The sequence below is a fragment of the Delftia tsuruhatensis genome (assembly GCF_903815225.1).
In the GTDB taxonomy this organism is placed as follows: Bacteria; Pseudomonadota; Gammaproteobacteria; order Burkholderiales; family Burkholderiaceae_C; genus Comamonas; species Comamonas tsuruhatensis_A.
Genome location: NZ_LR813084.1, coordinates 559,751 through 652,500, shown reverse-complemented (window position 1 = coordinate 652,500; position 92,750 = coordinate 559,751). Strand labels below are relative to the sequence as shown.

Annotated in this window: 89 protein-coding genes and 1 pseudogene (2 of these 90 running past the window's edge); 42 read left to right on the top strand and 48 right to left on the bottom strand. The window is 67.1% G+C overall.

Features of this window, described 5'->3' with window-relative positions; genetic code table 11:
- Nucleotides 1-811, top strand: the 3' portion of a protein-coding gene (locus tag L1Z78_RS03040) for an ATP-binding cassette domain-containing protein (protein WP_234640092.1). The gene continues 1,067 nt to the left of window position 1, outside the view; 811 of the gene's 1,878 nt are visible here — the last part of the coding sequence; its start codon lies off the left edge, out of view; the stop codon is at nucleotides 809-811.
- 73 nt (nucleotides 812-884) lie between these two features.
- Here the strand turns inward: L1Z78_RS03040 and L1Z78_RS03035 are convergent, their stop codons facing one another.
- The 7 genes from L1Z78_RS03035 to L1Z78_RS03005 all read right to left on the bottom strand — a co-directional run bounded on the left by L1Z78_RS03035 (nucleotide 885) and on the right by L1Z78_RS03005 (nucleotide 7,422).
- Complete coding sequence (locus L1Z78_RS03035; protein WP_234640091.1) at nucleotides 885-2,015, bottom strand: protein-glutamate methylesterase/protein-glutamine glutaminase; 1,131 nt, start codon at nucleotides 2,013-2,015, stop codon at nucleotides 885-887.
- A gap of 15 nt (nucleotides 2,016-2,030) precedes the next feature.
- On the bottom strand, nucleotides 2,031-2,768 hold the full coding sequence (gene cheD / locus L1Z78_RS03030; RefSeq protein WP_234640090.1) for a chemoreceptor glutamine deamidase CheD: 738 nt from the start codon (nucleotides 2,766-2,768) through the stop codon (nucleotides 2,031-2,033).
- A 33-nt stretch (nucleotides 2,769-2,801) separates the two neighbouring features.
- Nucleotides 2,802-3,692: a CheR family methyltransferase gene (locus L1Z78_RS03025; RefSeq protein WP_234640089.1), complete on the bottom strand. Its 891-nt coding sequence runs from the start codon at nucleotides 3,690-3,692 to the stop codon at nucleotides 2,802-2,804.
- Nucleotides 3,693-3,717: 25 nt separating this feature from the next.
- Entirely contained in the window at nucleotides 3,718-4,206 is a 489-nt protein-coding gene (locus tag L1Z78_RS03020; protein ID WP_183020845.1) for a chemotaxis protein CheW, read from the bottom strand.
- Nucleotides 4,207-4,319: 113 nt separating this feature from the next.
- Nucleotides 4,320-6,521 (bottom strand): chemotaxis protein CheW, encoded by a 2,202-nt coding sequence (locus L1Z78_RS03015; RefSeq protein ID WP_234640088.1) that lies wholly within the window; start codon nucleotides 6,519-6,521, stop codon nucleotides 4,320-4,322.
- A 39-nt stretch (nucleotides 6,522-6,560) separates the two neighbouring features.
- Nucleotides 6,561-6,923, bottom strand: a complete 363-nt coding sequence (locus tag L1Z78_RS03010) for a response regulator (protein WP_234640087.1) — start codon at nucleotides 6,921-6,923, stop codon at nucleotides 6,561-6,563.
- Between the two features lie 52 nt (nucleotides 6,924-6,975).
- Nucleotides 6,976-7,422 (bottom strand): hypothetical protein, encoded by a 447-nt coding sequence (locus L1Z78_RS03005; protein ID WP_234640086.1) that lies wholly within the window; start codon nucleotides 7,420-7,422, stop codon nucleotides 6,976-6,978.
- A gap of 119 nt (nucleotides 7,423-7,541) precedes the next feature.
- Between L1Z78_RS03005 and L1Z78_RS03000 the strand changes: the two genes are divergently transcribed.
- Together L1Z78_RS03000 and L1Z78_RS02995 are read left to right on the top strand one after the other, a co-directional pair.
- Entirely contained in the window at nucleotides 7,542-8,690 is a 1,149-nt protein-coding gene (locus L1Z78_RS03000) for a histidine kinase (protein ID WP_234640085.1), read from the top strand.
- A 39-nt stretch (nucleotides 8,691-8,729) separates the two neighbouring features.
- A complete protein-coding gene (locus L1Z78_RS02995) occupies nucleotides 8,730-9,359 on the top strand; it encodes a response regulator transcription factor (protein WP_234640084.1) in 630 nt (209 codons plus the stop codon).
- A 48-nt stretch (nucleotides 9,360-9,407) separates the two neighbouring features.
- Here the strand turns inward: L1Z78_RS02995 and fliR are convergent, their stop codons facing one another.
- From fliR to fliF, 13 genes are all read right to left on the bottom strand, one after another.
- Entirely contained in the window at nucleotides 9,408-10,178 is a 771-nt protein-coding gene (gene fliR / locus L1Z78_RS02990; protein ID WP_234640083.1) for a flagellar biosynthetic protein FliR, read from the bottom strand.
- A 30-nt stretch (nucleotides 10,179-10,208) separates the two neighbouring features.
- Nucleotides 10,209-10,478: a flagellar biosynthesis protein FliQ gene (gene fliQ, locus L1Z78_RS02985; protein WP_234640082.1), complete on the bottom strand. Its 270-nt coding sequence runs from the start codon at nucleotides 10,476-10,478 to the stop codon at nucleotides 10,209-10,211.
- A 20-nt stretch (nucleotides 10,479-10,498) separates the two neighbouring features.
- Nucleotides 10,499-11,275: a flagellar type III secretion system pore protein FliP gene (gene fliP / locus L1Z78_RS02980; RefSeq protein WP_275444445.1), complete on the bottom strand. Its 777-nt coding sequence runs from the start codon at nucleotides 11,273-11,275 to the stop codon at nucleotides 10,499-10,501.
- Complete coding sequence (locus L1Z78_RS02975; RefSeq protein WP_234642081.1) at nucleotides 11,268-11,603, bottom strand: FliO/MopB family protein; 336 nt, start codon at nucleotides 11,601-11,603, stop codon at nucleotides 11,268-11,270. The genes fliP and L1Z78_RS02975 overlap by 8 nt, the downstream gene beginning before the upstream one ends.
- Nucleotides 11,604-11,613: 10 nt before the next feature.
- Nucleotides 11,614-12,045: a flagellar motor switch protein FliN gene (gene fliN, locus L1Z78_RS02970; RefSeq protein WP_234640081.1), complete on the bottom strand. Its 432-nt coding sequence runs from the start codon at nucleotides 12,043-12,045 to the stop codon at nucleotides 11,614-11,616.
- Nucleotides 12,035-13,039, bottom strand: a complete 1,005-nt coding sequence (fliM, locus tag L1Z78_RS02965; RefSeq protein WP_016449325.1) for a flagellar motor switch protein FliM — start codon at nucleotides 13,037-13,039, stop codon at nucleotides 12,035-12,037. The genes fliN and fliM overlap by 11 nt, the downstream gene beginning before the upstream one ends.
- Nucleotides 13,040-13,056: 17 nt before the next feature.
- Nucleotides 13,057-13,629, bottom strand: coding sequence for a flagellar basal body-associated FliL family protein (locus L1Z78_RS02960; protein ID WP_234640080.1), 573 nt, complete (start codon nucleotides 13,627-13,629; stop codon nucleotides 13,057-13,059).
- A gap of 242 nt (nucleotides 13,630-13,871) precedes the next feature.
- Complete coding sequence (locus L1Z78_RS02955; protein ID WP_234640079.1) at nucleotides 13,872-15,338, bottom strand: flagellar hook-length control protein FliK; 1,467 nt, start codon at nucleotides 15,336-15,338, stop codon at nucleotides 13,872-13,874.
- A gap of 3 nt (nucleotides 15,339-15,341) precedes the next feature.
- Entirely contained in the window at nucleotides 15,342-15,806 is a 465-nt protein-coding gene (gene fliJ, locus L1Z78_RS02950; RefSeq protein WP_234640078.1) for a flagellar export protein FliJ, read from the bottom strand.
- 39 nt (nucleotides 15,807-15,845) lie between these two features.
- Complete coding sequence (gene fliI, locus L1Z78_RS02945) at nucleotides 15,846-17,276, bottom strand: flagellar protein export ATPase FliI (protein ID WP_234640077.1); 1,431 nt, start codon at nucleotides 17,274-17,276, stop codon at nucleotides 15,846-15,848.
- Nucleotides 17,266-18,123 (bottom strand): FliH/SctL family protein, encoded by an 858-nt coding sequence (locus tag L1Z78_RS02940; protein WP_234640076.1) that lies wholly within the window; start codon nucleotides 18,121-18,123, stop codon nucleotides 17,266-17,268. The genes fliI and L1Z78_RS02940 overlap by 11 nt, the downstream gene beginning before the upstream one ends.
- A complete protein-coding gene (fliG, locus tag L1Z78_RS02935) occupies nucleotides 18,116-19,111 on the bottom strand; it encodes a flagellar motor switch protein FliG (protein ID WP_234640075.1) in 996 nt (331 codons plus the stop codon). The genes L1Z78_RS02940 and fliG overlap by 8 nt, the downstream gene beginning before the upstream one ends.
- Before the next feature lie 26 nt (nucleotides 19,112-19,137).
- Entirely contained in the window at nucleotides 19,138-20,829 is a 1,692-nt protein-coding gene (fliF, locus tag L1Z78_RS02930; protein WP_234640074.1) for a flagellar basal-body MS-ring/collar protein FliF, read from the bottom strand.
- Between the two features lie 174 nt (nucleotides 20,830-21,003).
- Between fliF and fliE the strand changes: the two genes are divergently transcribed.
- Nucleotides 21,004-21,321, top strand: a complete 318-nt coding sequence (fliE, locus tag L1Z78_RS02925; RefSeq protein ID WP_234640073.1) for a flagellar hook-basal body complex protein FliE — start codon at nucleotides 21,004-21,006, stop codon at nucleotides 21,319-21,321.
- A gap of 409 nt (nucleotides 21,322-21,730) precedes the next feature.
- Here the strand turns inward: fliE and L1Z78_RS02920 are convergent, their stop codons facing one another.
- From L1Z78_RS02920 to flgA, 3 genes are all read right to left on the bottom strand, one after another.
- Nucleotides 21,731-22,102 (bottom strand): hypothetical protein, encoded by a 372-nt coding sequence (locus tag L1Z78_RS02920; protein WP_234640072.1) that lies wholly within the window; start codon nucleotides 22,100-22,102, stop codon nucleotides 21,731-21,733.
- A 61-nt stretch (nucleotides 22,103-22,163) separates the two neighbouring features.
- Nucleotides 22,164-22,481: a flagellar biosynthesis anti-sigma factor FlgM gene (gene flgM / locus L1Z78_RS02915; protein ID WP_234640071.1), complete on the bottom strand. Its 318-nt coding sequence runs from the start codon at nucleotides 22,479-22,481 to the stop codon at nucleotides 22,164-22,166.
- Nucleotides 22,482-22,561: 80 nt separating this feature from the next.
- The gene (gene flgA, locus L1Z78_RS02910) at nucleotides 22,562-23,326 is read right to left on the bottom strand and encodes a flagellar basal body P-ring formation chaperone FlgA (protein WP_234640070.1); all 765 of its coding nucleotides are present in this window, start codon (nucleotides 23,324-23,326) and stop codon (nucleotides 22,562-22,564) included.
- Nucleotides 23,327-23,561: 235 nt separating this feature from the next.
- Between flgA and flgB the strand changes: the two genes are divergently transcribed.
- The 12 genes from flgB (at nucleotide 23,562) to L1Z78_RS02850 (ending at nucleotide 35,546) form a co-directional block, all read left to right on the top strand.
- Nucleotides 23,562-23,975 carry a flagellar basal body rod protein FlgB gene (gene flgB, locus L1Z78_RS02905; protein ID WP_234642080.1) on the top strand — a complete coding sequence of 138 codons (414 nt, stop codon included), beginning with the start codon at nucleotides 23,562-23,564 and terminating at the stop codon, nucleotides 23,973-23,975.
- A 32-nt stretch (nucleotides 23,976-24,007) separates the two neighbouring features.
- Nucleotides 24,008-24,412 carry a flagellar basal body rod protein FlgC gene (flgC, locus tag L1Z78_RS02900; RefSeq protein ID WP_016449314.1) on the top strand — a complete coding sequence of 135 codons (405 nt, stop codon included), beginning with the start codon at nucleotides 24,008-24,010 and terminating at the stop codon, nucleotides 24,410-24,412.
- 33 nt (nucleotides 24,413-24,445) lie between these two features.
- Nucleotides 24,446-25,108, top strand: coding sequence for a flagellar hook assembly protein FlgD (locus L1Z78_RS02895; RefSeq protein ID WP_234640069.1), 663 nt, complete (start codon nucleotides 24,446-24,448; stop codon nucleotides 25,106-25,108).
- Nucleotides 25,109-25,148: 40 nt separating this feature from the next.
- The gene (gene flgE / locus L1Z78_RS02890; protein WP_234640068.1) at nucleotides 25,149-26,420 is read left to right on the top strand and encodes a flagellar hook protein FlgE; all 1,272 of its coding nucleotides are present in this window, start codon (nucleotides 25,149-25,151) and stop codon (nucleotides 26,418-26,420) included.
- Nucleotides 26,421-26,449: 29 nt separating this feature from the next.
- On the top strand, nucleotides 26,450-27,190 hold the full coding sequence (locus L1Z78_RS02885) for a flagellar basal body rod protein FlgF (protein WP_234640067.1): 741 nt from the start codon (nucleotides 26,450-26,452) through the stop codon (nucleotides 27,188-27,190).
- A gap of 21 nt (nucleotides 27,191-27,211) precedes the next feature.
- Nucleotides 27,212-27,994, top strand: coding sequence for a flagellar basal-body rod protein FlgG (gene flgG, locus L1Z78_RS02880; RefSeq protein WP_234640066.1), 783 nt, complete (start codon nucleotides 27,212-27,214; stop codon nucleotides 27,992-27,994).
- A 194-nt stretch (nucleotides 27,995-28,188) separates the two neighbouring features.
- On the top strand, nucleotides 28,189-28,896 hold the full coding sequence (locus L1Z78_RS02875; protein WP_234640065.1) for a flagellar basal body L-ring protein FlgH: 708 nt from the start codon (nucleotides 28,189-28,191) through the stop codon (nucleotides 28,894-28,896).
- A gap of 20 nt (nucleotides 28,897-28,916) precedes the next feature.
- Nucleotides 28,917-30,065 (top strand): flagellar basal body P-ring protein FlgI, encoded by a 1,149-nt coding sequence (locus L1Z78_RS02870; protein ID WP_234640064.1) that lies wholly within the window; start codon nucleotides 28,917-28,919, stop codon nucleotides 30,063-30,065.
- Complete coding sequence (flgJ, locus tag L1Z78_RS02865) at nucleotides 30,062-31,015, top strand: flagellar assembly peptidoglycan hydrolase FlgJ (protein WP_234640063.1); 954 nt, start codon at nucleotides 30,062-30,064, stop codon at nucleotides 31,013-31,015. The genes L1Z78_RS02870 and flgJ overlap by 4 nt, the downstream gene beginning before the upstream one ends.
- Before the next feature lie 14 nt (nucleotides 31,016-31,029).
- Complete coding sequence (gene flgK / locus L1Z78_RS02860) at nucleotides 31,030-32,994, top strand: flagellar hook-associated protein FlgK (protein WP_234640062.1); 1,965 nt, start codon at nucleotides 31,030-31,032, stop codon at nucleotides 32,992-32,994.
- 23 nt (nucleotides 32,995-33,017) lie between these two features.
- Nucleotides 33,018-34,232 carry a flagellar hook-associated protein FlgL gene (gene flgL / locus L1Z78_RS02855; protein ID WP_234640061.1) on the top strand — a complete coding sequence of 405 codons (1,215 nt, stop codon included), beginning with the start codon at nucleotides 33,018-33,020 and terminating at the stop codon, nucleotides 34,230-34,232.
- A gap of 21 nt (nucleotides 34,233-34,253) precedes the next feature.
- Nucleotides 34,254-35,546, top strand: coding sequence for an HDOD domain-containing protein (locus L1Z78_RS02850; RefSeq protein ID WP_234640060.1), 1,293 nt, complete (start codon nucleotides 34,254-34,256; stop codon nucleotides 35,544-35,546).
- A gap of 149 nt (nucleotides 35,547-35,695) precedes the next feature.
- On the opposite strand, the gene L1Z78_RS02845 is transcribed toward L1Z78_RS02850, so the two are convergent.
- The 5 genes and pseudogenes from L1Z78_RS02845 to L1Z78_RS02825 all read right to left on the bottom strand — a co-directional run bounded on the left by L1Z78_RS02845 (nucleotide 35,696) and on the right by L1Z78_RS02825 (nucleotide 38,987).
- Nucleotides 35,696-35,995: a flagellar protein FliT gene (locus L1Z78_RS02845; protein WP_234640059.1), complete on the bottom strand. Its 300-nt coding sequence runs from the start codon at nucleotides 35,993-35,995 to the stop codon at nucleotides 35,696-35,698.
- A gap of 2 nt (nucleotides 35,996-35,997) precedes the next feature.
- On the bottom strand, nucleotides 35,998-36,411 hold the full coding sequence (fliS, locus tag L1Z78_RS02840) for a flagellar export chaperone FliS (protein WP_234640058.1): 414 nt from the start codon (nucleotides 36,409-36,411) through the stop codon (nucleotides 35,998-36,000).
- Nucleotides 36,412-36,531: 120 nt separating this feature from the next.
- Nucleotides 36,532-37,545, bottom strand: coding sequence for a flagellar filament capping protein FliD (gene fliD, locus L1Z78_RS02835; RefSeq protein ID WP_234642079.1), 1,014 nt, complete (start codon nucleotides 37,543-37,545; stop codon nucleotides 36,532-36,534).
- Nucleotides 37,546-37,668: 123 nt separating this feature from the next.
- Nucleotides 37,669-37,875, bottom strand: a pseudogene (locus L1Z78_RS02830) (flagellar cap protein FliD N-terminal domain-containing protein); the annotation flags it as partial.
- A 209-nt stretch (nucleotides 37,876-38,084) separates the two neighbouring features.
- Nucleotides 38,085-38,987 carry a flagellin domain-containing protein gene (locus L1Z78_RS02825; protein ID WP_234640057.1) on the bottom strand — a complete coding sequence of 301 codons (903 nt, stop codon included), beginning with the start codon at nucleotides 38,985-38,987 and terminating at the stop codon, nucleotides 38,085-38,087.
- Between the two features lie 246 nt (nucleotides 38,988-39,233).
- On the opposite strand from L1Z78_RS02825, the gene L1Z78_RS02820 reads away from it, so the two are divergent.
- The gene (locus L1Z78_RS02820; protein WP_234640056.1) at nucleotides 39,234-39,836 is read left to right on the top strand and encodes a class I SAM-dependent methyltransferase; all 603 of its coding nucleotides are present in this window, start codon (nucleotides 39,234-39,236) and stop codon (nucleotides 39,834-39,836) included.
- Nucleotides 39,837-39,916: 80 nt separating this feature from the next.
- On the opposite strand, the gene L1Z78_RS02815 is transcribed toward L1Z78_RS02820, so the two are convergent.
- The 6 genes from L1Z78_RS02815 to L1Z78_RS02790 all read right to left on the bottom strand — a co-directional run bounded on the left by L1Z78_RS02815 (nucleotide 39,917) and on the right by L1Z78_RS02790 (nucleotide 47,468).
- On the bottom strand, nucleotides 39,917-40,744 hold the full coding sequence (locus L1Z78_RS02815; protein WP_234640055.1) for a flagellin domain-containing protein: 828 nt from the start codon (nucleotides 40,742-40,744) through the stop codon (nucleotides 39,917-39,919).
- A 354-nt stretch (nucleotides 40,745-41,098) separates the two neighbouring features.
- The gene (locus L1Z78_RS02810; protein WP_234640054.1) at nucleotides 41,099-41,926 is read right to left on the bottom strand and encodes a flagellin domain-containing protein; all 828 of its coding nucleotides are present in this window, start codon (nucleotides 41,924-41,926) and stop codon (nucleotides 41,099-41,101) included.
- Nucleotides 41,927-42,277: 351 nt separating this feature from the next.
- Nucleotides 42,278-43,108, bottom strand: a complete 831-nt coding sequence (locus L1Z78_RS02805; RefSeq protein WP_234640053.1) for a flagellin domain-containing protein — start codon at nucleotides 43,106-43,108, stop codon at nucleotides 42,278-42,280.
- The gene (locus L1Z78_RS02800; protein WP_234640052.1) at nucleotides 43,099-43,401 is read right to left on the bottom strand and encodes a hypothetical protein; all 303 of its coding nucleotides are present in this window, start codon (nucleotides 43,399-43,401) and stop codon (nucleotides 43,099-43,101) included. The genes L1Z78_RS02805 and L1Z78_RS02800 overlap by 10 nt, the downstream gene beginning before the upstream one ends.
- A gap of 10 nt (nucleotides 43,402-43,411) precedes the next feature.
- Nucleotides 43,412-46,213, bottom strand: a complete 2,802-nt coding sequence (locus L1Z78_RS02795) for a tetratricopeptide repeat protein (protein WP_234640051.1) — start codon at nucleotides 46,211-46,213, stop codon at nucleotides 43,412-43,414.
- A 193-nt stretch (nucleotides 46,214-46,406) separates the two neighbouring features.
- A complete protein-coding gene (locus L1Z78_RS02790) occupies nucleotides 46,407-47,468 on the bottom strand; it encodes a glycosyltransferase family 2 protein (RefSeq protein ID WP_234640050.1) in 1,062 nt (353 codons plus the stop codon).
- A 197-nt stretch (nucleotides 47,469-47,665) separates the two neighbouring features.
- Here L1Z78_RS02790 and motA point away from each other — a divergent pair, with 197 nt between their 5' ends.
- The 9 genes from motA (at nucleotide 47,666) to L1Z78_RS02745 (ending at nucleotide 57,414) form a co-directional block, all read left to right on the top strand.
- Nucleotides 47,666-48,526 carry a flagellar motor stator protein MotA gene (gene motA / locus L1Z78_RS02785; protein ID WP_234640049.1) on the top strand — a complete coding sequence of 287 codons (861 nt, stop codon included), beginning with the start codon at nucleotides 47,666-47,668 and terminating at the stop codon, nucleotides 48,524-48,526.
- A 24-nt stretch (nucleotides 48,527-48,550) separates the two neighbouring features.
- Nucleotides 48,551-49,567 carry a flagellar motor protein MotB gene (motB, locus tag L1Z78_RS02780; protein ID WP_234640048.1) on the top strand — a complete coding sequence of 339 codons (1,017 nt, stop codon included), beginning with the start codon at nucleotides 48,551-48,553 and terminating at the stop codon, nucleotides 49,565-49,567.
- Between the two features lie 124 nt (nucleotides 49,568-49,691).
- Nucleotides 49,692-50,078, top strand: a complete 387-nt coding sequence (gene cheY, locus L1Z78_RS02775) for a chemotaxis response regulator CheY (RefSeq protein WP_234640047.1) — start codon at nucleotides 49,692-49,694, stop codon at nucleotides 50,076-50,078.
- Nucleotides 50,079-50,088: 10 nt separating this feature from the next.
- The gene (locus tag L1Z78_RS02770) at nucleotides 50,089-50,703 is read left to right on the top strand and encodes a protein phosphatase CheZ (RefSeq protein WP_234640046.1); all 615 of its coding nucleotides are present in this window, start codon (nucleotides 50,089-50,091) and stop codon (nucleotides 50,701-50,703) included.
- A gap of 239 nt (nucleotides 50,704-50,942) precedes the next feature.
- Nucleotides 50,943-52,115, top strand: coding sequence for an EscU/YscU/HrcU family type III secretion system export apparatus switch protein (locus tag L1Z78_RS02765; RefSeq protein ID WP_234640045.1), 1,173 nt, complete (start codon nucleotides 50,943-50,945; stop codon nucleotides 52,113-52,115).
- Entirely contained in the window at nucleotides 52,112-54,211 is a 2,100-nt protein-coding gene (gene flhA, locus L1Z78_RS02760; protein WP_234640044.1) for a flagellar biosynthesis protein FlhA, read from the top strand. Before L1Z78_RS02765 ends, flhA begins: the two co-directional genes overlap by 4 nt.
- A complete protein-coding gene (gene flhF / locus L1Z78_RS02755) occupies nucleotides 54,208-55,821 on the top strand; it encodes a flagellar biosynthesis protein FlhF (protein ID WP_234640043.1) in 1,614 nt (537 codons plus the stop codon). The genes flhA and flhF overlap by 4 nt, the downstream gene beginning before the upstream one ends.
- Nucleotides 55,814-56,695, top strand: a complete 882-nt coding sequence (locus L1Z78_RS02750; RefSeq protein WP_234640042.1) for a hypothetical protein — start codon at nucleotides 55,814-55,816, stop codon at nucleotides 56,693-56,695. Before flhF ends, L1Z78_RS02750 begins: the two co-directional genes overlap by 8 nt.
- Before the next feature lie 5 nt (nucleotides 56,696-56,700).
- Complete coding sequence (locus L1Z78_RS02745) at nucleotides 56,701-57,414, top strand: RNA polymerase sigma factor FliA (RefSeq protein ID WP_234640041.1); 714 nt, start codon at nucleotides 56,701-56,703, stop codon at nucleotides 57,412-57,414.
- Nucleotides 57,415-57,640: 226 nt separating this feature from the next.
- Here L1Z78_RS02745 and L1Z78_RS02740 read toward each other — a convergent pair whose 3' ends face one another.
- Nucleotides 57,641-59,086, bottom strand: a complete 1,446-nt coding sequence (locus tag L1Z78_RS02740) for a PLP-dependent aminotransferase family protein (protein ID WP_234640040.1) — start codon at nucleotides 59,084-59,086, stop codon at nucleotides 57,641-57,643.
- A 195-nt stretch (nucleotides 59,087-59,281) separates the two neighbouring features.
- On the opposite strand from L1Z78_RS02740, the gene L1Z78_RS02735 reads away from it, so the two are divergent.
- The 5 genes from L1Z78_RS02735 (at nucleotide 59,282) to L1Z78_RS02715 (ending at nucleotide 64,203) form a co-directional block, all read left to right on the top strand.
- On the top strand, nucleotides 59,282-59,881 hold the full coding sequence (locus tag L1Z78_RS02735; RefSeq protein ID WP_234642078.1) for a LysE family translocator: 600 nt from the start codon (nucleotides 59,282-59,284) through the stop codon (nucleotides 59,879-59,881).
- Between the two features lie 248 nt (nucleotides 59,882-60,129).
- Nucleotides 60,130-61,314, top strand: coding sequence for a PLP-dependent aminotransferase family protein (locus tag L1Z78_RS02730; RefSeq protein WP_234640039.1), 1,185 nt, complete (start codon nucleotides 60,130-60,132; stop codon nucleotides 61,312-61,314).
- Nucleotides 61,315-61,391: 77 nt separating this feature from the next.
- Nucleotides 61,392-62,345, top strand: coding sequence for a PhzF family phenazine biosynthesis protein (locus L1Z78_RS02725; protein WP_234640038.1), 954 nt, complete (start codon nucleotides 61,392-61,394; stop codon nucleotides 62,343-62,345).
- Nucleotides 62,346-62,427: 82 nt separating this feature from the next.
- Nucleotides 62,428-63,102, top strand: a complete 675-nt coding sequence (locus L1Z78_RS02720) for a histidine phosphatase family protein (RefSeq protein WP_234640037.1) — start codon at nucleotides 62,428-62,430, stop codon at nucleotides 63,100-63,102.
- A 117-nt stretch (nucleotides 63,103-63,219) separates the two neighbouring features.
- Entirely contained in the window at nucleotides 63,220-64,203 is a 984-nt protein-coding gene (locus tag L1Z78_RS02715; RefSeq protein WP_234640036.1) for a Bug family tripartite tricarboxylate transporter substrate binding protein, read from the top strand.
- Nucleotides 64,204-64,212: 9 nt separating this feature from the next.
- On the opposite strand, the gene L1Z78_RS02710 is transcribed toward L1Z78_RS02715, so the two are convergent.
- Together L1Z78_RS02710 and L1Z78_RS02705 are read right to left on the bottom strand one after the other, a co-directional pair.
- On the bottom strand, nucleotides 64,213-65,073 hold the full coding sequence (locus tag L1Z78_RS02710) for a creatininase family protein (RefSeq protein ID WP_234640035.1): 861 nt from the start codon (nucleotides 65,071-65,073) through the stop codon (nucleotides 64,213-64,215).
- 28 nt (nucleotides 65,074-65,101) lie between these two features.
- On the bottom strand, nucleotides 65,102-66,073 hold the full coding sequence (locus L1Z78_RS02705; protein ID WP_234640034.1) for a Bug family tripartite tricarboxylate transporter substrate binding protein: 972 nt from the start codon (nucleotides 66,071-66,073) through the stop codon (nucleotides 65,102-65,104).
- Nucleotides 66,074-66,339: 266 nt separating this feature from the next.
- On the opposite strand from L1Z78_RS02705, the gene L1Z78_RS02700 reads away from it, so the two are divergent.
- The 4 genes from L1Z78_RS02700 (at nucleotide 66,340) to L1Z78_RS02685 (ending at nucleotide 71,260) form a co-directional block, all read left to right on the top strand.
- Complete coding sequence (locus tag L1Z78_RS02700) at nucleotides 66,340-68,616, top strand: protein-disulfide reductase DsbD family protein (RefSeq protein ID WP_418921670.1); 2,277 nt, start codon at nucleotides 66,340-66,342, stop codon at nucleotides 68,614-68,616.
- Nucleotides 68,617-68,799: 183 nt separating this feature from the next.
- Nucleotides 68,800-69,336: a hypothetical protein gene (locus tag L1Z78_RS02695; protein WP_234640033.1), complete on the top strand. Its 537-nt coding sequence runs from the start codon at nucleotides 68,800-68,802 to the stop codon at nucleotides 69,334-69,336.
- A gap of 153 nt (nucleotides 69,337-69,489) precedes the next feature.
- Entirely contained in the window at nucleotides 69,490-70,761 is a 1,272-nt protein-coding gene (gene nhaA, locus L1Z78_RS02690) for a Na+/H+ antiporter NhaA (protein WP_234640032.1), read from the top strand.
- A 28-nt stretch (nucleotides 70,762-70,789) separates the two neighbouring features.
- Nucleotides 70,790-71,260 (top strand): CoA-binding protein, encoded by a 471-nt coding sequence (locus L1Z78_RS02685; RefSeq protein ID WP_234640031.1) that lies wholly within the window; start codon nucleotides 70,790-70,792, stop codon nucleotides 71,258-71,260.
- Between the two features lie 209 nt (nucleotides 71,261-71,469).
- Here the strand turns inward: L1Z78_RS02685 and L1Z78_RS02680 are convergent, their stop codons facing one another.
- The gene (locus L1Z78_RS02680; RefSeq protein WP_234640030.1) at nucleotides 71,470-72,312 is read right to left on the bottom strand and encodes a GNAT family N-acetyltransferase; all 843 of its coding nucleotides are present in this window, start codon (nucleotides 72,310-72,312) and stop codon (nucleotides 71,470-71,472) included.
- Nucleotides 72,313-72,619: 307 nt separating this feature from the next.
- Between L1Z78_RS02680 and L1Z78_RS02675 the strand changes: the two genes are divergently transcribed.
- Nucleotides 72,620-74,452, top strand: coding sequence for a methyl-accepting chemotaxis protein (locus L1Z78_RS02675; RefSeq protein ID WP_234640029.1), 1,833 nt, complete (start codon nucleotides 72,620-72,622; stop codon nucleotides 74,450-74,452).
- A 7-nt stretch (nucleotides 74,453-74,459) separates the two neighbouring features.
- Here the strand turns inward: L1Z78_RS02675 and L1Z78_RS02670 are convergent, their stop codons facing one another.
- Nucleotides 74,460-75,287: an IclR family transcriptional regulator gene (locus L1Z78_RS02670; protein ID WP_418921669.1), complete on the bottom strand. Its 828-nt coding sequence runs from the start codon at nucleotides 75,285-75,287 to the stop codon at nucleotides 74,460-74,462.
- Nucleotides 75,288-75,428: 141 nt separating this feature from the next.
- On the opposite strand from L1Z78_RS02670, the gene L1Z78_RS02665 reads away from it, so the two are divergent.
- The 5 genes from L1Z78_RS02665 (at nucleotide 75,429) to L1Z78_RS02645 (ending at nucleotide 82,161) form a co-directional block, all read left to right on the top strand.
- The gene (locus L1Z78_RS02665; protein WP_234640027.1) at nucleotides 75,429-76,394 is read left to right on the top strand and encodes an MBL fold metallo-hydrolase; all 966 of its coding nucleotides are present in this window, start codon (nucleotides 75,429-75,431) and stop codon (nucleotides 76,392-76,394) included.
- A gap of 129 nt (nucleotides 76,395-76,523) precedes the next feature.
- Complete coding sequence (locus L1Z78_RS02660; protein WP_234640026.1) at nucleotides 76,524-78,209, top strand: FAD-dependent oxidoreductase; 1,686 nt, start codon at nucleotides 76,524-76,526, stop codon at nucleotides 78,207-78,209.
- 31 nt (nucleotides 78,210-78,240) lie between these two features.
- Nucleotides 78,241-78,507, top strand: a complete 267-nt coding sequence (locus L1Z78_RS02655; protein ID WP_234640025.1) for a DUF2783 domain-containing protein — start codon at nucleotides 78,241-78,243, stop codon at nucleotides 78,505-78,507.
- A gap of 95 nt (nucleotides 78,508-78,602) precedes the next feature.
- Nucleotides 78,603-79,568, top strand: a complete 966-nt coding sequence (locus L1Z78_RS02650; RefSeq protein WP_234640024.1) for a Bug family tripartite tricarboxylate transporter substrate binding protein — start codon at nucleotides 78,603-78,605, stop codon at nucleotides 79,566-79,568.
- Nucleotides 79,569-80,409: 841 nt separating this feature from the next.
- Nucleotides 80,410-82,161, top strand: a complete 1,752-nt coding sequence (locus L1Z78_RS02645) for an IPTL-CTERM sorting domain-containing protein (RefSeq protein WP_234640023.1) — start codon at nucleotides 80,410-80,412, stop codon at nucleotides 82,159-82,161.
- A 43-nt stretch (nucleotides 82,162-82,204) separates the two neighbouring features.
- Here the strand turns inward: L1Z78_RS02645 and L1Z78_RS02640 are convergent, their stop codons facing one another.
- The 9 genes from L1Z78_RS02640 to L1Z78_RS02600 form a co-directional block, all read right to left on the bottom strand.
- A complete protein-coding gene (locus L1Z78_RS02640) occupies nucleotides 82,205-82,951 on the bottom strand; it encodes an ABC transporter ATP-binding protein (RefSeq protein WP_234640022.1) in 747 nt (248 codons plus the stop codon).
- On the bottom strand, nucleotides 82,948-84,849 hold the full coding sequence (locus L1Z78_RS02635) for an ABC transporter permease subunit (protein WP_234640021.1): 1,902 nt from the start codon (nucleotides 84,847-84,849) through the stop codon (nucleotides 82,948-82,950). Before L1Z78_RS02635 ends, L1Z78_RS02640 begins: the two co-directional genes overlap by 4 nt.
- Nucleotides 84,846-85,874, bottom strand: a complete 1,029-nt coding sequence (locus tag L1Z78_RS02630) for a branched-chain amino acid ABC transporter permease (RefSeq protein ID WP_234640020.1) — start codon at nucleotides 85,872-85,874, stop codon at nucleotides 84,846-84,848. Before L1Z78_RS02630 ends, L1Z78_RS02635 begins: the two co-directional genes overlap by 4 nt.
- Nucleotides 85,875-85,957: 83 nt before the next feature.
- Entirely contained in the window at nucleotides 85,958-87,109 is a 1,152-nt protein-coding gene (locus tag L1Z78_RS02625) for an ABC transporter substrate-binding protein (protein WP_234640019.1), read from the bottom strand.
- A gap of 35 nt (nucleotides 87,110-87,144) precedes the next feature.
- Entirely contained in the window at nucleotides 87,145-87,804 is a 660-nt protein-coding gene (locus tag L1Z78_RS02620) for a TetR/AcrR family transcriptional regulator (RefSeq protein WP_234640018.1), read from the bottom strand.
- A gap of 17 nt (nucleotides 87,805-87,821) precedes the next feature.
- Nucleotides 87,822-89,126, bottom strand: a complete 1,305-nt coding sequence (gene paaK, locus L1Z78_RS02615; protein ID WP_234640017.1) for a phenylacetate--CoA ligase PaaK — start codon at nucleotides 89,124-89,126, stop codon at nucleotides 87,822-87,824.
- Nucleotides 89,127-89,137: 11 nt separating this feature from the next.
- Nucleotides 89,138-89,605, bottom strand: a complete 468-nt coding sequence (paaI, locus tag L1Z78_RS02610; RefSeq protein ID WP_234640016.1) for a hydroxyphenylacetyl-CoA thioesterase PaaI — start codon at nucleotides 89,603-89,605, stop codon at nucleotides 89,138-89,140.
- A gap of 11 nt (nucleotides 89,606-89,616) precedes the next feature.
- A complete protein-coding gene (locus L1Z78_RS02605) occupies nucleotides 89,617-90,399 on the bottom strand; it encodes an enoyl-CoA hydratase-related protein (RefSeq protein ID WP_234640015.1) in 783 nt (260 codons plus the stop codon).
- A 168-nt stretch (nucleotides 90,400-90,567) separates the two neighbouring features.
- Complete coding sequence (locus L1Z78_RS02600) at nucleotides 90,568-91,554, bottom strand: tripartite tricarboxylate transporter substrate-binding protein (RefSeq protein WP_234640014.1); 987 nt, start codon at nucleotides 91,552-91,554, stop codon at nucleotides 90,568-90,570.
- 171 nt (nucleotides 91,555-91,725) lie between these two features.
- On the opposite strand from L1Z78_RS02600, the gene hemE reads away from it, so the two are divergent.
- Nucleotides 91,726-92,750, top strand: partial view of a uroporphyrinogen decarboxylase gene (gene hemE, locus L1Z78_RS02595; protein ID WP_234640013.1) — the 5' portion only. The gene runs 88 nt beyond the window's last position; the window shows 1,025 of its 1,113 coding nt (coding positions 1-1,025); it begins with the start codon at nucleotides 91,726-91,728; its stop codon lies off the right edge, out of view.

Below are 92,750 nucleotides of genomic sequence, written 5' to 3'. Positions count from 1 at the left end.
GATGATCCTGGGCGAGCTGGCGCCCGACAGCGGCAAGGTGCGCCTCGGCGCCAACCTGCAGGTGGCGTACTTCGACCAGATGCGCCACCAGATCGATATGGATGCCACGCTGGAGGACTTCATCAGCCCGGGCAGCGAGTGGATAGAGATCGGCAGCCAGAAGAAGCACGTGAAGAGCTATCTGTCGGATTTCCTGTTCTCCCCGGCGCGCGCCCACTCTCCTGTCCGTTCACTGTCCGGTGGCGAGCGCAACCGCCTGCTGCTGGCCCGGCTGTTTGCGCGCCCCGCAAATGTACTGGTGCTGGATGAGCCGACCAACGACCTCGATATCGAGACGCTGGAGATGCTGGAGGACCTGCTCCAGAACTACGATGGCACGGTGTTCCTGGTGAGCCATGACCGCAGTTTCCTGGACAACGTGGTCACCAGCACCATCGCCTGGGAAGGACCGGGCCAGTGGCGCGAGTATGAAGGGGGCGTGCAGGACTGGCTCGATCAATCGCGCCGCAGCCGGGATCTGGCCGAGGCCGGGCAGCCGAGGCCGCTCAAGGAGGAGGCCAGGCCGGCCGCCGCGCGCAATGATGGCAAGGCCAGGCGCAAACTCAGCTACAAGGAGCAGCGCGAACTGGAGCAGTTGCCCGAACGCATTGCATCCCTGGAGGCCGAACAGAAATCCATACAGGAGGCCTTGGCCGACGGCACGCTGTATGCCAGCGACAATGCCCGCGCGGTGCAGTTGCACCAGCGCGATGGAGAGATTGACGAGCAGTTGCTGGAGGCGCTGGAACGCTGGACCGAGCTGTCGGAATGACGGTTTCCCCGTGAAAAAGGAGCGCCAGGCGCTCCTTTTTGCATTCCGGCGGCTGCCTCTTGCGACCCGCCGCTCAGATGCGGTGGTGCACCTGGTCCGAGCCTATGCGCAGCTTGCCCAGCAGGGCGCCGGCGATCTGGTTGAGTGGGAGCACCTCGTCGGCCGCGCCATGGGCGATGGCTTCGCGCGGCATGCCGAAGACGATGCAGCTGGCCTCGTCCTGAACCAGGTTGTAGCTGCCGGCATCCCGCATCTCGCGCATGGCGACGGCACCGTCGGCGCCCATGCCGGTGAGCATGATGCCGTAGGCATTGCGGCCCGCGCAGGCCGCGACCGACTTGAAGAGCACCTCGACCGAGGGCTTGTGGCGGTTGACCGGGGGACTGTCATCGACCACGGCGACATAGTTGGCGCCGCTGCGCTGTACGGAGAAATGCTTGCCGCCCGGTGCGATGTAGGCGTGGCCGGGCAAGAGGCGCTCGCCCTGCTGCGCCTCCTTGACCGTCATCTGGCACAGGCTGTTGAGCCGGGCCGCGAAGCTGGTGGTGAAGCCCGGTGGCATGTGCTGGGTGATGACGATGGCGGGGCAGTCGGCCGGCAGGTGGGTGAGCACCTCGCGAATGGCTTCGGTGCCTCCCGTGGAGGCGCCGATGGCGATGAGCTTCTCGGTGGACAGCCGGCCCAGCAGCGACGGCGCAGCCTGCCGGGGCGCTGCGGCTGCGGCGCCCGCGGAAGACACGGTTGCGGGACTGCCACCCGCAGGGGCGGCTCCACGCGCAGCGACGGGCAGGCGCCGCACCTGTGCGACGGCGGCGACACGTATCTTGTCCACGATCTGCGAGGCCAGCTCCTGCAGTCCGTTGGCCACACCCACACGGGGCTTGGCCACGAAGTCGATGGCGCCCAGCTCGAGCGCGCGCATGGTGACCTCGGCTCCGCGCTCGGTCAGGGTGGAGATCATGACGACCGGCATGGGGCGCAGCCGCATGAGCCGACCCAGGAAGTCGATGCCGTCCATGCGCGGCATCTCCACGTCGAGCGTGATCACGTCGGGGTTGAGCTCGCGGATCATCTCGCGCGCCACCAGCGGATCGTTGGCCGAGCCTATGCATTCCATGTCGGGCTGGCGATTGATGATCTCGGACAGCAGACTGCGCACCAGCGCAGAATCGTCCACCACGATCACCCGGATTTTCCTGTCCATTCCTTTGAACCTTCCTCAAAACAGGTCGACCGAGCCGCCTGCCGTATTGCGTACCACGACGGCGGCATTGCCGCGCGTGAATTCCTGCTGCACCAGTTCCTCGGGATGGGCATGCGCCAGGCGCTTGACCATGGCCTTGCCGCTGGCCGGGAAGAACACCACCTTGCGGGGGTGGATGTCCAGCACATCCTCCGAGACGATGGGAATGCGTTCGGTCTGCAGGTACTGCGTGACGAAGGCGGTGTTGCGCTCTCCCACGTTCATGGTGGTGAAGTTGTGCATCACCTGCCCGCCGCCGAAGATCTTGGCCTGCAGGTATTCGCGCCTGGCCCCGAGCTTGAGCATCTCGTTGATCAGCAACTCCATCGCGTAGGAGCCGTAGCGGCCCGAGGTGTCGGCCGAGTCGCCGTCGGGCAGCATGAAGTGGTTCATGCCTCCCACGCGCATGGCACGGTCCCAGAGACAGGCGGCAATGCACGAGCCCAGCACGGTGACGAGGATCACGTCCTCGCTGGATACGAAGTACTCCCCGGGCAGGACCTTGACGGCGTTGTGCTGGAAATGCGGGTCGTAGTAGAAGAACGAGGCCTCGCCGGGATTGCGCGGCTGCCGCTTGAGCTGCTCCAGCGAGGAGCGTGGCACCGGGTCGCCGGGCGCGGGATAGTCTGCGGCGGTGTAGCTGTTGATGCGCGGCATGCGGCGGCGCTCCGATGGCGACGGCTGCGGTGCGAAGGAGGAGCGGTCCCCGATCATGGGCGCACCTCCTCGCGGCGGACAGGACCTGCGTCAGCGGCGCTCATAGACGGTCTTCCCCTTGAGCGTGAACAGATCGCGCGAATCGCTGAAGTTCTCGGCATGCCCGACGAACAGCAGGCCTGCGGGCTTCATGACGCGGTGGATGCGCTCCAGCACGCGGCGCTGCGTGTCCGCGTCGAAGTAGATCATCACGTTGCGGCAGAAGACCACATCGAAGGGCTCACGAAACGGCCAGTCGTCGCGAATCAGATTGACGTTGAGGAACTCCACCAGGCGGCGCAACTCGGGCTTGACGCGCACCAGGCCTGCATTGCCGGCCTTGCCCCGCAGGAAGAAGCGGTGCAGGCGTTCGGCGCTCATGCCCTTGATGCTTTCGGCGCGGTAGACGCCTGCCGACGCCGTGTCCAGCACGCGCGAATCGATATCGCTGGCCTGCAGCTGGAAGCTCGGTGTCGCGCCCAGCACCTCCATGGCCGTCATGACGATGGAGTAGGGCTCCTCCCCGGTCGATGCCGCATTGCACCAGACGCGCCAGGGCGTTCCGGCGGGCTTGCTCTTCAGATGCTGGGCAAAGATCTCGAAGTGGTGTTGCTCGCGAAAGAAGGCCGTGAGGTTGGTGGTCAGGGCGTTCACGAACTCCTGCCACTCCACGCCATCGTGCTGCGACTCCAGCCAATCCAGGTAGGAGGCGAAGCTGTCATAGCCCGTCTCCCGAAGGCGCCGCGACAGGCGGCTGTAGACCATGGCGTGCTTGCCATCATGCAGGCTGATGCCGGCCCGCTGGTAGATCAGCGCCTGCACGCGTGCGAAGTCCCGCGAAGACCACTCGAACTCGCGCCCCTGGGCCAGGGGCCCGTTGGCGGCCCCGTCATCGCTGACCGGGCGCGCGGCCAGTGCCGCATTGGATGAACCGGATCGCATGAGCGCGCTCAAGGATGTGAGAGGCTCAATCGGCCGAAGCGACCAGGCCCATGTCCACGTTGTTCATGAGCTTTTCGATGTCCAGCAGGATGAGCATGCGCTCGCCCACCGAGCCCAGGCCCAGGATGCAGCCGCTGTCGATGGCGCTTTCGATGTCCGGTGCAGGGCGCACGGCATCTGCCGCCAGTTCCATCACGTCGCTGACCGAGTCCACGACGATGCCCACCACGCGGTTGCGCAGGTTCAGGATGATGACGACGGTGAAGCTGTTGTACTCGACCTGCGAGCAGTTGAACTTCAGCCGCATGTCCACGATGGGGACGATGGTGCCGCGCAGATTGACCACGCCCTTGATGAATTCCGGTGCGTTGGCGATGCGCGTCGGCGGCTCGTAGCCGCGGATTTCCTGCACCTTCAGGATGTCGATGCCGTACTCCTCCTGGTCCAGGCGGAAGGTCAGGTACTCGCGCGCGCCGGTGGCGACGCCTTCTGCAGTCTTAGCGATCACGCTCATTTCAGCTCCTCAACTGTCGGGGCCGCGCCGCAACGGCGAAGGCCCTGGTTTTTCCACGGCGCGCAGGCCCTGCCCGCTTCGCCGTCGATTTATCGGTCGTATCCCTGCGCCGCTCAGTGGCGCGCGCGGCGCACCAGGGCGCCCGTGTCCAGGATCAGCGCCACCGTGCCATCGCCCAGGATGGTGGCTCCCGAGACATTGGGCACCTTGCGGTAGTTCGATTCCAGGTTCTTGACCACCACCTGGTGCTGGCCGAGCAGCTCGTCCACCAGCAACGCCACGCGGCTGCCGTCGGACTCGACCACGACCATGATGTTGCTGGACTGGCTGGCGTCGCTGCGCGGTACCTGGAAGGTCTTCTCGAGCGCGAACACGGGCATGTACTCGTCACGCACCTTGACCAGCTGCGTGCCGTTGGCCACGGTGTTGACGTCCTCGGCCTTGACCTGGAAGGACTCGACCACGGAGGACAGCGGCAGGATGTAGACCTCGTCGCTGACGCCCACCGACATGCCATCCATGATGGCCAGCGTCAGCGGCAGGCGCACGGCCACGCGCATGCCCTTGCCCTGGTTGGACTCGATCTCGACCGAGCCGCCCAGCGCCGCGATATTGCGCTTGACCACGTCCATGCCTACACCGCGTCCCGAGACGTCTGTGACGACATCTGCCGTGGAGAAGCCCGGCGCGAAGATCAGCTGCCAGACGTCCTGGTCGGGCATGCTGTCCGAGACATCCATGCCGCGCTCGCGCGCCTTCTTGAGGATCTTGTCGCGGTTCATGCCACGGCCGTCGTCACGCACCTCGATGACGATGGAGCCGCCCTGGTGCGAGGCCGCCAGCGTCAGCGTGCCATGTTCGGACTTGCCGGCCGCAAGGCGCTCCTCGGGCATTTCGATGCCGTGGTCCACGCTGTTGCGCACCAGGTGGGTCAACGGATCGGTGATCTTCTCGACCAGGCCCTTGTCCAGCTCGGTGGCCTCGCCCAGCGTGATCAGGTCGATCTTCTTGCCCAGCTTGCCCGCCAGGTCGCGCAGCATGCGCGGGAAGCGGCTGAACACGGTGGACATGGGGATCATGCGGATCGACATCACCGATTCCTGCAGATCGCGCGTGTTGCGATCCAGGTCGGCGAGGCCGGCCAGCAGTTGCTGGTAGGCCGAGGCGTCCAGGCCATGGCTGTTTTGCGCCAGCATGGCCTGGGTGATGACCAGCTCGCCCACGAGGTTGATGAGCTGGTCGACCTTGGCCACCGACACGCGGATGCTGGTGGACTCCATCTGCGCCTGCTGGGCCTGGGCCGACGCCTTGGCCGCCGCAGGCTTGGCCACCGTGCCGGCCGCCGGCTGGATGGCCAGCGCGCCGTCGGCCTGGGGCATGCCGGGGGCGCCGTTGAAGAAGCCATAGGCTTCCTCGGCCGGAGGGATGGCAGCCGATGCCAGCGCGGCATCGGGATCATGCGCGGCCGCATGCTCGTCGGCGGCATGGACTTCGGGCGCCAAGGCCGGTGTGGAGGGTGCGGCATCCGCCGCCGTGATGCGCACCTGCTCCTTGGCGACGTGGAAGGCGAACAGATCCAGCAGATCGTCGTCGGTGGACGAGGTCTGCACGGCGAAAAGCCGGCTTTGCGGCTGCTCGCAGGCCAGGTCCTCGATGCGGCCCAGGCCGGGGATGTCGCGGAACAGTTCCTTGATGGCTTCGGCCATCTCCAGGCGCTCCAGCGGACCGATGAGGATGTGCAGCGAGCGGCCGCCGGAAGCAGGCGCAGTTCCGACCGCTCCCCCCTGCGCCGCCGCCGGTGCAGGGGCCTGCACGGGAGCCTGCACCGGCGCTGCCGCCGCAACAGGTGCGGGAGCAGCCACCGGAGCAGGCGCCGAGGGCACGGCACCGCGGCCCTCGGCCAGCGCCTCGATGCGGGCCACCAGATCGGTGGTGGACATGGCCTCGCCCTCATCGCCCGCCTGATGGCGCGCCAGCAGGCTGCGGCTGGCATCGGCCGATTCCAGCAGCACATCGACCATTTCCGGAATCGGGGTGATCTCGTGCCGGCGCAGCCGGTCGAGCAGCGACTCCATGCGGTGCGTCAGCTCGGTCACATCGGCAAAGCCGAAGGTGGCAGCGCCTCCCTTGATCGAGTGCGCGCAGCGAAAGATGCCGTTGAGCTCCTCGTCATTGGCTGCCGACAGGTCCAGATTCAGCAGCATCTGCTCCATCTGGTCGAGGTTCTCGGCCGCTTCCTCGAAGAAGATTTGATAGAACTGGCTCAGGTCGAAGTCCGCGCCCGCTCCTGCCCCATCCTGGTGTAGATCCGCCATCTTTGGTCCTGCTGTTTCCTGTTGCCCGTGGTTATCGGCTCAACGCATCACTTTCTGAATGACTTCGATCAAACGGTTCGGATCGAAGGGCTTGACCAGCCAGCCCGTGGCGCCCGCTGCGCGTCCGGCCTGCTTCATCTGGTCGCTGGATTCGGTGGTGAGAATGAGAATCGGCGTGTTCTGGAACTTCGGGTTTTCACGCAGCTTGCGCGTCAGGCCGATGCCGTCCAGGCGCGGCATGTTCTGGTCGGCCAGCACCAGGTCGACCTGTTCGATCTGGGCCTTCTCGAGCGCATCCACGCCGTCCACCGCCTCCACGACGCGAAATCCCGCCCCGGCGAGGGTGAACGACACCATCTTTCGCATCGAGGGGGAATCATCAACAGCCAGAATCGATCGCATGTATAGCTCCAACAAATGGGCAATAAAAGGTGGATGGGCGCATGTGAGGCGGTCAGAACAGTTCGACCGAGCCAGCATCCATCTCGCTTTGCGTGACGGGATTGGGCCGGTCGGGTATCGCCGGCAGGCCCACGGGTTCATCCTCGCCCTCGTCCACGCCCATGGTGGCTGCGGCCAGCTGGAACGCGCAACCTTGCAAAATCTTCGTAATATGGGCGATCAGCTGGGAGGACATGTCGTGAAACTGCAACTCGGTCACCGCCAGCCGCAGGGAAGACCGCGCGGCATCGAGCTCGGGCAGCGCTGCTAGCGCCTCGCGAGCCAGTTGCCCATGGGTCTCGTCGAAGCGGTCCAGCAGGTTCTGCGTTGCATGATTGAGAAGGCCTTCCAGGCGCTGCAGATCGCGCATCGCCACCAGCAAGGCATCTTGCAGGTCTGCCGCCACCATGACGGGCATGGGAACGGCAGGCTCGCCCGAAGGCTTGTGCATTGACTGCATTGTTACTCCACCACCAGCGTTTCAGCCCATCGAGTGCCATGCCCCGCGGCACGGCCCGCCTTTGTCAACCGTCTACGGGAACGCGGCGCATTCCTTGATGTACACGACCACTTGCATTTATGTTCCAAAATGTATCTCATGATAGCGCTCCCGGGGATGCCAGACCACCGCACAAGCCCTTGCGCATCCTGCACATCGAGGATTCGGCGGCCGACCAGGCCCTGGCACGGCTGAGCCTGCTGCGCGGCGGGCTGGACTGCGAGATCGTCGCGGTCGACATGCTCGATGATGCCGCAGCCGCGCTGCAGTCCCGGACATTCGACCTCATCCTGGCCGACTACCACCTGCCGGGCTTCACGGCGCTCGATGCCTGGGAGCTGGTGCGCAGCCAGCCCGGACATCCGCCCTTCGTGCTGCTGTCCGGCGCCATCGGCGAATCGGCCGCCGTGGACGTGATGCGCGAAGGCATCAGCGACTACCTGCTCAAGGACCACATCACGCGGCTGCCCCATGTGGTCTCGCACGCGCTGGAAGTGCACGAGGCCCGCCTGGCGCGTCGCCGCGCCGCGGCCGAGCTGGCGGCCTCCGAGCGGCGCCTGGCCGAGTTGACGGAGCACCTGCAGACCTCCACCGAGCGTGAACGGGCCAGCATCGCCCGCGAGATCCATGACGATATCGGCGGCTCCCTGACCTCGGTGAAGTTCGACCTGGCCTGGATCGCCCGCAATGCGCCAGAAGGCGCGCTGCGCGAACATGCGCTGGCCGCGCTGGACATGCTCGAGCATGCGCTGGGCGCCAGCCAGCGCATCATGATGAACCTGCGCCCGCCGGTGCTGGACCAGGGGCTGGTCGCCGCCGTGCAGTGGCTGGCCGAGAATTTCGAGCGCCGCACAGGCGTGCGCACCCGCGTACGCAGCAGCCGCGAAAGCATGGACATCCCCGCCGACATCCAGGTCGTGGCCTACCGCACGGCCCAGGAGGCGTTGACCAACGTCGGCAAATATGCCCAGGCCCGACATGTGGACATCGACCTGTCGGACAGCGAAGGCTTTCTCACGCTGGAGGTGACGGATGACGGCGTGGGGCTGGAGCCCGGCGCGCGCGACAAGCCCCAGTCCTTCGGACTGCGCGGCCTGGGCGAGCGTGCACGCACCGTGCAGGGCTGGCTCGATGTCAGCAGCCAAGCCGGACGCGGAACCTCGGTCATCGTCTCCGTTCCGCTGGCCGGCACCGCCGCTTGCCCTAATATCCCGGGCAATGAATCCTGAACGCCATGGCGGCGTGACCCTTTTCCCAGGAGGCCGACTTTGATCCACGTGGTGCTGTGCGACGACCATGCGGTGCTGCGCCGGGGCATCCGCGACACCCTGGCCGAGGCAGTGGACATCAGCGTCACAGCCGAAGCGGGCAGCTATGCCGAGCTGCGCGAGCAACTGCGCGCGGCCCTCTGCGACGTCCTGCTGCTGGACATCAACATGCCCGGCCGCAGCGGCCTGGAAGCCCTGGCCAGCGTGCGCGAGACCCATCCCCAGATCAAGGTGCTCATGGTCTCCATGTATCCGGAGGACCAGTATGCGCTGCGCTGCCTGAAGGCCGGTGCCCAGGGCTATGCCAACAAGGCCGGCGACCCCGTGCTGCTGATCGAGGCGGTGCGTACCGTGGCCGGAGGACGCAAGTACCTGACCGCCGAAGTGGCACAGATGCTGGCCGACAGCCTGGCCCAGCCCGCGCCCCAGGTACCCCATGAAAGCCTGTCCGAGCGCGAGCTGCAGACGCTGATCAAGATCGCGGCCGGACAGCGGCTGACCGACATCGCCCAGGAGCTGATGCTCAGCCCCAAGACCGTCAGCGTCTACCGTGCGCGCGTGCTGGAAAAACTGCAGATGAGCAGCAACGCCGAACTCACGGCCTACGCCATTCACAACCAGCTGATCTGACGCGTGGCCGACAGATAGTGCGTGGAATCTGTTGTTTTTCACAACTGCTTACATTGATGCGCCAAACACCGCGATGCCGCGCTGCAGCAAGGCGACCAGGGGCTGCTCCAGCAGCGGAAGCGTGGCCATCAGCCCTGTCAGGCCCACGGTGAGCGTGACCGGGAAGCCCACGGCATAGATGTTCATCTGGGGCGCCACGCGCGAAATGATGCCCAGCACCAGGTTCACGAACAGCAGCATGGCGATCATGGGCAGGGCGATCCAGAAGGCGCTGGCGAAGACCGCCGCGCCCATTTCATGCAGTCGCATCTGGTTGATGGCCTGCAGGAAGCTACCGTCCACAGGAAACGCCTCGTAGCTCTTGAGCACGGCCATCAGCACCAGCAGGTGCCCGTTGATGACGATGAACAGCAGCGTGGAAATCTGGACCATGAAGCGCGCCACCGCGCTGAGCTGGGCATTCGTCGTCGGATCGAAGAAGCTGGCGAAGTTCAAGCCCATCTGCAGGCCGACCACCTCGCCCGCGACTTCCACGGCGGCAAACACCAGGCGCACCGCAAAGCCCACTGCAAGTCCCACGCCTACCTGCTGTATCAGCGTGCCCAGCGCCTGCGGCGAGTTGATGCCGATCACGGGTTGATCGCCCAGCACGGGCTGTGCGCAGACCGCCACCAGAAAGGCCAGGCCGATCTTCAGCCGCATGGGGATGACACGCTGCGAGAACACCGGTGCCACCGAGAACATGGCCAGCACGCGCAGAAAGGGCCAGAGCACGGGCGAGAGCCAGGCCACCAGCTGGGCTTCGCTAAAGGTGATCATGGTGGAGTAGTTTCCTGCGCTGCGGCGGGCTCAGCCCACCGCCTGCGGAATGGTTTCGAGGGTGCGGCGGATGAAGTCCACCAGGGTGCTCAGCATCCAGGGCCCGGCGATGGCGAAGACCAGCACGGCGGCGATGAGCTTGGGCACGAAGGCCAGTGTGGCCTCCTGCACCTGGGTCACGGCCTGGAAGACACTGACCGCCAGGCCCACGGCCAGCACCACGCCGAGCACGGGCAGGGAGATCATCAGCAGCAGCATCAATGCCTCGCGGCCGAAGGTGAGGACGTATTGGGCGGTCATGGGAGGGGTTTCCGAGGAGGCTAGACGGAGAAACTGGCGGCCAGCGAACCGATGAGCAGGTTCCAGCCATCGGCCAGCACGAAGAGCATGAGCTTGAACGGCAAGGCCACCAGCACGGGCGACAGCATCATCATGCCCAGGGACATCAGGATCGAGGAGACGACCATGTCGATGACCAGGAAGGGGATGAAGATCATGAAGCCGATCTGGAAGGCCGTCTTGAGCTCGCTGGTCACGAAGGCGGGCACCAGCACGCGCAGCGGCGCCGTCTCGGCCGTGACGCCGGCCTCGAGCTTGGCCAGGCGCGCGAACAGCGCGAAGTCCGACTGGCGCGTCTGCTTGAGCATGAATTCGCGCATGGGCGCCTCGGCCTTCTCGATGGCCTGCTCGAAGGTCGCGGCGTTGGTGGTGTAGGGCACATAGGCCTCCTGGTACACACGGTCCAGTGTGGGGCCCATGACGAACAGCGTCAGAAACAACGACAGGCCGATGATCACCTGATTGGGTGGCGCCGACTGCGTACCCAGCGCCTGGCGCATCAGTGACAGCACGATGACGATGCGCGTGAAGCCCGTCATCATCAGCAGGATGGCCGGCAGGAAGGACAGCGCCGTGAAGAACAGCAGGGTCTGGATGGGCACCGAGTAGCTGGTGCCGCCACTGCCCTGTCCGATGACCAGCGGCAGGCTGGCGGATGCGCCGGTGGCGCCCTGGGCCCAGGAGGCCATCGGCACGGCACAGCACAGCGCCAGCGCCAACCGGCCGGCTGCCTTCAGCTTGGGGGAATACTCAGACATTCGCACCGTCCGCAGGCAGGCCGCGCGCTTGCGCCATCGCTGCCGAAAAATCCGCTGCCGGGGGTGCCTGCAGCACATGCAGGCACTGGATGCCCTGGGCCGAGACGCCCAGCACCAGGCGCACGGTCTGCGTCCCCTCCCCGACTTCCACCGTCACCACGCGCTGCTGCGGCCCCACGCCCACGGCGCCGAGCACGCGCGACTGCAATCCCGCCACGCCGCGCAGGCTGGCCGTGCGCTGCTGCAGCCTGCGCAGCAGCCAGGGCAGCGCGGCCATGGCCCCGACCAGGGCCACGACCGTGAGCAGCGTGGGCCACAGCGGCCCCATGCCGGCGCTCTCAGCCACGGCTGACCCGGCGCAGGCGCTCGGAGGGCGTGACCACGTCGGTCAGGCGAATACCGAACTTGTCGTTGACCACGACGACCTCGCCCTGGGCGATCAGGTAGCCGTTGACCAGCACGTCCATGGGCTCGCCGGCCAGCGCGTCGAGTTCGACCACCGAGCCCTGGGCCAACTGAAGGATGTACTTGATCGGCACCTTGGTGCGGCCCAGCTCCACCGACAGCTGCACCGGGATGTCCAGCACCATGTTGATGTCGTTGACCGCCACGTCGCCGCCGCCTGCATAGGGGCGCACGGGTTCGCCCGACAAGGGGCCGCCCTGTTCGGCGTCCATCTTGGCATCGCGGTCGCGCTGCTCTTCCAGGGCCTCTGCCCAGCCCGAGAACGGATCGTCGCCAGCCGGCTTTTGCGTATCTTCAGTTGCCATTGTTTTCTCCCATCCAGCCCGCATCGGCGCCACGCAGGCAGTGCTCGACACGGATTGCATACTTGTCGTTGTGAGTGCCGTACTGGCACTCGAAAATCGGAACGCCGCCGATGGAGGCGCGGATCAGCGGCTCGCGGTCCAGCTCGATGAAGTCGCCCGGGCGCATGGCCAGCAGTTGCTCCACCGTGGCATCGGCGCGCGCCAGCTCGGCCACCAGGGTCACCTCGGCGGCCTGGATCTCGCGCTTGAGCACCTTGACCCAGCGGCGATCCACCTCGATGGAGTCCCCCTGTGTCGAGGAATACAGCACGTCCCGGATGGGCTCCAGCGTCGCATAGGGCATGCAGATGTGGATGGAGCCCGAGATGTCGCCGATCTCCAGCTGGAAGGCCGTGGACACGACGATTTCGCTGGGCGTGGCGATGTTGGCGAACTGCGGCTGCATCTCCGAACGCTGGTAGCCCAGCTCCAGCGGGTAGATGCCGTGCCAGGCCTTCTTGTATTCCTCGCAGATCACGTTGACCAGGCGGTTGATGACGCGCTGCTCGGTGTGCGAGAAATCGCGCCCCTCGATGCGCGTCTGCAGGCGACCCGTGCCGCCGTACAGCGTGTCGATGACACCGAACACCAGGGAAGGGTCGCAGACCACAAGACCGCTGCCGCGCAGCGGCCGGATCGCGACGATGTTGAAGTTGGTGGGCACCACCAGCTCGCGCAGGAAGGCGCTGTAGCGCTGCACCGAGACCGTGCCCACGGACACCTCGGGGCTGCGGCGGATGAAGTTGAACAGTCCGATGCGGAAATTGCGGGCAAAGCGCTCGTTAACGATTTCCATCGTCGGCATGCGCCCGCGCACGATGCGCTCCTGGCTGGAGATGTCGTACTGGCGGATGATGCCCGCCTCGACCTCCTCGGTCGTGGATTTCTGGCTCTCGCCGGTCACGCCCTCCAGGAGGGCGTCGACTTCTTCCTGGGAGAGAAACGAATCGCTCATGGCGCCTGCCTCCCCGGTTACTGGATGATGAAGCTGGAGAACAGCACGCGGCGCACGGGGTTCTTGCCGGGGCGGCGACGCTCGCCGTCTTCCTCGTCCGCATCCTCGTCGCGGCTGCGCTTCTTGGCCTTGGCCTGGTTGCCATAGCCCAGCGGCGCCGACACTTCGTTGAGCACGTCCGCGGCCAGGCGCTCCTTGCCCTCGCGCTCCAGCAGTTCCTCGGCCGTGCGCTGCGACACCAGCATCAGGATGCCGTTGCGGATGCTGGGCAGGTACTGCTTGACCGTGGTGGCCGTCTTCTCGTCGGCCAGCTCCAGCGTGATGCCGATCTGCACGAAGCGGTCACCACCCGGGTCGGACAGGTTGACCACCAGGTTGTCCAGCGGCAGGAAGGTGGGCACGGTGATGGCCGCCTTGCTCGAGCCACCCTCCTCCTCGTCCCCGCCGGCATGGCGCTTGGCCAGCAGCAGGTAGGCGGCTGCAGCAGCGATGGCCAGCACGGCGATGATGGCGATCAGCACGATCAGCTTCTTGCCCTTGGCCGGGGCGGGAGCTGCGTTGTTGTTGGCGGCATTGGGTGTGGCAGACACGGGAATTCCTCTGGGTGAGCGGGACCGCCACGCGCTCGCGCTTCATGCGCGGCGCCATGACGCAGCAGGCCCATGGCAGGAATTATTCGGTGTTTGGGGTCCGGGCCATGGCCCGAATAAGCGCGTGAAATCCCGGTTTCTCATGGGCTTGACCACCCTCGACGGCAACAGGCCGGGCAGCTTGGCGCGGCCCGGCCTGTCATGGATGGCGCGAGGTGGCACCTGCGCCGCCTTGCCGGATATCAGACGAAGAGATCGACCCCGCCCGCTGCCGCGCGACCCTGGCCGGTCTGCGCCGTGCGGCTGCTGCCCGTGGCACCAGCCGCATCGACCATGGCGCTCACCCGCCCCTGGCGCGGCTGTCCTCCCGCACCCTGGCGTGTCGGATCCCCGCTGCCGGGCTGGCCACCGGCATCGACGCTGACGCCGGCCAGCTGCAGGCCCTGGGCCTGCAGCAACTCGCGCAGCTGGTCGGCACCGCTGCCCAGCCAGTCGCGGGCCTGGGCCTCGCTGGCCCCGAAGCGCACATGGGCCTCGTTGCCCTGCAGGCTGACCTGCACCTGGATGGCCTTGCCCTCATGCTCCACGGACAGCGAGGCATTCTGGCTCTTGCTGTTGACCCAGAAAGCCACCTGCTCGGAGACCTGCTGCTCGCGCTCGGCGGAAGATCCGGGCTGTGCCTCGGGTTGTGCAAAGGCTGCGCTGCTCTGTCCACCGGCCTGCTGGCCCGCAGACTGGCCCGCCTGGGCTGCGCCCACGGCTGCCGCGACACCGTGCAGACCATTCGCCGCGGACTCCGCAGAGCCGCTGCCACCCTCGCGGGCCCGGTCGAACAGGCCGCGCCACTCCTCGGGACGGACCGCCGTCATTCCATGCAGCGCAATCCCCGAAGCCAGGGCCGCCTCCTGGCGCACGCCTGCAGTCTGGGCCTGCGGATCCGGTGGCATGTGACCGTGTCCCGCCTGGCCCGGGGAGGCCGAGCGCGTCGACGCTGCCGTTTGCGCCGCATCGGATTGCACCGCAGCCAGCACATCGGCGGCCTGTGCCAGCCCCGCCTGGCGGGCAGCTGCATCGGACACTACGGCGCTGCCGTCCGCACCGGCCGCCACCCCCGTGCCGGAAGCGGCAGACGCGGCAAGCGCCGTGCCCGTGGCATCGGCGGCACCGGCCACGGGCTGGGGTGCCATGAATGCTGCATGCGCTCCGGCACCCTGTTCCTGCCGCAAGGCAGCCATGGCGGCATTGCCACGGCCCGAAAGCCAGTCGCCCGCCACGCCCTGCAGCAGTTCGCGGTCGCCCTTGCCATCCAGGTGGGCCGTCTGCCCGACCAGGCTGAGCCAGGGCGCCTGGCCGTTGGCGGCCAGCAGCATGGCGCCATCCTGCGCAGCAGCCAGGGCATCGGGCGCAGGCTGCTGCTGCAGGCCCTGCGCCAGCTCCGTGCCAGCGCCCAGGTCCTGCACGGCATCCTTGAGCAGGTCCTTGCCAGCGCCCTTGAGGGAGGACAGCGCGGTATCGCCGTCCGACCCCAGGACGCCTGCCACCACCGCGGGAAGGCCGCCAATGCCGTCGAGGGCCGCCAGGACCGAGGAGAATCCCGCAGCCTGATCATTGGTGGACGGTTGCGTGCCGCGTGCGCCACGGATGCCCTCTGCCGCGCGCTGCAAGGCGCTGCGCGCGTCGGTGCGCTGCTCGATCTGGTGGGTGGACATGCGTCAAGCCTCCTGGAATGTCAGCCCGAAGCTGCGACGGAAAAACTGGATGGCCGCGCGCTCGTCGGTCTCTTTCTGTTCGCGGCGCATCTGCGCCAGCGCCACGTCGCGGCGGCGTACCTCGACCACCTTGCGCAGGCTGCTGACACGCAGTTCACAGGCCATCAAGGCCTTTTGCGCGGCCTCCAGGCGGATCGCCAGGTCCGCCAGCACGCGCGTCTGCAGGCCGATGGCATGCTGGAGGCGATCCATGAACTGGTACTGGTGGAACATGACCTCGGGCTGCACGGACTGGTTCTCGTGCACGCCCCAGCGCGCCTGCATTTCCTTCACATAGGTCTGCAGCTGGTCCATCTGGGCCTGCGCCGCCTGCTGCGCCCGCTGGCGCTCCTGCACCGCCTGGCGCGCCTCATCGCGCTTGCGCGACGCGGCATCGATGGCCACCATCAAGGCATTCAAGGACGACATACCGGGCTTTCCTCCCTGTGTTCGTTATCGCGTGACCGTTCACTGACCGCCGAGCGCGGCCGCCATGCCCGAGATGCTCTCGTCCATGGATGCCGACTCGAACATGCTTTGCTGCAGGAAGGCCGTCATGGCCGGCTGCAGGCGGATGGCCTCGTCCATCTGCGGGTCGGAGCCCGCCACGTAGGCACCGACCTGCACCAGGTCCCGCCCTTTCTGGTAGCGCGAGTAGATGGCGCGAAAGCGCCGCGCCAGCTCGAAGTGCTCGCGCGTGACCACGTTGTGCATGACGCGCGAGGCCGACTGTTCGATATCGATGGCCGGGTAATGGCCCGACTCCGCCAGCGCGCGGGACAGCACGACGTGGCCGTCCAGGATGGCGCGCGCCGCATCGGCGATCGGATCCTGTTGATCGTCCCCCTCGGACAGCACGGTGTAGAAGGCCGTGATCGAGCCGACGCCGTTGAGCCCGTTGCCGCTGCGCTCGACCAGGGCCGGCAGCTTGGCGAAGCACGATGGCGGGTAGCCCTTGGTGGCCGGTGGCTCGCCGATGGCCAGGGCGATCTCGCGCTGGGCCATGGCATAGCGCGTCAGCGAATCCATGAGCAGCAGCACATGCTGGCCCTTGTCGCGGAAGTGCTCGGCGATGGCCGTGGCGTAGGCGGCACCCTGCATGCGCAGCAGCGGCGGCGCATCGGCGGGGGCGGCAACGACCACGGCCCGGCTGCGGTCCTGGGCGCCGAGGATGTCCTCGACGAACTCCTTGACCTCGCGGCCGCGTTCGCCGATCAGGCCGACCACGATCACATCGGCCTGGGTGTAGCGCGCCATCATGCCCAGCAGCACCGACTTGCCCACGCCCGAGCCTGCGAACAGCCCCAGCCGCTGGCCACGACCCACGGTCAGCAGGGCGTTGAGCGATCGCACACCGGTGTCCAGCGTTTCGCGCACGGGGTCGCGGTCCATGGCATTGATGGGATTGCGGTCCAGCAGGTCGGCCGTCACGTCCGCCAGCGGGCCGCCATGGTCCAGGGGCAGGCCCTGCGAGTCCACGACACGGCCCAGCAGGCCATCGCCCATGGGCAGGCGCAGCACGCCGGCGGCCAGGGACACGGGCTCCTCCACCCCTGCACCGAAGCGCAGCGGCGGAACGAAGGGCTCGGCCGGTGTCACGGTGGCACCGCTGGACAGCCCTTGCATGTCGCCTGCGGGCATCAGAAAGGCACGTTCGCCGGCGAAACCGACGACCTCGGCCAGCACGGGCTCCAGCCCCGGCTGGCGTATCCAGCACTGCGAGCCCACGGGCACCTGCAGGCCCGTGGCCTCAAGGACCAGGCCGGTCAGGCGCGTCAGCGTGCCATGGCTTTCCAGCGCGATGTCCGCGCGCAGGCGAGCGCGGGCATTGGACAGCAGTTGCGTCCACGGCCGCTCAGCGGCTGCGGACGGCTCCACGACAGGGGTTTCAGCCTGCATCGCGGCCTCCGTCGTACCAGGTGGAGACCAGGCCCAGCGCCGCCACGGCGCGACGCCAGCGCCTGTCCAGCCCCCCGTCGACCTGGGCGCCGCCCGCGTCCACACGCACATCGCCCTGGGCGACGGAGGCGTCGCTGACCCATTGCACCTGGGTCCGGGCGCCATGCTCGGCGCGCAGCGCCTCGTCGAGCGCAGAGAAGTCGGCAGGATTGAGGCGCACGGTGGCGGCCCGGGCATCGGCCGCCAGCATGTCCAGTGCCTCGCGCACCACGGGCAGCAGGGCCTGGGGCTGGCTGCGCAGCTCCTGCCTCACCACCTGGCGCGCGATGTCGCAGGCCAGCTCCAGCAGTTCCTGTGCCGTATCCGATTGCAGCTGCCGAAAGCCGGCATCCAGGCCGGACAGCAGGGTCTCGATGCGCTGCGCGGCTTCGCGGCCCGCGCCGGACACGTAGTCGTCCATGTGCTGCTGCCACTGCTGCTGCGCCTCCTGGCGGCCTTGCTCCAGGCCCTGGGCATGGCCTTCGGCACGTGCCTGCTCCAGAAGCTCATGCAGACGGTCCTCGTCCAGTTCAGGCGTTGTGGCGCCGGACGCGGCAGCTGGGTCGGCATCGACATCCAGCACCAGGGAATCCGCCTCCAGCCGGGGCGCGTCGAAGCGGCCGGGCAACGACAGGCTGTGGAACCCCGACGAGGATGCCGGCTTGCCGGGCGTACCCGGCGCGCCCGACGGGCCCGGCAGGCCTTGCAGTGCGCCGAGGTTGTCCACGGCGCCGAAGCGCCACTGCACCACCTGGCGCTCGTCGATCTCTTCCGAAGGGATGAAGCGCGAGCCCATGCCACTAGACATAGCTGTCCTCCGCGCCACCACCGATGGTGATCTGGCCTTCCTCGGCCAGGCGGCGCACCACCTTCAGGATTTCCTTTTGCTGCGCTTCCACCTCGGACAGGCGCATGGGGCCGCGGCCTTCCAGGTCCTCGCGCAGCGACTCGGCCGCGCGCATGGACATGTTGGCCAGGATCTTGTCGCGCACTTCCATCGAACCGCCCTTGAGCGCGATGATCAGCGTCTCGGACACTACCTCGCGCAGCACCAGCTGCACCGAACGGTCGTCCAGCTTGACCAGGTCGTCGAACACGAACATCTTGTCCATGATCTTCTGGGCCAGGTCCGGGTCGTAGTTGCGGATGGTGTCCAGCACGGCCACGTCGGCATTGCCGCCCAGGTTGTTGATCATCTCGGCCGCCGTCTTGACGCCGCCCAGCGAGGTCTTGCGGATCTTGTCGCCGCCGGCCAGCACCTGGAACAGCACCTCGTTGAGGTCCTTGAGCGCGGTCGGCTGTATGCCTTCCAGCGTGGCCACGCGCAGCATGACCTCGCTGCGAAATCGCTCGGGCAGCTGCATCAGCACGGCGGCAGCCTGCTCGTGCTCCAGGTGCACGAGGATGGCGGCCACGATCTGCGGATGTTCGCCGCGCAGCAGCTCGGCCACCGACAGCGGGTCCATCCACTTGAGGCTTTCGATGCCCGAGACATCGCCACCCTGCAGGATGCGATCGATCAGCAGCGCCGCCTTGTCATCGCCCAGCGCGCGCTTGAGCACGGAGCGCACATAGCCGCTGGCATCGTCCACCAGCAGGCTTTGCGCGGCCGCATCATCGGCGAAGCGGTTGATGACGAAGTCCACCTTCTCGCGCGAGACGCCGCGCATGTGCGCAATGGTCTCGCCGAGCTTTTGCACTTCCTTGGGTGTGAGGTGCTTGAACACCTCGGCCGCTTCCTCCTCGCCCAGGGAGACCAGCAAGATGGCGGCGTCGTTCAGGCCTCGTTCATCCATATCTCAGCAATCCGTTTGTGCGAGGCTCAGGTGGCCTCGCCGTTGATCCAGGTCTTGACGATGTTGGCCACCGCGATCGGGTTCTGCTTGGCCAGCTGGCGCGCCTGCTCCAGGCGCACCTGCTCCTGTGTGGGAGACAGGTCGATGGCCGGCGCGGCCAGCGCGGGACGGTCCAGCGCCTCGCCTTCGATGGCGTTGAGCTGACCGCCCACGGCGTTCTTGCGGCCCTTGAGCATGGGGCGCACCAGGCCCAGCAGCAAGATGGCACCAAACAGGGCGAGGCCGATGGGCACGCCCAGGCTGCGGGCCATGTCCAGCACCTCGGGCTGGCGCCACAGCGGCAGCTCGGCGGGTGCCTCGTCCTGCACGAAGGGCGTGCTGACCAGGTTCACCGAATCGCCGCGCTCGGCGCTGTAGCCCACGGTTTCACGCACCAGGGTCAGCAACTGCGCCTGCTGCTGCGCCGTCAGCCCCTTCACGGCAGCCTCGGCGGCGCCCGCGGCGGCCCCCGCGGCGTTCGGCGCGGCAGCGGCCACCAGCGGCGCATTGATGACCACGGCCGCCGTCAGGCGCTTGATGCTGCCCGTGCTGCCACGGGTGTGGCGCACGGTCTTGTCCACCTCGTAATTGGTGATGGATTCGCGCTTGCTCGCCGCACGCGCTGCGTTCTGGCCGTCGGCTGCCTGGGGCGCGGGGTTGGCACCGTTGATGGCGGCGGTGGCGTTCTGCGGCGGCTGGTTGCTGGTGGCGCCCGGAATGCCCGTGGGCTGGGGCGGCTTCTGCTCGCCCGTGCTTTCCACCACCTGCTGGCTGCGCACCACGCCGGCGTCCGCGGACTGGTTCGGGCGATGTTGCTCCGAGGTCGATTCGGTCTGGCTGAAGTCCATCTCGGCCGAGACCTGGGCCTTCACATTGTTCTTGCCGACCACGGGCTCCAGGATGTCCAGGATGCGGCGCACGTACTGCTGCTCGATCTGCTGGGTGTAGTTCAGCTGCTGCATGTCCACGGCATTGGCATTGCCATCGGGCGACTGCGACAGCAGCTTGCCCGAGTCATCGAGGATGCTCACGGCCGAGGGCGCCATCTCGGGCACGCTGGAGGCCACCAGGTGCACGATGCCGGCGATCTGCGTGCGGTCCAGCACGCGCCCCGGGTACAGACTCAGCAGCACGGATGCCGAGGGCTTTTGCTGCTCGCGGAAGAATCCGTTCTGGTTGGGCAGGGCCAGGTGCACGCGCGCGCTTTGCACGGCGGCCAGTGCCTGGATGGAGCGCGTGAGCTCGCCTTCGAGGCCACGCTGGAAATTGAGCCGCTCCTGGAACTGGGTGATGCCGAACTTGCTGTTCTCCATCAGCTCATAGCCCGTCACCGAGCCCTTTGGCAGGCCCTGGGTGGCCAGCTTCAGGCGCACGTCATGCACGCGATCGGAGGGAATGAGGATGGCACCGCCGCCTTCCGTATAGCGGTAGGGCACGTTCATCTGCGACAGCTGGGCAACGATGGCGCCGCCGTCCTTGTCGCTCAGGTTGGAGAACAGCACCTTGTAGTCCGGCTGGCGGTAGAACATGGCCGCTGCCCCGACGGCAACGACCAGCAGAACGGCGATCGCGCCCCAACGCAGGCGCTGGCCACGGTCCATGGCCGACCAGCGCCGCTGCAAGGCAGGCTGGGGCACGGGAGTGGCGTTCGGGACAGGGATTTCAGCGACAGCAGACATCTTGGTTCCATGTGTTCGAGCCCTGGACAGAGCTCTGGCGTGCTGCCGATTATTCGGAGTCCACCACCACACATTCGCCCGATAAGCGCGCCGTTTGGCCTTCTATTTGCCGCGATGCGCGCAGCCCGCCGCCCTACGATTCACCCCATCTCGCAAACTCCGATGGAATGTGTCATGGACCTTCGCATCCCCAGCACCACCTCTCCCCTGTATGGCACCCAGCTCCCCAAAGGCGTGGGCGCCGGTGACGCTTCGACCAAAGTGGCGGCTGGCGGTTTCAGCCAGGCCCTGCAAGGCGCGCTGCAGTCCGTCAGCGCCGCACAGCACCACTCCAGCCAGCTGCAACGCGAAGTGCAGCTTGAAAACCCGGCCGTCAGCCTCGAAGAGACGATGATCGCCATGCAAAAGGCGCAGATCGGCTTCCAGGCCACGATGCAGGTGCGCAACCGCCTCGTGCAGGCCTATACCGACGTAATGAACATGCAGGTCTGAGGGCATCCGGCCCCTGGCCGACCCTCCTTGCCCCTCCTGCCGCGCCCCTGGATCCGCACCCGCCCCATCCTGGCGACAGCCGCTGCGCGCACCTTCCGTGCTCCGGCACGCCCCTTCGCACATGCGCCTGGCACACACCCCGCCACGCACCGCAAGCGCCACTCGGCCTTGCCTCTCGAAACACCGCGCCCGGAACCTGCATCCGGTCGGCACGGCATGCGTCGCATCACCCTCCAGCATCCACCGAAGCCCGGCGCATGCACAGGGTCGGACTCACGTCACCCCCTCAAACCACCCCATCGCCAGCACCTGCGCGATGAGACGATGAGATCCTGACAGCTCCCCAAAGAAAAACCCTCGGGCACGGCTGCCGGAGGGTTGTTCGGAAAAAGGAAGGAAGAGAAGTACGTCAGCTGGCCGAGTGATAGATCCGCGCCTTGCCCGGGCCGGAATGCGGCTGTCCGTAAAGTTTGCGCCCATAGGTGGCCTCCTCGCCGGCCTGCGGCACCAGCGCCGCCGCCTGGCTCTGGGCCACCACCGCCATCCGCGCCAGCTGATCGCGCTGCATGGCCATCTGCCCGCCCAGCTCCTGGGCGCGCTGGCGCAATTGCGGCGTCCAGTCGGCAGGGCCGAAGCGGCGCGCCAGCTCGGAAAACGCCGCCATGGCATCGCGCAGCCGGGTGCTCGACTGCTCCAGCCCGAGCGCATCCCGTGACTGCAGCGAGGCGGACACCATCCGGACCACCGCGTCCAGGGAATCGAGCATTTCGCTGAGGGTCATGGAACAGGCCTTGCAGAAAAGGGAATGCGCGTATGCGCCTGAAAAAGAACAGCGCCCGCGCTCAGACGCGCGAGTGCGAGAGGAATTCCTCTGTATTGGCCAGCAGCTTGTCGGCCACGGCATCGGCGTTCACCCGGAACGTGCCATTGGCAATGGCCTCGCGGATCTCGCGGACGCGGTTGGCGTCGAAGTCAGCGCTGGCACGGCCGGATTGGTCCAGTGCGCGGGCCGAGGTCGAGAACGACACGGGCACGCCCGCAGCCTTGGCCGGCTGGGCCTGGGCGGAGGACTCCTCGGTGGCGACGGCACTGGCTGTCTTGGGCTGCTTGGCGACGGCCTGTGCAGCGGTGGGCAGTTCCGGTTTTTGACCTATTTTCATCTTGATTCTCCAATCGCCCGGGCGGCGTAGGGCGCTGTGGCCTAGCTTTCGACCGTCCGCGACAAAACTTGAGGGCTTTTTTACTGGACCAGCACCACGCCCTCGGGATTCACCACCCCGGAGATGAGCCGCCCATTATCCATGCGAACCCGCACCGTCTGGCCTTCGCCAGCCGCGGACATGGCCTTGCCCGACGACGTGACGGTGAAACCACCGCCCGTGACCATCACACGCACATCGGCGCCGACCGCGAACAGGGCCGGCGTGCGCAGCATGTTCTGGCGCAGTGCCTGGCCCGCGACCAGCGGGCGGGCAGCCACCAGGCCCACCCAGTCCTGCTGGTTGGCATAGACGGCGGCGGAATCCTCGGCCCAGTCCACCTCGGCCTGGATGGCGTCATCGGCCGTCAGCGGACGGCCCGAAGGCACGCCGTTTTGCAGCACCCAGGCTGGCCCCCAGGCCTTGACCGTGACGGGTAGAAAGACATTCCAGGCCACGGCGCCCTGCAGACAGCGCAGGCCCAGGCGGGTACGACCCCACAGGCGAGAGCCTGCGGGCAGATAGGGTTCGACCTTGGCACAGGCGGCCAGGCGCAGGCGGGAGTCGAGCTGACCCATCTGCACCTCCATGCGCAATGGCAGGGCGCCTGCGCCAGCCATGCCTTGCTGCAGCGCCTCGTCGGCGAAGCGCTGGCCGATCTGGGCCAGTTGCGCCGCGCCGTCGGGAGCGTTCTGGGCCAACGCCGGCACCGCCAGCGATGCCCCGGCTGCGAGCGCGGCGCACGCGGCGGCTCGGCACAGGGCGCGGGCAGCGCAAGGCGGACGGACAGTGCGGAAGATCGACATGGCTGGGGCTCCTGACTTGTTCCGGCATCCCGTCAGGACAGGGAGGGACATCTGGAACGATGCCAGCAAATATAGGGCGACCGCACTTTTCCGAAGCGCCGAACTGCGCAGCCAAACGCGCTTTCTTCGCGCTTTAGCGATGGCGCCCGATTTCCATAATCGACGCATGCCGCAGTCCGTGGGCTGCCGCCATTTCGTCAACCGATCACCGCAAATCCCAGAGGGCGAGGCCGACATGCTCGACAAGATGACCGAACGACTGGACTTCCAGAGCAAGGCGCTGGTGCTGCGCGCGGAGCGCCAGCGCGCCATCGCCAGCAACATCGCCAACGCCGACACGCCCGGCTATGTGGCGCGCGACTTCAACTTCCGCGAGGCACTGACGTCCGCCACCGCCGGCCCCTCGCCCATGACGCTGGCCAGCGCCAGCCATGGCGGCCACATCCCGCTGCCCGCCGCCGCCTCGGGCCAGAGCGCGCAGAGCCATCTGGGCTATTCGGTGCAGTCCCAGCCCAACCTCGACAACAACACGGTGGATCTGGACCGCGAGCGCGCCAATTTCGTCGACAACGCCGTGCGCTACGAAGCCACGCTGCGCTTTCTGAACGGCCAGGCCAAGACCATGCTGTCGGCCATCCAGGGCCAGTAAGCGGCGGCGCCGCAGACCACAGGAGCTTTCCCATGTCCATGTTTTCCATCTTCAGCATCTCCGGCAGCGCCGTCAGCGCCCAGTCCCAGCGCCTGAACGTCGTGGCCTCCAACCTGGCCAACGTCGATGCCGTGGCCGGCCCCGACGGCAAGGCCTACCAGGCGCGCCAGGTGGTCTTCCAGACCGTGCCCATGGGCGAGGAAGGCTCCTCGGGCGTGCGCGTCAGCGCCATCAGCCAGGACAACACGCCGGGCCGGCGCATCCACGATCCCCAGCATCCGCTGGCCGATGCCGAGGGCTATGTGACGCACTCCAACGTCAGCGCCGTGGACGAGATGGTCAACATGATCTCGGCCTCGCGTTCCTACCAGAACAACGTCGAGGTCATGAACACGACCAAGTCGCTGCTGCTCAAAACCCTGCAGATGGGCCAGTAAGCCCGTCCGCACCACTTTCCAGGAGCCACTCCCATGATCTATGGCGCAGGCAGCGTCGCCAGCACGGCCGACATCAACAACAAGAACACCACCAGCAACTCGAACACCGACCCTGCGGCGGCGCAGGACCGCTTCCTGAAGCTGCTGGTCGCGCAGCTGAACAACCAGGATCCCATGAACCCCATGGACAACGCGCAGATGACCTCGCAGATGGCGCAGATCAACACCGTCACCGGCATCCAGCAGTTGAACAAGACCATGGAAAGCATGGCCGGCCAGTTCACGGCCATGCAGGTGCTGCAGGGCACGCAGATGATCGGCCGCACCGTGCTGACCGAGGGCAACACGCTGGGCGTGGGCAAGGAAAAATCCTATACCGCGGCCTTCGACCTCGAGGGTCCGGCCGCCGACGTCAAGGTGCAGATCACCACGGCCAGCGGCGAGCTGGTGGACACCATCGAGCTGGGCAGCGGCACCGCGGGACGCAACTACTTCACCTGGGACGGCAGCAAGTACACGGGCGACGCCAGCCAGTTGCGCTACACGGTTCAGGCCACCAATGCCGACCAGGCCGTGGCGTCGACCACGCTGTCGCCGCACGCCGTGCTTGCCACGGGCACCACCGACGGCAAGCTGACGCTGGAGCTGGACGACGGCACCAACGTCGCCTACGCCTCCGTCAAGGCCGTGTACTGAACACCGCCCCCACCACCCCAAACCATCGCAGGAGCACACCATGGGATTCCAACAAGGCCTCTCGGGTCTGAACGCCGCCAGCAAGAACCTGGACGTGATCGGCCACAACATCGCCAACGCCAACACCACGGGTTTCAAGTCCTCGCGCGCCGAGTTCGCCGAGGCCGTGGCCAGCGCCGTGGGTTCGGCCAGCGGCCAGACCAGCGGCATCGGCGTCAATGTGGCCGCCGTGACCCAGCAGTTCCGCCAGGGCCCGATCACGACCACAGGCAACAATCTGGACGTGGCCATCAACGGCAACGGCTTCTTCGTGGTGCGCCAGCCCGATGGCAGCACGGCCTACACGCGTGCCGGCAGCTTTGGCCTGGACAAGCAGGGCAACCTCAAGACCGTGCAGGGCGACAACGTGATGGGCTACCCCGTGGACCCCGCCACGGGCAAGGTGCTGGCCGGCGGCCAGCCCGTGCCCATGGTCTTCCCGTCGGGCCAGCCGATTCCCGCCAAGACCACGACCAAGATCGACGTATCGCTGAACCTGGACGCGCGTGCCACGCCCGCGGCGGGCAACCCCACGGCCACGCCGCCCGTGCCCGCCACGCCGCGCGCCACCTATGGCACCTCCATCAACGTCTATGACAGCCAGGGCGTGCCCACGGCCGTGCAGATGTATTTCGAGAAGGACACAGCCGCCAATACCTGGAAGGTCTATGACGGCCTCGACGACCCCACGGCCACACCGCCCAAGGTCGCGACCCTGCTGACCACCCTGGTCTTCGACGCCTCCGGCAAGATCACCAGCGGCAGCCCCGTGACAGCGCAGATCAAGAGCAGTAACCCCAACGCGCCCACGCCCGGCACCATCAACGGCACGGCCGGCGTGAAGCTGGACTTCTCGAACGTCTCCCAGTTCGGCTCCAAGTTCGCGGTCAGCAGCCTCAAGCAGGACGGCTACACCTCGGGCGCCCTCACCGGCGTCAAGGTCGGCAATGACGGCTCCGTCGTCGCCACCTACTCCAACGGCGTGACGCGCACCGAGGGCCAGCTGGCCCTGGCCGCCTTCACCAACACCCAGGGCCTGGGCGCCGTGGGCGACAACAAGTGGGTGGAGACCTCCGATTCGGGCCCGGCCCTGACCGGCACGGCTGAGTCTGGCACCTTCGGCTCGCTGCGCTCGGGCGCGCTGGAAGATTCCAACGTGGACCTGACCGCCGAGCTGGTGAACATGATGACCGCGCAGCGTGCCTACCAAGCCAATGCCCAGACCATCAAGACCCAGGACCAGGTGTTCTCGACCCTGGTGAACCTGCGCTGATAGCACCCCACTGAGTCAGGAGAGCCGGCATGGACCGCATCATCTATACCTCCATGACGGGCGCCAACGCAGCGGCGCAGCGTCAGTCCGTGCTGGCCCACAACCTGGCCAATGCCGGCACCAACGGCTTTCGGGCCGAAATGTCCACCTTCCGCTCCGTGCCCATGCAGGGCAGCGGCGCGGGCACGCGGGTGTTCGCGCTGGAGGCCACCTCCGGCTACGTGGAGACACCGGGCCCCACGCAGCGCACGGGCCGCGCGCTGGACGCCATGGCCATGGGTCGCGCCTGGTTCGCGGTCCAGGGCCTGGACGGCCAGGAGGCCTACACGCGCAATGGCGTGTTCGAAATCTCCCCCGAAGGCCAGCTGGTCAACAGCAACAACCAGCCCGTGCTGTCCGACGGCGGCGCCCCGATCGACATCCCGCCCGAAGCCACGATCTCGCTGGGCTCGGACGGTACGCTGACCGCCAAGACAGGCAACCAGCTGCCCGTGGCCGTGGGCCGCGTCAAGCTGGCCACGCCACCCGAGGACGCCGCCCTGGTGCGCGGCAACGACGGCCTGTTCCGCACGGGCGACGGCGACCCGCTGCCCAATGACGAGAACGCCCGCCTGCTGTCGGGCGCCATCGAAGGCTCGAATGTGAACTCGGTGGAGACCATGGTCGGCATGATCGCCGCGGCCCGCCAGTTCGAGACGCAGATGCGCCTGCTGCAGACGGCAGAAACCAATGACAAAAGCGCCAGCCAACTGCTGAGCATGAACGGCTGAAAGCACTGAAAAGGAAACGCCATGATCAATTCGCTGTTCATCTCCAAGACCGGCATGGAAGCCCAGCAGACCCAGCTGGACGTGATCTCCCACAACCTGGCCAACGTCTCGACCACGGGCTACAAGCGCGCCAGCGCGGTGTTCGAGGACCTGATCTACCAGAACCTGCGCCAGTCGGGCGCACAGACCACGGAACAGAACCAGTTGCCTACGGGTCTTCACCTGGGCCTGGGCGTGCGCACCGTGGCCACTTCGCGCAACTTCCTGCAGGGCCCCCTGCAGCAATCGAACAATGCGCTGGACGTGGCCATCGACGGCAATGGATTCTTCCAGGTCAACATGCCCGACGGCACCACGGCCTATACCCGCGACGGCTCCTTCCAGGTCGATGCCCAGGGCCAGCTCGTGACTTCCAGCGGCATGCCCATCGCCAACGGCATCACCATCCCCCAGGGCGCGACCAAGGTGTCGATCAGCCCGGAGGGCGTGGTCAGCGTGACCATGCCCGGCCAGGCAGCACCCCAGCAGGTCGGCAATATCGCCATGAGCCAGTTCATCAACCCGGCCGGTCTGGAGCCGCGTGGCCAGAATCTGTTCACGGAAACCGCCTCCTCGGGCCAGCCCCAGCAAGGGCAGCCAGGCGTCAACGGACTGGGCATGATCAAGCAGGGCTACCTGGAAGGCTCGAACGTGAACGTGGTGCAGGAGCTGGTGACCATGATCCAGACCCAGCGCGCCTACGAAATGAATTCCAAGGCCATCCAGACCTCGGACCAGATGCTGGCCAAGCTGGCGCAGTTGTAATCGGATCTCCCCCTGAGCGGCTTCGCCGCTTCCCCCTCTCTCGCTTCGCGGGAGGGGGACGACGCCCTCGCTGCGGGGCGGCCCTTGCTCGGCGCCCCTGACCTGGGCCGCGCCGGTCTCCGGGGTCGCGTCGCATGTCTATGGCTCGCCAGGACCATGCGGAGCATGGATAACGAAACACCGGGAACATCTCCATGACCCAACGCTCTTTCTCCTTGTCCGCGACAAGCGCCTGCGTGGCGCTGGCGGCCGCGCTGTCCGGCTGCACGACGCTCAATGACCCACCGCCCGTGGACATGCCATCCACGGCGCCGCTGCTGCTGCCGCCGGCGGCGCCCGTGGCGGCCAGCCCCACGGGCAGCCTGTTCAACGCGGCCAGCTACCGGCCCGGCTTCGAGAACCGGCGCGCGCGCATGGTAGGCGACATGGTGACGGTGCAGATCGTCGAGCGGGTGACGGCCAGCCAGAAATCGGACTCCGGCGTCAAGCGCTCCAACAAGACCACGGCGGGCATCTCGGCCCTGCCGCTGTTCTCGGGCAACGCGCTGGCCAATCTCAAGGACCGCTCCAACATCGGCTTCAACAACAACAACGACTACACGGGATCGGGCTCGACGTCCAGCGACAACACCTTCACGGGCGCCATCAGCACCACCGTGGTGGACGTGCTGCCCAACGGCCATCTGGTGGTGGCGGGGGAAAAGCAGATCGGCGTGAACCACAACGTCGATGTGCTTCGCTTCACGGGCACGGTGGACCCGCGCACGCTGCAGCCCGGCAGCATGGTCGCCTCGACCCAGGTGGCCAATGTGCGCGTGGAATCGCGCAGTCGCGGCCAGGCCGGCGAAGCCCAGTCAATTGGCTGGTTGTCCCGGTTCTTTTTGAACGTTATGCCGTTCTGATTCTCCCGAGAATGGACAGCATGAAAGTACTGTCCATGCTCCTGACATTGCGCCAAGCGCAGCGCCCCCTGTGGGTCGCAGCCGTCCTTGGTGCCAGCATGCTGACCCTGCCGGCGCATGCAACACGCATCAAGGAGGTCGCTGCCATCCAGGGCGTGCGCAGCAACCAGTTGACCGGCTACGGTCTGGTCGTCGGCCTCGATGGCACGGGCGACCAGACCACCCAGATGCCCTATACCAAGCAGGCCCTGGCCAACTACCTGGAACAGATGGGCATCTCGCTGCCCGCCACGGGCAATGCGGGACAGCTGCAACTCAAGAACGTGGCCGCGGTGATCGTGACCGCCGAGCTGCCGGCCTTCGCCCAGCCCGGCCAGGCCATCGATGTGGTCGTCTCCTCCATGGGCAATGCCAAGTCGCTCAAGGGCGGTACCCTGGTGGCCACGCCGCTGCGCGGTGCCGACGGAGAGATCTATGCGCTGGCCCAGGGCAACCTGGTGGTCGGCGGCGCCGGCGCCTCGGCCGGAGGCTCCAAGGTGCAGATCAATCACCTGAGCGCGGGCCGCGTGCCCCAGGGCGCCCAGGTCGAGCGCGCCGTTCCGACGCCGATCAATGAAGGTGACAGCATCACGCTGGGCCTGAACGCCACCGATTTCCAGACCGCCGACAAGGTGGTGCGCGCCATCAACCAGCGCCTGGGCCAGGGCGTGGCACAGGCCCTGGACGGACGCACCGTGCGCGTGTCCGCCCCCCAGGACCCGGGATCGCGCGTGCGCATGATCGCCGAGATCCAGGAGATGCCGATCGAGACCTCCAAGCCTTCGGCCAAGGTCGTGATCAACGCCCGCACGGGCTCCATCGTGCTCAACCAGGCCGTGACCCTGGGCCCCTGCGCCATCGCGCACGGCAACCTGGCCATCACCATCAGCTCCACGCCGGTGATCAGCCAGCCCGGCGCCTTCTCGCAGGGCCAGACCGTGGTGGCCCAGAAGTCGGACATCCAGATCAAGCAGGAGCCCGGCAACATCATCAACATGCCCGGCTCCCCGCAGCTCACCGACGTGGTGCGCGCGCTCAACACGCTGGGTGCCACACCCCAGGACCTGCTGGCCATTCTCCAGGCCATCAAGGCTGCGGGTGCCCTCAATGCCGAACTGGAGGTGATATGAGCATCGCCCTTCCCAATGGGTCGCAGGCGGCGTCCAGCAATGCGCTGGCGGCCGATGCCCGCGCCCTCAACGCACTCAAGTACGCCGCCGGCGAGAACAGCCCGCAGGCCGCGAGGGAAACCGCCAGACAGCTCGAATCGCTGTTCATGCGCGAGATGATCAAGAGCATGCGCGAGGCGACCATGAAGTCCGGCCTGCTGGATAGCGCCCAGGGCAACCTCAGCACGGACCTGCTGGACCAGCAGCTGTCGGTGGCCATGTCGGGCCAGCCCGGCGGGCTGTCGGACGCCATCACGCGCCAGCTGGCGCGCAGCATGGGAACGGAGGCCGCCGAGGATGCGGAGATCGCCGTGCCTTCCACGCTGAGCATGAGCCGCATCGCCTGGCGCAGCACGGCCGGCGCCAGCACAGGCGCCTGGAGCGGCAGCCGCGCCAGCGCGGCCCAGTCGATCGATGCCTACGCGCCAGCCCCCAAGGGGCGCGACAACTTCGTGGCCCATCACGGCAACGCCGCGGCCCGCGTGGCCCAGGAAAGCGGTATCCCGGCCTCCTTCATGCTGGGACAGGCCGGCCACGAGACCGGCTGGGGCAAGAGCGAGATCAAGAACGCCGATGGCAGCAATGCCCACAACCTGTTCGGCATCAAGGCGGGCAAGGGCTGGACGGGCAAGGTCGCCGAAGTCACGACCACGGAATACATAGACGGCGTGGCGCGCAAGGTCACGGCCAGGTTCCGCGCCTATGGCTCCTACGAGGAGTCGTTCCGCGATTACGCACGCCTGATCACCAGCAACCCGCGCTACGAAAAAGCCCTGGGCCAGACCGGATCGGCCCTGGCCTATGCGACCGAGCTGCAAAAAGCCGGCTACGCCACCGACCCCGAGTACGCCAGCAAGCTCAGCCGTGCCATCCAGAGCGCCGTGCAGAGCGCGGCACGTGCCCAAGCCTAACCAGAGAACACGTCATGAGCCTTTTGAACGTCGGGTCCCGTGCCCTGATGGCGAACCAGATCGCCCTGCAGACCACGGGCCACAACATCGCCAACGTCAACACTGCCGGCTATTCGCGCCAGAGCGTGGCCTTCCAGACCTCGCCGGGCCAGAACATGGGCAGCGGCTACATCGGCAATGGCGTGGACGTGAACACCATCCTGCGCAATTTCAATGACCTGCTCAACCGCCAGGCGGCCGCTGCCAGCGCGGTCAGTGCCAGCGATGCGGCGCGTGCGCAGTCCCTGGCGCAGATGCAGGAGGTCTTCGGCGGCGGCAAGACCGGCCTGGGAGCGGCCATCACCGACATGATGAACGCCTTCGGCGATGTGGCGGGCGCGCCCACCGATCCGTCGGCACGCCAGGTGGTGCTCACGCGCATGAACGAGCTGGCCGCGCGCTTTCGCTCGGCCTCTGCCCAGCTCGACGAGATGGACTACAGCACCAAGCAGCAGATGGGCAACGACGTGACCGTGGTCAACAGCCTGGCAGCGCAGGTGGCGGCGCTCAACTCCCAGATCAGCCAATCCATCGCTTCCGGCCATACGCCCAACGACCTGCTGGACCAGCGCGACCAGCTGGTGCGCGACATCAACAAGTACGTGCAGACCACCCAGATCGATGCGGACGACGGCTCCATCAGCCTGTTCGTGGGCGGCAGCCAGCCGCTGGTGCTGGGCCCCAACTCCGCCCAGCTCGTGCTCAAGGAGGCCACCGAATTTCCGGGCAGCGGCAAGATGGCGCTCTATTTCCAGCAACCCGGCGGCCAGGGCGTGGAGCTGACGCCCGGCATGCTGGGTGGTGGCGAGATCGCCGGCCTGCTCCAGTTCCAGGGCAGCGACCTGACCGAAGGCCGCAACCTGCTCGGGCGCATGGTCCTGGCCATCGGCGACGCGCTGAACCAGCAAAACAAGCTGGGCCTGACACTGTCGGGCCAAGGCGGCAGCAACCTGTTCAAGCTGTCCATGGTCAGCAATGGCTCGACCACGGGCGCGCAATGGACAGGTGCCAACACGCCAACGACCACGGTGGTCGACTCCAGCCAGCTCAAGGCCTCCGACTATCAGGTCGTCTTCGGCAGCACGGCGCCCGCGGGCAAGGTCATCCGCCTGTCCGACGGCAAGGTCACGGACTTCACCGACATGGCCGACCTCAACTCCAAGGTGATCGACGGCCTGAAATTCGACATCAAGGCCCAGGGCACCGCCGGCCAATCCATCCTGTTCCGCCCCATGGCGGCCGGTGCGCACGACATCCAGGCCTCGGTGCACTCGGCCAATGATCTGGCCGTGGCCAACCCTGTCGCAGCGAGCATCAAGTCGCTGGGCGATGCCACCCTGCAGATGGGGGGAATCCAGGTCAGCGCCGGGTTTGACCTGTCGACCTTCGCCGGCGCCGAGCTGTCGTTCAGCAAGAACGCCGCCGGCGAGCTGCAGTACACCATCACCCCCGCGCCCGCAGGCGGCGTCGCCGCCAGCGGCCCTTACCACTCCGGCCAGTCGATCCAGCTGGCCCCGGGCCTGCAGGTCAAGATCACCGGCACGCCCGCCATCAATGGAACCAACAGCGACAAGGTGACGCTGGGCAAGGCCACCGACCCGCAGTACGGCACCGCCTACCAGCGCGACGCCGGCAACGCAAGCTCCTTCCTGGCACTGCGCGACGCCAAGATCTTCGATGGCTCGACCACGCTGAGCGATGGCTTTTCCACCGCCATGGCCCAGGTCGGCACCCGTACCCAGAGCGCACAGTACGCGGCCAAGCTGTCCGCGACCATCGCCAAGAACCTGGAAGCCGACCGCACGGCGGTCTCTGGCGTGAACCTGGACGAGGAGGCAGCCAAGCTGCTGCAATTCCAGCAGTCCTACCAGGCATCGGCCAAGATGCTGCAGGTCGCGCAAAGCATTTTCGACAGCGTCCTGCAGACCGTCGGCCGCTGATCACCGGACAGGAGCATTCCACCATGAGCATTTCCCGCATCGGCACGGCCAACATGTACGACAGCACCATCAGCAACCTGAACTCGCGTCAGACGAGTCTGGTGGACCTGATGGAAAAGACCACTTCCGGCAAGCGCGTGGTGCGCGCCAGCGACGACCCCGTGGCCGCGGCCCAGGCCGAGCGCGCGCGCACGCGCATCTCCCGCTCGGAGAACGACCAGCGCGTGCTGGGCCTGCAGCGCGACGTGATCGCCCAGGGCGAATCCAAGCTGGGCACGGCCCACGACGCGCTCAAGGACTTCCGCGACCTGGTCCTGCAGGCCGGCAACGGCTCCTACGACCAGAAGGCGCGCGACGCGCTGGTACAGCAACTGGAAAGCCTGCGCAACCAGGTGCTGGGCTATGCCAATGCCAAGGATTCGAACGGCCTGCCGATCTTCCGGGGCCTGGGCAGCCAGGACAATCCGGTGCTCAGCACCACCCCAGGTGCGGTTTCGCAGCTGCAGCCGGGCCAGAGCACCGGCGACGACAACGGCCTGCCTTCCTCGCTGGACGGGTTCTCCACCTGGATGAACATCCCCACGGGCAACGGCGTGTTCAGCGTGTCGCGCCAGTCGCCCACGGGTAGCTCGGCCTATGCCGATCTCGGCACGGTGACGAATCCCAGCCAGCTGACCAACAACACCTATACGATCAAGTTCGCCAAGAATGCGACGACAGGCGACATGGAGTACACCATCGACTCCAGCGCCAGCGGGGCATCCAACCCGGTGGTGCCCGCCACGGCCTTCAAGCCCGGCGACAGCATCTCCATCGACGGCATGTCCGTCAAGATCTCGGGCACTCCGGGCGTAGGCGACAACTTCACGCTGGCACCCAGCCAACGCACCGACCTGTTCAGCGTCCTGGACGGCGTGATCTCGGCCGTCAAGGACGGTGCCACCGACCCCGGCGCCATGCAACAGATGCTCTCGCGCGGCCTCAACGAGCTGGACTCCGGCATGAGCCGCGTCCAGGCCATGCGCAGCTTCGCCGGCGACCAGCTCAACCGCGCGGACCGTCTCGAGGACGACATGAAGGACCAGGCGACGCTGCAGGAGGGAGCGCGCTCGCGCGCTGAAGACATCGATATGATCAAGGCCCTCTCCGAAGTGGACACGCAGAAGGTGGGCATGCAGGCTGCCTTGCAGTCCTATGCGTCGATCCAGAAGCTGTCGCTGTTCAACTTCATCAACTGATAACTACCCGCGCATGCATCCATGGTCCAGTCCGTCCTGAGCTCTCTGACCCTCGGCTATAGGCCGCTCTGGAACCAGGCCCGGCGTCTGGCCGGCATACAGCTTTACCTGCACGAGGAACCCGGCGCCCGGGCCGACGTCGCCCATCTGCTGCGCATCCTGCGCGAGACCTGGGGCACGCAGTCGCCACCGGTACTGCTGTCGCCCCAGTCGCGCCAGGTGCTGTGCGATCTGCTGGAGAACGCCTCCAAGGGCAGCCCATGGATCGAGGTGCGCGGAGACTGGCTGCAGGACTCGGCCATCTACGACCTGGTGCGCCAGGCCCATGCGCGCGGCCTGATGCTGGTCTGGCGCGGCCCGCTGTCCGATGTCCCCGATGCCGAGTCGGCCCACTGGTTCGCCAGCAGCCTGCTGTACCTGCCGCCCGAAGGCGCCTCGGGCCTTTCCAACCAGACGGCGCTGTCCCTGCAACAGGCCGCGCAGGCGGCCGAGGCACCCGGCAAGCTGCAGGCCCTCAAGCAGGCGGCCAGACCCACCCCGCCTGCACCCCTGTTGCAGTTGCTGGGCGGCCAGATGTACGAAGGCCTTGAAAGCCTGGCGCTGGCCGACCTGTGCCTGGACCGCTTCCATGCGGGCGCCATCGCCGGCTGGCCCGTGACCGACACGCTGTACGCCCAGCGCCATCAGCCCGCGCTGCCCGGCCGCGATACCGTGATGGCGCTGATGCGCGCCGTCGATGCCGAGCATTCGCTGGACGCCTTCGAGCAGATCCTGGGGGAGGATCCCGTCCTGGCCTACCGCTTCATGCTCTACACCAACTCCGCGGCCCTGGGACTGCGCGGCAATGTGGACTCGCTGCGTCGCGGCCTGGTCATGCTGGGCTATGGCACGCTGCAGCGCTGGCTTTCCGACCAGTTGCCCTCCGCCTGCACCGAGCCCAGCCTGGTGCCGGTGCGCACGGCCATGCGGCTGCGCGCAGGCCTGACGGAACGCCTGATCGAGGCCGGCATCAGCCATGACCTGCAGCGCGAGGTCTACCTGCTGGGCCTGTTCTCTCAGCTGGACCAGTTGCTGGGCGAACCCCTTTCCACGGTGCTGCGCCGCGTCCCGCTGTCCGAGCGCATCTTCGATGCCGCCGTGACGCGCACCGGCCCCTACGCGCCGGCATTGCTCATGGCCATCGCCCTGGAATCCGACGACCCCGCACCCATCCGCCAGTTGCGCGAAGACCATGCCTTCGAGATCGAGGACGTCAACCGCATCCTGCTGCGCATGCTCAGCGAGCTGCAGGTGCAGCCTCAGCGCTCGGCCTGACGCAAGCACGGCAGCCCGGTGCACGGCCTGCGGCCGACCGGGCGCAAACCCTTGCACCAATGAAAAAACCCGCCTGCATGACAGGCGGGTTTTTTCATTGGGCGGGCGGCGAGCTGCGGGGTGCAGCGCCTTGCCCGCTCGGGCCTGACTCAATGCATGGCATGGGGCTGGCCGTCGAACATGTGCTCGAACTGCGCCAGCCAGGGCTCGGCCAGCGTGCGGATCTGGGCATCGTTGCGCAGGATGCGCTGCATGATGCGAGCCTTCTCCTTGCGCTGCTCGGGCGCCAGCGGCTCGTCCTGGGCCTTGAGCCGCAGCTGCTCGATCAGCACGGCGCAAGTCCCCTCGTAGCGCGTCACCCCCTCCCAATCCTTGTTCTGTGCGGCCTGCAGCATCTTGGCGCTGCTGTCTTCTATGGCACGGTAAAAGTCAATCAATGTCAACTCCATTTCTATGTCCCGGCAACGGCTGGTGTGTCGGCGATGTCGCTCCAGCCTTGCGCGATCGGAGCCAGCACGTCCTGGACCGATTGCAGCAACTGCACATCGTTGCGCAGGTTGGCGAATGTCAGTTGTGTGATGCTGTAGTCATAGACCGTGATCAGGTTCTGGGCCAGCTCCCCACCCTGCTCCACATCCACGGCAGCTTTGAGGCCTTCTTCCAGGATGCGCACCGCCTTGCCGATCTGGATACCTTTTTCCTCAATGCTGCCGCGCTGCATGGCGCCCTTGGCGGCATTCAGCGACGCATCCAGTGCATTGAACAGCAGCTGAATCAGCATATGGGGGGAAGCTCCATTCACAACCGACTGAACACCTACCTGGTTGTAAGCGCTAGCCCCACGGCGGTTGAACATCGAATTCATTCCAGTGTTCCTTGGTGTCTTGTTGCCATGATTTTCGGCATTCCGGCGAGAAACTGAAGCCTCGCCCTGCATGCCGGACAAGCCTGGTGGTCAGTCCGTCCCAACCAAGAAGCACACGGCTTATCTGTTCCACTGGCTCACTTGCTGCGACAGGTACGAGCTGAGCACCGAGCTCGATCCCATCTTCTTGTCCAGCGCCGCATACTGTGCACGCATGCGCTGCTCGAAGGCTTCAGCGCGCTCATTGACGCGATCCTGGGCCTTGGTGTTGTCCTTCTTGAGCTGCTGCAGGCCCTTGGTCTTGGCATCGAAGACCCCGGTATCGAATTCCAGCACCTTGTCGGCATACTCCTTCATCCGGACGGCCAGCCCCTTGGTCTCGGGCTTGTCGGCCTCGCCTTCCGATGCAAAGACCTGTGCCAGCTTGCTCGGGTCCTTCAGAGCCGCTTCCAGATTGGACTTGTCCTTGGCCAGCGTACCGAACGACAGCTTGCCGCCCTTGCCCAGCTGGATACCCAGATCCGACAGGTTGATGCCGCCGATCTGGGAGGCAAGCACCTCGCGCAGGCCGTTGGTCAGACCGACCATGGTGGAGTCACCCTGCATGACGCCGGCGGTCTTGCTCTCGGCATCGTACTTGGTGGCCGCCACGAGTTTGTCGCTGATGGCGTTGTAGGCATCCATGAAGGCCTGGATGTTCTTCTTCATGCCCTCGGTATCGGAAACCACAGTCAGCAGCGTGGGTTCGCCGGTCTTGGTGGCCTGATTGACCGTGAAGCTCAAACCGGGGATGGTGTCCTTGAACTCATTCGTCGCCGATTCCACCTTGATGCCGTTGACCGTGGCCTTGGCGTTCTGGGCCAGTTGAACCACGCCGCCGTTGCTGGTGTTGCCGTTGTCCGCCTGCCCCGCATAGGCCAGGGAAGACAGATTGGCATCTGCGCCCGTCACCTCGACGGTGAATTCGGCCGCCGCACCAGAGTTCTTCGAGCGCATGAGCAAGCGCTCGCCGTTCGCATCTTTGATGACGGAGGCCACCACGCCGCTGTCACCCTGCTTGGCGTTGATGGCCGCTACCACCTTGTCCATGGTCATCGATTCGCTGATCTGGACCTCGGTGGTCTTTCCATCCATGGTGAACTTCAATGCCCCAGGACCGAAGCTGGATGCGGCGGCAAAGCTTTTTGATGCCAGCGATTGGTTGCGCGCCACCTGCTCCACATCGATCTGCGTGCTGCCCGGCATCGCACTACCGGTCACGCTGACGGAGACCGCCGTGTTCGACGCGGTCGCCGTCGTCAGTGCCCATGCATCCTTGTCGGCCAGCTTGCGCGCCGAATCGGACAGAGTCGACATGAGCGACTTGATGCTGCCGACGGTCGATATCTTGGTGTCTAGGGAAGATGCAGCCGTCTGCAACTGCACCAGAGGCTGCTTTTGCAGTGTCACCAGCTGCGAAATCATCGATTCCACATTCAGGCCGCTGCCGATCCCCGCTGCTGTCAATGCCATCACGTACTCCTTTTTCGTGCTACGGGCCTCGCGCCTGCGCCGCACCAGCGCGCAAGGCTCCCAGGGCGCGCGCAAGCCGCGCGGCATGCAAGGAGCCCCACCACCAATGCTTCGGCATCTCTGCCCCGAACTTGAGGCCATGCCGCCGGTTTTCGCGTTTTTTACTGGATCAGCTTGAGCACCGACTGGGGCAACTGGTTGGCCTGCGCCACCATGGCCGTGCCGGCCTGCTGCAGGATCTGCGTGCGGCTCAGGTTGGCGGTTTCGGCCGCAAAGTCCGCATCCATGATGCGCGAGCGCGAGGCCGCCGTATTTTCCGCGGCAACCTGCAGGTTGGCAATCACGGCTTCGAAGCGGTTCTGGGCTGCACCAAAGGTGGCGCGGGTGTTGTTGACCTCATCCAGTGCCTTGTCGATTGCGGCCATGGAGCTCCTGGCCGCACCTGCGTCGGTGCCAGTGCTCTTCAGCGAGCCAAGAGCGCCATCCAAGGTATCGACCACGCGCGTATTGGCGCCAGCCCCTACGGTCGCCTGGGTCACGCCCAGGCCCCCATCGGTAGTCGCGGTTGCGAGATTCACTGCATCCAGCTGAATCTGGTTGTCGGTGCCCACATTCGCGCCCACCTGGAATACGGCGACGGCACTGGTGTTCAGCAGTTGGCGACCATTGAACTGCGTACTGGAGACCACACGGGCAATTTCCTGGGCCAGCTGCTGATACTCCTTGTCCAGAGAAGCGCGGTCATTGCTCCCGTTGGTATCGTTGGCCGCCTGCACGGCCAGCTCACGCATGCGCTGGAGGTTGTCGCCGATCTTGCTCAATGCGCCTTCGGCCGTCTGCGCCATGGAGATGCCATCATTGGCATTGCGCATGGCCACATTCATGCCGCGCACCTGGGCATTCATGCGCTCGGCGATCGCCAGACCCGCCGCATCGTCCTTGGCACTGTTCACCCGCAGACCCGAGGACAGGCGCTGCATGGTGGTGGACAGGGAGGACTGCGACGTGTTGAGGTTGCGTTGCGCGTTCAGCGAAATGAGATTGGTATTGATGGTGGATGCCATAGGGCAGCTCCTCGTTAGGCATGGACAATGGCTAGCCGCTCCGTGACCACAGGCCACCGAACGTCAGACAGCACGCCAGACACCGCCTAGCTCCGCCAATCTGATGCCATGCATTGTCCCGACGAGGCATGAGCCCAAAGCAGCGATAAAAACGGGCATCCCCCCCCAATTCGCGTCATTCCGCCACCCCCGCATGGTTACTCTAGGTGCGCACTTTCACCTCCTGCGCCCCGGCGCGCTCACCCCATGACCCGAACCCTTTTGCACGTTGGATGCGGCCCGCAACGCAAGTCCTCCACCTCCCCCGGCTTCCAGACCGATGACTGGCAGGAACTGCGGCTGGACATCGATGCGCGCGTGGAACCCGACCTCATCGGCACCATGACCAACATGTCCGCCGTGGCGGACGCTTCCATCGACGCCATCTACTCCAGCCACAACATCGAGCACCTGTATCCGCACGAGGTCCCGCTGGCCCTCGCCGAGTTCCGGCGTGTGCTCAAACCCGATGGCTTCGCCATCATCACCTGTCCCGACCTGCAGTCGGTCTGCGCCCTGGTGGCCAATGGCCAGTTGACGGACCCGGCCTATGTTTCGCCGGCCGGCCCCATCAGCCCCCTGGACATCCTGTACGGCCTGCGCACCTCCATGGCCCAGGGCAATCTCTACATGTCGCACCGCTGCGGCTTCACGGACAAGACCATGAACGATGCATTGCGCGCCGCAGGCTTCCCGATCGTGGCGTCCGTTGCACGTCCCGAGTCCTTTGACATCTGGGCCATCGCCAGCAACAGCGCGCGCGACGAGGATGAGATCCGCGATCTCGCCAGGCAGTACTTCCGGCTGTAAGACCGCGTGCCAATGCAAAAACCCGGCAAAGCCGGGTTTTTGCATTTGTCGAGGCGCCGCTGCGCGGCGGCGCAGCATCCTCAGCGCAGCAGAGCCAGAACGCCCTGGGGCAGCTGGTTGGCCTGGGCCACCATGGCCGTGCCCGCCTGTTGCAGGATCTGGGCGCGGCTCAGGTTCGAGGTTTCACCAGCGAAGTCGGCATCCATGATGCGGCCACGGGCTGCCGCAGTGTTTTCCGAAGCCACCTGCAGGTTGGCGATCGTGGCTTCGAAGCGGTTCTGCGCCGCGCCGTAGTCGGCACGCATGCCGTTGATGTTGTCCAGCGCCGAGTCGATGGCGTTGACCTGGGCCAGCGCTGCGGATTCGACCGAGCCCAGGCTTGCCGTGGAGTCACTCAGGCTGCCAAGGCTGGTTGCCGAGGACACCACCACATTGATCTGGTTGTCGGCTGCGGTATTGGCTCCCACCTGGAAAGTGAAGCTGGCATCTGCATTCAGCAGCTTCTTGCCGTTGAATTCCGTGTTCGCCGTGATACGGCCGATTTCAGCGGCCAATGCACTGTATTCCTTGTCCAGCGCCGCACGGTCCTTGGTGCCGTTGGTGCCGTTGGCCGCCTGCACGCCCAGTTCACGCATGCGCTGCAGGTTTTCCGTGATCTTGCCCAGCGCGCCTTCCGCCGTCTGCGCCAGCGAGATGCCATCGTTGGCGTTGCGCGCCGCCACGTTCATGCCCTTGACCTGGGCGTTCATGCGCTCGGCGATCGCCAGACCCGCCGCGTCGTCCTTGGCGCTGTTCACGCGCAGGCCCGAGGACAGGCGCTGCATGGTGGTGGACAGCAGGCCCTGGGTGGTGCTCAGGTTGCGCTGGGCATTGAGCGATTGCATGTTGGTGTTGATGGTCATGGCCATGGCGGCAACTCCTCAGTCAAATCTGTACAAAACCAGGTCCGTGACAATCACCTGGCGCATGCAGCAACCCTATCCGTCGGCTGACAAGCACTTGCCCTGCGGGCGCCGTGCTTTCAGGGTTAAGGATGCTTCATCCATCTGCTGAATGGTTTTTCGGCACTTCATCGGAACACTTAAGTGTTTTTTTGGGGCACCGATCCCGGCCCCTGCATCACCACCAAGCCCCTCACCAGGCCCTCTTCGCCCGAAAAAAAACGGCCAGCATGAAGCTGGCCGCCTGGATGGTCCGCTGCGAGAGCGCCATCAACTCCTGGAAACAGAGCACTGCTCTCGCATTTGCAGCACCTGCCTGACTCAGCGCAGCAGGGCCAGCACGCCCTGGGGCAGCTGGTTGGCCTGGGCCACCATGGCAGTGCCAGCCTGTTGCAGGATCTGGGCACGGCTCAGGTTCGAGGTTTCGCCGGCAAAGTCGGCATCCATGATGCGGCCACGGGCCGCTGCGGTATTTTCCGAGGCCACCTGCAGATTGGCGATCGTGGCTTCGAAGCGGTTCTGCGCCGCGCCGTAGTCGGCACGCATGCCGTTGATGTTGTCCAGCGCCGAGTCGATGGCATCGACCTGGGCCAGCGCAGCGGACTCGACGGTACCCAGTGTCGCAGTGGAGGCGCTCAGGCTGGTCAGGCTGGTGGCAGAAGAGACCACAACGGAGATCTGATTGTCGGTGGCAGTGTTCGCACCCACCTGGAAGGTGAAGCTGGCATCCGCATTCAGCAGCTTCTTGCCGTTGAATTCCGTGTTCGCCGTGATACGGCCGATTTCAGCGGCCAATGCACTGTATTCCTTGTCCAGCGCCGCACGGTCCTTGGTGCCGTTGGTGCCGTTGGCCGCCTGCACGCCCAGTTCACGCATGCGCTGCAGGTTTTCCGTGATCTTGCCCAGCGCGCCTTCCGCCGTCTGCGCCAGCGAGATGCCGTCGTTGGCGTTGCGCGCTGCCACGTTCATGCCCTTGACCTGGGCGTTCATGCGCTCGGCGATCGCCAGACCCGCCGCGTCGTCCTTGGCGCTGTTCACGCGCAGGCCCGAGGACAGGCGCTGCATGGTAGTGGACAGCAGGCCCTGGGTGGTGCTCAGGTTGCGCTGGGCATTGAGCGATTGCATGTTGGTGTTGATGGTCATGGCCATGGTGGCAGCTCCTCAGTGAAATCTGTGTGAAACCGGGTCATCTCGGTCGCCAGGCCCCATGCCAGGCGAACCTTGCCAACCCAATCAACCTGCCATCAGCGGCTTGCTTCGTAGTCAGAAATCGCAAGAGCTGTTGGAGGGGGCTCAGGATGTTTCATCCATCTGCTGATTGGAATTTCGACATTGGCCTGCAGGACTTGAATTTTTTTTAAAGAAGTTTTTCGCCCCATGGGCCACCGCCCTGCACAGGCAGACAGGGCACCGCGAGGTGCCCGTACCGCGGAAAGCAAAAAGGCAGCGTGCATCCAGCACGCTGCCTTCCATCGTCCTCCGGGGCAGGCCCGGCCAGGCTCAGCGCAGCAGGGCCAGCACGCCCTGGGGCAGTTGGTTGGCCTGGGCCACCATGGCCGTGCCCGCCTGTTGCAGGATCTGGGCGCGGCTCAGGTTCGAGGTTTCACCAGCGAAGTCGGCATCCATGATGCGGCCACGGGCTGCCGCAGTGTTTTCCGAAGCCACCTGCAGGTTGGCGATCGTGGCTTCGAAGCGGTTTTGCGCCGCGCCGTAGTCGGCACGCATGCCACTGACGGTATCCAGCGCGGTGTCGATGGCAGTCATTGCAGCCTTGGCGGTCGTTTCATCCGCGCCCAGAGTGTCCGTCGAATTGTTCAATCCAGCCAGGGCATTCGTAGCCACGTTCACGGTGATCTGGTTGTCGCCAGCGGTATTGGCGCCCACCTGGAAAACAAAGCTTGTCGGCGCATCGGAGTTGAGCAGCTTCTTGCCGTTGAACTCGGTATTTTCAATGACGCGGCCGATTTCAGCGGCCAGCGCCTTGTACTCCTTGTCAAGCGCCGCACGGTCCTTGGTGCCGTTGGTGCCGTTGGCCGCCTGCACGCCCAGTTCACGCATGCGTTGCAGGTTTTCCGTGATCTTGCCCAGCGCGCCTTCCGCCGTCTGCGCCAGCGAGATGCCGTCGTTGGCGTTGCGCGCCGCCACGTTCATGCCCTTGACCTGGGCGTTCATGCGCTCGGCGATCGCCAGACCCGCCGCGTCGTCCTTGGCGCTGTTCACGCGCAGGCCCGAGGACAGGCGCTGCATGGTGGTGGACAGCAGGCCCTGGGTGGTGCTCAGATTGCGCTGGGCATTGAGCGATTGCATGTTGGTGTTGATGGTCATGGCCATGGCGGCAGCTCCTTAGTGATATCTGTATGAAATCCAGCAAACCACCCATGCTTTGCAAGCGGCGCCGGTCCAATCAACCCACCATCGACGTCTTGCCTTTGGCGGAACTCAAGATGTTTGCTCCATCTACTGAGCTGCTTTTCGGCACCATCCAAGCGGACTTGAGGATTTTTTTCCTCCCCCTCATCCCCCGCCGCTTCTTGCATGTAAGCCCCAAAAGAAACCGGCGCGCGCCCAACATGGAGCGCAGGTCCATGCTGGGCGCGCGCCGCTCTCGTGAGCTTGGCGCTCAAGGCATCATCATCACAGCCCCAGCGGCTTGGGGGGCTCCAACCCAAGATCCTGATAGCTGACGCGAAGATCCTCCACCTCGCGTCCATCGCACCAGCGGCGCCAGGCTTCACGCAAGCCCATGACCACGGATTTGGCGGCGATTTCCGCCTGGCGGACCTCCTGGGCCTGCAGGGCCGGCCGCAGAGCCTGGCGGATGAGCTCCAAACGATGCAGGTTCTCGTTCCAGTAACGGGCCAGTTGCAGCAGGCCGTCGAGGTCTTCCGCTGCGAAGTCCTGCGTCAGCCCCACGCGCGCCAGAACCTCGGCCGACTGCCGTCCACACAAAAGATCCCCCACCAGGGTCAGTGTGGGCACCCCCATCCACAGCGCATGGTTAGTAACCACTCCGCCGGTGAAGGGGAAGGTATCCAGGCAGATATCGATATCGTGGTGTGCACGCAAATAGCCCTCGAATCCCGTACGTGATGCGAATTGCACACGCTCCGCACCGATGCCGGCCTCCTGAAGCCACTCGCGCAGATGTGCGGGAGGGCCTGACGGCTCGCAGGCACCGATCACCAGCCTTGCAGTGGGCAGCGCCTGCAGCACCGCCCCCCATACCTGCACGACTTCGCGATTGACCTTGACCAGGCGGTTGAAGGAGCCGAACGTGAGGAAACCGTTGCGCAGCGCAGGCAAAGGGGCCACAGGCTCCCCATGGATGCCGCCGTCGAATACATAGGCCAGAGGCAGGCGCAGGATACGCTCTGTCAACTGCTCGCGGACGGCGGGCCGGTCCAGGAAAAGATCGCTCAGCACGATGTAGTCCATGGTTTGCAGGCCTGTGCCTCCAGGATTGCCAATCCACGTCAGTTGCACAGGAGCAGGCCTGCGTGCAAGTACATCGAGCCGATGGCCCTTGGTATGGCCACTGAGATCTATCAGCACGTCGATGCCATCTTCCTGCACCATTTGCACCAAGGCATCGGTCGACATATCCTGCACGCCCCGCCATTGCTGGAACAGCTCCATGAACTCCTTGGTGACATCGTCATAGAGATCGTTGTTGCAGTAGGCGATGCATTCGATCTCCCTGCACTTGGCCAGCTCCCTCATCGTTGGGAGGAAGAACTTGGCTGCGGCGTGTCCACGCAGGTCGGCAGAGACGAAGCCGACGCGCAGCACCTTCCCGGGATCCTTGCCATTCGCGTGCTGCTGTGCAGGATCGCCATGCAAACGGCGCATCAATTGGCCGAACTCCCGGCAGGACTGGCCGATTTGCACGGGGCTGGCTCCGGGAAAGTGCAGTTGCGTCAGCAGCCGCGCGCTGTGCGCTCCTGCGCTGTTCGGATGCTTTTCCAGCATCGCGTCATATTGGGCCAGCGCCTTGCGGACGTCTCCACGGCGCCCCCAGTAAAGCGCCTGGATATACAGCAGGTCATGGTCGTCCACCAGATGCACCAGGCCCTCCGACAGGGCTTTCTCCAGGGCATCGAGATCCATCTTTTCCAGCAGCAGCAGGCAGCGCAGCCGATGCGCACGCGAATCTCCCGGCTCCTCTTGCAGAGTGGTTGCGAGCAATTCCAGCGCGGGCTCCCATCTTTCCTGGGAAAACAGCACATAAGCCAGGTCGGCCCGAGCCAGCTTGCGTTCGGAGTCGCTACTCAGCTCCATGACTCTGCGCAGCACGGTCTCGCGCTCGGCCAGTCGAGTGGCATCGCCGGAGAGGGAAAGGCTCAGGCCGACCAGGGCCATGAACAGTTCGGGCTGCTGCTGCAGGGCCTGGCGGTAGGCCATTTCAGCCTGCAGATTCCAGCCCAGCTTGCGCATCCAGTCGCCACACGCCAAGTGGAGCTTGGCACTCAACGGCTGCTGCAGCAGCATGCTCAGGAACTGGGCGCACAGCTGGGGTTGCCCGTCGGCATGCAGCGCACTGATCAATCGGAACTGGACCAGTGCCTGGGACTCCATATCGGCAGCCAGCAGCAAGGCCTGGACAAAATGAGGGTAGGACGCCTGTGCCTGTTCTTGGGCCAGCAGGGCATTGCCCAGCAGCTCATGGGCCTTGGACGACTGCGGCGACAGCAGGACCGCCTGGCGCAAGGCGGGCTCGGCCTGCGCAGCCTCCTTCGCCTCCAGATGCACCTCGCCAAGGAGCATGAACAGGCTCGCATCCCGGGGCAACGCTGCGGTAGCCCGGTGCGCAGCCTCCAGGGCCACAGCACGGTTCCCGCGCTCCAGCTCCATGTTGATCTTGGTCTGCCACAGCAAGGCGCTGCGCGGGTAGGCGTGCAATGCCGATGCCAGCAAGTCATCCGCTTGCTTGAAGCTCCTTTGCTGGAGCTGTCGGGACAGCGCCTTGAGCAATTCCCCAGGAATCTGCACCTGTGGTGCAGGCGCATCAGGTTCTTGGGACGGGCGTCGAGCCTCCCACTCGGCGACTTGTTCCTCCAGGAAGGCTGCCGCTTCCACCCCTTGCGTCAAGGCCAGGTCCTTTTCCAGGCGCTCCAGGGCCATCTGCTGCATGCCCTGGCTCCTGGCCAGCTCGATCAGCGAGCGCGCCATATCGCCCAGCCCCTCGCGGATCAGCATATTGATATAGGTGCGCCAGTATGCGAAGGCCCGTGGCTTGGCGCCGATGGCGGCCTCCAGGTAAGGAAGGGACTCGGCGCTGAGCAACATGTGCTGGCCGAGCAGCAAGCCCATGCCGTAGAGCGCCTGGTGATCGCCAGGCTCGTGTCTCAGCGCCTGCGCGTAGGCCTCGCGTGCTGCATCGAACTCCCATTGGTCATGCAGTTGCAGCGCCTGCTGCAGATAGTTGGCATCAGTCATTGGTTCTCAGGGCGGATCAAGTGCCTGGCGCAGGAAACACCAAGGCAAATGCCGACTATGCTGCCGCACGGTGCCCATGTGAGGCCTCCGGATCAACAGAGAGAAAGCCCTGCTTTTTTCGCGATGCGCGACCTTCGGCGTGATGCGCACCCGCATGCAGACGCGCATCATCCGTCGTCTGGCGGCCCGGGCTTCAGGCCGGCATCGGGTAGTTGCGCCTCAATGCCTGTGCCTTTTCCAACTGGCCAAGCTGCTCATACATCACGGCCAGATTGTGGGCAGCCAGGTAACTGCCTCTGCCAGCCACGCTGCCATGGCGGCTCGGTACCACTTCGCCGATTTCAAGACACCGCTGCCAGGCAGCTTCTGCCATCGCCAGCCAGTGGCCGGACTCCCGGGGAGATCGGTCAATGGCCACATCCAGCATCAGACCGCCCAGTGCGAAAAAGAAGTCGGGGGAATCTGGCCACTTTTCCATTTGCGCCTGTGCAAACTCCATGCCCTCTTCGTAGAGACCCGCCTTGTCCAGACAGTACAGATATCTGATGCACAGGTCATGTTCATAGCCTGCATTCCCGCACAGGCCCGCCAGCGCCCCGGCGAAGTAGTCGCACGCATCGGCGTGGCGGCCATCCAGTTCGGCATCCACCCCCAGCTGATAGCGGACATAGGAACTTTCCGGATTCCTGTCCAGCTCCTGCAGCAGCAGTTGCCGATTCCTGCCTCGTTTTCGCTGCATCTGGTCGGGCAGGTATCCGTCGTGCAGGACGACGAGCGGTGTGGCCACACGCTGCAAATCGGAACACGGCTGCTCGTGCACCACGCCCTGGTAGCGCACTCCCCTCGGAAGCAGCCTGGTGATTGACGATTGGCTGACCTGGGTGATGCGCTCACTCTCGAACACACTATGTATTTCCACGGTTCCGAGCACGTGACCCATCTGCCCCAGGCAAGGCAGCCACCCCCCTCCCGCAGACAGCCATTCGTCGGCATCCAGCACAAGGCTCCAATCGGCATCCGCCAGTTCCAGCGCCCTGTTACGGGCAGCGGAAAAATCGTCGCACCATCGGAAATGGTGGACCTGGGCCCCACAGCTGGCGGCGATCTCCGCTGTCCGGTCAGTGGATCCTGTGTCCAGCACCACGACCCTGCTCACGAAGCTTCTGGCACTGTCAATGCATCGTGCAATGCACCGCTGCTCATCTTTGGCGATGATGACCAGGGCGATGTCGGGGAGCGTGCTGGAGGACGGCATAAATGATCAAGTAAAGGAAAAACAGGCCGAAGATGAAAGACAGGCAGCCTGCGAACAATCATCGCCGATCACCGCGCATGCGCCATCTTGCCTGTCACCGCCACGGCAACATTGCACGGTAGAACAGTCGATCTGAACCCCAATCACCCAGCTTTTTCCATCAACCCTGGCGAGTCGCTGCCTCACAATCCACTCCCATGCTTGTCATCATCGGATACATCGTCGCCTTCGGTTGCATCTTCGGCACCTATGTGCTGCACGGGGGCAACGTCCAGGTCATTCTCAAGGCCCTGCCCTTCGAGATGGTGACCATCGGCGGCGGCGCCATCGGCGCCTTCATCGTGTGCAACCAGCCCAAGGTGCTCAAGGCCACGGCCAAGGCCATCCCGGGCGTGATGAAGAGCTCGCGCTACACCAAGGCCCGCTTCATGGAGCTGATGGCCCTGCTGTACGAGATCCTGCAGAAGGCCCGCAAGGAAGGCCTGATGTCCATCGAAAGCGACGTGGAAGCGCCCAACGAATCGCCCATCTTCAGCAAGTACCCCGAGCTGCTGGCCGACCACCATGTGGTGGAATTCCTGACCGACTACCTGCGCATGATGGTCTCGGGCAACCTGAATTCGCACGAGATCGAATCCCTGATGGACAGCGAGATCGAGGCCCATCACGCCGAGGCGCACGGCCCCGTCAATGCCCTGACCCGCCTGGCCGGCGCGCTGCCCGCCTTCGGGATCATCGCCGCCGTGCTGGGCGTGGTGAACACCATGGGATCGGTGGGCCAGCCGCCTTCCGTGCTGGGCGGCATGATCGCCTCGGCCCTGGTCGGCACCTTCCTGGGCATCTTGCTGGCCTATGCGCTGGTCGAGCCCATGGCGGGACTGGTGGAGCAGCGCGCCCAGGACGCGGCCAAGGAACTGGAGTGCATCAAGACCACCTTGCTGGCCAGCATGCAGGGCTACAACCCCGCCACGGCCATAGAGTTCGGCCGCAAGGTGCTGTTCTCGACGGAGCGCCCCGGGTTCCTGGAACTCGAGGCCCACGTCAAGGGCAAGAAGTAATACCGCCCACATCAGCGTCACGCCATGGCAGAGAAAAAGCTACAGCCGATCATCATCAAGCGCGTGAAGAAGAGCGCGCACGCGCCGCATGGAGGCGCCTGGAAGATCGCCTATGCCGACTTCGTGACAGCGATGATGGCCTTCTTCCTGCTCATGTGGCTGCTGGGCTCCACGGCCAAGGGAGAACTGCAGGGCATCGCGGCCTACTTTTCCTCGCCGCTCAAGGTATCCATGGCCGGTGGCGATGGCGCGGGCAACAGCTCCAGCGTGATCCCGGGCGGCGGCAACGACCTGGCCAAGGTGCACGGCCAGGTGCGGCGCTCGGAGTCTGCCGACAACTCCAACCGGCGCACCAGCATCGACGCGGGCCGCTCGGACCAGGCCCAGGTGGACTCCAACCGCATCAAGGCACTCAAGGCCAAGGTGGACGCCATGATCACCAGCAATGCGCGCCTGAATGAATTTCGCTCGCAGATCCGCACCGACGTGACGCCTGACGGCCTGCAGATCCAGATCGTGGACGAACAAAACCGGCCCATGTTCGACAGCGGCAGCGCCGTGGTCAAGCCTTACATGCGCGACATCCTGCGCGAGGTGGGCGCGGCGCTGGCCGGTGCGGAAAACCGCATCAGCCTGTCGGGCCACACGGACGCTGCGCCCTACGGCAATGCCGACCGCGGCTACAGCAACTGGGAGCTGTCGGCCGACCGCGCCAATGCTTCGCGCCGCGAACTGGTGGCGGCGGGCATGCCGCTGAACCAGCTGGCGCGCATCACCGGCCTGGCCAGCAGCGATCTGCTGCTGCCCGACGACCCGCGCGCGCCACAGAACCGCCGCATCACCATCACCGTGCTCACGCAGGAGGCGGAAAAGCGCCTGCTGGGCCATCGTGGACCCGTGACACGCAACGCCCTGCCCCCATCCCTGGCGGGCGACAGCGGCAGCACACCGGCGCAGGCAGCTACTGGCGACGCCATGGCAGAGCCCGCCACACAGGCCCCCGCCACCCCTGCGGCATCGCCCGCGCGTGTAACAAATTAAGGTTTGCGCCCGATGCTGCCGAAAAGCAGGAAAATTCCCACATTGCGCCGCGAAGGTTTCAAATTGTTACTATCGCAGCGAATTCCTACCAGTACCGAGCACCTACCGACCGAAAGGGCCTCACGTGGCTAATGCCCTGCGTTTTTTGATCGTTGACGACTTCTCCACCATGCGGCGCATCGTGCGCAACCTGCTCAAGGAAAGCGGCTTTCCCGATGCAGATGAAGCCGAAGACGGCGTCGTGGCACTGCACAAGCTGCGCAGCAGCAAATTCGATTTCGTGGTGACGGACATCAACATGCCCAACATGAACGGTTTCCAGCTGCTCACCGAAATCAAGCAGGACGACAAGCTCAAGCATCTGCCGGTGCTGATGGTGACGGCAGAGGCCCGCAAGGAGGACATCGTGGCAGCGGCCCAGGGCGGCGCGGCTGGCTACATCGTCAAACCCTTCACCAAGGCCACGCTGGAAGAGAAGGTCAACCTCATCCTCAAAAAGCTGGGCCTGTAGGGCACGCGCCATGAGCAACCCGGATGTCCCCGACAGCGTCCACTACAAGGTCGGCGTTCTCACGCGCCAGCTGCATGACTCGCTCAATGAGCTGGGCTATGCGGACCGCCTGCGCGGCAGCATGGGAGAGCTGCCGGATGCGCAAAGCCGCCTTTCCTACATCGCGCGGCTGACCGGAGAGGCCGCGGAGAAGGTCCTGAACCGCGTCGAGCTGGCCAAGGGCCAGCAGGACCGGCTGGCCGAGCGCGTGCGCGCCATGCGCGCGCAGCTGGTCGAGGACCCCGTGGCGGCCGTGGCCAAGGGCCGGGTGATGAATTTCCTCGAGGAAGTCGAGCAGGGCACGCAGCAGGCCGACGAGCACCTCACCGAGATCATGATGTCCCAGGACTTCCATGACCTCACGGGCCAGGTCATCGCCCGCGTGGTCTCGCTGGCGGCCGACCTGGAGGACCAGCTGGTCCAGTTGCTGATCCAGACCTCCCCCAACCCCCAGCAGGCCGCCCTGGAACCGGCCGAAAAACCCAAGGAGCATCTGGCCGGCCCCGTGGTCGATCCGGAAAAGACGCCCGATGTGGTGACCTCCCAGTCCCAGGTGGACGACCTGCTGGCCAGCCTGGGGTTCTAGAGGCCCCCCTGAGGCGCTGACGCGCCTTCCCCCGTGGCACGGCGCCTCTCTACTTGCTCCGCGAGGGAGGGGGACGGCACCCTCGCTTTAGGGCGCGCCAGTTTCATTCAATGTGTCGTCGCCACGCGTTGGCATCCAAGACCCCAGACAGCGCATAAGCGCCGCTTGAGCCCCGCTTATCGGGGCTTCTGCTTTCCGGCTTGTTCCGACAATGACGCCAATCCTTCCGTCATTGCGCCATGGAATCCAGCCAAGACAAAAGCCTGCCAGCCACCGAACGCAAACTGCAGAAAACGCGTGCGGACGGCCAGGGTGCGCGCTCGCGCGACCTGTCGCACCTGGCCATCCTGGGCACGGGAGCACTGCTGATGCTGATGGGAGCCGAGCCACTGATCCGGCACCTGCGCATGGCACTGGCCCGCCACCTGGCCTTCGATGCGCACATGGCCAAGACGCCGGCGCTGATGCTCGAGCGACTGCAGTCCATGGGTGGCATGGGCCTGACCATTGCGCTGATCGTCGCGGCCGTGACCACGGCGGCGGCCCTGGTGTCCGGCGTGATGGCCGGTGGCTGGATCTTCAGCCTCAAGCCCATCCAGCCACAGTTCAGCCGCCTCAATCCACTGACGGGCCTGACGAATCTGTTTTCCAAGCAGCAGATGGTCACCGTGGCGAAGATGGTGCTGATGACGGCCATCCTCGGCTTCGTGGCCTGGAAATTCCTGTCCAGCCGCATCGGCGAGATCGCCTCGGTGTCGGCCCAGCCCTCTGCCATGGCACTGTCCATGACCGGGCAGTGGCTGGCCAGCGGCGTGGCCCTGCTGCTGCTGGTAGTGTTCCTGATGGCCGTGATCGACGTGCCGCTGCAGGCCTTCCTGTTCAAGTCGCGCCTGAAGATGAGCCACGAGGAAGTCAAGCAGGAACACAAGGAGTCCGACGGCAACCCCCAGATCAAGGGCAAGATCCGCCAGAAGCAGCGCGAGATCGCCGACCGCGCCAGCGTCAACGCCGTTCCGCGCGCCGACTTCGTGGTCACCAATCCCACGCACTATGCGGTGGCCCTGCGCTACGACGAAAAGACCATGGCCGCGCCCCAGGTCATCTCCAAGGGCACGGACCTGGTGGCACTGAAGATCCGCGAGATCGCCGGTGCGCACAAGATTCCGGTGCTCGAATCCCCGATGCTGGCGCGCGCCCTGTACGCGCACGCCGACCTGGACCAGGCCATTCCCGCCGCGCTTTACACGGCCGTGGCCCAGGTTTTGGCCTACGTCTACCGCCTCAAGGCCGCGCTGCGCGGCGAGGGCCCCATGCCCGCGGAACTTGGCGAACCCGCCGTGCCCGCCGAACTCGACCCGCACCAGGGCCGCCGCGCAACCGGCGCCGCGTCCGCTGAAGGTACCGCTCCATGACGACGAATCCGCTCCACTCTTTGCAATCGATGTGGTCCGGCGAGCACGCCAAGCTCGTCCAGGGCCTGATGGCGCCGCTGCTGGTGGTGGCCATCCTGGCGCTGATGGTGCTGCCGATCCCGCCCTGGCTGCTGGACACCTTCTTCACGCTGAACATCGCCGTGGCGCTGATGGTGATGATGGTGGCGGCCTACATGATCAAGCCGCTGGACTTCGCGGCCTTCCCCTCGGTGCTGCTGCTGACCACGCTGATGCGCCTGTCGCTGAACGTGGCCTCCACGCGCGTGGTGCTGCTGGAAGGGCACACCGGCCCGGGCGCGGCCGGCGCCGTGATCGAGGCCTTTGGCCACTTCCTGATCGGCGGCAACTTCGCCGTCGGCCTGATCGTGTTCGCCATCCTGGTGGTGATCAACTTCGTGGTGATCACCAAGGGCGCGGAGCGCATCGCCGAAGTCTCGGCACGCTTCACGCTGGATGCCATGCCCGGCAAGCAGATGGCCGTGGACGCCGACCTCAACGCCGGCCTGATCGACGAGAAGGAAGCCAAGCGCCGCCGCGCCGAGGTGCAGGAGGAAGCCAATTTCTTCGGCTCCATGGACGGCGCCAGCAAGTTCGTGCGCGGCGACGCCATCGCCGGTATCCTGATCCTGGTCATCAACATCATCGGCGGCTTTGCCATCGGCATGATCCAGCACGGCCTGTCGGCCGGCCAGGCCGCCGACAGCTACATCCTGCTGGCCGTGGGCGATGCGCTGGTGGCGCAGATCCCCGGCCTGTTGATCTCCGTGGCCGCGGCCATGGTGATCTCTCGCGTGGGCAAGGAATCGGACATGGGCCAGCAGATCGCGCAGCAGCTGTTCATGTCGCCCAAGGTGCTGGGCATCACGGCCGGCGTGCTGGCCCTGCTGGGCATCATCCCCGGCATGCCCCACATCGTGTTCCTGAGCACGGGCGCGCTGCTGGGCTGGCTGGCCTGGATGCTCTCGCGCCGCCAGCAGCAGCGCTCCATGCAGCAGGCACAGGCGCCCGCGCCCGTGGCGGCTCCAGGCGATGGCGAGGCCACCTGGGACGATCTGCAGCCCGTGGACCTGCTGGGCCTGGAGCTGGGCTACCGGCTGATCACGCTGGTGGACAAGAGCCGCCAGGGCGACCTGCTCACGCGCATCAAGGGCGTGCGCCGCAAGTTCGCGCAGGAAGTGGGCTTTCTGCCACCGGCCGTGCATGTGCGCGACAACCTGGAGCTCAAGCCCAGCGCCTACCGCATCACCCTGCGCGGCGTGATGGTGGGAGAAGGCGAGGCCTTTCCCGGCATGTTCCTGGCGATCAACCCTGGCGGCATCAGCACCCCGCTGATCGGCACCCAGACCACGGACCCGGCCTTCGGCCTGCCTGCCCACTGGATCGACGAACGCCAGAAGGAAGCGGCACAAATGGCGGGCTTTACCGTGGTTGATTCGGAAACCGTGATGGCCACCCATTTGTCACACTTGATGCAAGTGCATGCCGCCAAGCTGATCAGTCGTACCGAGACGCAGCAACTGGTGGAGCATGTGGCCAAGCTGGCTCCCAAGCTGATCGAAGAAGTCATTCCCAAAATGGTGTCCATCACGACGTTCCAGAAAGTGCTCCAGCTGCTGCTGGAGGACTCGGTGCACATCCGTGACATCCGCACCATCATCGAAACCCTGGCCGAGCATTCCTCGGCCACCCAGGACCCCGTGGAGCTGGCCCGCCGCGTGCGCATCGCGCTGTCGCCGTCCATCGTCCAGCAGATCTACGGCCCGACCCGCGAGCTGAACGTCATCGCCATCGAGCCCGGGCTCGAGCGCCTGCTGGTGCAGGCGCTGTCCAACCCCGGTGCCCCCTCCCTGGATCCCGGCGTCGCCGAGATCCTCACCCAGAAGGCGGCCGACATGGCCAACCAGCAGGAAGAGCTGGGTCTGCCCGCCTGCCTGCTGGTTCCCGACTCCATCCGCAACTCCATTGCCCGCCTGGTGCGCCGCGTGGCACCGCGTCTGCAGGTTCTCGCCCACAGCGAGATCCCCGAGACGCACACCATCCGCATCGGCTCGATTCTTAAAGGTGCATCCGCATGAACATCAAACGCTTCTACGCCCCTACCTCCCGCGAGGCCCTGGCCAAGGCGCGCATGGCTTTCGGCGCAGGCACCCTGATCCTGTCCAACCGCAGCACGCCCGACGGCGTGGAGGTCATGGCCACGGCCGAGGACACGCTGGAGCACAGCAAGGCGGCCGCCAGCGGCACGCCGTTGCAGCAGGCCATCGAGCGGCGTGCCGCCGAGGAGACTACGGGCCTGCCCTCCCAACTGCAGGCCCAGCTGATCCAGGCCCAGTCGCGTCTGCGCGCGGCCCAGCCTGCCGCTGCCCGCGCACCACAGGTGGCTTCGCAGGCCGCCTCGCTGTCGCCCGAAGGCGTCGAGCCGGCCGGCCTGCGCCAGAGCGTGCAGGAAGACACGGAACAGCTGGCCATGAGCACGCTGTCCTTCCAGGACTATGTGCGCGAACGCATGCTGCGCCGTCGCCATGAAGCCGCAGGCGAGGATGAGCCGCTGCCCAGCTTCGCCCAGCGCCGCAGCCTCGGTGATGCGCTGCGCGAGACGCCCGGCGCCGCGCCCCAGGCCATGCCCCAGCCCAAGGCCCCGGCGGCGCCTTCCGTGGCCCGCCACAACCCGCTGCGCACTGGCGTCGAGGCCCCGGCCCGCGAAGCGCTGCGCGCCGAACCGGCCCCCGCGCTGGGCGCCCAGGCACTGCGCGACGAGCTGCAGTCCATGCGCGACCTGATCGAGGAACGCTTCAACACCCTGACCTGGCTGGGCCAGACGCGCCAGAACCCCATCCACGCCAACCTCACGCACAAGCTGATCCGCGCGGGCTACTCCCCCGTGCTGGCCCGCGCGCTGGTCGAGCATCTGCCCCAGGACCTGTCCGCAGGCGACGCCGTGCGCTGGCTGATGCAGGTGCTGGAGCGCAACCTGCGCACCGATGCCGGCCAGGAGCCGCTGTACGAGCAAGGTGGCGTCTACGCCCTGGTGGGCTCCACCGGCGTGGGCAAGACCACGACCACGGCCAAGCTCGCCGCCCTGTGCGCGGCCAAATACGGTGCCTCCAGCGTGGGCCTGATCACCCTGGACACCTACCGCGTCGGCGCCCACGACCAGCTGCGCTCCTACGGCCGCATGCTGGGCATGGTCGCCCACCTGGCCCATGACCGCGCCGCGCTGCAGGACCTGCTGGGCCTGCTGGCCAACAAGCAGCTGGTGCTGATCGACACCACGGGCGTGGCACCGCGTGATCCGCGCAAGGACGAGATCCTGGACCTGCTGGACCTGCCCGGCGTGCACAAGCTGCTGGCCGTCAACGCGGCCGGCCAGGGCGATGCGCTGGACGATGTGATGCAGGCCTTCAAGGCACGTGGCTCCAGCCAGGCCATCCTCACCAAGGTGGACGAGGCCGTGAAGCTGGGCCCCTCGGTGGACACGCTGATCCGCCACCAGATGCAATTGCGCGGCGTGACCAACGGCCAGCGCGTGCCTGAGGACTGGGAGCGTGCCGATGCGCAGCAACTGGTGTCCGCATCCATGCGATCGGCCAGCCGCTCGGCCTTCGACCCCAAGGCGCTGGACCTGGACTTCTTCTTCACCCCCTCCAGCCCCAGCACCATGGACAGCGAGGCCCTCCATGCTTGAGACCTTTCCCCAGTTGCACCAGGGCCAGGGCCTGCACGGCCGGCCCGGCGCCTCCGCGCCGTCGGGCCTGCGCGTGCTGGCCATGCTGCGTGATGCGGCCTCGGACGCCGAAGGCCAGGCCGAGCAGGCCCTGCTGTGGCCGGTCTGCGCCAGCCTGCAGCGCCTGGGCCTGCCCGTGCTGGTACTCGATGCCGGCCAGGGCGAGGCGCCGGACGCACCGGGCCTGACCCAGTTGCTCCAGCAAAGCGCATGGCAGGCCCGCACCGGCCTGCACCCCGAGCCCCACGGCCACTCGGTGGCCGTGCTGCCGGCCCGCCTGGGACTGGAGCTGCTGCCCCAGCAGGCGCGGCAGGCCGGCATGGCGCCCATGCAATGGCTGCAGCGCCATGTGCGCGGCTACGCCATCGTCATGCTGTATGCCGATGCCGACACCCTGGCCGCCAATCTGGCAGGCCAGCCCGTGCACCCGCTGATGGTGCTTCCCGAGCAAGGCCCCCGCGTGCTGGGCTGCTACCGCCAGCTCAAGCAGCTGGCGCTGCATGCCGGATTGCGCTGCCTGCTGGCGCCGCTGCTGCCCGCGCCCGCCGAGGCGGAAGTGGCCCGCTACGATTGGCGCAGAGGACAAACCGGCGCGCGCAGCCAGGCCGAAGATGCGCAGCGGCGCCAATCCCAGATCGATGCGCTGCTGCAATGCGCACGGCGCCATCTGGGCCACACGCCCGGGCTGCTGCCCGTGCGCCTGCACCATGCACCGGACCTGCAGCGCCTGGCGCTGCAGCTGCTCAACCATGCAGGCAGCGTGCTGCCCCATGGCGGCCAGGATCTGGCCGCCGGCTATGCGCCGCTGCCTGCATCCCATGCCTGGAGCCACTGACTGCCATGTACACCGCCAAAGGCCAACTCGACCGCGATGCGCTGATACGCCGGCACGTGCCCCTGGTACGCCGGATCGCGCTGCACATGATCGCCAAGCTGCCGCCCAATGTGGAGCTGGACGATCTGATACAGGTCGGAATGATCGGCCTGGCCGAGGCCCTGTCCCGCTTCGAGAGCGAGCAGGGCGTGCAATTCGAGACCTTTGCCAGCCAGCGCATCCGCGGCGCCATGCTCGATGAGCTGCGCGACGGCGACTGGATGAGCCGCAGCTCGCGCAAGAGCCAGAAGGACATAGAGCACGCGCTGCACCGGCTGGAGCAGCGCCTGGGCCGCACGCCCATGGAGTCGGAGATCGCCGACGAACTGGGCATGGACCTGGATGACTACCAGTCGCTGCTGGGCAAGGTGCGTGGCACCCAGCTGGTGTACCTGGAGGACATGTCGGGCGGCGACGAAGGCGAGGACTTCCTCGAGCGCCACGTGGCCGACAACGGCGCCGACCCCTTCGCACTGCTGCGCGACCACCGCCTGCGCGTGGCCCTGGTGGAGGCCATCAAGGCCCTGCCCGAGCGCGAGCAGTACATCATGGGCATGTACTACGAACATGACATGAACCTCAAGGAAATCGCCGCCGTGCTGGGCGTGACCGAGTCGCGCGTCTGCCAGCTGCACAGCCAGGCGATCGCGCGCTTGCGCACGAAGATGCGGGCGCATTGACTGGAGGCACCCCCTGAGGCGCTGACGCGCCTTCCCCCTCTCTACCCGCTGCGCGGGGGAGGGGGACGACACCCTCGCGGCGGGGCGGCGCGGCCGGCGTAGGCCCTTGCTCGGTGTCCCTCGCTTTGGGGCGCGCCGGTTTTTGGCGCTGCACATCTGATCAGCGCTCGCGGGTCGATGCTGCTTCAGTCCCCTTCCCTTCCTTCTTCCTCTCCCATTCCCTTTTCTATGCGCTGCCGCGCAGGGCCTGGACTTCGCGTTCGAAGATGCGCCAGAAGGCGGGTTCCTGCGTGGTGGCGAAGTTGATGCGCATGCAGGTGCTGGGCTGGCGGCCGGCGTGGAACATGGAGCCGGGGGCGATGAAGTAGCCTGCGTCCAGCAGGCGCTGGGCCAGGGTTTCGGTGTCCACGCCCGTGTCCACCCAGCCGAACATGCCGGCCGGCTCGGCCGCGAAGCGGGCACCGGCCTGCCGGGCCAGCGCCACGCTGCGCGTGCGCGCCTGGGCCAGGTGCTGGCGCAGGCGTTCGGCGTGGCGGCGCAACTGGCCCTGGTCCATGCAGTGGGCCAGCGCCCGTTCCATCAATGACGGCGTGGTCAGCGTGGACAGCAGCTTGGTGTCCACCAGCCGCTCCACCAGAGCGGGTGGGGGCGCCAGGTAGCCCACGCGCCAGTTGGGCGCCAGCAACTTGGCGAAGCCGCTCACGTAGATGCTGTGGCTGAGCCGGTCCAGCACGGTCACGCGCGCCGCGTGGTCGGGCGCGATCTCGCCATAGGTGTCGTCCTCGACCACATAGAAGCCGAAGCGCCGCGCCAGCTGCAGCACCTCGTGCGCACTGGCCGGCGACAGGCTGTAGCCCGTGGGGTTGTGCAGCACGCTCACGCTCACGTAGAGCTTGGGCGCGCAGCTTTCGCAGTAGCGCTGCATCACGGCCAGATCGGGCCCGTCGGGGCCACGCGGCACGGGCAGCACGCGCATGCCCAGCGATGCCAGGCGTGCGTACTCCACGGCCCATCCCGGCTCCTCGATCATCACCGGGTCGCCGGGCTGCAGCAGGGCGCGGCTGATCACGTCCAGCGCATGCGTTGCGCCCATGGTGGTGATGATGTGCTGCGGCGCGGCGGCGATCCCCAGCCGTGCCAGGCGCCGCGACAGCGCCTCGCGCAGGCTGATGTCGCCCAGCGGATCGCCGTAGCGCACGCAGGTGTCGTACAGCGATTTGCCCGAACAGACCCGGCGCATGGCAGCCGCCAGAAACCCGGCCTCCAGCCATTCGGCCGGCAGCACGCCCGCGCCCGGCTGGGGCTTGCCGCCCACGCTCTGGTGGAACATGCCGCGCACCAGCATCGAGGCATTGATGCGCGTGCCCTGCGGAACCCCGGCCGGCTCCTCGGCGGCACGCGCCTGCTCGGGCTGCAGCAGCGCCGCATCCTGCACGAAGTCGCGCACGAAAAAGCCGCTTTGCGGCCGCGCCTCGACCAGGCCCTGGGCCTGCAGCAGGTCATAGGCAGCCACCACCGTGTGCGTGCTCACGCCCTGCTGACGCGCGCATTCGCGCACCGAAGGCAGGCGGGCCCCGGCAGGCAGCAGCCGCATGCGGATGCGCTCGCCCAGGCGCTCGGCCAGCTGGGTGCTCAGGTTCTGCGGGGCCAGCCGCGAAAGGGGGACAGGCATGGGAGGGTCACCAAAAAGTCACTGTATCGGGATAGGCACCGCTACAGAACATGAAATTGAGGGTTCAACTGTATTGGTACTGTACAGGTCTTGCACCTATATTGGCAGGATTCGTGCTGTGGAAAAGGCACACTGAGCATCTTTTCCCCAACAGCCCTTCCCGCCTGCATGGAGACCTTCGGGGCCCGCCGCCTCATGCCACCGTCCGAACTCACCGCCTTGCTGCTGCTGGCCGCTTCCATGAGCTTCAGCCCCGGGCCCAACACCACGCTGTCCACGGCCCTGGCCGCCAACCACGGGCTGCGCCCCGCCATGCGCTTCGTCATGGCCGTGCCCGTGGGATGGTGCGTGCTGCTGGCGCTGAGCACGGTCGGCATCGGCGCCGCCGTGCTGGCCGCGCCCGTGCTGCTGTGGCTGATCAAGGCCGCCGGCATCGCCTATCTGCTGTGGATGGCCTGGCGCCTCGCCAGCAGCGCACGCATGGCCACGGCCGGTGATCAGCCGTTGCAGGTCGGCTTCTGGCAGGGCGTGGGTCTGCAATTCGTGAACATCAAGGCCTGGCTGCTGGCCCTGGCCATCGTGGCCGGCTGGATCGCGGGTCGCGAGGACCTGTCGGCGCGCCTGTCCGTGGTGCTGCCGGTCATGGCCGCCTACGCCTTCTTCAGCAACCTGCTGTACGCCTGCGTCGGCGCGCTGCTGCGCCACTGGCTGGCCCAGGGGCGCAGGCTGCTGTGGTTCAACCGCGCCATGGCGGCGCTGCTGGCGCTGACGGCGCTGTGGATGGTGGCCGCATGAGGGTCCGCCAACCACGCTCCGGCACGGGCCGCCCGGGCAAAGGCCGTACTGGCCTGCCCAGCTATTGAAGGGAGGGAGCGCACACCCTTCACGGCCGCGACAAAATACCCTCATTGCCGGCGCAAGAGCGAAAGCCGTATCCGATATCCGCTCTTCACATGCGGCCGGCCCGTGCCCCACGACGGCATGGCAACCCATACCAGCCCGCCCGCATGGCGGGCACCGCAAGGACCTAGACTGCTTTTCATATGACGACCTGGACGCTGGCAGACCGTGCTGCCAAGATGAACCCCTCCGCCATCCGCGAAATCCTCAAGCTCACCGACCGCCCCGGCATCATCAGCATGGCCGGCGGACTGCCTTCGCCCAAGGCGTTCCCGCTGGACGCCTTCACCGAGGCCTGCCAGACCGTGATGCAACGCGATGGCGCCTCAGCCCTGCAATACGCGACCAGCGAAGGCTTTGCGCCGCTGCGCCAGGCGGTCGCCGACTTCCTGCCCTGGGAGGTGGACCCCGACCAGGTACTGATCACCACGGGCTCGCAGCAGGCGCTGGACCTGATCGGCAAGGTGTTCCTGGACCGCGGCAGCCGCATGCTGGTCGAAAAGCCCACCTACCTGGGCGCGCTGCAGGCCTTCGCCCCGCAGGAGCCCGTGCCCGTTGGCGTGGACAGCGATGACAGCGGCATCGTCATCGAGGACTTCGTCGCCAAGGTCGGCAGCGGCGCCGACAAGGCCCGCCTGGCCTACGTGCTGCCCAACTTCCAGAATCCCACCGGCCGCACCATGGACGAGGCGCGCCGCCAGGCCCTGTCGGACAAGGCCCGCGAGCTGGACATCCCCCTGATCGAGGACAACCCCTACGGTGACCTGTGGTTCGAGCAGGCGCCCCCGCTGCCGCTGGCCGCGCGCAATCCCGATGGCGTGATCTACCTGGGCTCCTTCTCCAAGGTGCTGGCCCCGGGCCTGCGCATCGGTTTCCTCGTGGCGCCCAAGGCCGTCTACAACAAGCTGCTGCAGGCCAAGCAGGCCGCCGACCTGCACACGCCGGGCTTCAACCAGCGCGTGGTCTCCGAGGTCATCAAGGACGGCTTCCTGGACCGCCATGTGCCCACCATCCGCGCCATGTACAGGCAGCAGCGCGATGCGATGCTGGCCGCGCTGGACCGCGAGATGTCCGGCCTGGACGTGCAATGGACGCGCCCCGTCGGCGGCATGTTCCTGTGGGTGCGCCTGCCCCAGGGCATGGATGCGCAAAAGCTGCTGCCCGCGGCCGTGGAGCGCGGCATGGCCTTCGTGCCGGGCGCGCCGTTCTATGCGGGCGACGCCCAGGCCAACACGCTGCGCCTGTCCTATGTGACGGTGTCGGCCGAGCAGATCGACAAGGGCATAGCCGCCCTGGCAGACGCCATCCGCAGCCAGCTCCCGGCTTGACACGGCCCCGGCCGCCTTGCCTGAAAGCCGGCCTTGCGCCGGCTTTTTTCATCCCTCCTGCACCTCCTTGCGTTGCCATGACCTCCACCACCGCTCCCCGCCAGCGCCCCTTCATGACCGTGGACGTGTTCACGGCCCGGCCCTATCTCGGCAATCCGCTGGCCGTGGTGCTCGACGCCACCAGCCTGGACGATGCGCGGATGCAGTCCTTCGCGGCCTGGACCAACCTGTCGGAAACCACCTTCCTGCTGCCGCCCACCGAGGCGGGCCGGGCCGCAGGCGCCGACTACCGCGTGCGCATCTTCACGCCGGGCGGCGAGCTGCCCTTCGCGGGCCATCCCACCCTGGGCAGCTGCCATGCCTGGCTGGCCCATGGCGGCGTGCCACGGCAGCCGGGCCGCATCGTGCAGGAGTGCGCCAAAGGGCTGATCGCCATCGCACGCCAGGACGACCGCCTGGCCTTCGAGGCCCCGCCCACCGCCATCACCGCCGTCGAACCCGGCCTGCTGGCGGAGGTGGTCCGGGCACTGGGTGTGGCGCCGGACCAGGTCCTGAACGCCGCCTGGCTGGACAACGGCCCGCGCTGGATGGGCGTGCTGCTGGAGGATCCGGACCTGTTGCTGGCCCTGGAGCCCGACCATGCGCGGCTCAAGGCACTGAACGCCAAGGTCGGCGCCTGCGCGCTGTACGAAGACACGGCGGATGCCCCGGCCCTGATCGGCCGCAGCAGCCGCGAGGCGCGGGCCTTCGCCACGGGCCAGCGTGCAGCGCGGGACGAGGCCGCCCCCCGACTCGAAGTGCGTGGTTTCGCCAGCGCCGTCGGCGTCACCGAGGACCCCGTGACCGGCAGCCTCAACGCCGGCCTGGGCCTGTGGCTGCGCGCAGAGGGCCTGCTGCGCCCGCCCTATCTCGCCAGCCAGGGTTGCTGCGTGGGCCGCGACGGGCAGGTGCATCTCAGCGAAGACGCGCAGGGTGCGCTGTGGGTCGGCGGCCACGTCGTCGAATGCGTGCGCGGACAGGTGCTGCTGTAGGCCCGGTGCTTCCTGTCGCCAAGGCGGCAGCCAGTCGCCCGCAGGACAAACAGCCGGTGCGGCACTGGACACAATCCGCCCCATGGGAACCCTCTACCTTGTGCGCCATGGCCAGGCCTCGTTTGGCGCCGACGACTACGACCAGCTCAGCGAGCGCGGCAGGGCGCAGTCGCAGCGCCTGGGCGCCTACTGGCGCGAGCGCGGCCTGCGCTTCGATGCGGTCTACACGGGCACGCTGCGCCGCCACGCCCAGACTCTGGCCGGTATCCGCGAAGGCCTGGGAGGCCTGGACCTGCCCGTGCACGAGGAAGCAGGGCTGAACGAATACGACAGCGGCGCGCTGCTGCAGGCCATCCACCCGGCCCCCCTGCCCAGGCCCGACACGCCCGAGCTGTACCGCCACCATTTCCGCCTGCTGTGCGATGCGCTGGCCCAGTGGATGGCAGGCACCATCAGCCCCCAGGGCATGCCCAGCTGGGAGGATTTCTCGGGTGGCGTGCGCCAGGTGCTGGAGCGGGTACGCCACGCGCATGCCGACGAAGACGTGCTGCTGGTCAGCAGTGGCGGCCCCATCTCCACGGCGGTGGGCCATGTGCTGGGCACCTCGCCCGAAGTCACCATCGCGCTGAACATGCGCATCCGCAACAGCGCCGTGACCGAGTTCTCGACCAGCCCCAAGCGGCTGATGCTGCAGACCTTCAATACGCTCAACCACCTGGACACGGACGAGCACCGCAGCTGGATCACGCACGCCTGAAACGGCACGGCCGCTGTCAGACAGCTATCGCGCCAGCGCATAGCAGCCAGAACAGCGGCGCTCTGGGTCCCTTGGCGCTTTTGCGCCAAACTCCCCGGCCAGGAGACAAGACCCATCATGAAAAAACGCCATTTCACGCGCACCGCCCTGGCCTGCGCGGCCCTGCTGGCATCCGGCCTGGGCCCCCTCACCGCGCAGGCACAGCCCCTGTCCGGCAAACCCATACGCATCGTCGTGCCCTTCGGCGCGGGCGGCGTGGCCGACGTCACCTCGCGCGTGGTCGCCCAGAAGCTGGCCGCCCAGCTGGGCCAGCCCGTCATCATCGACAACAAGCCCAGCGCCGGAGGCATCGTCGCGGCCGATACCGTGGCCAAGTCCGCGCCCGACGGCCATACGCTGTTCCTCATGTCCAACGGCAGCGCCGTCACGGTGGGGCTGTTCAGCCAGCTGCCCTTCGACATGGTCAAGGACTTCACGCCCATCTCCACGCTGGGCTACTTCGACATCGGCGTGCTGACCGCCAGCGATTCGCGCTTCAGGAACCTGGGCGAACTGGTGGCCTGGGCCAAGGCCCACCCCGGCCAGCTCAACATCGGCAGCATCGCCATCGGCAGCACCCAGCACCTGGCCGCCGAGCTGTTCAAGACCACGGCCGGCATCGACGCCCAGATCGTCCCCTTCAACGGCACGCCCGCCGTGGTCACGGCCCTGCGCGGCAAGCAGATCGACGCGGCCGTGGAGATCCTCACGCCCATCATGGGCCAGATCAACTCCAAGGCCGTGAACCTGCTGGCCATCACGGGCGACAAGCGCTCGGCCCTGCTGCCTGGCGTGCCCACGGCCCAGGAATCGGGCGTCAATGGCTTCGTGGCCTCGTCCTGGAACGCCCTGGCCGCACCCTCGAAGACACCGCCCGAGATCATTGCCCGCCTGAACAAGGAGATCGCCGCCGCCGTGAACTCTCCCGAGGTCACGCAAAAGCTGCGCGAGATGAACGTGCAGGCCCGCTCCAGCACGCCCGAGCAGACGGCCCAGCTGCTGCAATCGGAGATCAAGCGCTGGGGCGATGTGATCGTCAGCGCCAAGATCCCCAAGCAATAAGGGCAGCGCTCAGAGGGGCTGCGGCGCCCGGCCGACGGTGTCTGGCGCCAGCGCATGCATCTCGCCCAGCAGCTGCACCAGCCCCCGCGCCGACGCCTGCACCATGGCCGCCCCCCGCTCGGCCGTGGCCCCTGCCGCATTCCCCACCGCCCCGCACACGTTGTAGTCCTCGATGGCCCAGCCCATCTTGGCGCTGCGCCCATTGCCCAACAAGGCATGCCGCTGCGCCCTATCCTCCGAAGTGGAATGAAAGTCCCGCGCATGCTCCATGCGCACGGTCCCTGGCGCCAGGTGCAGCATCATCGAGGTCTCGACCTCGCCGCCATGGATGCCGAAGCGGTGCTCGTGCACGCTGAACTGCGCATTGGCCGCATCGTCCACCAGCCCGAACCAGCTGCTGCTGTAGACCAGCAGGCCATGGCGCATGCGCAGCTCGCGCGCAACGACGTCCATCATGCTGACCTGGCCGCCATGGCCGTTGAGCAGCAGCAGCCGGCGGATGCCGGCGCGCGCCACGCAGGCGCCCAGCTCGGTCCACAGCGCGATCAGGGTGGCCGGTGTCAACGTGAGCGTGCCCGCGAACGACTGGTGCTCCACGCTGAAGCCGATGTTCTGCGGCGGCAGGAACAGCACGGGCAGATCGGCCGGCAGCAGGGGCAGCGCAGCATCGATCACGCCCTGCAGCAGGCGCGCATCGACGCACAAAGGCAGGTGCGGCCCGTGCTGCTCCACGGCAGCCACGGGCAACACGGCCACGGTCTGGGCCGCCAGCCCGGCCTGGGCCAGCGCGAAATCACGGGCCGACACCTCGGCCCACCAGCGCGAGGGCCATGCATCGAGGGACGTCTGTGGGGGCGTGGAGCTTGGCATGGCCAGGATCTTAGCCCCGCCCCGGACCTCACTCGGCCTTGAAGCCGGATTCCATGACGATGCGCTTCCACCGCTCGTTGTCCGCTTCGATCAGGCGCGCGAACGCCTCGGGCGTGCCGCGGCGCGGCACATAGCTGTAGCCCTTGAGCTTGGCCAGCACATCGGGCATCTGCATGACCTTGTCCATCTGCTGGGCCAGCTGGGCCACGATCTCCCGGGGCGTTCCCTTGGGCGCCAGCAGCCCGGACCAGGAGCTGAAGTCCATGCCGTCCACGCCCGCTTCCTTGATGGTGGGCACCTGGGGGAAGACCTCGGCACGCTGGGGCAGCAGTACGGCCAGGGCCTTGACCTTGCCCGTGCGGATCATCTCCACCGAGGTAAAGGAGTCGAAGGAGAAGTCCACCTCGCCCGCCACCACGGCCTGCATCTGCGGCGCCGTGCCCTTGTACTGGGCATTGACGATGGAGGGCGCGCCAATGGCCTTCTTGAACTGCTCGGTGATCAGCGAAATCATGCTGCTGCCCGAGGACACGCTCAGCGGCTTGCCCTGCCGTGCCATGGCCACCAGATCCTGCAGGCTGCCTACCGGCAGGTCCTTGCGGGTGATGAGCACGAAGCCCACATCGCACAGGTGGCTGATGGGCTCGAAGCTGGCCAGCGCCTCGTAGCTGGTCTTGTAGAGCACGGGACTCAGCGTCTGGGCACCGGCCGTGTTCATCAGCAGCGTGTAGCCGTCGGGCGCGGCACGCGCCGCCAGTTCGGTACCGATGACGCCATTGGCCCCGCCCTTGTTGTCCACCACGAAGGACTGGCCCGTGAGCTCGCCCAGCTTTTGCATGGTCAACCGCGCCACCACGTCGGTGGTGCCGCCCGCGGGAAAGGGCACGATGACGCGCACGGCCTTGTCAGGGTAGGCCGCGGCGCGCGCGCCCAGCGGAAGCGCACCTGCGGCGGTGGCCGCCGCTGCGGCCAGGAAATGGCGGCGAGAAGTCTCCATCATGATGTTTGTCTCCTGTCATGCTCTATCCCGGACGGGTGGCTGATCCATGATGGCTACGCAGGGCGCCGCCTGTCCAATACCAAGCAGCTATGCAACGATATCTTTTGCCAATCGGCGCGGCAGGCTTGGCCAGGCAGCCTGTTCACGCCGGGTTAATCCGCAGGCGCGAAGCTGCATGCCCTGCTGCCTGACCGGCCGTACCCCACAATCGCGCAGCGTTGTCCCAGAGGAACCAAAGCCCTGCCCTGCAGCTCCCACCGTCCGTTATGCCATCCAACTTGTTTCATCGACTCGGCGGCCCACAGCGCCTCGCCTTCTGGTTTCTTGCCCTGATCCTGATGGCGGCCGGCGCCTTTTCCACTGGCGCCGGCGCACAGATCCGCCTGAAATCGTCCAGCGCCCCCGGCGCCACCGTGGAGACGCCGCGCGTGCGTGCCGAGCTCGTGGCCCAGGCGCCCGAAGGCGTGCAACCGGGCCAGACGCTGTGGCTGGGCCTGCTGCTGGAGCACCAGCCCGAATGGCATACCTACTGGAAGAATGCCGGCGACTCGGGCCTGGCCACGGAACTGTCCTGGCAACTGCCCGCGGGCCTGGCGGCCGGTGCCGTGCAATGGCCCGTGCCCGAGGCGCTGCGCGTGGGCCCGCTGGTCAACTACGGCTACGAAGGCCGGGTGCTGCTGCCCGTGCCCGTGCAGGTGGCCGCCGATTTCAAGCCACCGGCCTCGGGCATGCTGGACCTGCGGCTGCACGCCAGCTGGCTGATCTGCCGCGTGGAATGCATCCCGGAGGAAGGCGACTTCCAGCTGCAATTGCCCGTGCAGGGCAGCACGGCGGGACAGTCCCAGGACTTCCTCCAGGCCTGGGCACTCAAGCCGCAGCCTCTGGCTCCACAGGCCCAGGCCCGGGTGCTGGTGGCCGAAAATGCGGGAGCCGGTGTCGAGGGCAAGACACCCGCCGAACGCGTGCAGCTGCGACTCGAAGGCCTGCCCGATGCGCTGCAGGGCCGGACACTGGACTTCTATCCAGAGTCATCCGACACCTTCCACCACGCCGCCGAGCTGGGCAAGGACTGGCAGCAGCATTGGGACGGTGCTGCCTGGGTGGCCGAGCTGCCGCTGTCCGAGATGCGCGGTGAGACACCGGCCATGCTGCCCGTGGTGGTCGCCCTGCCACCCGCAGAACGCGCTGCAGCACTGGAGCAGGGCCGCAGCGTGGCCTGGCGTGCCGAAGCCAGGGTCGAGGGCCGCTGGACGGCCGCCGCCATGGCCAGTGTTTCGCCGGCCCTGGCGGCAGCGCTGGCCGCCAACCAGGCATCCGCGCCGGCCACCAGCGCCACCAGCCTCTGGATGGCCCTGCTTGGCGGACTGGTCGGCGGCCTGATCCTCAATCTCATGCCCTGCGTCTTCCCTGTGCTGGCCATCAAGGTGCTGGGCTTCGCGCGCCATGGCCAGGACCGCCGCGCCCAGCGCCTGGGCGGGCTGGCCTATACGGCCGGCGTGGTCCTGTCCTTCCTGGCCCTGGGCGGCCTGCTGCTGGCGCTGCGCGCGGCCGGCGAACAGTTGGGCTGGGGATTTCAGCTGCAATCGCCGGCCATCGTGGCCCTGCTGGCCGCGCTGTTCACCCTGCTGGGCCTGAATCTGGCCGGCATGTTCGAGTTCGGCTCCATGCTGCCCGGCAGCTGGGCCGCCGCCCACGCCCGCCACCCCGTGGCCGATGCCTTCCTGTCGGGCGTGCTGGCCGTGGCGATTGCCTCCCCCTGCACGGCGCCCTTCATGGGCGCCTCGCTGGGCTTTGCCATCGACATGCCGGCACCACAGGCGCTCACGGTGTTCGCGGCCCTGGGCCTGGGCATGGCCCTGCCCTATCTGCTGGCCAGCTTCGTGCCGGCCGTGGTGCGCTGGCTGCCGCGCCCCGGTGCCTGGATGGACACCTTCCGCCGCGCCATGGCCTTCCCCATGTTCGCCACCGTGGTCTGGCTGGTCTGGGTGCTCGGGCACCAAAGCGGCATGGACGCGGCCGCCGCGCTGCTGGCCCTGCTGCTGGCCTTCAGCGCACTGGTCTGGACGCTGACGCTCCAGGGCCGCACGCGCGCCGTGCTGGCCACGCTGGTGGTGGCGCTGTCGGGCGCACTGCTGGCCACGGCCCTGCCATTGATCACCACGCCGGCCCGGGCCGAGGGCTCGCCCGCCCAGGCGGCTTCCGGCGAGCGCTGGCAGCCCTGGTCGGCCACGCGCGTGGCCGAACTCCAGGCCCAGGGCAAGCCCGTGTTCGTGGACTACACCGCTGCCTGGTGCGTGACCTGCCAGGTCAACAAGCGCACCACGCTCAGCCATGAAGAAGTGCTGGCCGCCTTCGACCGCCATGGCGTGGCCCTGTTGCGGGCCGACTGGACGCGGCGCGATCCCGCCATCACCGCCGCCCTGCAGCAGCTGGGCCGCAGCGGCGTGCCGGTCTATGTGCTCCATGCGCCGGGCAAGCCCCCGGTCGTGCTCAGCGAATTGCTGTCCAGGGGCGAAGTTCTGCAGGCGCTGGACACGCTCTGACCCCTTTGGGACAAACCCCAATAGGGGTCAGTCCCAGGCCTACACCTGTTGCAGCGCACCACGTCCTAGACTGGACCCATCCGGGGAATACCGCAATCCGAACGCTAGGCGCGCGGCTGCCGCCCGAGTCCCGGAACCGCCTGCGCGGCAACTGCCCGCCCTGCACGACACAGGAGGTGGGCCATGCATGCACTGATCACCCGTTCGCACCCGGTCCCGGGTGTGCACCCCCGTTCACGCGGCAAGGGACTGCTGCTGGCGCTGGGCCTGGCCAGCCTGGCTGTCGCGGGCATCGTCCTGCCCTTTGTCTGGGATCTGCTGGGCTTCGTCAACGGGCTGCCCAAGATGGGCTGGCTGCAGTCGATGCTGGCCGTCTCCCCCGTGTTCAGCTGGCTGATGATGTTCGCCTGGGGCCTGGCCGTGCCGGTGGCGCTGATCCATGCGCTCTATCACCCGCAGACCCATCCCTGGGGCAATGCCGCCACGGTGGCGGCGGCCATGCTGGTGGCCGTCACCTGGTATGTGCACATGCCCGCCGCCGCCCAGTGCACGGCACTCTATCCGCAGGCAGGCACGGCCTGCTCGGTGCTGTTGTGGGGCTTCAGCATGAGCCTGGGCGTGGCGACGGCAGCCTATGTGTTCATCGTCTTCATGATCGCCCTGTCCTCGCTGGGGCTGCTGGCCGAGTGCGTCTCGCGCAGCGATCCGCCCCGGCCCTGACCCTGCAAGGTCTTTGCGCCTGAGACCCGGTCACCGCTTTTTTATAATGGCGGCCGGGTGTCCAGACCGCATGGGGCGGCAGGACAGGTGTTGTCAGCGCAGGTCGGGCCGCCTGCGCACGGGAGCCGCAAGGCTCCCATTGCCGTTTCACGCATGAACACCTCCACGACCCCGCGGCCGTCCGGCCCGCGCACGCCCCTGTTCCTCTCTTTCGCCGACCGTGTCGGTGCCCTCCTGTCCCGCTGGTCCCATGCCGAGGCCGCGGGGGGCATCGTGCTCTTGCTGGCCGCGGCCGCTGCCCTGGCCTGGGCCAATTCGGCCTGGGCCCCGGCCTATGAGGCCCTGTGGCACGCCCCGCTGACCCTGGGCCTGGGTCCGTGGCAGCTGTCTCAGTCCCTGCACTTCTGGGTCAACGATGCGCTGATGAGCGTGTTCTTTCTCGTGGTCGGCATGGAAATCCGCCGCGAGATGCATTCAGGCGCACTGGCCGAGCCGCGCCAGGCCCTGCTGCCCGTGATGGCCGCGCTGGGCGGCGTGGTCGCTCCGGCCCTGATCTACCTGGCCTTCAATGCCGCGCCGCCGCTGCGCAACGGCTGGGCCGTGCCCACGGCCACCGACATCGCCTTCGCCATGGGCGTGCTGGCGCTGCTGGGCCGGGGCCTGCCGCCTGCGCTGCGCGTGTTCCTGCTGGCGCTGGCCATCATCGACGATCTGGTGGCCGTGCTCATCATCGCGCTGTTCTATTCAGGCGGGCTGCAATGGAGCCAGTTGCTGGTGGCGGCCGCGGGCCTGGCGGGCGTGTTCCTGCTGCAGTCGCTGGGCGTGCGCCGTGCCTGGGCCTATGTGCTGCCCGGCGCCGTGCTGTGGTGGGGCATCTGGCAGACGGGGGCCCACCCCACGCTGGCCGGCGTGGTGCTGGGGCTGGTGACACCCGTGCATGTGCTGGCGGGCCGCGAAAGCTCCGCGCCCGTGGAGCGTGTGCAGGCCGCGCTCCATCCCTGGGTGGCCTTTGGCGTGATGCCATTGTTCGCGCTGGCCAATGCCGGTGTGCCGCTGCAGGGGGGAGAGACGCAGGCCGCCGGGGCCTCGGCCGTGATGTGGGGCGTGGCCCTGGCCCTGTTGCTGGGAAAGCCGCTGGGCGTGCTCGTGAGCTGCTGGATCGCCGTGCGACTGCGCCTGTGCGCGCTGCCGCCCGGCATGGGCTGGGGCGGCACGCTGCTGGCGGGATTGCTGGCCGGCATCGGCTTCACCATGGCCATCTTCATCGCCACGCTGGCCTTCGAAAGCGAGGCCCTGCTCAACGCCGCGAAACTGGGTGTGCTGATGGCTTCGGCGACGGCGGCCGTGCTGGGCCTGGCCTGGGGCCTGGTGCTGCGCCGCCGGAATCTCCGGCCTGCCTCGGTGGCGACAGCCCCGGGCGCCTGAGGCCGCAGCGCTGCGTACACTGCGGCGCATGAGCGATACAGCAACAGACGCCCAACTGCGCGACATCCTCGCGCAGTGCCGCACCCTGGCCGTGGTCGGCCTGTCCCCGCAGCTGGACCGCCCCAGCCACCAGGCCTCGCAGTACATGCAACGGCACGGCTACCGCATCGTGCCCGTCAATCCCGTGGTCGCCCGCCAGGGGGGCCGCATTCTCGGGGAGCCCGTGCACGCGAGCCTGGCCGATGCCTCGGCCGCCCTGGCCGCCCAGGGCCTGTGCATCGACATGGTGGATTGCTTCAGAAAAAGCGAGGACATCCCGCCGCTGGCCGCCGAAGCCATTGCCATCGGCGCGCGCTGTCTCTGGCTGCAACTGGGCGTGACCAACGCTGCGGCCCTGGCACAGGCCCGTGCCGCAGGCCTGTGGGCGGTGCAGGACCGCTGCGTGAAGATCGAGCACCAGCGCCTGCTGGCAGGCATGGCCCGACCGGCCATGGCCTGATCGCCATGAAAAAGGCCGCAGCCCCTGCGGGCTGCGGCCTCGAATTGGCGTGGACCAAGGCCCGGTTCGATCCGGTGCAGGTGACCTGCATCCGTCCGGGTGTCTGCTTCAGCCCACATCCAGCATCATGCACGGGTTTTATGACAACCCTGTGATGCACATCACGTTCCGGCCCATTGCACAAGAAGCCGGCTTCGCTCCCCTCATCCTCACTGCCGGCTGGCACCCCTCAGAAACATGCGCTGGTAGCGTGCGGGCAGATCCTGCATGCGCATCATGATGGGCAGGTCGGCCGTATTGAAGTCGCTGTCCCAGGCCGGCGCTCCCAGCACCCTGGCGCCTGCACGCAGATAGCCCTGGATCAGCGCGGGCGGCTCCACGCCCATGCCGCTGGTGCTGACCGAGGCCAGCTCCTCGGGCAGGGCCACGCGCGGGCGCACCTGCAGCGCGGGCTCCGCCAGGTGGGTCTGGCGCAATTGCTGCCAGACGCGCGCAGGGCCTTCGCCATGGGCCAGCCCCGGGTACTGCATGGGGATGCTGGCACAGCCGACCATGGCTTCTAGCCGGTTGCGCTGCATGAATTCGGCAAGCGCCGCCCACAGCGCCAGGATCACGCCGCCCTGGCGGTGGGAGGCATGGACGCAGCTGCGACCCAGTTCGACCATGCGGGGGCGCCAGGCATGCAGCGGGCCCAGGTCGAACTCCTGGTCGGAGTACAGGCCGCCGGCGCGCTGCGCCTGCGCGGGCGTCAGAAGCCGGTAGGTGCCGATGACCACGCCCCGGTCGGCGTCGCAGACCATCAGGTGTTCGCAGAAGTCATCGAAGGCATCGACGTCATGGTCGGGCAGCGGCGTCTGCAGCACGGCGCCCATCTCGGTGGCGAACACCGCATGGCGCAGGCGCTGCACCTGGCGCAATTCATCGAGATGGCGAGCCCAGCGCACCTCCAGCCGCAGCGGCTTGTCCGCGGCCCGGGGTGGGGGCAAAAGCGTGGAAAGCGGGGGCTGTGCGATGTCGATCGCCGTGCTGCGAAGGGTGTCCAGAACGTCCATATGCCCGCCTTCCTCGTCATGTTGGACGCAGTCGGTGACCTGCCTGTGCCACTCGGTTTGCCTGCGTGCCGCCATTGTCGAAAGCCGGCATGAAAGTCCCGCGACGGTTGCGTGACAGCAACATGTCATGCCGCCCCACCATGGTGCACTGCAATAAATGCACCTCTGGCAGGTGTTGCGCGCAAGTTGGTGCACGCCATCGGCGCGCTCGGATGTCGCCAAGTTTGAAACAAATTGTGCGTTAATGACAGGGCCGCATGCCCGGCAACGCGGCATGGGCCTTTCCTTCGCCTTCCCTTGCCGCGCCATGCTCCAGACCCTCCGCTCCAAGATCCTCGCCATCAGCACTGCCACCGTGGTCGGCGCCCTTGCCATCACGGGAGCCGCCACCTACCACATCGTCCGCGGCAGCACCTTCCAGACCATTGAACAGGACCTGGACGCCATCACGGCCGGCAACACCATGGCCATCGACCAATGGGTGGCCGCCAAGGGCCTGGCGGTCAGCGCCGCGGCCGCCGTGATCGAGACGGGTGACCCGCAAGGCTTCGCTGCCCACATGGGCAAGGCCAGCGGCTTTCCGATCACCACCGTGGGTTGGGAAGACAAGACCTTCAAATCCACCACCAGCACGCCGCCCGACTACGACCCCACGGCCCGCCCCTGGTACAAGACCGCCGTGCAGGCGGGCAAGCTGACCCTCACCAAGCCCTACGGCGACTCCACCACGGGCGTGCCGTATGTGGCCTTCGTGGCACCCATGCTGCGCGCGGGCACGCTGCAGGGCGTCATCAGCGGCGCCGTTCCGCTGGAGGGCGTGCGCGAGGTGGTCTCCGCCATCCGTCCCACACCCAGCAGCCTGGGCTTCGTGGTGAGCCGTGACGGCCAGGTGCTGGCACATGCCGATGCCAAGCTGCTGCTCAAGCCCGTGTCCGAGATCTCCGAGCTGCTGACACCGGCCGCCCTGGCCTCGCTGGCCGGCGCAAAGGCGCCGCTGGAAGTGGACCTGGGCGGCAGCGCCAAGCTGCTCAAGGCGCGGCCCGTGCAGGGCACGGACTGGCTGCTGCTGGTGGCGCTGGACAAGGCCGAGGCCACGACGGGCCTGCAAAGCGTGGTCCGGACGCTGGCCATCGCCATCGTGCTGCTGGCCTGCATCGCCGCAGCCGTGGCGGCCGCGCTCACCGCCCAGTCCTTCCGCCGCCTGTCGCAGGTGCGCGACGCCATGGACAGGATAGGTTCGGGCGGCGGCGACCTGACGCAGCGCCTGCCGGTCTCGGGCCGCGACGAGGTGGCGCAGATCGCCTCCTCCTTCAATGCCTTCGTGGAGCAGATCGGCACCGTGCTCAAGGACGTGCGCAATGGCGTGGAGTCCATGAAGACCGCCACGGACGAGATCAAGCTGGGCAACCTGGACCTGTCCAACCGCACCGAGTCCTCGGCCAGCGCCCTGCAGCAGACCTCGGCCTCGCTGTCGCAGCTGACGGCCAATGTGCGCCAGTCGGCCGAGGCCGCGGCCATGGCCACGCGCCTGGCACAGACGGCCAGCGCCTCGGCCACCAAGGGTGGCGATGTCGTGGGCGGCGCCGTCAGCACCATGGATGACATCTCCAGGGCCTCGTCCAAGATCGGCGAGATCATCGGCGTCATCGACGCCATCGCCTTCCAGACCAACATCCTCGCGCTCAATGCGGCCGTGGAAGCGGCCCGCGCCGGCGAGCAGGGCCGGGGCTTCGCCGTGGTGGCGGCCGAGGTGCGCAGCCTGGCGCACCGCAGCGCCACGGCGGCCAAGGAGATCAAGGCCCTGATCGACGCCTCGGGCGCCAGCGTGGCCCTCGGCACCGACCGCGTGCGCGCGGCCGGCCAGACCATGGGCGAGATCGTGGACGGCATCCAGCGCGTCTCCCAGATCATCGTGGAGATCAACGGCGCCATGACCGAGCAGAGCGTGGGCATCGCCCAGATCAACCAGGCCGTGGCCGAGATGGACCGCTCCACGCAGCAGAACGCGGCCCTGGTGGAGGAGTCCACCGCCGCCTCGTCCGTGCTCAACGAGCAGGCCCATCACCTGTCGCGCACCGTGGCCGGCTTCACGCTGGACGGACGTGCGCCGGCCAGGGATCAGCTGCTGCTGACGAACTGAGCCGCGCTCAGGCCTGGGCCGGCGCGCCCAGGCGCTGCGACAGGCTGCGCGCCTGCTCCCGCAGCAGCCGCGCGGGACGTCCCTCGGGGTCCAGGTCCAGCGTGACCGAGGGGCCGATGGCGGCAATCGCCAGCACCAGCTGGCCGAAGCCGTCGAACACCGGCACGGCCAGCGCGCTCACGCCTGACAGCAGCTGGTTCTCCACCACGCTCAGCCGGCTGTCGCGGATCACGGCCAGCTCCCGGGCGAACGCAGGATCATCGAGGCGGTGTCCCTCCGCCTCCAGCAGGGGCGCGATGCGCTGCGGCGCGCCGAAGGCCGCGAAGATCTTGCCCGTGGCCGTATGCCTCAGCGATGCCGGCGTGCCGTGGCGCATGGCCACATACACATGGGTCGGACCCTCCTCCACGCGGATGATGGCCGGCCCCTGGCCGCTCCACATGGCGACCGACACCGTATAGCCCACCTCCTGGGCCAGCGCGGGCAGTTCGGCGACCGCCAGGCGCACGGGGTCGGCCTGCTGCAGGCTGATCAGGCCCATCTGCATGGCCAGCGGCCCCAGGCCGTAGTGGCCGCTGGCGCCGTCCTGCTCCATGAGTCCCAGCTTGCAAAAGCTCACCAGGTAGGGATGGGCCTTGGCTGCCGTCATCCCTGCCTCGCGCGCCAGGTCCTTCAGCGCCATGCGCCGGCCCGTGCGCGCCAGCGCCTTGAGCAGTTGGCCGCCGACCTCCACGCTCTGGATGCCGCGCGGCCCGCGCGCGGGCTCATCATCGGTCGTGCCGAAAGGGGAGTGGGTGTCGTTCGAGGGGCGGGTGGCATCGGGCATGGCTGGCATTGTGAACGCTGGACGAAGGTCCTTCGGCGGCCCGAGGGTTTTTCACTATGTCAAATGAATTGTTCAATGTTGAATTTTTACCTAGCATTGCGACATTCAACAAAGACGAATGCATTTGCTCTGAACAAAAGCAGGAAGCCCATGACCACCAAGACCTTTGCCTCCGCCGCCGACCTCGACATCAAGCAGGTGAGCTTCGACAAGCTTTCCGAACATGCCTACGCCTACACGGCCGAGGGCGACCCCAACACCGGCATCGTCATCGGCGACGATGCCGTGATGGTCATCGACACCCAGGCCACGCCCGTCATGGCCCAGGACGTGATCCGCCGCATCCGCGAGATCACCGACAAGCCCATCAAGTACGTGACGCTGTCGCACTACCATGCGGTGCGCGTGCTGGGCGCCTCGGCCTTCTTCAAGGAGGGCGCCGAGCACATCATCGCCAGCCAGGACACCTACGACCTGATCGTGGAGCGCGGCGAGCAGGACAAGGCCAGCGAGATCGGCCGCTTCCCGCGCCTGTTCCAGAACGTCGAAAGCGTGCCCGATGGCATGACCTGGCCCACCCTGACCTTCACCGGCAAGATGACGCTGTGGCTGGGCAAGCTCGAAGTGCAGATCCTGCAGCTGGGCCGGGGCCACACCAAGGGCGACACCGTGGTCTGGCTGCCCCAGGACAAGGTGCTGTTCAGCGGCGACCTCGTGGAATTCGGCGCCACGCCCTATGCCGGCGACGCCTACTTCCAGGACTGGCCGCACACGCTGGACGCCATTGCCGCGCTCCAGCCCGAAAAGCTGGTGCCCGGCCGCGGCGCCGCGCTGCAGACGCCCGACGAGGTGCAGGCCGGCCTGGCCGGCACGCGCGCCTTCATCAGCGACCTGTGGGACGAGGTCAAGGCCGGCGCCGACGCCCGACAGGACCTGCGCAAGGTCTACGAGGCGGCCTTCGCCAGGCTGCAACCCAAGTACGGCCAGTGGGTGATCTTCAACCACTGCATGCCCTTCGATGTGACCCGCGCCTACGACGAGGCCTCGGGCCATGCCGACCCGCGCATCTGGACCGCCGAGCGCGACCGCCAGATGTGGGAAGCGCTCGAAGGCTGATCCCAGGCCGCGCCAGGTCCTGAAAGCCGGCGCGCGCCCATCGCACCTTTCCGTGAACCGGCGCCGCACGGCGTCGGCGGGGACAGCTGCGTCTTTTTTCCACACCGCCCACGACAGAGGACGACCCCCATGTCCCACCCCGCCATCCCCCTGCAAGCGCTGCGCGGCAGCGGCGCCGACATCCAGTCCATCCACATCCCCTACGAGCGCCATGCCGACCAGGACGCCCAGGGCCCCGTACGGCATCCCGTGGTCATCGTCGGCGCCGGCCCCGTGGGCCTGTCGCTGGCCATCGACCTGGCCCAGCGCGGTCAGCGCGTGGTGCTGCTGGACAACGACTGCAAGCTGTCCACGGGCTCGCGCGCCATCTGCTTTTCCAAGCGCACGCTGGAGATCTGGGACCGCCTGGGCGTGGGCCAGCCCATGGTGGACAAGGGTGTGTCCTGGAACCTGGGCAAGGTGTTCTTCCGCGACCAGCCGCTGTACCAGTTCGACCTGCTGCCCGAGGACGGCCACGAGCGCCCGGCCTTCATCAACCTGCAGCAGTACTACGCCGAGGCCTACCTGGTCGAGCGCGCGCTGCAGCTGCCGCTGATCGACCTGCGCTGGCACAGCAAGGTGACGGCGCTGGCGCCGCACGACGCCGGCGCCCTGCTGACCGTGGAAACGCCCGACGGCAGCTACCCGCTGGACGCGCAATGGGTGCTGGCCTGCGACGGCTCGCGCTCGCCGCTGCGCGGCCTGCTGGGCCAGGAAAGCCATGGCCGCATCTTCCGCGACCGCTTCCTGATCGCCGACGTGAAGATGCACGCCGACTTCCCCACCGAGCGCTGGTTCTGGTTCGACCCGCCCTTCCACCCGGGCCAGAGCGTGCTGCTGCACCGCCAGCCCGACGATGTCTGGCGCATCGACTTCCAGCTCGGCTGGGACGCCGACCCCGAGGAAGAGAAAAAGCCCGAGAACATCCTGCCGCGCATCCGCGCGCTGCTGGGCAAGGAGGTGGATTTCGAGCTGGAATGGGCCAGCGTCTACACCTTCGCCTGCCTGCGCATGGACCGCTTCGTCCATGGCCGCGTGGTGTTCGCGGGCGACAGCGCCCATGGCGTCTCGCCCTTCGGCGCGCGCGGCGCCAACAGCGGCGTGCAGGATGCCGAGAACCTGGCCTGGAAGCTGGACCGCGTGCTGCGCGGCCAGGCCGACGCCTCGCTGATCGCAACCTACGGCGCCGAGCGCGAGTACGCGGCCGACGAGAACATCCGCAACTCCACGCGCGCCACCGACTTCATCACGCCCAAGAGCGAGATCAGCCGCCTGTTCCGCGACGCCGTGCTGGACCTGGCGCGCGACCATGAATTCGCGCGCCGCATCGTCAACAGCGGACGCCTGTCCGTGCCGGCCACGCTGCATGGATCGGTGCTCAACACGCCCGACACAGACAGCTTCGAAGGAACGCAGCTGCCCGGCGCCGTGCTGGCCGATGCGCCCATGCGCCGTCCCGGCGCAGACGGCACGGCCTGGCTGCTGCGCGCCCTGGGCCCGGACTTCACGCTGCTGCACTTCGGCCCTACGCCCGCCTGGGCGCAGGCGCTGCCCGACGTGCTCAACCTGTCCATCGCGGCCGAGGGCGAGGCCCATGCGCACGGAGCCGACCTCATCGATGCGCGCGGCCTGGCGGCCAAGCGCCTGGACGCGCGCCCCGGCACCAGCTACCTGCTGCGGCCCGACCAGCATGTCTGCGCGCGCTGGCGCCGCCCCGACGAGGCCGGCGTGCGCGCCGCTCTCCAAAGAGCCTGCGGCGCCGCCGCCACGGCCTGAACCTCTTACGCCCCATCCACAGGAGACCGCCATGCTGCTGTCCACCCACTCCAACCTGCAGGCCTGCGACGATTTCTACGAAGCCCTGATCGCCACCCACCAAGGCCTGGACACCACGCAAAGCCATGCCCTCAATGCCCGCCTCGTGCTGCTGCTGGCCAACCACATCGGCCACCAGGGCACCTTGCTGCATGCGCTCGAACTGGCCCGCGCCAGCGCAGGACTTGCCCCTGCCGGCGTGGACCCCGCCGAGCGCGGCGCCGTGACACCGGTCGCACCGGTGCACGCCGCCGCCTGAAGCCGCGCGCCGCCGCCCGCGCGGCGGCCTGCCATCCCCACAAAGGCGCCTGCCTCACACCCCCAAAAGGCGCCGCATACAACACGGAGACAAGGATGCAACGCAAGCAGTTTCTGGCCGCCCTGGCCTGCTCGGGCCTGGCCCTCATGGGGCCCGCCAGGGCCCAGGAAAAGCCCCTGGAATGGGTCGTGGGCTATGCGGCCGGCGGTGGCTCGGACGTGGTCGCCCGCGTCATCGCCGAAGCCATGGGCCGCAGCCTGGAGCGGGTCATCGTCATCAACAACAAGCCCGGCGCGGGCACCAACATCGCGGCCGAATACAGCGCCCGCTCACGCGACTACGGCAACCTCATGTTCACGGCCGACTTCGCCACGCTGGCGGCCAATCCCTTCCTGTTCAGCAAGCTCAACTACAACGCCGAGCGCGACTTCAAGCCCGTGGGCATGCTGGTGCGATTTCCCATGCTGCTGGTGGTCAACAACGACGTGCCGGCCAGCAACCTCGCCGAGTTCGTGGCCTGGGCCAAACAGCAAAAGACCGGCGTGAGCTGGGGCTCGGCCGGCCTGGGCAGCCCCCACCATCTGGTGGGCGAACTGTTCCGCGAACAGGCGGGCATAGCCAACATGACCCACGTGCCGTATCGCGGTGCGGCCCCGGCCGTGCAGGACGTGGTCGGCGGCCAGATCCCCGCCATGTGGGCCGACAGTGCCACCATCATTCCTTTCCTGAGCGAGAAAAAACTCAAGGCCATCGGCGTGGCCAGCCCCTCCCGCGTGGAGGTGCTGCCCCAGGTCGCCACGCTGCAGGAGCAGGGCCTCAAGGGCTTCGAAGGCTACGCCTGGCAGGGCATCGTCGTGCCCGTGGGCAGCTCGGCCGACGTGGTCAGGAAGTTCAGCCAGTCGCTGCAGCAGGCCCTGGCCGACACCCGCACCAAGGCGCGCCTGGCCGCCATGGGCGTGGAACCCATGCCCGGCAGCGCCGACCAGATGGGCCAGTTCGTGCGCGCCGAACGCAGCAAATGGGGACGCGTGATCGCGGCCAACCACATCAGGCTGGACTGAGCGGAGCTTTCGCAGTCCAGGCACCGCCCGGCCTTCGGCGGCCCGGCAAGCCAGCCCACCGTCCTTGAAGCGCAGGAGCCACAAGGCCCCGGCCCCTGCGCTCCTGCGCCGATCTCCTTCACGGGGTCCTCTCGGCAGGCCCCGCTTGTCGTTGCCGATCACACACCGGCAAGCCATCGTGCATCAGCTCGGACACCGGCCGGCATTCCAGGCAATGCCGGGCCAAGGCCGGCGGCACGCCCCCCTTCCCGCCCGCTTCGGGCTCCCCATCTGGCGACCGTCTCGGCCTATCTTGCGGCATGCATGAAAGAAGAGCGCCGACCGCACCCGCATGCAGAGGAATCGCTCCAGGAATATTTCCATTTCTCCTAGGAATATTCCTATTCAAATAGGACAACTCCTATTTTTCATCTTTTCCGTCCTGATCCAGCCCAATGCATGCATGATGGCCACCTGCCAGCGCAGGGCATTGGCGTTTCTTTCTTCACATTCTTATTCGAGGAGGGGTCAATTCACATGCCGCTTCGAAATTTCTTTGCAGCCGCCCGGAGATGATTCAAAGGCAGCGGGCCCACATCCGCCTCGCCATGCATCCGTGGCCTTTCTGCAAAAAGATGCCCGAATACTCCTGAAACATTCGATGAACCAGGAAGCACCTGGTAGCTGGAAAACCGGCCTTAGATAGACATTCCACGTTTCCATTCCACGAATGCGGATCCTCGATACCGCAGGAATTCGCTTGCCCATTTATTTCGACAAAGACGCAATTCCATTGCAGGCATGGCGTTGGAAGGCAGTTTCCAACATGGCGAAATTCATTCAACCAAGGGAGAGAAGTGATATGGACCGCAATATTTTCCGCGCCCCGTGGCGCGCCCGCCGCAAGGGCCTGATGGGCCGGACGACACGCCTGGCCCTGGGCGGCGTATTGCTGGCCAGCAGCCTGGCCCAGGCCGCCTTCGTCAATGGCGATTTCGAAACCGGGGATCTGAGTGGCTGGACGCAAGAGGGGAAGAATAACAATGGCACGACGCCCTCCACGCCTACCAGCCTGGCGGACCTTCGGCTAGTGTCTTCCAGTAGCAAGCCGCCGCTGGCAACGGTGATCAGCGGCGCCGAGGCCAGCCTCCCGGATCCGCTGCGTGCCTCGGGCAGTTCCGACCTGTTGCTGCCCCTGCGTGGCAGCAATACGGCACGCATCAACCTGTCGGATACGCACATTTCCAGCTATGGGAATCCTCCTTTCACGGGACAGCAATCTACCGCCAGCACCCTTTCCCAGGAAGTGACACTGACGGCGAACGACATCGATGCCGATGGGAAAATCCACATCCGTTTCACCATTGTTCCCGTGCTGAATGACGCACCAGGCCATACTCCTGCAGAGCGGCCCTACTATGCGATCGCTCTGACAAAAACCTATGATGCGCTGACCAGTTCCACGGTGTCCACCGAGGTTTTCTTCCGGTACCACTATGCGCAACAGCCGGGTGTCAACTGGAAGTCGTTCACGGACGCGAGTGGAGAAATACACCGTTTCACCAACCCCCAGGCCTACGATGTGGCTCCAGGCAACCATATCTTTCGTGTAGGGGACAAGGTCCGCCTGGATGCGATCGCGGCGGGATGCAGCCCAGGAGCCCACTCCGGACACCTGTATCTGGACAACGTCGTCACCACGGGCTCATCCAGCGGGGTCTGGATCTCGGCCACCGGGCCCGCGAGCGCGCCCAGGGCGGACAGCACCGAGATCACCTACACCTATACCTACAAGAACAACGGCAATGCGCCGGTCAGCAATGTCGTGGTGGCACTGGCCATGCCCAAGGACAGCACGAATGCCTCCACCAGCTTCGTCCGCCTGGTCGATGCCAATGGCCATTGCTCCGGCCCTGCGGCAGGCGTGGGCTCCACCGACCCCGCGCAGTGCACCGTGCCCAGCCTGGCACCGGGCCAGACCCTGAAATTCGAGATGACCGTCAAGGTTCCCCAGGGCACGCCAGGCGCTCTGATCAACAACGGTGACTACACCATTCGCGGCGACGGGCTGGCCCCGCTGGTGGGAGCCCTGGTACAGACCCAGCTTCTCGGCAGCGCGGCCTCCAGCGACATGGCCGTGGACGCCAGCGGGCTGCCGACCAGCGGCACGGCGGGAACCCCCTACCCGCCCACGGCCTCGTTCTCCTGCACCAATCTGGGCGCCGCCCCCGCAGCCAACGCCTTCTGCGAGGCGGCAGGCCTGCCCACCGGGATCACCGTGGGCCAGTGCACGATGAACGGCACGCCATGGTCGTCGCCCGCCACCGTTCCCGCGAATGCCACCGTGATCTGCCCCGTCTCCGGCACGCCAGCAATACCGGGTTCCTCCGACCACGTGACGATCACCACGGGTGCGGACAATGACACCGACCCGACCAACAACCAGGAGACAGTGTCCGTATCCACCACCCCGCCGATCTTGCCGCCGCCGGTACCCTCCGTGGCGGCGGCCCCCATTCCCACGCTGTCCGAATGGGGCCTGATCGCGCTGTCCGGGCTGCTGGGCCTGATGGGCTGGGGCATGGCGCATCGCCGCCGCAGAAGCGGGCTGTAACCCGGAGGGCTGCGATGCAGTGTTCAGCCCCCTGCGGCGTGGCTCAGGCCGCTGCCGCCTCGGCGCTGCGCCCCATGCCCAGGTAGGTGTCGATGATGCGCCGGTCGTGCAGCAGCTCGCGCGCCTGCCCGCTGAGCGCCACGGCGCCCATCTCCAGCACGTAGGCACGGTCGGCCACCTTGAGCGCGGCGCGCGCGTTCTGCTCGACCAGCAGCACCGAGACGCCGTGGTCGCGCAGGCCGGCCACGACCTGCAGCACCTCGCGCACGATCAGCGGTGCCAGTCCCAGCGAAGGTTCATCGAGCAGCAGCAGGCGCGGGCGCGCCATCAGCGCGCGGCCGATGGCCAGCATCTGGCGCTCGCCGCCCGACAGCGTGGAGGCCATCTGGGGCCGGCGCTCCTTCAGGCGCGGAAAGATGGCGAAGACCTCGTCCATGCGCTGCACCTGGTCGCGCAGCCCCCGGCGCCAGCGCGAGAAGCCGCCCAGCAGCAGGTTGTCCTCCACCGACATCTCGCCGAACAGTTCGCGTTTTTCGGGCACCAGGGCCACGCCGTGGGCCACCATGACCTCCACGCCGGGGCGTGCGATGCGCTGGCCGTCCAGATGGATCTCGCCGCGCGAAGGCAGCAGGCCCATGGCGGCCGACAGCAGCGTGGTCTTGCCCGCGCCGTTGGGTCCGATGACGGTGACGATCTCGCCCGTGCGCACCTCCAGGTCCACCTGGTGCACCGCTTCCACGGGACCGTAGGACACGCTCAGGCCCTGGAGCTGCAAAAGGGTTTCACTCATGCCGCTTCTCCTGTGGTGACGGGCTCTTGCTCATCGTCGCCGCCTCCCAGGTAGGCGTCGAGCACGCGCTGGTTCACCTGGATCTGGGCTGGCGTGCCCTCGGCGATCACGGTGCCGAATTCCAGCACCGTGATGCGGTCCGCAAGATTCATGACGAACTCCATGTCGTGCTCGACGACGAGAATGCCCAGCCCCTCGGCGCGCAGCTGGCGCAGCAGGTCGGCCAGGGCCTGTTTTTCCAGGTGGCGCAGGCCGGCGGCCGGCTCGTCCAGCAGCAGGGCCGCAGGCTGGCCAGCCAGGGCGCGTGCGATCTCCACGATGCGCTGCTGGCCCAGGGCCAGCGAGGCCGCCGGTACATCGGCGAAGGCGCCCAGGCCGCAGCGCTCGATCTGGCGACGCGCCTCGGCCAGCACCGAAGCCTCCTCGGCGCGGTCCAGGCGCAGCATGGACGCCAGCCAGCCACGGTGGGCACGCCGGTGCGCGCCCACGGCCACGTTCTCCAGCACGCTGCGCTGGCCCAGCAGGCGCACATGCTGGAAGGTGCGGCCCAGGCCCAGCGCCGCGAAGCGGCGCGAGGGCGCGTCGTTCATGGCCTGGTCCATGAAGCGGACCTGGCCCTCGGTCGGCGAATCCACGCCCGAGATCATGTTGAAGAAGGTGCTCTTGCCCGCGCCATTGGGGCCGATCAGCGCATGCACCTCGCCGGCCTTGAGCGTCATGGCCACGTCGTTGTTGGCCACCAGGCCGCCGAAGCGCTTGGTCACATGCTCGGCCGCCAGCAGCACCTGGCCCGGAGCGGGCAGCTCGCGCCGCGCCAGCGGTGCCGCATCCGCCAGCTTCAGCGCGGATACGGGCCTGCGCACCCAGCGCGCCGTCAGGCGCTGCAGCGTGGGCCACAGGCCTTCGGCGAAGCGCTGCAGCACCAGCACCATCAGCAGGCCGAAGACGATGACCTCGAAGTTGCCGCTGGTGCCCAGCAGGGCCGGCAGGATGTCCTGCAGCTTTTGCTTGACCAGGGTGATCAGCGTGGCGCCCAGCACCGCGCCCCACAGGTGGCCGGCGCCGCCGACCACGGCCATGAACAGGTATTCGATGCCGACATTGAGGTTGAAGGGCGCCGGGCTCACGAAGCGCTGCATGTGGGCATAGAGCCAGCCCGACAGCGTGGCCAGCAGGGCGGCCAGCACGAACAGCTTGACGCGGTAGTGTGCGGTATCGATGCCCATGGACTCGGCCATGACCCGGCCGCCGCGCAGCGCGCGGATGGCCCGGCCCTCGCGCGAGTCCAGCAGGTTGTGCAGCAGCCACAGCGCCACCAGCAGCACGGCCCAGATCACCACGCCCATGGCGCGCGGCGAGGCCAGCGAGACGCCGCCGATCACCAGTGGCGCAATGCCCGTGATGCCGGTCTGCCCGCCCAGGAACTCCATGTTGCCGAACAGGTAGTACAGGCTCAGTCCCCAGGCGATGGTGCACAGCGGCAGGTAGTGGCCCTGCAGCTTGACGGTGACGGCGCCCAGCAGCCATGCGACGACGAAGGTGATGGCCAGGCCCAGGGCCAGGCCCACCCAGGGCAGGCCCGCCGCGCCCACCAGCCCGCCCAGCGCGGCCACCGAAGCCGGCGCCGTGCAGACCCAGGCCGTGGCATAGGCGCCGATGCCCACGAAGGCCGCCTGGCCGAACGAGGTCATGCCGCCCACCCCGGTGAGCATCACCAGACCGGCCGCCACCAGGGCGAACAGGCCGATGTAGCTGAGGATGACGACGGTGAAGTCGGGCAGGAAGCCCCAGGACAGCGCCAGCAGCACGATGGCGGCCACCGTGAGCACGCGCGTGCTGATGCCTCCCGGGGGCGCCTGGACCGGCGTGCTCGCCTGCGAGGAAACGGGGACACTCATTCTTCTTCCTCCACATGGTGGCTATTGCGCGAGCGCCACCACAGCACCGGGATGATCAGCGTGAACACCAGCACCTCCTTGTAGGCACTGGCCCAGAACGATGAGAAGGCCTCCAGCAGGCCCACCAGCAGTGCGCCGGCCAGGGCCAGCGGATAGCTGGCCAGGCCACCGACGATGGCCGCCACGAAGCCCTTGAGGCCGATCAGAAAGCCCGTGTCGTAGTAGACCGTGGTCAGCGGCGCGATCAAGAGGCCCGAGATGGCGCCGATCAGCGCGGCCAGCGCGAAGCTCACGTCGCCGGCCATGGCCGTGGGAATGCCCATCAGGCGTGCACCCACGCGGTTGATGGCCGTGGCGCGCAGCGCCTTGCCGATCATGGACCGCTCGAAGAACACGAACAGCAGGGCCACCAGCACCAGGGCCACGCCCACCACCACCAGGGACTGGCCCGAGATGGTGATGTCGCCCAGCCGCAGCTGGGCTTCGGAGAAGGCCGGCGTGCGCGAGCCTTCGGCGCCGAAGAACAGCAGGCCCAGGCCGACCAGCACGCCATGCATGGCCACCGATACGATGAGCAGCATCAGCACCGAGGCGTGGGCCAGCGGCCGGTAGGCCAGGCGGTACAGCAGCGGCCCCATGGGCGTGATCAGCACCAGCGTGGTCAGCGCCTGCAGCATCAGCGAGGACGGGCGCAGGGCCCAGGCCAGGGCCACGGCGATGGCGGGCAGGGCCAGGCACCACAGGAAGGTGGCGGGCCAGCTCACCGGGCTGCCGGCGCGCCAGCGCAGCAGGTCCACCACGAGCACGGCGGCCGCCAGGGCCAGCAGCAGCCACAGCGTGGTCGGCACGCGGCCGGCCTGCATCATGGCCAGGGTCAGGGCACCGAAGGCGACGAACTCGCCCTGCGGAATGAAGATGATGCGGGTGACCGAGAACACCAGCACCAGGGCCAGTGCCATCAGGCCGTAGACGGCGCCGTTGACGACGCCGTCCTGCCCCAGCAGCAGGGCGATTTGCAGATCCATGATCGACTTTCGGGCAGGCACGGCCGAGCGCCACAGCGATGCCGCTGCCAGGCGGCATCCGCTGCGGCCTCAGGCCTGCGGGTTCAGGGCTGGTACTTCCAGGTGCCGTTCTCGATCTTCACCATGACGGCCGCGCGCTGGTCCAGGCCCAGGTGGTCGGTGGGCGTCATGTTGAAGATGCCGTGGGCGCCGGCCACGTCCCTGGTCTGCTCCAGCGCGTCGCGCAGCGCGGCGCGGAACTCGGCCGTGCCGGGCTGGGCCTTCTTGAGCGCGGCGGGAATCGCGGCTTCAAGTACACGGCCCGCGTCCCAGGAGTGGGCACCGAAGGTCGAAGCCGTGCCCTTGCCGTTGGCGGCCTCGTAGGCCTCCACATAGGAGACGGCGGATTTCTTGACCGGGTTGGCGTCGGGCAGCTGGTGGGCCACCAGCACGGGGCCGGCGGGCAGCAGCGTGCCTTCCACGTCCTTGCCGCCCACGCGCAGGAAGTCGGCATTGGCCACGCCGTGGGTCTGGTAGATCCTGCCCTGGTAGCCGCGCTCCTTGAGCGATTTCTGCGGCAGCGCGGCCGGCGTTCCCGAGCCGGCGATCAGCACCGCATCGGGCTTGGCCGCCATGAGCTTGAGGGTCTGGCCCGTGACCGAGGTGTCGCTGCGCGAGTAGGCCTCGGTGGCCGTGAGCTTGATGCCCTTGGCCTCGGCCACCTTGCGGAACTCCTGCAGCCAGCTTTCGCCGTAGGCGTCGTTGAAGCCGATGTAGCCCACGGTCTTGACGCCGGACTTGGCCATGTGCTCGCCGATGGCGGCGGCCATCATGGCGTCGTGCTGCGGCGTCTTGAAGACCCAGAACTTCTTGGCGTCCACGGGCTCGACGATCTTGGCCGAGGCGGCCAGCGTGATCATGGGCGTCCTGGCCTCGGAGACCACGTCCACCATGGCCAGCGAGTTGGGCGTGATGCTGGAGCCCAGGATCACGTCGACCTTGCTTTCGCTGATCAGCTTGCGCGTGTTGGCCACGGCCGCCGTGGTGTCGGAGGCGTCGTCCAGGATGATGTAGTTGACCTTCTGGCCCGCCACCGTGCGCGGCATTAGCGCCACCGTGTTTTTCTCTGGGATGCCCAGCGAGGCCGCCGGCCCGGTGGCCGAGACCACCACGCCCACATTGATGTCGGCCAGGGCCGAGCCCCAGACCGTGGCCAGGGTCGCGGCCAGCAGGCCCAGTTTGGTCAAACGCTTCATGTCTGTCTCCTTTGTGTTGGATGGGCGTGGTGCCGTCAGGCGCCACAATTTACCGTGGTAACTACTTTTTTGCCAGCGTTTCGATGCCCGGGTTTGCCTGGGGTCTGCACGGCAGGCAGCCCGCCCAGGAACAGGTCGGCCACCACGGGCGCCATGGCCTCGTGGTCCAGCGTGCCGTCGGGCCGCAGCCAGGTGAACATCCAGTTCATCATCCCGAACAGCAGCATGGCCAGCGCCTTGGACAGGCCCGCGCCGCCCGCGTCGGGACGCAACTGGGCCACGGCCTGGGCGAAGGCCTCGACAACGGCGCGCTCCTTGCCCAGCACGCGCTGGCGGTCGTCGTCCTGCAGGAAGCGCACGTCCTCGGTGAGCACACGGTGGGCATGGCGGGCATGGGCGTATTCCTGCACGAATCGCTCGATCAGCATGCGCAGCCGGGGCTCGGGCGGCAGCTCCAGCGCCTGCACCTCGTCCACCAGGGCCTGCAGCCGGGTCATGTGGCCGTCGGTGATGTCCACCAGCAGCGCGTACTTGTCGCGGAAGTAGTGGTAGATGGTGGGCTTGGACAGGCCGCAGGCCTGGGCCACCTCGTTCATCGAGGTGCCGGGGTAGCCGCTGCGCGCGAACAGCGCGGCAGCGTGGCCCAGGATCAGTTCGCGCTGGTCGTCGTATCCGGAAGATCGGCCTCGGGCCATGGGACTCCTTTGCGCGGTCAGCGGCTGCGGTGGTCGATCACGCGGCGGGCCTTGCCCACCAGGGTGCGTTCGATGGCATCGGGCGGCAGCACCCGGACCTCGGCGCTGACGCCGACCAGGGTCTTGATGCGCTGCTGCACCCACTGCTGCAGCGCCTGCGCGTCGGCCTGAGCCCCGGGCTGCATCTCGCAGCGCACTTCCAGCCGGTCCAGGTTGCCCTCGCGGCTGACCACCAACTGGTACTGGCCCGACAGCTGGCCGTTGTGCAGCACGATCTCCTCGATCTGCGTGGGAAACAGGTTCACGCCGCGGATGATGAGCATGTCGTCGCTGCGACCCACGATCTTGCCCATGCGCCGGAAGCTGCGCGAAGTCGGCGCCAGCAGCCGCGTCAGGTCCCGCGTGCGGTAGCGCACGATGGGCATGGCCTCCTTGGACAGCGACGTGAAGACCAGCTCGCCCTCGCTTCCGTCCGGCAGCACCTCGCCCGTGTCGGGGTCGATGATCTCGGGGTAGAAATGGTCCTCCCAGATCACCGGCCCGTCCTTGCTTTCCACGCATTCGCTGGCCACCCCCGGCCCCATCACCTCCGACAGGCCGTAGATGTCCACCGCGTCCAGCCCCGCCTTGCCCTCGATCTCGCGGCGCATGGCCTCGGTCCAGGGCTCGGCGCCGAAGATGCCGATCCTCAAGGAGCTTGCGCGCGGGTCCAGGCCCTGGCGCTGCATCTCCTCCACGATCACCTGCATGTAGCTGGGCGTGACCATGATGATGTCGGGCCGGAAGTCCTCTATCAGCTGCACCTGCTTTTCCGTCTGCCCGCCCGACATGGGCACCACCGTGCAGCCCGCGCGCTCGGCACCGTAGTGCGCGCCCAGGCCCCCGGTGAACAGGCCGTAGCCGTAGGCCACATGCACCATGTCGCCGGGTCGCCCGCCCGCCGCGCGGATGGAGCGCGCCACCAGGTTGGCCCAGTGGTCGATGTCCTTCAGCGTGTAGCCCACCACGGTGGGCTTGCCCGTGGTGCCCGAGGAGGCATGCACGCGCGCCACCTTCTGGCGCGGCACGGCGAACATGCCGAACGGGTAGTTCTCGCGCAGGTCCTTCTTGGTGGTGAAGGGAAAGCGCGACAGGTCGGCCAGCGTGCGCAGGTCCGAGGGGTGCACGCCTTGTGCGTCGAAGGCACGGCGGTAGTGCGGCACGTTGTCGTAGGCGTGCTGCAGCGACCAGCGCAGGCGCTGAAGCTGCAGGGCCTGGATCTCGTCGCGGCTGGCGGTCTCGATGGGGTCGAGGCTGCCGGGGGCGGGGCACTGGGCAGGCATGGCGGACCTCTTCAGGCGGGCTCGGTCAGCCCAGGCACGGTGGGCCGGCCCTTGAAGCTGTGCGAGCGGCCCCGGAACAGCGCGATCACTTCCTGGCGCTGGTTGCTGACCTGCACGTCGTAGACACCTGTGCGGCCCGCGCGCGAGACTTCGCGGGCCTGAGCGGTGAGCAGGTCGCCGGGTCGGCCAGGCGCGACGAAGTCCACGCTCAGGCCCGAGGCCACGGTCATTTCGTTGCGCGCATTGCAGGCATAGGCGAAGGCCGTATCGGCCAGGGCCGTGATGAAGCCGCCGTGGCAGATGTCGAAGCCGTTGAGCATGTCGTCGCGCACGGCCATCTCGATGCGGGCCGCGCCGGGCGCGATCTCCACGATGCGCAGCCCCAGGCCCTGCGCCGCGCGGTCGCGCGCCAGCATGCCGTCGCGCACCTGCTCGGCCAAGTGCTGCGCGGCGTCGGCCGCGGAAAGAGTGTCTTGCATGGCGCGGCTCCTCAGCGGTCCGTGAACACAGGGGCGCGCTTGCCCAGGAAGGCGGCCACGCCCTCCTGGTAGTCGTGGGCCGCGCCCAGCTGGCCCTGCTGGCGCGCCTCGCGCGACAGCGCATGCTCGTAGTCGAGCAGTTGGGCAGAGTCCATGGCCTCCCGTGTGCGTGCCAGGGCCCGCACCGGCATGCCGGCCAGGCGCTGCGCCAGGGCCTGGGCCTCTCCACGCAGCTCGGCATCCTCGACACAGTGCCAGATCAGGCCGATGCGCTCGGCCTCGGCCGCAGGCAGCTTGTCGCCCAGCAGGGCCAGCCCCAGGGCGCGCGCGCGGCCCACCAGGCGCGGCAGCAACCAGGTGCCGCCGCAGTCGGGCACCAGGCCGATCTTGGCGAAGGCCTGGATGAAGCTGGCCGAACGTCCCGCCAGCACCAGGTCGCAGGCCAGCGCGATATTGACGCCGGCCCCCGCCGCCACGCCGTTGACGGCCGCCACCACGGGCACGGGCATGGACTTGAGCCGCAGGCACAGGGGCTGGTAGCGGCGCTCGATCAGGTCGCCCAGATTCTGGTCCGGCGCCGCCTCGGGATCGGACAGGTCCTGGCCCGCGCAAAAGCCGCGCCCCGCGCCCGTGAGCACCACGCAGCGCACCGAGGCGTCGCCGGCAGCCTGCTCCAGGGCCGAAAGCAGTTGCTCGTGCAACGGTGCGTTGAAGCTGTTGAGCGCGTCGGGACGGTTCAGCACCAGGGTGCGGACGGCGTCCTGCTGTTCCACCAGAACCAGCGATGGGGGCATGAAAGTCTCCGTGGCCTGTCTGCCGTCTTTATGCGGCAGATCAAACATAATTTACCGAATGGTCGGTAAATGTTAGTCCCCCAAGCCACTTGGCGACAAGCGTTCAGGCACTGAGAGAAACCCTAGTCACCTGTCAAAAAGAGGCCCGGCGGGCCTCTTGGTGTCTGTTCAGGGCTTGAAGCCCGAGCCCTGCACCACGGGCGCCCACTGCGCACGGTAGGCCTTGAGCATGGCGGCCGTCTGGGTGCTGCTGCTGGAGACCGGGATCAGCCGGTTGGCCTCGAATTTCTCGCGCGTTTCGGGCTCGTTCATGATCTCCTGCACCATCTGCGACAGGCGCTCGGCGGCGGCAGGGGCCATGCTCTGCGGCGCGAACAAGGTGTTCCAGCCCATGCCCGACAGGTTCAGGCCCGACTCCTTGAGCGTGGGAATGTCCGGCGCCATGGTGCTGCGGCGCTCGCCCGACACGGCCAGCACGCGGATCTTGCCGGCCTCGTGCTGGGGCAGCAAGACATCGAAGGTATCGATGGCCAGCGGCACCTGGCCTCCGACCAGGTCGGTCAGCAGCGGGGCCGAGCCCTTGTAGCCCACGACCTCGGCCTGCACCTTGGCCGCCTGGCCCAGCATCAGCGAGAAGAAGTGCGGCAGGCTGCCCGTGGCCGGCACACCCACGTTGGCCTGCTGGGGGTTGGCGCGCAGCCAGGCCAGCAGGTGCGACAGCTGCTTGACGGGCACGGCGCTGGAGACTGCCACGCCGAATTCGTAGCGGTTGACTTCGCTGACGGGGCGGAAGTCCTTTTCGGGGTCGTAGCCCGAGTCGGCGAACACCAGGGGCGCCACCAGCATCACGGCCGGATTGGCGATCAGCAGCGCGGGTTGGGAGGCCGGCGCGTTCTTCACATACTGGGCCGACAGGCGACCACCCGCACCGGGCTTGTTCTCGACCACCACGGGGGAGCCGAGGCGCGACTGCAGCTTGTCGGCCACGATGCGCGCCACGCGGTCGGTGGCGCCACCGGGCGGATAGCCGACGACGATGCGCAGCGGCACCTTGCCCGGAAACGGCGATTCGGCAGCCGGGGTCGCAGCCAGGACGCCGACGGCAGGGAAGACGGAGGCCAGGGCCAGGATCTGGGTCAAGGTTCTACGCTGCATCGCAAACTTTCTCTTCAAGTGGAATCCGTGCCGAACGCACGCCGCAGAATGTAGCGGCCGCGAAAAGCCCATGGTCGCCGATATTGACACGGGTTAACACGGGCAAGACGCCCTGTCCCGCTCAGGCATCGGCCGGGCCCGAAGCGCGCGACTGGGCGACAATCCCTGCCCATGAGCTTCGCCCCCCTGACCAACGATACCTTCCTGCGCGCCTGCCGGCGCCAGGCCACCGACTACACGCCGCTGTGGCTGATGCGCCAGGCGGGCCGCTATCTCCCCGAATACAAGGCCACGCGCGCCCGTGCCGGCAGCTTCATGGGCCTGGCCACCAACGTGGACTACGCCACCGAGGTCACGCTGCAGCCTCTGGAGCGTTTCCCGCTGGATGCGGCCATCCTGTTCTCCGACATCCTGACCGTGCCCGACGCCATGGGCCTGGGCCTGTCCTTCGCCGAGGGCGAGGGCCCGCGCTTCGCCAAGGTGGTGCGCGACGAGGCCGCCGTGGCAGAACTCGCCGTGCCCGACATGGACAGGCTGCGCTATGTGTTCGACGCCGTGACCAGCATCCGCCGCGCTTTGAACGGCCGCGTGCCGCTGATCGGCTTCTCGGGCAGCCCTTGGACCCTGGCCTGCTACATGGTCGAGGGCAAGGGCAGCGACGACTACCGCCAGGTCAAGAGCCTGATGTATGCACGCCCCGACCTGATGCACCGCATCCTGGCCGTCAATGCCGACAGCGTGGCCGCCTACCTGAATGCGCAGATCGATGCCGGCGCCCAGGCCGTGATGGTCTTCGACAGCTGGGGCGGGGTGCTGGCCGATGGCGCCTTCCAGGAATTCAGCCTGGCCTATACGAAGCGCGTGCTGGCCGGCCTCAAGCGCACGGGTGTCGACGGGCAGGATGTGCCCCGCATCGTCTTCACCAAGGGCGGCGGCATCTGGCTGCCCGACATGAAGGATCTGGACTGCGAAGTGCTGGGCCTGGACTGGACCGCGAACCTGGGACGCGCGCGCGCCATCGTGGGCGGCGAGGTCGGCAGCCCCGGCAAGGCCTTGCAGGGCAATATCGACCCCAATGTGCTGTTCGCTCCGCCCGAACGCATCGCCGAGCAGGTCGGCGCCGTGCTGGGCAGCTTCGGCAGGCCCCATACCGACCGTGGCACCACGGGACCCACGCACATCTTCAACCTGGGCCA

Bases quoted from the DNA above. Each gene is read 5' to 3' on its own strand.
- L1Z78_RS03035 (WP_234640091.1), bottom strand. From the start codon at position 2,015: ATGGACAGGAAAATCCGGGTGATCGTGGTGGACGATTCTGCGCTGGTG.
- cheD (WP_234640090.1), bottom strand. From the start codon at position 2,768: ATGATCGGGGACCGCTCCTCCTTCGCACCGCAGCCGTCGCCATCGGAG.
- L1Z78_RS03025 (WP_234640089.1), bottom strand. From the start codon at position 3,692: ATGCGATCCGGTTCATCCAATGCGGCACTGGCCGCGCGCCCGGTCAGC.
- L1Z78_RS03020 (WP_183020845.1), bottom strand. From the start codon at position 4,206: ATGAGCGTGATCGCTAAGACTGCAGAAGGCGTCGCCACCGGCGCGCGC.
- L1Z78_RS03015 (WP_234640088.1), bottom strand. From the start codon at position 6,521: ATGGCGGATCTACACCAGGATGGGGCAGGAGCGGGCGCGGACTTCGAC.
- L1Z78_RS03010 (WP_234640087.1), bottom strand. From the start codon at position 6,923: ATGCGATCGATTCTGGCTGTTGATGATTCCCCCTCGATGCGAAAGATG.
- L1Z78_RS03005 (WP_234640086.1), bottom strand. From the start codon at position 7,422: ATGCAGTCAATGCACAAGCCTTCGGGCGAGCCTGCCGTTCCCATGCCC.
- L1Z78_RS03000 (WP_234640085.1), top strand. From the start codon at position 7,542: ATGTTCCAAAATGTATCTCATGATAGCGCTCCCGGGGATGCCAGACCA.
- fliR (WP_234640083.1), bottom strand. From the start codon at position 10,178: ATGATCACCTTTAGCGAAGCCCAGCTGGTGGCCTGGCTCTCGCCCGTG.
- fliQ (WP_234640082.1), bottom strand. From the start codon at position 10,478: ATGACCGCCCAATACGTCCTCACCTTCGGCCGCGAGGCATTGATGCTG.
- fliP (WP_275444445.1), bottom strand. From the start codon at position 11,275: ATGTCTGAGTATTCCCCCAAGCTGAAGGCAGCCGGCCGGTTGGCGCTG.
- L1Z78_RS02975 (WP_234642081.1), bottom strand. From the start codon at position 11,603: ATGGGGCCGCTGTGGCCCACGCTGCTCACGGTCGTGGCCCTGGTCGGG.
- fliN (WP_234640081.1), bottom strand. From the start codon at position 12,045: ATGGCAACTGAAGATACGCAAAAGCCGGCTGGCGACGATCCGTTCTCG.
- fliM (WP_016449325.1), bottom strand. From the start codon at position 13,039: ATGAGCGATTCGTTTCTCTCCCAGGAAGAAGTCGACGCCCTCCTGGAG.
- L1Z78_RS02955 (WP_234640079.1), bottom strand. From the start codon at position 15,338: ATGTCCACCCACCAGATCGAGCAGCGCACCGACGCGCGCAGCGCCTTG.
- fliJ (WP_234640078.1), bottom strand. From the start codon at position 15,806: ATGTCGTCCTTGAATGCCTTGATGGTGGCCATCGATGCCGCGTCGCGC.
- fliI (WP_234640077.1), bottom strand. From the start codon at position 17,276: ATGCAGGCTGAAACCCCTGTCGTGGAGCCGTCCGCAGCCGCTGAGCGG.
- L1Z78_RS02940 (WP_234640076.1), bottom strand. From the start codon at position 18,123: ATGTCTAGTGGCATGGGCTCGCGCTTCATCCCTTCGGAAGAGATCGAC.
- fliG (WP_234640075.1), bottom strand. From the start codon at position 19,111: ATGGATGAACGAGGCCTGAACGACGCCGCCATCTTGCTGGTCTCCCTG.
- fliF (WP_234640074.1), bottom strand. From the start codon at position 20,829: ATGTCTGCTGTCGCTGAAATCCCTGTCCCGAACGCCACTCCCGTGCCC.
- fliE (WP_234640073.1), top strand. From the start codon at position 21,004: ATGGACCTTCGCATCCCCAGCACCACCTCTCCCCTGTATGGCACCCAG.
- L1Z78_RS02920 (WP_234640072.1), bottom strand. From the start codon at position 22,102: ATGACCCTCAGCGAAATGCTCGATTCCCTGGACGCGGTGGTCCGGATG.
- flgM (WP_234640071.1), bottom strand. From the start codon at position 22,481: ATGAAAATAGGTCAAAAACCGGAACTGCCCACCGCTGCACAGGCCGTC.
- flgA (WP_234640070.1), bottom strand. From the start codon at position 23,326: ATGTCGATCTTCCGCACTGTCCGTCCGCCTTGCGCTGCCCGCGCCCTG.
- flgB (WP_234642080.1), top strand. From the start codon at position 23,562: ATGCTCGACAAGATGACCGAACGACTGGACTTCCAGAGCAAGGCGCTG.
- flgC (WP_016449314.1), top strand. From the start codon at position 24,008: ATGTCCATGTTTTCCATCTTCAGCATCTCCGGCAGCGCCGTCAGCGCC.
- L1Z78_RS02895 (WP_234640069.1), top strand. From the start codon at position 24,446: ATGATCTATGGCGCAGGCAGCGTCGCCAGCACGGCCGACATCAACAAC.
- flgE (WP_234640068.1), top strand. From the start codon at position 25,149: ATGGGATTCCAACAAGGCCTCTCGGGTCTGAACGCCGCCAGCAAGAAC.
- L1Z78_RS02885 (WP_234640067.1), top strand. From the start codon at position 26,450: ATGGACCGCATCATCTATACCTCCATGACGGGCGCCAACGCAGCGGCG.
- flgG (WP_234640066.1), top strand. From the start codon at position 27,212: ATGATCAATTCGCTGTTCATCTCCAAGACCGGCATGGAAGCCCAGCAG.
- L1Z78_RS02875 (WP_234640065.1), top strand. From the start codon at position 28,189: ATGACCCAACGCTCTTTCTCCTTGTCCGCGACAAGCGCCTGCGTGGCG.
- L1Z78_RS02870 (WP_234640064.1), top strand. From the start codon at position 28,917: ATGAAAGTACTGTCCATGCTCCTGACATTGCGCCAAGCGCAGCGCCCC.
- flgJ (WP_234640063.1), top strand. From the start codon at position 30,062: ATGAGCATCGCCCTTCCCAATGGGTCGCAGGCGGCGTCCAGCAATGCG.
- flgK (WP_234640062.1), top strand. From the start codon at position 31,030: ATGAGCCTTTTGAACGTCGGGTCCCGTGCCCTGATGGCGAACCAGATC.
- flgL (WP_234640061.1), top strand. From the start codon at position 33,018: ATGAGCATTTCCCGCATCGGCACGGCCAACATGTACGACAGCACCATC.
- L1Z78_RS02850 (WP_234640060.1), top strand. From the start codon at position 34,254: ATGGTCCAGTCCGTCCTGAGCTCTCTGACCCTCGGCTATAGGCCGCTC.
- L1Z78_RS02845 (WP_234640059.1), bottom strand. From the start codon at position 35,995: ATGGAGTTGACATTGATTGACTTTTACCGTGCCATAGAAGACAGCAGC.
- fliS (WP_234640058.1), bottom strand. From the start codon at position 36,411: ATGAATTCGATGTTCAACCGCCGTGGGGCTAGCGCTTACAACCAGGTA.
- fliD (WP_234642079.1), bottom strand. From the start codon at position 37,545: ATGGATGGAAAGACCACCGAGGTCCAGATCAGCGAATCGATGACCATG.
- L1Z78_RS02825 (WP_234640057.1), bottom strand. From the start codon at position 38,987: ATGGCATCCACCATCAATACCAATCTCATTTCGCTGAACGCGCAACGC.
- L1Z78_RS02820 (WP_234640056.1), top strand. From the start codon at position 39,234: ATGACCCGAACCCTTTTGCACGTTGGATGCGGCCCGCAACGCAAGTCC.
- L1Z78_RS02815 (WP_234640055.1), bottom strand. From the start codon at position 40,744: ATGGCCATGACCATCAACACCAACATGCAATCGCTCAATGCCCAGCGC.
- L1Z78_RS02810 (WP_234640054.1), bottom strand. From the start codon at position 41,926: ATGGCCATGACCATCAACACCAACATGCAATCGCTCAATGCCCAGCGC.
- L1Z78_RS02805 (WP_234640053.1), bottom strand. From the start codon at position 43,108: ATGGCCATGACCATCAACACCAACATGCAATCGCTCAATGCCCAGCGC.
- L1Z78_RS02795 (WP_234640051.1), bottom strand. From the start codon at position 46,213: ATGACTGATGCCAACTATCTGCAGCAGGCGCTGCAACTGCATGACCAA.
- L1Z78_RS02790 (WP_234640050.1), bottom strand. From the start codon at position 47,468: ATGCCGTCCTCCAGCACGCTCCCCGACATCGCCCTGGTCATCATCGCC.
- motA (WP_234640049.1), top strand. From the start codon at position 47,666: ATGCTTGTCATCATCGGATACATCGTCGCCTTCGGTTGCATCTTCGGC.
- motB (WP_234640048.1), top strand. From the start codon at position 48,551: ATGGCAGAGAAAAAGCTACAGCCGATCATCATCAAGCGCGTGAAGAAG.
- L1Z78_RS02770 (WP_234640046.1), top strand. From the start codon at position 50,089: ATGAGCAACCCGGATGTCCCCGACAGCGTCCACTACAAGGTCGGCGTT.
- L1Z78_RS02765 (WP_234640045.1), top strand. From the start codon at position 50,943: ATGGAATCCAGCCAAGACAAAAGCCTGCCAGCCACCGAACGCAAACTG.
- flhA (WP_234640044.1), top strand. From the start codon at position 52,112: ATGACGACGAATCCGCTCCACTCTTTGCAATCGATGTGGTCCGGCGAG.
- flhF (WP_234640043.1), top strand. From the start codon at position 54,208: ATGAACATCAAACGCTTCTACGCCCCTACCTCCCGCGAGGCCCTGGCC.
- L1Z78_RS02750 (WP_234640042.1), top strand. From the start codon at position 55,814: ATGCTTGAGACCTTTCCCCAGTTGCACCAGGGCCAGGGCCTGCACGGC.
- L1Z78_RS02745 (WP_234640041.1), top strand. From the start codon at position 56,701: ATGTACACCGCCAAAGGCCAACTCGACCGCGATGCGCTGATACGCCGG.
- L1Z78_RS02740 (WP_234640040.1), bottom strand. From the start codon at position 59,086: ATGCCTGTCCCCCTTTCGCGGCTGGCCCCGCAGAACCTGAGCACCCAG.
- L1Z78_RS02735 (WP_234642078.1), top strand. From the start codon at position 59,282: ATGCCACCGTCCGAACTCACCGCCTTGCTGCTGCTGGCCGCTTCCATG.
- L1Z78_RS02730 (WP_234640039.1), top strand. From the start codon at position 60,130: ATGACGACCTGGACGCTGGCAGACCGTGCTGCCAAGATGAACCCCTCC.
- L1Z78_RS02725 (WP_234640038.1), top strand. From the start codon at position 61,392: ATGACCTCCACCACCGCTCCCCGCCAGCGCCCCTTCATGACCGTGGAC.
- L1Z78_RS02720 (WP_234640037.1), top strand. From the start codon at position 62,428: ATGGGAACCCTCTACCTTGTGCGCCATGGCCAGGCCTCGTTTGGCGCC.
- L1Z78_RS02715 (WP_234640036.1), top strand. From the start codon at position 63,220: ATGAAAAAACGCCATTTCACGCGCACCGCCCTGGCCTGCGCGGCCCTG.
- L1Z78_RS02710 (WP_234640035.1), bottom strand. From the start codon at position 65,073: ATGCCAAGCTCCACGCCCCCACAGACGTCCCTCGATGCATGGCCCTCG.
- L1Z78_RS02705 (WP_234640034.1), bottom strand. From the start codon at position 66,073: ATGATGGAGACTTCTCGCCGCCATTTCCTGGCCGCAGCGGCGGCCACC.
- L1Z78_RS02700 (WP_418921670.1), top strand. From the start codon at position 66,340: ATGCCATCCAACTTGTTTCATCGACTCGGCGGCCCACAGCGCCTCGCC.
- L1Z78_RS02695 (WP_234640033.1), top strand. From the start codon at position 68,800: ATGCATGCACTGATCACCCGTTCGCACCCGGTCCCGGGTGTGCACCCC.
- nhaA (WP_234640032.1), top strand. From the start codon at position 69,490: ATGAACACCTCCACGACCCCGCGGCCGTCCGGCCCGCGCACGCCCCTG.
- L1Z78_RS02685 (WP_234640031.1), top strand. From the start codon at position 70,790: ATGAGCGATACAGCAACAGACGCCCAACTGCGCGACATCCTCGCGCAG.
- L1Z78_RS02680 (WP_234640030.1), bottom strand. From the start codon at position 72,312: ATGGACGTTCTGGACACCCTTCGCAGCACGGCGATCGACATCGCACAG.
- L1Z78_RS02675 (WP_234640029.1), top strand. From the start codon at position 72,620: ATGCTCCAGACCCTCCGCTCCAAGATCCTCGCCATCAGCACTGCCACC.
- L1Z78_RS02670 (WP_418921669.1), bottom strand. From the start codon at position 75,287: ATGCCAGCCATGCCCGATGCCACCCGCCCCTCGAACGACACCCACTCC.
- L1Z78_RS02665 (WP_234640027.1), top strand. From the start codon at position 75,429: ATGACCACCAAGACCTTTGCCTCCGCCGCCGACCTCGACATCAAGCAG.
- L1Z78_RS02660 (WP_234640026.1), top strand. From the start codon at position 76,524: ATGTCCCACCCCGCCATCCCCCTGCAAGCGCTGCGCGGCAGCGGCGCC.
- L1Z78_RS02655 (WP_234640025.1), top strand. From the start codon at position 78,241: ATGCTGCTGTCCACCCACTCCAACCTGCAGGCCTGCGACGATTTCTAC.
- L1Z78_RS02650 (WP_234640024.1), top strand. From the start codon at position 78,603: ATGCAACGCAAGCAGTTTCTGGCCGCCCTGGCCTGCTCGGGCCTGGCC.
- L1Z78_RS02645 (WP_234640023.1), top strand. From the start codon at position 80,410: ATGGACCGCAATATTTTCCGCGCCCCGTGGCGCGCCCGCCGCAAGGGC.
- L1Z78_RS02640 (WP_234640022.1), bottom strand. From the start codon at position 82,951: ATGAGTGAAACCCTTTTGCAGCTCCAGGGCCTGAGCGTGTCCTACGGT.
- L1Z78_RS02635 (WP_234640021.1), bottom strand. From the start codon at position 84,849: ATGAGTGTCCCCGTTTCCTCGCAGGCGAGCACGCCGGTCCAGGCGCCC.
- L1Z78_RS02630 (WP_234640020.1), bottom strand. From the start codon at position 85,874: ATGGATCTGCAAATCGCCCTGCTGCTGGGGCAGGACGGCGTCGTCAAC.
- L1Z78_RS02625 (WP_234640019.1), bottom strand. From the start codon at position 87,109: ATGAAGCGTTTGACCAAACTGGGCCTGCTGGCCGCGACCCTGGCCACG.
- L1Z78_RS02620 (WP_234640018.1), bottom strand. From the start codon at position 87,804: ATGGCCCGAGGCCGATCTTCCGGATACGACGACCAGCGCGAACTGATC.
- paaK (WP_234640017.1), bottom strand. From the start codon at position 89,126: ATGCCTGCCCAGTGCCCCGCCCCCGGCAGCCTCGACCCCATCGAGACC.
- paaI (WP_234640016.1), bottom strand. From the start codon at position 89,605: ATGCAAGACACTCTTTCCGCGGCCGACGCCGCGCAGCACTTGGCCGAG.
- L1Z78_RS02605 (WP_234640015.1), bottom strand. From the start codon at position 90,399: ATGCCCCCATCGCTGGTTCTGGTGGAACAGCAGGACGCCGTCCGCACC.
- L1Z78_RS02600 (WP_234640014.1), bottom strand. From the start codon at position 91,554: ATGCAGCGTAGAACCTTGACCCAGATCCTGGCCCTGGCCTCCGTCTTC.